Consider the following 113,091-nt stretch of genomic DNA (forward strand, 5'->3'; position numbering starts at 1 on the left):
CTGCGCCGCGCGTCTGCGGGCACGGCCGAGGGGCGGCGGGGGTGGGGGCACCGCGGAAACTTCCTCACGCACTCTTCTTGTGGCTCGGTCCACGACGGGCGGTCGGTACGGCAGTGGTCGGCTGCCGATTGCCATGGACTGATCACTCACAGCAAACCGTCAGCCCGCGGACGACGTCAAGGGCACCCGGGGCATTACACGCGTCAACTGCCGTGACTCCAGTGCGACTTGCGCGAGGGGGCCGAAAGGGGGGCCGGGCGGCGCGACGGAGCCGGTCCTCCTTCCGGCCGCGGACGGAGGCGCCGCGGGCGAGCGGCGGTTAGAGTCGCCCTACACGTCCGTGACCCAGCATGATCATCGAGGTACGCAGCGTGTCGGTTCCGGTCCTGGTGCTCGCCATGAGTGCCGCGTGCTGCCTGGGCTTCGGTTTCGTGCTCCAGCAGAACGCGGCTCAGCGGGCCCCGCTCGGCGACTTCCTCTCCCCGCGGCTCCTCCTCGACCTGATGAGGATGCCGCGCTGGCTGGGCGGCACGGCCCTCATGGTGGCCGGCATGGGACTCGGCGCGGTCGCGCTGGGCCGGGGCGAGCTGTCCCTGGTGGAACCCCTGCTGGCGACGAACCTGCTGTTCGCGCTCGTACTCTCCCGCCACCGGACCCGGCAGCCGCTCGGCCGTCAGGGCTGGGTGGGTCTCGCCCTGCTCGCGGGCGGGGTGACGGCGTTCGTCGTCGCGGGCCGGCCGAGCGGCGGCCACGCACTCGCCGACCCGCTGCGGCGCTGGCTGATCATCGGCGGCATGATCGGGCTGGCCCTGCTGCTCACGGGGTACGCCAAGCGGTCGCGGCTGACCTCGGGCCCCGCGCTGCTGGCGGTGGCCGCGGGGACGCTGTACGGCGTGCAGGACGCGCTGACCCGGGTGAGCGGGCAGCGCTTCTCCGAGGGCGGTCTCGTGGAGCTGCTGAGCGGCTGGCAGCCGTACGCGGTGGCGGCCCTCGGCGTGACCGGGCTGGTGCTGGTGCAGAGCGCCTTCGAGACCGCGCCCCTGCAGATGTCCCTGCCCGCCCTAACCGCGGCCCAGCCGCTGGCCGGGATCGCCTGCGGCGTCGGCCTCCTCGGTGACCGGCTGCGCACCGACACGGTCGCGCTGAGCTGGGAGGCGGCCGGGCTCGCGGCGATCGTCGCGGGCATCGTGCTGCTGGGGATGCACCCGGCGATGCCGCAGGGGGGCGCGGAGCGGGCACGGGTGCGCGACGTGCGGACGGGGTGAACGGACGGGCCGCGCCGGACGGAACACGCGCACCTGCTTGGATGGCCGTATGCGTGCCGCTGACGAGATCCTCGACGTCGTCGACGAGAACGACCGGGTGATCGGGCGGGCCCCGCGCGGCGAGATCTACGCACGGGGCCTGCGCCACCGCTGCGTCTTCGTCCTGGCCCGGGACGCCGAGGACCGGATCTTCGTCCACCGGCGCACCCCGACCAAGCTGGTCTTCCCCTCCCTGTACGACATGTTCGTCGGCGGGGTCGTCGGGGCGGGCGAGGGCTACGACGAGGCGGCCCTGCGGGAGGCCGGGGAGGAGCTGGGCGTGACCGGCCTGCCGCGCCCCGAGCGCCTCTTCAGGTTCCTGTACGACGACGGCGCCGGACGGACCTGGTGGTCGGCGGTGTACACGGTCCGCTGCGACCTGCCCGTGCGGCCGCAGGCCGAGGAGGTGGCCTGGCACGCCTTCCTGACGGAGAGCGAGCTGGAGCGGCGCCTGGGCGAGTGGGAGTGGGTCCCGGACGGGCGGGCGGCGTACGAGCGGCTCAGGGCGTACCGGTCGGAGAGGCCGGGTCCGTCGGGTCCGTCGGGTCCGTCGGATCAGCGGGGTTCGCCGGGTCCGCCGGAGAGGCCGGGGGGCTGAGCAGGTGCTCGGCGGGCGCGGTGCCGTGACCGGGCACCGGGTACCCGGCGGGCGACGGGGTGGGCCTTCGTGGCCGAAAGGGGGCGGGCCGCACCGGCAGCGCCCCCGGTCACCGGCCCCGGTAGGGTCGCCGACGTGATCGAGTTCGTGCGGAACGTCCGGTTGTGGTTCGTGCCCGAGGACGTGCGGAAAGAGGGTGCGACGCCCGACTACCGGTTCTCGCTGGCGAACGAACGGACCTTTCTGGCCTGGCTGCGGACCGCCCTGGCGCTGATCGGCGGCGGCTTCGCCGTGGACCAGTTCCTGCCGGACCTGCGCTGGGGCTGGCGGGTCGGACTGGCGCTCGCGCTGCTCGTCGCGGGTGTGCTGTGCGCGCTGCGCGCGGTCAACCACTGGGTGCGCTGCGAGCGGGCCATGCGCCGTGGCGAGGACCTGCCGGTGTCGCGGTTCCCGGCGCTGCTGAGCCTCGTCGTCGCGGTCGTGGCCGTGGCGATGGTCGTCGTGGTGCTCGTGGGGTGGGAGGGGTGACCGGACCGGCGCCCCGGGTCCGGGACCCCGGGCTGCAGCCCGAGCGGACCCGGCTGGCATGGCGGCGCACGACCCTTTCGGGCACCGTCGCGGGCGTGCTCGCCGGGAAGGCCGCGCTGGCCGGCGGGGTGTCGACGGTCGGGGTCGTCGCGTGCGCGCTGTGCTGTGCCTGCTGGCTGGGGCTCCTGGGCGTCGCCCACCGCCGCATCCGCGCCCTCGCGGCCACGAGCACGCCGGGGGTGCTCGCTCCCCGGTACGCGACCGCGGCGGTGCTCTGCACGGTGGCGCTGGCCGTGTGCGGGGCGGTCCTCGTCGCCCGGGGCTGACGGTGCTTCCCGCCTCGGGAGGCCGGGCGGGAAGCACCGTCAGCCCCGGTCCGGGGCGTCCGGTCCGCCGGGCGGGGCCCCGGCCCTCCTCCCCCTGCCCCTACGCGTCCCCGGCCACCGTCACCACGATCTTGCCCCGGGTCCGGCCCTCCTGGTTCAGCCGGTGGGCGTCCGCCGCGCGCTCCAGCGGGAACGTCTCCGAGACGTGCACGCTCACCACGCCCTGTTCCGCCAGTTCGGACAGGCGCCGCAGATCCTGCGGGTCGGGGCGGACGAAGTGGTACCGGCCGCCGTAGTCCACCACCTCGTTGTCGACGATCGACGCCAGACGGCCCTCGGGGGCCAGCAGGTTCGCGGAGACCTTCAGGGCGTCGCCGCCGACCGTGTCGAACACCGCGTCCACGCCCTCGGGGGCCAGCCCGCGCACCCGTTCGATCAGGCCCTCCCCGTAGCTCACCGGCTCCCCGCCCAGCCGGCGGACGAAGTCGTGGTTGTACTCGCTCGCCGTACCGATGACCCGGGCGCCGAGGTGGGCGGCGAGCTGGACCGCGAGGGAGCCGACGCCACCGGCCGCGGCGTGCACCAGGACGGTCTCGCCGCGCTTGACCTCGAGGACCCCGTGCAGGACCTGGTACGCGGTGAGGCCCGCGAGGGGCAGGCCGGCCGCCTCCTCGAAGGTCAGGTTGCGCGGCTTGGGCGCCAGGGCGCGCACCGGGGCGGCCACGTACTCGGCGAAGGTGCCCCGGGAGAGGAAGTCCTCGCGCACGTAGCCGATCACCTCGTCGCCGACGGCGAACTCCGGGACGGCGACCCCGGGACGGACGACCACGCCCGAGACGTCCCAGCCGGGGATCACCGGGAAGACGGCCTGGAGGACCGGTTCGAGGTGGCCCTCGCGGCACTTCCAGTCGACCGGGTTGACGGCCGCCGCCCGGACCTTCACGAGCACCGAGTCGGGGCCGACCACGGGATCGTCGACCTCCTCCAGTCCGAGCACCTCGGGGCCGCCGTACCGTGAGTACCTGATCGCCTTCATGCGTCCGACCCTCCGGGGTCGTCTCGCGCCGCGCAAGCCGAACGGAGCGATGTGCACCGTTCGCGTGACGCCGGAGGCGCCCGGGCGACGGGGTCTATCGTGGCTCCGATCACGTTCCCTCCCCGCTCTGGACTCCATACCGACCGGTCGGCATCATGAGGCGGTACGGTTCACCTTCCCGTAAGGAGCGACGATGAGCCCCGACCACCCGCCCGGACTCGACCTCGACCGGCTGCGCGGCCTGCTCGAACGGGAGCGGCCCGGCCTGGTGGGCGGTCCGCTCTCCGGCCGGCTGATCGAGGGCGGCAGGTCGAACCTCACCTACGCGGTCTCCGACGGCACCGCGCGGTGGGTCGTGCGCCGGCCCCCGCTCGGCCACGTCCTGGCCACCGCGCACGACATGAGGCGCGAGCACCAGGTGATCAGCGCGCTGCGGCCGACCGCCGTGCCGGTGCCCCGCACCGTGCTGCTGTGCGAGGACGAGGAGGTGCTCGGGGCGCCCTTCTACGTCATGGAGTTCGTCGAGGGCACCCCCTACCGCACGGCGGACCAGCTCGCCCCGCTCGGCCCGGAGCGCACCCGGGACGCCGTGCTGAACCTGGTGGACACGCTGGTCGAACTGCACGCGGTGGACCCGGGCGAGGTGGGCCTGGCGGACTTCGGCCGGCCCGAGGGCTTCCTGGACCGGCAGCTGCGCCGCTGGGGCAAGCAGCTGGACGCCTCCCGCGACCGGGAGCTGGCCGGGATCGACGAACTGCACGCCGCGCTCGGACGCAGCCTGCCCCGCTCCCCCGCGCCGACCGTGGTGCACGGCGACTACCGCCTCGACAACGTCCTGATCGGTGAGGACGACCGGATCAGGGCGATCCTCGACTGGGAGATGTCCACCCTCGGTGATCCGCTGACCGACCTGGGCCTGCTGGTGATGTACGGCACGCCGCTGGACCTGCCGGACTCCCCGGTCTCCACGACCGCCGCGGCCCCCGGGCACCCCGCGCCCGCCGAGCTGGTCGAGCGGTACGCCGCGCGCTCGGGGCGCGACGTCTCCGCGGTCCCCTGGTACACGGCGTTCGCCTGGTTCAAGCTCGCCGTGATCCTCGAGGGCATCCACTACCGCTACACGCTGGGCCAGACGGTCGGGCGCGGTTTCGACCGCATCGGCGACCTGGTCCCCGTCTTCATCGAGCACGGTCTGACCACTCTCCAGGAAGGCTGACGGCACATGGACTTCGCGTTCGACGCGCGCACCGAGGAGCTGCGCGCCAGGCTCCTCGCCTTCATGGACGACCACGTCCACCCGGCCGAGCGGATCGTGCACGAGCAGCGCGCCGGGCTGGACTCGCCGTGGGAGAACGTCCCCGTCGTGGAGGAGCTGAAGGCCGAGGCCCGCAGGCAGGGACTGTGGAACCTGTTCCTGCCCGACTCCGAGTACGGCGCCGGGCTCACCAACCTCCAGTACGCCCCGCTCGCGGAGATCATGGGCCGTTCCCCGCAGCTGGCGCCCACGGTCACCAACTGCGCGGCGCCGGACACCGGGAACATGGAGGTGCTGGCGCAGTTCGGCGACGAACGGCAGCGGAAGCAGTGGCTGGAGCCGCTGCTGGCGGGCGAGATCCGCTCGGCGTTCGCGATGACCGAGCCGGAGGTGGCCTCCTCGGACGCCACCAACATCACCACGCACATCGAGCGGGACGGCGACGAGTACGTCGTCACCGGCCGCAAGTGGTACATCTCCGGGGCGATGCACCCGGACTGCAGGATCTTCATCGTGATGGGCAAGACCGACCCGGGCGGGGCGGACATCCGCCGCCAGCAGTCCATGGTCCTCGTGCCGCGCGACACCCCCGGCGTCACGATCACGCGCGCGATGCAGGTGTTCGGCTACGAGGACCACTACCACGGCGGTCACGCCGAGGTGGTCTTCGACCACGCGCGCGTGCCGGTGTCGAACCTGATCGGCGAGGAGGGCGGCGGGTTCGCCATCGCCCAGGCCCGGCTCGGTCCCGGCCGGATCCACCACTGCATGCGGCTGATCGGCATGGCCGAGCGGGCGATCGAGCTGATGTGCCGGCGGGCCGTGTCCCGGGACGCCTTCGGCACGTCGCTGGCGCAGCAGGGCGTGGTGCAGAACTGGATCGCCGACGCGCGCGTCGCGGTCGAGCAGCTGCGGCTGCTGGTGCTGAAGACGGCCTGGATGATGGACACGGTCGGCAACAAGGGGGCCCACACCGAGATCCAGGCCATCAAGATCGCCACGCCGCGCACGGTCGTCGGCATCCTCGACCGGGCGATCCAGCTGTACGGCGCGGGCGGGGTCAGCCAGGACTTCCCGCTGGCCGAGCTGTACGCCGGGGCGCGCACGCTGATGATCGCCGACGGCCCGGACGAGGTGCACCAGAGGTCGCTGGCGCGACGGGAGCTGAAGAAGTACCGGTAACCGCCGTCCGGCGGCCGTCGGACGGAGAGCGCGGCCCGGCGGCTTCCGGACGGAGAGCGCGGCCCCTCGGCGGGCCGCGCCGGACGTCCGGAAGCCGCCGGGAGGGACCGGCGGTGCACGCGGTCCGGCGCGGGGGCGCCCGCGCCGGTCACCGCGCCGGGCCGGCGGCGCGCGGCGCCGGCCCCGGGACGGTCGTGCGGCGGTCGGCGGTCCTCCCCCGCGCTCCCGGCTCCGCCCGGGCCGGGAGGCGGCCCGCGGCCCTGCGGCGCCGCATCGCCCGCGGCGCGGGCCGGGGCGGGGCCGCAGGTGGGTCCGGCACGGGCCGGGGCCGCGCGACCCCGCGGCGGCCCGCCCGGTCACCTCAGGGGTGCCTCACGGACGCCTCATGAACGCTTCACGGGCACGCCTCACCGACGCCTCATGGCCGCAGCGCCCGCAGCAGCAGGTCCGCCAGGTGGTCGGCGACCTGCTGCGGGCTGAGCGGGCCGTCGGGGCGGTACCACGTCGACAGGTGGTGCACGGAGCCGAAGTGGTAGTCCACCACCAGGTCGGCGGGGGTCGCCCGGGAGAAGACGCCCGCCTCCTGGCCCTCCTCGATCAGCGCGCGGAAGCGTTCGTGGTAGCGGCGGCGCTCCGCGCGCACCTGCTTGTTCTTCTCCGGGCTCAGGTGGTGCATGGAGCGGAAGAAGATCGACGCGTCGTCGAGGTTCTCGATCGTCGTGACGACGACGTCGGCCGCCGCGCCGCGCAGGCGCTTCTCGATCGGCTCGTCGGCGTCCGCGAAGGCGTCCAGGCGCTCCTGCTGGACGCGCAGCACGCGCGCGTACACCTCGTGCAGCAGGTCGTCCTTGGAGCCGAAGTAGTGGTAGAGCGCCCCCTTGGTGACGCCGGCCGCCTCGACGATCTCCTGCACCGAGGTGCGGTCGTAGCCCTGCTCGGCGAAGAGCCGGGTGGCGGCGGCCAGGAGCCGCTGCGGCACCGGGGTCCCGTCACCGTCCGTCGTCCTGGGCACTGCCGCCACCTGCCTTCCGTGTCGCTGTCGGTTGTCGTGCGTCAGGGAACGAGGTTCCCGACGGAGGATCTTCCCACTGACCGCCTCCGGCACGTCGGGCAGGAGCGCCTCCTGGCACGGGTGCGGGTGGGCGGCCAGTCTCTCCCTGTCCCGTGCGGCGCGCGCATCCGGGTCCGTCCCACGCGGCGGGGGCCGGTCACCGGGACGCCTCCCAGTGCTGCTGGACACGGTTCATACCGGTGAGCCAGCGGTCGGGGTCGGTGGCGCGGGCCCGGTAGTACTCGGCGACCTCGGGGTGCGGCAGGATCAGGAAGCGGTCCTCCTCGATGCCCCGGAAGAGGGCGTCGGCCACGTCCTCCGGCTCGATCGCGGTCGGCTTGAGCACCAGGTCGCCCGCGCTTCCGCTGGCGTCGAGCATGTCGGTGCGCACGCCCTGCGGGCAGATCGCGTGGACCTTCACGCCGCGGTGGCGGTACGTCAGCGAGAGCCACTCGGCGAAGGCGTACGCGCCGTGCTTGGTGACGCTGTAGGGGGCGGTGCCGATCATGGTGAGCAGTCCGGCCGCGGAGACGGTGGAGACGAAGCGGCCGCCGCCGCGCTCCAGCCAGTCCGGGAGCAGCGCGTGCGCCGCGCGGACGTGGGCCATGACGTTGACGTCCCAGGAGAGCGCCCAGCCCTGCTCGTCGAGCGGCCCGCCGGGCTCCCCGCCGTCGCGGCCGACGCCCGCGTTGGCGCAGTAGACGTCGACCGTCCCGTCGAGCGCGTCGCGGGCCTCGATGACGGTCGAGGCGGCGTCGCCCGGGACGGCGATGCCGCCGATCTCCTCGGCGACGGCCTTCGCCCGGCCGGCGTCCAGGTCGTTGACGACGACCTGCGCCCCCTGGTCGGCGAAGCGGCGGGCGAGCGCCGCCCCGATGCCGCCCCCGGCCCCCGTGACGACCACCTTCGCACCCTGCACGGCTCCCACCATCGGTCTCCTTCGACGCGGCTTGCCCGCACCGCCGTACGGGCGCCGCGCGGGTCGGCTCCGGTCGTGCGGCGGCTGCGGCGGTCCTTCCGTCGCGCCAGACTAACCGGTCGGTATGCCCTGCGGAAGAGGAGATCCGCGCCGGGCCGGTCCGGTTCGTTCCCCGCCGCGGTCATGCGCGCTAGCGTGCATGGTCATGACATCCGACGCGATCACGGAGGCCATCGCATGAAGCTGTCCAGACGGAGCCTGCTCGCCACCACCACGGCCGCGGTGGCGGCCTCCGCGGCCCCGGCGCACGCGGCTTCCGGGCGGGCCCCGGCGGCGGGCCGCCCACTGCGCACCGGGTTCGAGCGGCTCGCCGCGGACGGCTACGCGCCGCTCGACGGGCAGCGGGTCGGCGTCGTCACCAACCCGACGGGCATCACCCGGGACGCACGGCACATCGTGGACGTCATGCACGCCGACGACCGCGTGGACCTGATCGCCGTCTTCGGCCCCGAGCACGGCTTCCGGGGCACCGCGCAGGCGGGCGGCTCCGAGGGGCGGTACGACGACCCTGCGACCGGACTGCCGGTCTACGACACCTACCTGAAGAGCGGTCAGCCGCTCGCCGACGTCTTCACCGCCTCCGGCGTGGACACGATCGTCTTCGACATCCAGGACGTGGGCGCGCGCTTCTACACCTACATCTGGACCCTGTTCGACTGCATGGAGGCGGCGGGGCTCGCGGGCAAGCGGTTCGTGGTCCTGGACCGGCCGAACCCGGTGACGGGGCGGGCGGCCCTGGGCCCGGTGCTGCACGAGGAGTTCGCCACCTTCGTCGGACGGAAGCCGATCGCGCAGGCGCACGGGATGACGGTGGCGGAGCTGGCACGGCTGTTCAACGGGGAGTTCCTCCGGGCTCCGGTGCCGCTGGAGACCGTGCTCATGTCGGGCTGGAAGCGGTCGGACTTCCACGAGGCCTCCGGGCTGCCCTGGGTGCCGCCGAGCCCGAACATGCCGACGCCCCAGACCGCGCTGGTGTACTCGGGGACGTGTCTGTTCGAGGGCACCAACCTCTCCGAGGGGCGCGGGACGACCCGGCCGTTCGAGCTGCTGGGCGCCGAGGGGATCGACGGGCGCTGGGCGGACGGGGCGAACGGGCTGGGGCTGGCGGGCGTGCGGTTCCGTGAGGCGTACTTCGCGCCCACGTTCTCCAAGTTCCAGGGGAGGACCGTCGGGGGCGTGCAGCTCCACGTGCACGACCCGGAGGCGTTCGATCCGGTGCGCACGGGGATCGGGCTGCTGATCACGGCCAAGCGGGTGTGGAGCGACTTCGCCTGGCGTCCGGACCACTGGATCGACAAGCTCACCGGCTCCGCGCGGGTGCGCACGATGATCGACGCGGGGGCGGACACGGACGAGGTGGTGGCCGGCTGGCACGAGGAGCTGGCGGCGTTCCGCAGGACGCGGCGGGAGTACCTGCTGTACCGCTGAGCGGATCTCGGTGGTGGGCCGGAGCGATCCGGCCCACCACTTTTTCGTTTCCTCCGGGATTTCCGCCCGAAACCGACGCGATCCGGGCGCATACCGAGGGGCTCCGCAGGAACCCGTGGAAGCCGCGGGGAGTTCTCAGTCCGGCGGGACGGGCCGCCGGACACGCCGCGGCGTGCGGCCCCGGCGCGGCGGGACAGGGTGTCACCGCCGACGTCCCCGCGTCGAGGACGACCACAACTGAAGGACGAGCCACGGGAGTTGGCGCGTGAGCCCTGCGGCCGGCTGATGGGGGCCATCGGAAAAAGGATGGAGCCGATCCGGGTGTCGATACGTCTATTCGGCGATGTCCGCTCGGCGACGCCGAGCGGATGGACTACAGGTGCAGGTGTGACGGAGGTGCAGGACGATGGCCGGTTTCCGGAGTCTGGCGAGACAGGTCCGAGATCCGCGGTGCGACCTGGCACTGCGGCGTTATTCGCTGCGCAAGTGCCTTGAGCGGTTCGCTCCTTATGGGCACAGGGCGACCTGGGACCATCTGTGCGCGCGGGCCGGGTTCGACCCCGAGGACCGCTCCGTCGACCCGGTGCGGCTCGTGGCCGCACTGGAGGAGCTGGAGGAGGCCCGGGCGGTCTGGCTGGCCTACGAGGTCGAGTTCGCCGAGCGTCGCAGGAAGGAGAAGCACGACGGCCTGCGCAGGCCGGGCAGTGTGGACGACTGGCACCGGCTGACCTGGGGCGGCTTCGGTGTCGCCTGGTGCGACGATCCGCGGGTGCATCCGCGGGAGCCGCTGGCCGAGGTGCTGCGGCGGCTGATCGCCGCGCTGGAGCGCGAGCCGGGCTCGGTCTGCCCCGTGTGCCGGGGGGAACGACTCATGTGGCGGTACGACCTGGACCACGAGCCGTCGGCGGGCCCGGTCTGCACGGACTGCGGCATCCTGGTGCCGCGCCCCGTGCTCACCCCCGAGGCCCTGGCGGACGCCAGGCGGACGAGGCTGCCGGTGTCGGCCTGAGGAGTACCTGAGGAGGCGGGGGCGCGCCGGGGATGCCGCGCCCCCGCCGTCCTCCTCCGGAACCCCTCCGCGAAGCGAACGGTGGCCGGGGGCAGAGGGCAGAGGGCAGGGGACCGACAGGGTGCGGGCGGATCCGGACGGGACCCGGAGCGCGGCGAGCGCCGAGCGGTCCGCGCACGCCCTGCTGCCCGGGCCGGGCTCCGCGCACGGCCGGCCGGTCCTGCCGCACGGCGAGGAGGGCGGCGCCCGCCCGCTGCCGCGCCCCGCGGGCCGGCCGGGGCCGGCGGCCCGCACCGGCCCGGAGGACACACCGCCCCTGCCGGACGGCCGGCGCGGAGGCCGTGGAAGTCCACGGACGGGTCCGGCGAAGGCCGTGGGACCGTACCGGGCGACGGGTCGCGCCGGGGCGTCCCGGTGCCCGGTGCCGTGCGGGCACCCGTGTTCAGCGGTTCTGCTCCGGCTCCCGGCGTGCGCGGCGTCGTCCTGCGCCCCCGTTCTCGGCCATCAGGCGGGAGCCCGTGAGCCGTTCGCCGAAGACGTCGTCCGGGTTGGACAGGACACAGGTGTCCAGGGAGAGGCAACCGCAGCCGATGCAGTCGGTGAGGTGGTCGCGCAGGCGGTTGAGCTGTCGGATGCGCTCGTCCAGCTCCGAGCGCCAGGCCTCGGAGAGGCGGGCCCAGTCGTCCCGGGTGGGCGTGCGTTCCTCGGGGAGCTCGGCGAGCGCCTCGCGGATGGTGGCGAGCGGGATGCCGACGCGCTGGGCGGCCCGGATGAAGGCGACCCGGCGCAGGGTGTCACGGCTGTAGCGGCGCTGGTTGCCCGTGGTGCGACGGCTGCTGATCAGGCCCTTGGACTCGTAGAAGTGCAGGGCGGAGACGGCGGCGCCGCTGCGGGCGGAGAGCTGGCCGACCGTGAGCTCGTGGATCTTCTCTGGAATCCGGTGCACTCCTCGAACCCTACCGACCCCGTCCGCCGCCCGGTCCGTTGACAGGGGCCGCACCGCCAACCATGCTAAGCAGTTGCTTAGACATGCGCACACGGATGCGCCTGCGACTACGTGACGCGAGAGGCCGGGACATGGCAGAGCCGAGGATCTTCACCTCCGTCGACGACCTGAGGGCGGCGGTGGGCGAGCATCTGGGGTACACCGACTGGCTGGAGGTCGACCAGAAGCGGATCGACCTGTTCGCCGAGGCCACCGGGGACCACCAGTGGATCCACGTGGATCCGGAGAAGGCCGCCGCGGGGCCCTTCGGGACGACCATCGCGCACGGGTACCTGACGCTGTCGCTGCTGCCGATCTTCGGTCCGCAGCTGATCTCCGTCGAGGGCGTGAGGATGGGCGTCAACTACGGCACGAACAAGGTGCGTTTCCCGGCTCCCGTCCCGGTCGGCTCGCGGCTGCGCGCCACCGCGACCATCACGGGCGTCGACGAGGTGTCGGGCGGCGTCCAGGTGGCCATCGCCTTCACCGTGGAGCGGGAGGGCGGCGACAAGCCGGTGTGCGTGGCCGAGTCGGTGACCCGCTACTACCTGTGAACGCCCCGGGGCCAAAGTCCCGGGCTCGCACGACGGGCGTCACCGGCGGTGGTGCCGCGTCTGCGGCCGGCCCCGTCCCGCCGCTGCGGGGGCGGGGCGAGGGCCGTCGAACCGCCCGGCCCCGCCACGGCTCCCGTGCGCGAGACGACTCCCGTGCGCGGGCGCACATGTCGCGGGAGCCGTCGCGGTCCGCGTGATCGCCGCATCCGCGGGACCGGCGCGCGGACCGGGCCCGGGAGGCCGGTCCGCCCGGTCGACGTGCCCGTACCCGGCGCAGGCCCGGGAGGTGTGCGCCGGATCGGCGTGCACCACCGGTGCCCCGCCCGGCGGGCCCGGTGCGCGACGAACCGCCCCGGCCGGCCGGACGACTACTCCCGGGCGGCACCGGGGTCCGTGACCCCGACCATCCGCAGCACGAGCTCGGCGTAGAGCGCGCCGACCTCCTCGGGGGTGCGGGGGCCGTCGACCTTGAACCAGCGGGCCACGTCGATGCAGAGGGAGAGCACGGCGAGGGTGGTGCCGTGCACGTCGACGACGTCGAACTCGCCGGAGCGCGCCCCCTCCTCGATGATCCCGCGCACCTCGGCGTCGACCTGCCGGCGCAGCTCGCGGATCTCGGCGCGGGCCTCGGGGCCGAGCGAGTCGAGTTCGTACTGCACGACCCGGGCGGTGGTGCGGCCGCCCGCGTGCCAGCGGACGAAGGAGCTGACCGCGCCCGCGAGCCGCTCGGTCGGGCTGCCCCCGGCGCGGGACGCCGTGCGCAGGACCTCCAGGGCCTTCTCGTGGCCGATCCTGCTGATGCGGTGGAGCAGCTCTTCCTTGGTCTTGTAGTGGATGTAGAGCGCGGCCGGGCTCATCCCGGCGCGGCCCGCGATGTCACGGGTCGTCGTGGCGTGGTAGCCGCGCTCCGCGAACGCCTCGACGGCGGCGAGCAGCAGCCGTCGGGCCGCATCGGGCGTGACCTCACCCCACGGCTGCGCCTCACCGCCGGCCGTCTCCTCCGCCGTACTCATCGCTCACCCCATTCGCTGGCAGGGGAAACACCATACCGGCAAAGGTGAGCGGTCGCTTAGCGAGCCCTCACAGCTTCTGCAGGGGATCGTGCTCGGCGAGCAGCTTCTCCAGGCGCGCCTGGTCGACCCGGTTCACGATCTGCCCGGCCTCCTGGCGGTCGCGGATGACCTTGGCCAGGGTGAAGGCGGAGGTGACGAGGTACAGGACCGCGATGCCCAGGAAGGCGCGGACCCAGGCGTCGGCCTGGAGGTTGAAGATACCGACCGCCGTGGCTCCCAGGGCGACCGCGAAGGACGCGACGGCCTGGCCGTAGAAGGCCGCCGTGCTCTGCTGCTTGACCGGTGTGTCGCTCATGGGGACCAGGGTCGCCGGATGTGGCCGCGGCCACATCCGCTCAGGTACTCAGTCCCGTACTCAGAACGCCGAGACCCCGGTCAGCGCGCGGCCGATGACCAGCTTCTGGATCTGGCTCGTGCCCTCGTAGAGGGTCATCACGCGGGCGTCGCGCAGGAGTTTGCCGGCCGGGTACTCGTCGATGTAGCCGTAGCCGCCGAAGACCTGGAGGGCGTTGTTGGCGGCGCGGACGGCCGCCTCCGAGGCGAAGAGCTTGGCCTTGGAGGACTCGACGGCGAAGGGCTTCCCCCGGTCGATCAGGTCGGCGACCCGCCAGGTCAGCAGCCGGGCCGCGTCGACGTCCACGGCGATGTCGCTGATCAGCTCCTGGACGAGCTGGTGGTGGGCGATGGTCCTCCCGAACTGCTCGCGCTCCCCCGCGTACCGCACGGCCGCGTCCAGGGCGGCCTGGGCTATGCCGACGCAGCCGGCCGCGACCGACATGCGGCCCTTGGCGAGGGCGGACAGGGCGACCGGGAAGCCCTTGCCCTCGGGGCCCAGCATCGCGGAGGCGGGCACCCGCACGTCCTCGAGGACCAGCTCGGCGGTGGCCTGGCCGCGCAGGCCGAGCTTGCCGTGGACGGCACGGCGGGTCAGGCCGGAGGCGTCGGCGGGGACGAGGAAGGCGGAGACGCCCCGGTGGCCGGGGGCGTCGGTGGAGCGGGCGAAGAGCAGGACGACGTCGGCCCAGGTGCCGTTGGTGATGAACATCTTGGTGCCGTTGACGACGTAGTCGTCGCCGTCCCGCACCGCGCGCGTGGAGAGGTTGCCGGCGTCGGAGCCGGTGCCCGGCTCGGTGAGGCCGAAGCAGCCCACGTACGCGCCGGAGGTGAGCCCCGGCAGCCAGGTCCGCTTCTGCTCCTCGCTCCCCCAGGCGGCGACGGTCTTGGCGACCAGGCCGAGGGAGACCGAGACGATGCCGCGCACCGAGGAGTCGCCGCGGCCCAGTTCCTCGGTGACCAGGCAGTACGCGAGGTGGTCGCCGCCCGAGCCGCCGTACTCCTCGTCGATCGTGAGCCCGAGGAACCCGAGCGCGCCGAGCTTCTCGACGATGCCCCGGTCGACCTCCTCGGCGCGGTCCCAGGCGGTGGCGTGCGGGACCACCTCGCGCTCCACGAAGTCGCGGGCCAGCCGCCGGACGGCCTCCTGTTCCTCGCTGAGCTCCAGGTTCATACCGCGTCACCCCATGGGAAAGCCGATCGAGATCCGTACCCGTAAATTAGCACTGCTAGTTTACGGGGTGAGCCCTACTATGTGCGCCATGGCCCGACCGCGCAAGCCCCTGCTCAGCACCGACCGGATCGTCGAGACGGCCCGTGCGCTCGTGGACCAGGAGGGCCTGGCGGCCGTCTCCACGCGTCGGCTCGCCGCGGAACTGGGGGTCAGCGGGCCCTCCCTCTACAACCACTTCCGCACCAAGGACGAGATCCTGGAGGCGGTCGCCGACTCGGTGAGCGCGCTGGTCGACCTGTCGATGTTCGAGGACGGCCGGGACTGGCGGACCGCGCTGCACGACTGGGCGGTGTCCTACCGGACCGCGCTGCGCGACCACCCCAACATCGTGCCGGTCCTCGCCCGCGGTCCCGGCCGCCGCCCGGCGGCGCTGCGGCTGGCCGACGCGGTCTACGGCGCGATGGTCGAGGCCGGCTGGCCGCCCGCGCAGGCCACCTCCATCGGCGCGCTGATGCGGTACTTCATCATGGGCTCCGCGCTCGGCTCCTTCGCGGGCGGCTTCGTGGACGACGCGAGCGCCTACGACCCCGCCGACTACCCCCACCTCGGGCAGGCCCATCTGCTCGCCGAGCAGCAGGAGAAGATCGACGAGCGGGCCTTCGAGACGGGGCTGGCGGCGCTGCTGGACGGGCTGGCGCTCCAGTACGAGCAGGTGCGGGGCACCGCGTAGGCGCGGGCCGCGGCGCCCGGCACGCGGACACTTCGGCGGGCGCCGAAGTGTCCGTGCCCCATGCTGGGGGGCATGAGCACGAGGGACCCCCGGGCCGCCGGGCTGGCGCGGCTGGCCGGGCTGATCGCCGACGAGACCCGGGCCGTGTGCCTGCTGGCGCTGCTGGACGGGCGCGCCTGGACGGCGGGGGAGCTGGCGCGGCACGCGGGTGTCGCCGCGTCGACGCTGAGCGAGCACCTGGGCAGGCTCGTCGCGGGCGGGCTGCTGGCCGAGGAGCGGCAGGGGCGGCACCGGTACGTGCGGCTGGCCGACGCGACCGCCGCCCAGCTGGTGGAGGACCTGGCCGCGCGGCTCGCCCCGGACGACGTCCGGCGGCCGCGCACCCTGCGGCAGGCGGGCGCCGGGTCCGCGATGGCCCGGGGCCGCACCTGCTACGACCATCTGGCCGGCCGGCTCGGCATCGCCGTCACGGACGCCCTCGCCGCGCGCGGGCTGCTGCGCCGGGACACCGGGTTCGCGCTCACCGACGCCGGTCTGCGGTGGTTCGACGCGGCCGGCATCGCCCTCGACCGCCGCGGCCGGCGCCCGCTGGCCCGCGCCTGTCTGGACTGGACGGAACGCCGGCCCCACCTCGCCGGGGCCGCGGGCGCGGCGCTGTGCGGGCACGCCCTCCGGGCGGGGTGGTGCGTGCGCATCGGCTCCGAGCGCGCGGTGCGGGTGACGGACACGGGCGAGCGCGCGCTGTCCGAGTTGCTGGGCATCGAGGCGGCGGTCCTGCGGTGACCGGTGGGCGCCGCCCCGCGTCCGCGATCCGCGGGCCTTCCGGCCGCTCCCCCTCCCGGCTCCGGGAGCACGACGAACGCCTCCCCGCGCGTCCCGGCCCCCCTCCCGGGGGACCGGGACGTGCGGCGCCCCCTAGAAGACCACCAGGGCCCGTCCGCCCTTGCCGGCGAGCATGGTGTCGAAGGCGGCCGGGATGCCGTCCAGGGTGATCCGCTCGGTCACCAGGGCGCCCGGGTCGAGGCGGCCCGCCCTGATGTGCCCGGCGAGGACCGGGAGGTCCCGGGCGGGGTCGCAGTTGCCGTAGACGCAGCCGGACAGGGTCCTGCCCCAGTGGAAGATCTCCAGGGCGTTGAAGGTGACCTGCTGGTCCTTGCCGCCGATGCCGACGACCGTGGTGCGTCCGCCGCGCCGGGTGGAGTCCCAGGCCGTGCGGATGGTGCTCGCCCGGCCGACGCACTCGACGGCCGCGTCCACGCCCTGCTTCCCGGTGAGGGCGCGGATCTCGCGGGCGGTGGTGTCCGAGGCGACGAGGTAGTCGGTGGCGCCCGCGGACCGGGCCAGCTCCTCCTTCTCCGGGGAGACGTCGACCGCGACGATCGTCGACGCGCCCGCGAGTCGGGCCGACTGGAGGGCGGCGAGGCCCACTCCCCCGGCGCCGAACACGGCGACCGTCTCGCCCGGCAGGACCCTGGCGGAGTGGTGGACCGCGCCGTAGCCGGTGAGCACGGCGCAGCCCAGCAGGGCGGCGTCGGTGAGCGGGACGCCGTCCGGGGCAGGCAGGACGCAGGACGCGGGTACCACCGTCTCCTCGGCGAACGCGGCGACGTTCAGGCCGGGGTACAGCTCGGTGCCGTCGTCGGCGCGGCGGGCGTGCACCTCGGCGGCGCCGTCCAGGGCGCCCGCGCACAGCCAGACCTCGTCGCGCGCGCAGGCGGGGCAGGTGCCGCAGGAGGGTGCCCAGTTGAGGACGACGCCGTCGCCGGGCGCGAGGTGGGTGACGCCCTCGCCGACGGAGACGACCGTCCCCGCGCCCTCGTGACCGAGGACGGCCGGGACCGGCAGGCGCATGGTGCCGTTGGACAGGGACAGGTCGGAGTGGCAGACCCCGGCCGCGGCGAGCCGGACGCGGACCCGGCCGGGGCCGGGCTCGGGCAGGTCGACGCCGGTGATCTCCAGCGGCGAGCCGACGGCGGGCAGGACGGCGGCACGAACAGCCATGACGGATACGACTCCCCTAGAACTGGAGGGACTTGGTCTGGAGGTACTCGGTCAGGCCGTGCACGCCGAGTTCGCGGCCCACGCCCGACTGCTTGTAGCCCCCGAAGGGCGCGAGGGGGTTGAAGCCGCCGCCGTTGATGTCGACCTGCCCGGTGTCCATCCGGCGGGCGAAGGCCACCGCCTCCGCCTCGTCGCCGGCCCAGACGGCGCCGGCGAGGCCGTAGACGGTGCCGTTGGCGATGCGCAGGGCGTCCTCCTGGTCCTCGTAGCGCAGGACGGACAGGACCGGACCGAAGATCTCCTCCTGCGCGACGGTCATCTCCGGGGTGACGTCGGCGAGGACGGTCGGGCTGACGAAGTAGCCCTTCTCGCGCGGGGATCCGGGGCCGCCGGCGACCAGGCGGGCGCCCTCGGCCACCCCCTTCTCGATGTAGCCGCGCACGCGCTGGAGCTGTCCCGCGTTGACGAGCGGGCCGATGCGGTCGCCGTACTTCGCGGCGGCGGCCGCGGCGAGCTCCACCGCCTCGTCGTACCGGTCCCGGTGGACCAGCATGCGGGTCCAGGCGCTGCACGTCTGCCCGGAGTTGGACATCACGTTGGCGACGCCGACGTTGACCGCGCGGGCCAGGTCGGCGCCCGGCAGGATGACGTTGGCGGACTTGCCGCCGAGTTCGAGGGCGACCCGCTTGACCATGCCCGAGGCGATCGCGCCGATGCGGCGGCCGACGGCGGTGGAGCCGGTGAAGGAGACCAGGTCGACGTCCGGGTGCTCGGCGAGGGCCTGGCCGGCCACCGGGCCGAGGCCGGTGACGAGGTTGAACACGCCCGCCGGGATCCCGGCCGCGTGCACCGCCTCGGCGAAGAGCCGGGCGGTCAGCGGGGTGTCCTCGGCGGGCTTGACGACGAGGGTGCAGCCGGCGGCGAGGGCCGGAGCGGCCTTGGCGACGATCTGGTGGAGCGGGTAGTTCCAGGGCGTGATCGCGCCGACCACGCCGACCGGCTCGTGGAGGACCGTGGAGTTACCCGTCCGCTCCTCGAAGGCGTACGTGGCCGCCAGGTCGGCGTACGAACCCGCCACCGCGATCGGCAGGCCGACGTGGACGGCCTGCGCGAGCTTCGGGGGCGCGCCGAGTTCAGCGGTCACCGTCCGGGCGATCTCGTCCTGGCGGGCCACCAGCGTGTCCCGGAGGGCGGTCAGACGGGCGGCGCGCTCGGCGGGCGGGGTGGAGGCCCAGACCGGGAGGGCGGCGCGGGCGGCGCGCACGGCGGCGTCGACGTCCTCCACCGTGCCCGCGGGCACGGTGGCGATCACCTGCTCGTCGGCCGGGTTCACGACCTCGATCACGTCCGGGCCGGCGGCGGGGCGCCATGAGCCGTCGATGTACATGCCGTCGTGTGCCTTCATCGCGCTTCCTCCGGGAACGGGGCGTTGTCGTCCGACCCATAAACTAGCGACGCTAATTTATGTGCGCCAGGGGGACGCCCCCGAGCGGGCGGCCCCGGAGCGGGGCCGGGGCGCGCGCCGGTGTCATTCCCCGAGGTCGGGCAGGCGTTCCGGGTTCGGGCAGATGCGTTCGCCGTGCCGGTCGAAGACGAACAGGTGGGCGAGATCGACCAGGAGCGGCACCTGCATGCCGTGCCGGAGGTGGAGGTCGGGGGTGGTGCGGACGATGAGGTCGCCCGGCACGCGCGGCTCCGCGCGGGCGGGTGCCGGTTCCGCCGGCCCGGGCTGCTCCAGCGTCGCCACGGACCCCGCGCGCAGTACGCCGGCCCGCTCCCGCAGACGCTCCAGGACCCTGCCCTCGCGGCGGCGGCGCCGGACCGGGCGCTCCGGCCGGGGGTGCGGCGCCTCCAGTTCCGGGACGACGGCGGGCCGGGAGCCGGTGTTGAAGTGGACGAGGACCTCGTGGCCCTGGAACTCCATGTGCTCCACCAGGCCGGTGAGCACCACCTCGCCGGGGCGGGCGGCGGCGGGTTCGGCGATGCGCACGGCTTCGGAACGCAGGCCCACGATGACCTCGCGGCCCTGCTGCACGCGCAGCAACCGGTGGTCGAGGCAGAGGGGCTCGGGCAGCCGCAGGAACTGCTTGCCCAGGCTGATGGTCATCGCCCCGTCGAGCGGGGCGCGGACCAGGCCGCGCAGCAGGTTGATCCGCGGGGTGCCGATGAACGCGGCGACGAAGACGTTGCTCGGCAGCGAGTACACCGCGCGAGGGCTGCCGATCTGCTGGAGGACGCCGCCGCGCAGGACGGCGACGCGGTCCCCGAGCGACATCGCCTCGGCCTGGTCGTGGGTGACGTAGACGGTGGTGACGCCCAGCTCCCGGGTGAGCCGGGAGATCTCGGCGCGCAGACGGTTGCGGAGTTTGGCGTCCAGGTTGGACAGCGGCTCGTCCATCAGGAAGGCGGAGGGGTGGCGGGCGATGGCCCGGCCCATGGCGACACGCTGGCGCTCACCGCCGGAGAGCTGGGCGGGGAAGCGGTCGAGCAGGTCCTCGATGCCCAGCATGCGGGCAGTGGCGTTCACCCGGGGGCCCGGATCGACGCCGGGTGCCTCGATGCGCAGCGGGAAACCGATGTTGTCGCGGCTGTTCATGCTCGGGTACAGGGCGAAGTTCTGGAACACCATCGCCATGTCCCGGTCGGAGGGCGGCAGGTCGTTGCCGTACTCCCCGTCGAGGAAGAGTTTCCCCTCGTCGATGTCCTCCAGACCGGCGATCATCCTGAGCACGGTGGACTTTCCGCAGCCGGACGGGCCGAGCAGAACGAGGAACTCGCCCGGCGCGATGTCCAGCGACAGCCGGTCCACCACGCGGACGCCGCGTGTGTAGGCCTTGCTCACGTCGTGCAGGGAGATGGCGCGTGTCATGAGGTGCCCCCGGGGGCTCGTCAGGGCGCTGGTGCTCCGCGGTCGGACGCCTCGTGCGAGTCGTACGGGCGTGTACGTCACGGAAGCTAACGGACTGTGCCCGCCCGGGGGAAGATGCGTGACGGCATCTCGGTACCGCCCTCCACCTCGGACGCGGGCGCGTCCTCCGGCGACGAGGACGACGGACAGGACGACCAGACCATGTTCTTCCCCCTGCCGTGCGACTGCACCGCGCCGTCGCCCCCGTACGGCGGCGGCCGTCCGGCGGCGGTCAGCGCGGGTGACGGGCCCGGGTGCGGTCGGGGCCCGTCCGGGGCGGAGGGTCCTTCGCGGGGGCGGTCGCGTCGGCCGGTGCGGCGGGGGTGCGCAGGGCGACGCCCGCGGACAGGAACAGCAGGACTCCCAGCATCACGAAGGGGGCCGCCACGCCTGCCCCTCCCGCGACCAGGCCCGCCGCCGCGGGCGCGGCGACCTGGCCCAGGCGGTTGCCGGTCAGGCGCAGGGCCAGGGCCGTGGAGCGGGCGTCCGCGGGGGCGGCCTGGACCACCGTGGTCATCGACAGCGGCTGGCCGACGCCCAGGCAGAAGCCGAGCGCCGCGAGCATCACGGCCAGCGCCCCCACCGGGACCGGCACCGCGATGCCCGCGCAGAGCACCGCGGCCAGCAGACACGTCACCGTCAGCAGGACCGTGCGGCCGAGCAGCCGCAGCAGCGGGGTGAGGACCAGCCGGCAGGCGATGGTGGCCGCGGCCCGCAGGCTGAGCAGCAGGCCGACGACCGACGGGGCGATGCCCCGGTGCTCGCCGACCACGGGGAGGTAGGCGGTGAGGATGTCGGTCGCGGACAGCACGGCCATGCTGATGAGGATGCCGGCCGGAACGCCCCGGGCCCGCAGGATGCGCCCGACCGGGACCCGCTCGCCCGGTGCCGTACGGGAGGCGACCGGCGCCGGATGCTCGATGCGCCACAGCGAGGCGCAGGCGACCGCCGCGCCCGCGCCCGCCGCCAGCAGGGCGAGCGTACTGGTGCCGGCCATGTCGGAACCGCCGATCAGCGCGCCCGCCGCGATCGGACCGATCAGCTGGCCGAGGGAGGCGCCGATGGTGAAGTGGCCGAAGTTGCGGTCCTGTTCGTGCGGCGCCGACTGGCGGGCGACCAGCGACTGCGCGCCGATGACGAAGCAGAGGTGGCCCAGGCCCATCACCCCGCTCCACAGGCCCATCGCCCCCAGGGAGTTCACCAGCCCGCTCAGCGCGCAGCCGCCGGATATGAGGACCACGCCGGCCGGCAGCAGGGGCGCGCAGCGGCCGTGGTCGGTGCGCCGGCCGAGCGGTACGGCGGCGAACAGCGGCAGCAGCGCGTACGCGCCCGCGATCACCCCGATCGCCCGCTCGTCCGCGCCCAGCGCGAGCGCCCGGTAGGAGACGGCGGGCCGGGCCATCGACACCGCCCCCTGCGCGAAGCCGAAGGCGATGACGAGGCGGAGCAGCCAGCCGCGGTTCCCGCCGGGCGCCATGATCGTGTCCTCCTTGGAGTGTCCTGGGGGTGGACCGGGGTCAGATGATGCCGAACAGGATTCCGGCCGCGAGGATCAGCAGGCAGGTGAGGGCCGCCCACTTCACCACGAACCGCGTGTGGTCGCCGAACTCGACCCTGGCCATGCCGACCAGGACGTACACCGCGGGGACGAGCGGGCTGGACATGTGCAGCGGCTGGCCGACCAGGGAGGCGCGGGCCATCTCCAGCGGGGAGACGCCGTGCGCCGCGCCGGCCTCGGCGAGCACCGGCAGGACGCCGAAGTAGAAGCCGTCGTTGGACATGAAGTACGTCAGCGGCAGGCTCAGCACGCCGGTGACCAGGGCCATGTGCGGGCCCATGGCCTCGGGGACGATGCCCACCAGCCACTCGGCCATGTGGTCGACCATCCCGGTGCCCTGGAGGACACCGGTGAAGACGGCGGCGGCGAAGACCATGCCGGAGACGTTCAGGACGTTGTCGGCGTGGGCCGCGATACGGGCCCTCTGGTCGGGGATGTGCGGGAAGTTGACGGTGAGCGCGAGCGCGGCGCCGAGCAGGAACAGCACCGGGATCGGCAGCCACTCCATGATCATGGCGGCGAGCAGGACCACCGTGAGCAGCGCGTTGAACCAGTACAGCTTGGGGCGCAGGGTGGGGCGGTCCGGGTCGAGGCCCCGGAAGTCGTCGTCCTGCGCGTCGGTGTCCGTCCCGGCGCCGGAACCGCCGGCGGACGGGGCCTCCTCGCCGGGACCCGCACCGGTGACAGCTCCGGACCCGGTGCCGGTGCCGGTGCCGGAGCCCGCGCCGACCAGCACGGTCTCGGTCTCCCTCGCCCCGGCCCCCTCCTCCGCCGGGGTCTCCACCAGGGTCAGCGCGCCCAGCCGCCTGCGCTCCCGCAGACCGAGCACGTAGGCCAGGAGGACCACGCCCAGCAGACCGACCAGCAGGGCCGGGATCATCGGGACGAAGACGTCGCTGGCGTCGAGCTTCAGCGCGGTGGCGGCACGGGCCGTCGGGCCGCCCCAGGGAAGGGTGTTCATCACGCCGTTGGCCATGGCGGCGACACCGGTCATCACGACCAGGCTCATCTTCAGGCGCTTGTACAGCGGGTACATCGCCGAGACGGTGATCATGAAGGTGGTGGACCCGTCGCCGTCCAGCGACACGATCGCGGCGAGCAGCGCGGTGCCGACGACGATCCGCATCGGGTCCGCCTTGCAGAACCTCAGGATCCCCCGGACGATCGGGTCGAAGAGACCGACGTCGATCATCACGCCGAAGTAGACGATCGCGAACATGAGCATCGCCGCGGTGGGGGCGAGGCTGGACACGCCGTCGATGACGTAGTCACCGAGGTGGGCGCCCTTGCCGACGAACACGCAGAACAGCGCGGGGATCAGCACGAGCGCCGCGATCGGCGACATCTTCTTCATCATGATCAGGACCAGGAAGGTCGCGATCATGGCGAAGCCGAGGATGGTCAGCATGAGTGGACACCTAACGTTCGCCCTTGAACATCCCACCAGGGCCGGCGGTGCGACGACGTTAGGTGCGGCCGAGCAGCGTCAGCAAGACGTCGGCGTGCGAGCAATAAGAGCAAAACCCCAGGTCACAGCTTTGCTCAGGTCAGCGGGCGGTCAGCGGGGCCACCTCGACCGGAATCCCGTTGAGGACGGCGTTGCCCGACAGCGGGTCGAGGAGGCTGCCGTCGAGGAGCTGGTTGACGTTGACTCCGGGGTCGGCCGCGGCGTGCCGCATGCGGGTGCCGGGCCGGTCGTGCCCCCAGCCGTGCGGCAGGCTCACCACGCCCCGGCGCACCGCGTCGGTGACCTCGGCCGGCGCGGTCACCTCTCCCCCGGCGCCCTTGACGCGCACCGGCTCCCCGTCCCGTACCCCGAGGCGTTCGGCGTCCTCGGGGTGGAGGTGCAGGGTGCAGCGGTTGGAACCGCCGGTGAGGACGGGCACGTTGTGCATCCAGCTGTTGTTGGACCGCAGATGGCGGCGGCCGACGAGGACGAGTCCGCCGGGCCGCTCGTCCAGGGCGGCGCGCAGCCGCGGGAGGTCGGCGGTGATCGGTTCCGGCAGCAGCTCCACCTTTGCGCTGCGGGTCCTCAGCAGCTGGGGCAGCCTCGGGCGCAGCGGTCCCAGGTCGATGCCGTGCGGGTGGGCGAGCAGTTCGCGCAGGGTGAGTCCGTCCGGGTCGGCGCCGAAGCCGTCGCCGTACGGGCCGAGGCGCAGCATCATGTCCAGCCGCCGTTCGGGGCCGTTCTCGCCGGTCAGCAGGGCCGCGAGGGCCTTCGGGTCGCGGCCGTGCACCGGGGAGTGGGGGTCTCGCACGGCCTTGCCGAGCGTCCGGTCGATCACCAGGGCGTCCACGGCGGCGGGGTCGGTGCCGTGCCCGCCGGAGGCCGCGAGGACGAGCCGCGCCAGGATCTCCGTCTCGGCCATGCGGCCGGGCTCCGGCGGGACGGCCGGGCGGGTGTAGCGGACCTGGTTGCGCACGGCCAGGGCGTTGAAGGCGAAGTCGTGGTGCGGGCTCTGCGCGGGCGGGGGCGGCGGCAGGACGACGTGGGCGTGGCGCGAGGTCTCGTTGAGGTACGGGTCGACGCTCACCATGAAGTCGAGGGAGGCGAGGGCCTTGTCGAGCCGGTCGCCGTCCGGGGCGGACAGCACCGGGTTGGCGGCGACGGCGACGACGGCGCGGATCGGCTCGCCCTCGACGGTGGCGGTGTCGATCTCCTCGGCGAGGGCGGCCAGCGGCAGTTCGCCCTTGGCCTCGGGGTGCCGGCGCACCCGGGAGTGCCAGCGTCCGAGGGCGAAGCCGCGGCCGGGTCCGGCGGGACGCGGGGCCCGGCCGGTGGCGGCCTGCGGGAAGAGCGCACCGCCGGGCCGGTCGAGGTTGCCGGTGAGGATGTTGAGGACGTCGACGAGCCAGCTGGCGAGGGTGCCGTGCGGGACGGTGCAGCTGCCGATGCGGCCGTAGACGGCGGCGGTGGGGGCGGCGGCGAGTTCGCGGGCGAGGGCGCGGATGGTGGCCGCGTCCACGTCGCAGGCGCCGGCCGCCGCTTCGGGGGTGAAGCCGTCCAGCGCCGCCGGGAGTTCGTCGAGCCCCTCCAGGTGCGCCGCCAGGTCCCCCGGGGCGACGAGGCCCTCGTCGAACAGCACGTGCGCCATCGCCGCGAGCAGCAGGGCGTCGGTGCCGGGGCGGAGGGCGACGTGCCGGTCGGCGAGGCGGGCGGTGCGGGTGCGGCGCGGGTCGACGACGGTGAGGGTGCCGCCGCGGGCCTTCAGCGCCCTGAGCCGGCCGGGGAAGTCGGGGGCGGTGCACAGGCTGCCGTTGGACTCCAGCGGGTTGGCGCCGATCAGCAGCAGGTGGTCGGTGCGGTCCAGATCGGGTACCGGGATCGCGTTCGCGTCGCCGAAGAGCAGGCCGCTGGAGACGTGCTTGGGCATCTGGTCGACCGTGGAGGCGGTGAACAGGCTGCGGGTGCCGAGCCCGGCGAGCAGCAGGGGCGGGTAGAGGGCGCCGGCCACGGTGTGCACGTTGGGGTTGCCGAGGACGACGCCGACGCAGTCCGGTCCGTACCGCTCGACGACGGGCCGGATCCCGGCGGCCACGGCGTCGAACGCCTCCTCCCACGTGGCCTCGCGCAGTTCGCCGTCGACGCGGACGAGCGGGGTGCGCAGCCGGTCGGGGTCGGAGTCCACGGCGCCGAAGGCGGCGCCCTTGGGGCAGATGAACCCCTTGCTGAAGACGTCGTCGCGGTCGCCGCGGGCACCGGTGACGTGGCCGTCGTCGACGGTGAGGACCAGACCGCAGGTGGCCTCGCACAGGGGGCAGATACGAAGGGCGGTGCGGGACACGGGACCTCCCGGGTACGACGGCGGTGGGTGGGTGGGGGCCTCCCCGGCCCGGGCGCGGTCGGGAGCCCGGGGAAAGCACGGGGAAGCACGGGGAAGCACGGACGAGCCGAGCATACCGACCGGTAGGCATGGAGGGGAGGGTCTGTCGCGGACCGGGACCGGACCGGTCGCGGGGCGTTCAGTCCAGTACGCGGGCCAGATAGGCGCCCAGCATCTCCCGCAGTTCCGCGACGACCTTCTCGTCCCCCTCGGGCGCCATCCGGAACGCCAGGTGGACGAGGGCGTCGGCGGTCTCGACGGCGACGAGGAAGGTGCGGCGCAGCTCCTCGTCGGCGGCTTCGCGGCCCAGGTGGCCGAGGAGCAGGCCGAGGATCCGGTCGGCGACGCGGTGGTTGGGCTCGGTCCGGCGGGTGCCGACCGGGATCTGGTTGCCGAAGTCGACGAGGGAGAAGCCGGGTGCGGTGCGCTTCATGTCCAGGTACTCGTCGATCACGACGTCCATGGCGTGCCGCCATCCCCGCTCGCCGGCGTCCTCGAGGCGTTCGGCGACCCGTCCGCAGAAGCGTTCCAGGTTGCGCTGGGCCAGCGCGTCGACCATCTGGCGCTTGTTGCCGAAGAAGCGGTAGACGGAGCCGATGGGCACCCCGGCGCGCTGCGCGACGGCACGGGTGCTCAGCTCGTCGTAGCCGACCTCGTCGAGGAGTTCGGCGCAGGCGTCGAGGATCCTGGCCAGCCGTTCGGCGCTGCGCCGCTGCACGGGCGCCCGGCGGAGCGATGACGTCGGAGGCACGGGAGTCATGATGCCCCTTCGGCATCCTTCGGTGAACCTCACCCTCCGCTGTCCGCTCCGCCCGCCGGGCCGGCCGCCGGACCGCCGGTCGCCGGACCGCCGGTCGCGGACGGCGTGGCGGCCGGGCTCGCGTCAGGGCTCGCATCCGGATCCGCGCCCGGGTCCCGCTCCGACACCGTGACGTCGGCCGTGCTCTCCACCGGCTCTCCGTCCACGGCCCACACCGAGCCGTCGTCGGCGTACAGCCGGGCGGTGACCCGGTGCGTGCCGCGCGGGACGAAGCGGGCGGAGAGGCGGTACTCGGGGGTGCGCAGCACCGCGACGAGGCGGTCGTCCACGTAGAGGCGGGCCAGACCGCGGCCGGCCGCCGCCCGGCCGCCCGCCCCCTCGGGCGAGAAGCGGAAGTTGCGCACGGTCAGCCGCACGTCCCAGCCGCCGCCGGTGTCGGGCGTGACCTCGATCCCGACCCCGGGCGCGTCCTCGCCGCCCACCTCGCGGTAGGGCCGGCCCTCCCGGTCCCGCTCGTCCAGGAGCCTGCCGGCCGGCGGGGGCGATGCCCCGTCCTGCCCCCGGGCCTCCCGGAACCCGCAGCCCGCGGATCCGGTCAACAGCACGGCACAGGCCGCGAGCGCGATGATCAGCCTCCGCTTCCACCCCATGCCGGGGAGCGTAGAACGCCGGTCCGATCTCCCGGATCCCCCTGGAGTCGGGTTCCGCGTCCTCTGCCGAGAGGAGGACGGCGCGGGAGGACACCGGCGGAACGACGCCGGGAGGAGGACCGCGCGGGAGGACGGCGGGAGGAGGACCGCGCGGGAGGACGCCGGCGGCCGGAAACACCCGGGCCGGAACCACGCAGTCCCCTTGCGCCCGGGAAAACGCAATCCTACGGTGTCGCATAGGAATCGCATCGCAAGGGAGCAGCCGACATGACCGGGGACGCGCGCAAGACCGCCGAAGGACTGGAATACCTCTCCGGCTTCGGCAACGAGCACAGCTCGGAGGCGGTTCCGGGCGCCCTGCCCGAGGGCCGCAACTCGCCGCAGCGCGCACCGCTCGGGCTGTACGCGGAGCAGCTGAGCGGTACGGCGTTCACCGAGCCGCGGGCGCACAACCGCCGCTCCTGGCTCTACCGGATCCGCCCGTCGGCCGCCCACCCGGCGTTCACCCGCACGGGCAACGGCGCGCTCCGCACCGCGCCCTTCACCCAGACGGTGCCCGACCCCAACCGCCTGCGCTGGAACCCCCTGCCGGAGCCCGCCGAGGGCACCGACTTCCTGGCCGGTCTGTGGACCCTGGGCGGCAACGGCGACGTCGCCCAGCGCACCGGTATGGCCGTGCACCTGTACCACGCCACCTCCTCGATGGACCGCGTCTTCAGCGACGCCGACGGCGAGCTGCTGATCGTCCCGGAGCGCGGCGGACTGCTGCTGCGCACCGAGTTCGGGCTGCTGCACGCGGAGCCGGGACACATCGCGCTGATCCCCCGCGGGGTGCGCTTCCGCGTGGAGCTCCTGGAGGAGAGCGCCCGCGGCTACGTGTGCGAGAACTACGGCGCCCCCTTCCAGCTCCCCGACCTCGGCCCGATCGGCGCCAACGGGCTGGCCAACGTCCGGGACTTCCGCGCGCCCGTCGCCGCGTACGAGGACGTCGAGGGGCCGGTGGAGGTGGTGAACAAGTTCTGCGGCAACCTCTGGTCGGCCACCTACGACCACTCCCCGCTCGACGTCGTCGCCTGGCACGGCAACCATGTGCCGTACGTCTACGACCTGCGCCGCTTCAACGTGATGGGCACCATCTCCTACGACCACCCGGATCCGTCGATCTTCACGGTGCTCACCTCGCCGAGCGACACCCCGGGGCTGGCCGGGGTGGACTTCGTGGTCTTCGCCCCGCGCTGGCTGGTGGGGGAGGACACCTTCCGGCCGCCGTACTTCCACCGGAACGTGATGAGCGAGTACATGGGCCTGATCGAGGGCGCCTACGACGCGAAGGCGGAGGGCTTCGTGCCGGGCGGGGGATCGCTGCACAACATGATGTCGGCGCACGGCCCCGACCGGGAGACCTTCGATCGGGCGAGCGCCGCGGAACTGCGCCCGCAGAAGATCGACGACGGCCTCGCCTTCATGTTCGAGACCCGCTGGCCGGTGTCCCTGACCCCCCAGGCGGCGCGGGCGGAGCACCTGCAGCAGGGCTACGACGACGTCTGGCAGGGCCTCGAACGCCACTTCCGCGCGCTGTGACGCGGTGCGCGCCGGGTGTTCCGGGCCGGTGCCGGGAGCCCGGCCGCACTCGCCCCCTCGGGCCCGCACGCCCCTCGCGGCCCACGTTGCACTGAACGTTCCCGACCGGTACGGATAGCCCGTGACCTCCTTCGCTCCGGACTCGATCGTCCTGAACCGCAAGCTGCCGCTCTGGTACCAGGTCTCGCAGTCGCTGCGCGCCTCGATCCTCGGCCGCTCGCCGCAGGACCCGCTGCGCCTGCCCACCGAGGAACAGCTGGCCGGGCACTACGGGGTGAGCGTGCTGACCATGCGGCAGGCGCTGAAGGAGCTGGAGGAGGAAGGGCTGATCACCCGTCACCGCCGGCGCGGCACGTTCATCGAGCCCGGCGCCAGACGGGGCGCCCCGGTCCGCCTGCTGGGCTCGGTGGACGCGATCGTGGCCCAGCAGTCCGGGATGACCACCGAACTGCTGGAGCACGGCCCGGCGCCGATACCGGCCGACGTCGCCGAGTACTTCCCCGACCTGTCCGAGGCGGCGTCCTACCACCGGCTGCGCAGCGACGAGAAGACGGGCGAGCCGACCAACCACGCCCGCAACTACGTCCGTCCCGAACTGGCCGCGCGGATCGACCTGGACGACCTCGTGCGCTGGCCGATGACCAAGGTGCTGCGCGATGTCGTCGGGGTGGAGATCAGCCGCATCACGGACACGGTGGAGGCACGGCTCGCCGACCCGGAGACGGCCCGTCTGCTCCGGGTGCCGCTGCTCAGCCCGATCCTGCACTACACGGGCGTCACCTACGACGCCGGCGGCCGGCCGCTGGACGTGGCCGTCATCAACTACCGGGGCGACCGCTTCTCCTTCACGGTGACCCTGGACGCCACCTGATCCGCCGGCCCCTGACCCCCGGCCGGCCGGAGGCCGTACGATGCCCGGCGTGACGCACGACGACGCTCCGCCGCTGGCGGACCTCATGCCGTGGTCCGTCGCACCGCCGCGGCTCGGCCGGGGGTGGCCGGCGGCCCCCGACGCGGCCTCCCTGAAGGCACGTTGGGACGCCCTCGTGAAGGCCGAGGGGCCGGACCGCGAGGCGCTGTTCCAGCCGACGCGCGCCCGGACCCCGCACACGGCGGTCGGTCAGTTGCCGGGGCGCAGCGGCGGCACGGAGCGGCTGGCCCGTGCCTCGGGCCCCTGTCCGGAGCCCGTCCGGGTGCTGCACGCCCCGTTCGACGAGCAGTGGCTGATCCCCGACCAGCGGCTGATCGACGCGGCCCGCCCGGAGCTGTGGCGGGTGGCGGACGAGCGGCAGGTCTTCGTCGTCGAGATCCCCGGGGCCGCCGGTTCCCCCGGTCCCCCGCTGCTCGCCACGTCCCTGCTCCCGCTGCTCCGCCCCGGCCGGGTCCGCCCGCTGTACCGCCGCCCCGGGGGCGCGGAGCCGAATCTGGCCCCCGGCCTGTGCGCGCACCTGGCGGCCCGGCTCGGTGTCCGGGTGTCCCCGGCCGACGTCCTCGCCTGGACGATGGCCGCGGGGCGCGCCGCGCCCGGCGGGCCGGTGGTCCCGCTCACCGGGGACGCCGGCACCTGGGCGCGGGGCGTGGAGGTGGGCCGCCGGACGCTGTGGCTGATGCGGCGCGACGGGGAGCGCCCCAGACTCCCCGGCGGGCGCCGCCCCTACGTCCGTGCTCCGCTGCCCTCCCGTCCGTCGGCGGTGCGCTACGACCGCGACGAGGAAGTGCTGTCGCTCGACGGGGGCCGCATCTCCCCGGTGCCGCCCGGGGCCTGGGACTTCGAGGTGGGCGGGGTGCGGGTGCTGGAGCGGTGGCTGGCGGTCCGCACGGAGGGGGCCGAGCCGGGCACCCTGGCCGCGATCCGGCCGGCCGCCTGGCCGCAGGCCTGGACCTCGGAGCTCCTGGAGCTGGTCACGGTCCTCGCCCTGCTCGCCGAACTGCGCCCGTGGCAGGCCGCGCGGGCGGATCCGCGGACGCCCGACCCGATCACCTCGGCCGAGCTGCGCGAGGCGGGTGTCCTCCCGGTGCCGTCCTTCGCGCGCCGGCCCGCCTCGGTCCTGGACGCGCACGAGGAGGGACCCGAGGGCCAGCTGGCGCTGATCTGACGCCCGGCCGGGGACGCGTCCCGGCACGGGCGCACCGGGCCGGTGCGCGGTGCCGCGGGTGGTGGGCGCGCCCCGCGCGGTGCGGCGGGACGCGTACGGGAGGGCGACGAGGTGCACGGCCGGGACGGGAGAGGCCGGCGCCCCGGCTCGCTGCCGGGTGGGATCGGGGCGCCGACCGGGGGTGTGCTCGGGGTGCGCCGGGGCGCCGCTGCGTACCGCGGGGACGACGGACGCGGGCGGGGCGCTGCGCCGGGACGGCGTGGCCGTCCGGGCGCGGGCGCTACCGGCTGCCGAACAGGGAGCGGCGCAGCCGGCGCAGCGGGGCGAAGAGCGAGACGCGGCTCGCCCGTGCCCGCGCGCTCCTGGCGCCGCGGTCGTGCGCGGTGTCACGCGCGATGAGCTCGCGCATCAGCGACGTCGCCTCGGCCGTCTCCCGCTGCGGGACGGCGGGTCCCGCCAGCACCGAGAGGTGGCGGTCGAGGCGCGAGCTGGTCGCGCTGCTCCCGCAGGTGATCGCAGGGACCCTGGCCCTGCTGCGCACTGTTATCTGTTCCATGTCACTCCCCACCCGTACGAGTCCACCCGGCCCGGGCAGAGTAACCCTATCGCCCCGTCCGGGCACACGTGTATCGAGGTCACAGGATTCACCTTCCCCATAAGGGGGTTGACGAACACTCGACGATTACTCTCCGAATCCGACCGTTTTCAGGGCGAGTTGGACGATTGGCTGGCCAGTGGGTAGCGGTGACCCTCCGTCAGGTTCGACGGTCACCGCGAGTGACGTCGCGGACTCCTCCAGGCCGGAGGCGACCAGGGGCGCGTCGCCCTCGAAGAGCCCCAGGGAGCGCGGCCCGGCGCCCGGGCTCATCAGCCACAGTTGGCGCACACGTCCGTTCGGAGGGTCGTCGTACCCGCCGAGGGTGACGACCGCGCTCCCCGCCGATGCGGAGGCGATCACTCCGATCGTGCGGCCGCGCGCGTCCCGGCCGCTGCCCGCACGGGCGTCCGGAGCGGCGAGGACGTGGGCGATCTCACGTGACCGGTCGCGTTCGGCGTCCAGCCGGTCCTGGGTCCGGCCCGCCTGGACGGCGAACAGCGAGGCGACGACGAGCGCCGCGGCGGCGGTGGCCGTCGCGAACGGCACGAACAGCGGCGCCCGGCGCCGCTCCCGGGCGCGCGGCATCGGGGCGGCGCCCCACACGTGCGGCGGCAGTTGCGCCGCACGCGCCCGGGCCGGCTCCCGGGGCGCGGGGTCCTGCGGGGTGTTCCGCACGGCGGCCAGGACGCGGTCGCGCAGGGCCGCGGGCGCGGGGGCGGCCGCGGCCCGGGCGAGCCGCACGGCGTCCTCGGCGAGGGCGCGCACCTCGGCGGTGCAGCGGCCGCAGGACTCCAGGTGCTTCTCGAAGCGGACGCGTTCGGCCGGCTCCAGGGCGTCGAGCGCGTGGGGAGCGGCGAGCGAGTGCGGCTCCCCGCGGCGCACCAGTCGGGCCAGCAGGCTCATGCCGCGCCTCCCAGGCAGTCGCGCAGGCGGGTCAGGCCGTCGCGCATACGGGTCTTGACCGTGCCGAGCGGCAGCGACAGCCGCTCGGCCACCTCTCGGTAGGTGTAGCCCTCGTAGTAGGCGAGGGTGACCGACTGGCGCTGGAGTGCGGTGAGCCGGTCCAGGCAGCGGCGCACCCACTCGCGTTCCAGTCCGGCCTCGACCTCCTCGGCGACGTGGTCGAAGGCGGGACCGTCGGAGCGCCGGGCCTCGCGCTGCTCGCGCTCGCCGGCCGCGCGGGCGCTGCGCACCCGGTCGACGGCACGGCGGTGGGCGAGAGTGAGGACCCAGGACAGCGCGCTGCCCCGGCCGGGGTCGAACCGCGCGGCCGAGCGCCAGAGTTCGAGCAGCACCTCCTGGGCCACCTCCTCGGACTGGGCGGGATCGCGCACCACGCGCCGCACCAGTCCGTACACCGGCCCGGAGACCAGCCCGTACAGCTCCTCGAATGCCTTGTGGTCGCCCTCGGCCACCAGCACCAGAAGCTCGTCCGCCTCCAACGCGCTTCCTCCCCCCTCCGGGCCCCGCCGGGACCGTCCGATCGCACCGGGTGAGCGCGGCGAGCGCGCCTCCGGAGGGGAAGTACGGATCAGCGGGCCGAAAACGCGGGTCCGGCCGCGGGAAATGCCACGGGCGGACGGCCGGGGAGGCGGCGCCCCGGCGACGGGTTCCGAAAACCCGACCGATCCGGCCCGCCCCCCGTTCGAATGGCTGGGCGTCGCGAGCGGCGTCCTCGTCACCCTGGCCGGCGCGAGCCTGGCACGCCGCGCCCTGCGCGACCGGGGCCGGGTACGCGGTCGTCGGGGCGGCCGTGGGGTGAAGCGGCTCCTGACCCGGCGCCCCCGCTGGACGGCGGCCCCGTGGGTGGCGCCGGGGCGCGCCCCTGGGGTCGGCGTTCGTCGTCGTGGCGCTGGGAGCCGGATTGGTGTTCAGGGGGGCGGCATCCGCACTCGGCTGAGTTACTTTCATGGGGAAAGGGAGAATTCGCCCGGCTGCGAAGGGGGACGCCGTGTCCGAGGAACCGGGCGGTGGACGGGTGGTCGCGGGCCGCTACCGGCTGCTGTCGCCCCTGGGCGAGGGCGGTATGGGCACCGTGTGGCGGGCCCGTGACGAGGTGCTGCACCGCGAGGTCGCCGTCAAGGAGGTCCGCGCCCCGGCCGGGCTGCCGGCGGCCGACGTGGAGCGGATGTACGCCCGTCTGGAACGGGAGGCCTGGGCGGCGGCCCGGATCACCGACCGCAACGTGGTGACGGTGTACGACGTGGCGACCGAGGACGGGCGCCCGTGGATCGTCATGGAGCTGGTGCGCGGCCTGTCGCTGGCCGAGGTGCTGGACGCCGAGGGCCCCCTGCCGCCGCGGCGGGCCGCGCACATCGGCGTGGAGGTGCTGGCCGCCCTGCGGGCCGCGCACGGGGCGGGGGTGCTGCACCGGGACGTGAAGCCCGCCAACGTCCTGATCGCGAACGACGGGCGGGTCGTGCTCACCGACTTCGGGATCGCCAGGGTCGAGGGCAGCTCCGCGCTGACCATGACCGGGGAGGTCGTCGGGTCGCCCGAGTTCCTCGCCCCGGAGCGGGCGCTGGGCCGCACGCCCGGCCCCGCGTCGGACCTGTGGTCGTTGGGCGTGCTGCTGTACGCGGCCGTCGAGGGTGCCTCGCCCTTCCGCCGGGACACCCCGCTGAGCACCCTGCGGGCGATCGTCGACGAGGAGTTGCCGCCGCCGCGCCGGGCCGGCCCGCTCGCCCCGGTCATCGAGGGGCTGTTGCGCAAGGACCCGGCCGAGCGGCTGCCGGCGGAGCGGGCGCACCAGGAGCTGCGGGTCGTCGGCGCGGGTGGCACGCCCCGCGCGGACACGGCGCGTTCGGGACCGTACGCCCCGACGGCGGTCGCGCTCCCCCGGCCGGGCCCGGAGCCGTACCGCTCCCGCTCCTCGTCCGCGTCCCCGGTGCCGGTCGCGGGAGCGCCGGCCGCGACCGCCGCGGCCACCCGGCCCGAGCGCGACCGGCGCGCCGCGGCCGTCCTGATCGCGGGCGTGGTGGTACTGGCCCTGGCGCTGGCCGGGCTGTCGTACGTGCTGCTGGACCGCGGGGACGGCGGGTCCGGCGCCGAGGGCCCCGGCGGGCAGGTGAGTTCGCCCGCACGGACCGGTGACGACGAGGCCGACGACGGGACGCCGGGGACGGGCGGGCCGACCCCCTCCCCCACCGGGGGCGACGACGAGGAGGAGACCGCTCCCCCGCCGCAGACGGTGTCGGTGACGGTGACCGGCGCGCGCACGGAGTACTCCGGCGGCTGTCCGCCGCCCGAGGAGCGGGCGCCCGCGTTCACGGCGACGTTCACGGTGGGGCGGCTGCCGGCCGAGGTCTCCTACCGCTGGGTGGCCGAGGACGGTTCGGTGACCGACCCGGGCTGGCGGACGCTGTCGTTCCACGAAGGGGGCGGGCGCACGAAGCGGGACACGGTGGTCGTGACGACGCACACGCGGACCGGGACGTTCGAGAGCGAGATCGGTGTGGAGGTCCGGGGGCCGGTGCGGACGTCCTCCGAGCCGGTGCCGTTCTCGGTGGCGTGCGAGTCGGAGACCCCGTCGGACGGGGTCTCCCCTTCTCCTTCCGGTTCGGTGACCGGGCCCTGACGGGTCAGGCCGCGCCGTTCAGCACCGGCAGATAGCCGCCGGACTGTCCGGCGGCCGTCGGGTGGTACGAGTTGCCGATGTTGAACCAGTCCACGCTGTGCAGCCAGGAGCTGCCGGAGCAGATCTCGTGGCCGGTGAAGGTGGTGCGGACGTCGCCGAAGGTGAAGCCGTGGGCGCGGGCGCGCTGGGCGATGGCGTTGTCGAGGTGGTCCGCGGCGTCGTTGATCGCCTTCCGCTTGGTCTCGGAGAGGCCGATGCAGGAGGTGCCGAGTTTGTAGAAGCGGGGGTAACCGAGCACCACCACGTGGGCGTTGGGGGCCCGGGTGCGGACGGCGGTGTAGACGCTGTCGAGCCGGCCGGGCAGCGTCGAGTCGACGTAGGACCGGGCGGTGGCGATCCGGGAGAGGCAGGTGCTGTCGGACTGGAGCACACAGGTCGTCATGACGTCGGCGAATCCGGCGTCGTTGCCGCCGACGCTGAGGGAGACGAGACCGGTGGCGGAGCTGAGCGGGCCGAGCTGCCCGGAGAGAACATCACCCGTACGAGCGCCCGAGCAGGCGGTGAAGTCGAAGGAGGAGGGTGAGTTGGCGGCCGCCCAGAGGTACGGGTAGGCCTTCGTGCTGCGCTTGCAGTCGCCGCTGGAGGAGATGTAGCTGCCGGCTCCGACACCGGAGGAGTAGGAGTCGCCGAGCGCCACATAGCCGCCGGCCGCGGCCTGTTGGGACGCCTGGGCCGTCGCGGCGCCGGTGAGGGCGGCGGTGGCGGCGAGGAGGAACGAGCTCAGGAAGAGGGCAAGTCGGGAACGTCTCATGGAACCTCCCTTTAGCAGGATCTCTGCCTCAACCGTCGTAGCAACTACGCGTGTTGACTGGAAGTGTCCATGCCAAGAATTCTCGACTCCCCCCAGGAACCACCCGACTTCTTCACACGAACCATCGCACGGGATGACCGTTCAACGCTGGACGAAATCCGGCCGTGGGGACTTTCGGCCCTTGACGCCCCCTACGGGGTGCGCCACATTGAAGCCCGGCATTGGACGCGTCGGGGGGCAAAGTCGGCCATGCAGACACGCATATCCGGGCAAGAGCCGCACCTGACGGCCGAACCGACAAAAACGTGAGACGTCGTTCCCAGTCTTGCCATAGGGGTTCAATCGTCAATACCGTCATACATCTCACCCGCATCGGTCCGTCAGTACGCGGCTCCAGGGGAGGGCTCAGGAGCACGGCGAACCGGCGCGGGGCGCGGTAGGGGGGTGCCGTGCCCGGTGGCCGCAACGGTGGCCGGGCCGTGCCGCGCGGTCGGCTGCCGTTTTCCGCGGCCGACCAGATTTGCCAGCTCACCCGGCGTGCGCTTCGGCTCCGTCCGTCGTGCCGTGGGGTGAGAACCCCCCTTTCGAACCGGACGAACAGCCGGGCCGCCCGGGGGCGGGCGGTCCACCGGACGAGAGGGACCAGACTCATGAGTTCCGTTCTGCAGCCGGCGACCGCGGACCAGGATCCGCCGACCGCCGTCACGTACCGGCCCGTCTCCTCGCACCTGGCCATCGCGCCACCGGTGAGCGTGGTGATACCGGCCATGAACGAGGCGGAGAACCTGCCGTACGTCTTCAAGACGCTTCCCGACTGGATCCACGAAGTGGTCCTGGTCGACGGCAACTCCACCGACGACACCGTCGAGGTGGCCCGCGGACTGTGGGCGGACGTCAAGGTCGTCGAACAGCGCGGCAAGGGCAAGGGCGACGCCCTGCGCACCGGGTTCGAGGCCTGCACCGGCGACATCATCGTGATGGTCGACGCGGACGGCTCGGCGGACGGCAACGAGATCGTCAGCTACGTCTCCGCCCTGGTCTCCGGCGCGGACTTCGCCAAGGGGTCCCGCTTCGCCAACGGTGGCGGCACCGACGACATGACCCTCATCCGCAAGCTCGGCAACCGGGTGCTGTGCGCCGTCGTCAACCGCAAGTTCGGCGCCCGCTACACCGACCTCTGCTACGGGTACAACGCCTTCTGGCGGCACTGCCTGGACAAGATCGACCTCGACTGCACCGGCTTCGAGGTCGAGACCCTGATGAACATCCGGGTCGTCAAGGCCGGTCTCAAGGTGCAGGAGATCCCCAGCCACGAGTACCTGCGCATCCACGGCACCAGCAACCTGCGGGCCGTGCGCGACGGGCTGCGCGTGCTGAGAGTGATCCTCGGGGAGCGGTCCAACCGGCGTGCGCTGCGCCGCCGTGCGCACCACTCGCCGCTGCTCGACACGGGCCGGGGGAAGGTGTCTTGAGCGAGCCCGGCACCCCCGGTGTCTCGGTCGTGATCTGCGCCTACACCGAGGACCGCTGGGAGGACGTCCTCGCGGCGGTCGCCTCGGTGCGGGCGCAGTCACGGCCGGCCCTGGAGACCCTGCTGGTCGTGGACCACAACCGGGCCCTCCTGGACCGGCTGGACCGGGAGTACAAGGAGACCGGCGACGTGCGGGTGCTCGCCAACGCGGGCCCCCGCGGCCTGTCCGCCGGCCGCAACACCGGAATCGCCGCCGCGCGCGGCGAGATCGTGGCCTTCCTCGACGACGACGCCGTGGCCGGACGCGACTGGCTGAAGTACTTCGCCGAGGCGTACGCCGATCCGCGCGTGATGGCGGTCGGCGGGCGCACCGAACCGGTCTGGGCGTCGGGCCGGCGCCCCGCCTGGTTCCCCGAGGAGTTCGACTGGGTGGTGGGCTGCACCTACCGGGGGCTGCCGCGCGGACGGGTGCGGGTGCGCAACGTCCTCGGCGGCAACGCCTCCTTCCGGCGCAGCGCCTTCGACGCGGCGGGCGGCTTCGCCACCGGCATCGGGCGCGACGGGAACAAACGCCCGCTGGGCGGGGAGGAGACGGAGCTGTGCATCCGCCTCAGCCGCGCCCGCCCGGACGCGATCCTGCTGATCGACGACCGCGCGGTGATCCACCACCGGGTGCCCGGGGCCCGCGAGCGCTTCCGCTACTTCCGGACCCGGACGTACGCCGAGGGCCTGTCCAAGGCGCTGGTCGCCCGCAGCGTCGGCGCGCGGAAGGGGCTGGAGTCCGAACGCCGGTACACCACGCGCGTCCTGCCGGCCGGGGTGGCGCGGGGCCTGCGCGACGCCCTGCTGGCCCGGCCGGGCGGCGCGGGACGCGCGGGGGCGATCGTCGCCGGGGTGCTCACGGCGGCCGGCGGCTACGTGGTGGGGAGCGTGCGGGCCCGGCGGGGCGGGGTGACGTTCTCCGTGGTGGACGTCGGGGACGGCGTTCCGCACGGTGGGGGCCGGGGAGGTGGAGGTGACTGACGCCGACGCACGCGTGCCGATCCTCATGTACCACTCGGTCGCCGCCGACCCCAACGACGCGACCCGTGCCCTCTCCGTCACCCCGGAGGCGTTCGCCGAGCAGATGGCGGTGCTCGCGGACCGGGGCCTCACCCCCGTCACCACCGCCGACCTGGCGGCCCGCTGGCGCTCGGGACGCTCGCTGCCCGCCCGCCCGGTCCTCGTCACGTTCGACGACGGTTACGAGGGCGTGCACCGGCACGCGCTGCCCGTGCTCGCCGAGCACGGCTTCCCGGCCACCCTGTTCGTCTCCACGGGGTGGCTGCGGGGGCCGTACGACACCGGCGGCGGCCCGGACACCATGCTGGACTGGGACCAGGTGCGCGAACTGGCCGGTGCGGGCGTGGAGATCGGCGGGCACAGCCACAGCCACCCGCAGCTCGACCAGCTCGACGACCGCCGGCTGCGCTCCGAGCTGCTCCTGTGCAAGGAGATCGTCTCGGACCAACTGGGCTTCGTCCCGTCCTCGTTCGCGTACCCCTACGGCTACTCCAGCCGCCGGGTGCGCGAGGCGGTGCGGGAGACGGGGTACGCCCAGGCGCTCGCCGTCGGCAACGGCCTCGCCCGCCGCGCCCAGGGACCGTACGCCCTGCGGCGGGTCACCGTGCGGCGGTCGACGGACGCCGCCGCGTTCGAGCGGCTGGTGAGGGGGCGGGCCGTCGCGCGCGCCTTCGCGCGGGACCGCGCCCTGACCAAGGGGTACGCGGTGGTCCGCCGGGCCCGGCAGGCCCGGCGGCTGGTCCGCCGGCCACCGGACTGACTCCGCGGCGACGGACCGCACGGGCGACACATCCGCGTGCACCCCGCAAACCGGGTGCACGCGGCCCCCGGGTGCCCGATCATGGCGGCATGCCTGCACACCCGCACGACGCACTGCCGATCCGGCTCAACGTCGACGACAGCGACTCCCCGTCCGACGTCGTCGACGCGCTGTTCCTCGGCCGTTTCGCGACGGGCGAGCAGCCGTACTCGCACGCCGTCACCATCGACCGCGTGCGCTCCGCGGCGACCCTGCTGCCCGCGCACGCCCGGGTGCTGCGCGTCGCCCGGGACGACGACCGCAGCGCCACCCTGGCCGAGGGCGACGGCTGGACGCTGCTGGTCTCCCGCTGGAACCGGGGCGCCGACGTCACCGTCACCGCGACCAGCGCCGACCTCGCGGCGAAGATCCTGGGCGAGGCCACGGACGGCGCGGCGGACGAGCCCGAGCCGCAGCCGGAGAACGTCACCATGGGGTTCTGGTACGTCTCCCCGCGGCGCGGCCCGCACCGCACCACCCGGCAGATCTCGGCGGGCACCTGGGACGAGGTCCGGCCCAACTACACCGCGCCGGTGGCGGACGCGATGGACCGCCTGATGAAGACCACCCCCGAGGACATCTCGGGCCGGCTGCTCCTGCTGCACGGCCCGCCGGGCACCGGCAAGACCTCCGCGCTGCGCACACTGGCCCGGTCCTGGCGGGACTGGTGCCAGGTGGACTGCGTCCTGGACCCGGAGCGGCTGTTCAGCGACGTCGGCTATCTGATGGACATCGCGATCGGCGAGGAGGACGCGGCGGGGAAAGGGCGCTGGCGGCTGCTGCTCCTCGAGGACTGCGACGAGCTGATCCGCGGCGAGGCCAAGCACACGGCCGGGCAGGCGCTGTCCCGGCTGCTGAACCTCACGGACGGTCTGCTCGGCCAGGGCCGCAACGTCCTGGTCGGCGTCACCACCAACGAGGACCTGGAGCGCCTGCACCCGGCCGTCGTCCGCCCCGGCCGCTGCCTGGCCCGCATCGAGGTCGGGCCGCTGACCCGCGCGGAGGCGGCGCACTGGCTGGGCCGCGAGGACGGCATCGGCCGCGAGGGCGCGACCCTGGCCGAGCTGTACGCCCTGCGCCGGGGCACCTCCCCGACCGCCCTGCCGGAACCGCGCGGGGACGCGGACGCGGGGCTGTACCTGTAGCCGTACTCGTGCCGGTGGCCGCGGGCCCCGCGGTCGTCGGCGCGGGGCGCGGACCGGCGGGTCGCCGCCCCGGCTACTCCCCGTAGACCGCCCGCAGGGCGTCCCGCACGGCGGCCAGCGCCTCGTCCTCGCTCAGCCCGAGCCGCCGCACCCGCTCCGCGTACCCCTGGGCCGCCGACGCCGCCTCCCGCTGGGCCGCCGAGCCCGCGGCGGCGATCACCGTGCCGTTGCGGCCCCGGGTCTCGATCACCCCGTCGGCCTCCAGCGCCCGGTAGGCCTTGGCCACCGTGTTCGCGGCGAGGCCGAGCGTCCCGGCCAGCCCCCGCACCGTCGGCAGCCGGTACCCCACCGGCAGCGCTCCCGACCGGGCCTGCTCGGAGATCTGCGCCCGCACCTGCTCGTACGGCGGCGCGCCGTCGTCGATATGGATCTTCAAGGTCACGGCCCGATTGTCCCGCACGCGCCGGAAAATCGGAGGCACCCCGGGCGCGTACCCCGTAGCGTGCGCCTCCATGACCGTGCTCGTCCGCGACCTCCGCCCCGACGCCCGCGCCGATCTCGAGGGCTTCGCCCGCGTCCGGCACGCCGCGCTGCCGTTCATGCTCCTCACCCCGGACTCCCTCGCCCACGACCTCACCCGCATGCACCCCGACGCCCACTACCGTCCCCTCGTCGCCGTGGCCGGCGGCGAGGTGATCGGCACGGCGCAGGTGCACCTGGCCCACGAGAGCCCCGAGCCCGGCCAGGGCAGCGTCAACGTGTACGTGCATCCCGGACACACGCGCCGGGGCGCCGGGGCGCTGCTCGTGCGCGCCGCCGAGGAGCACCTGGCCGCGCACGGGGCGACCCGGCTGTTCGCCTGGGTGCTGGACGAGCCGGGCAACCGCGCCTTCGCCGAACGGCACGGCTACCGCGCCGGCCGCTCGGCCCGATTCCTCCGCCTGGACCTGGCGCACGGCGCCCTCCCCCCGCTCCAGGGCCCGCCGCCCGGTGTCGAACTGCGCACCGGCGCCGACTTCGCCGACGACCCGCGCCCGCTGTTCGCGCTGGACGCGGAGACGGCCTCGGACGAACCGGGCGACATCGGCACCGAGTTCACCGACTACGAGGCGTGGCTCGAGCAGACCTGGAAGCACCCCCTGCTCGACCTCGACCTGACCACGGTCGCGGTGGCCGACGGCCGCCCCGCCGCCTTCACCGCGGTCCACACCGACGGTTCCACCCGGTACGGCACCGCCATGACCGGCACCGCCCGCGCCCACCGCGGCCGGGGCCTGGCCAAGCTCGTCAAGAACGCCTCCCTGCACCGCGCCCGCGAGGCCGGGTACACGGAGGCGTTCACGGGCAACGACACCGGCAACGGACCGATGCTCGCGATCAACCAGTGGTTCGGCTACGCCGTGTGCGCCACGGAGGTGCGGTATGTCCGCGAACTCGGCTGACCGCCCGGCCGCCTTGGACGTCGTCCTCGTCAAGGCGGGCCGGGAGAAGATCCGTTACCCGGCCGACCTGCTCGCCGACGACGGCACCCGTGTCACCGTGCGCGCCCCGTGGGCGGGTGACGGCGTGCGCGACTTCGGCTTCGTGCGCTTCGAACCCGGCGACGTCTTCACCGAGTACTACTGGCGCGACCGGTGGTACTCCGTGAAGGAGGTCCGCGCCGGCGACGGCACCCTCAAGGGCCACTACTGCGACATCACCCGCCCGGCCGAGCTCTCCGGCACCCGGCTGGTCGTCGAGGACCTCGACCTGGACCTGTGGGTCGGTGCGGACGGCACGGACGTACGGCGGCTGGACGAGGACGAGTTCGCGGCGAGCGGCCTGACGGAAACGGACCCGCGGGCGGCGGCCGCCGCCGTGGCCGCGCTCGACGAACTGGAGGCGCTGGCGCGCGGGGGCGGCCTCGGCACACTGCTCCGGTGAGGCGGCCGGGTCAGTCCGGCACCGCGACCACCGCTTACCGTTCGCCGTCCACCTCCCGGCCCCACAGCGCCGCCTCCCGCGACAGCCGCTCCACGCGCACCCGCCCGGCGAGCGGGGCGAGGACGTCGCCCGCCCGCCGGGGCGGCCAGGTGCGCAGCCGTCCGTCCCGGGCGGCGCGCACGGACGGGTCGCGCAGTCCGTGGTCCGGCTCGTCGTCGAAGGCTGCGGCCCGCGCGTCCCGGTCGACGCCGTCCGTGCCCGTCCGGCTCGTGTCGTTGCTCATGGCCCGAGGGTGACACCCACCACTGACAATCGATTCGTGACAGCGGCCACAGACAGACCGGGACCGATGAGGAACTCTCCCCCGAAAGGTCCACCTCCGTGAGAACACGGAACCCGGTGGCCCCGAAGGAGGCAGCCATGCGCCGTGTCACCGTGCAGAAGCCCCCGAAGAGGACGGACGCCCGTCGGACCCGCGAAGAGGCCGACGAGCGCCCCGCGGGACGTCCGGAGGTCCGCGGGGACATCGCCCGCACCTGGTGGCCCGACGGCTGAGCCGGCCGCCCCGGACGCGGGAGGTCTCGCGGCCCGTCCGCCCCGCCGCGTCCGGCACGTACCTGATCCCAGCCTGAGCACTCCCTTAACGCGACCATAAGGATCCCCCTCCACGGCCTGCGACAGGCGATTTCGCGGTTTCCCGGGGCTAGCTTCTGAGTCACCCCCCACGGGATTCACCCCCCGAGTCCAGTGATCGTTGCCGAGGAGTTGCTGTCCCATGCCCGCACGCCGCAAGGCCGCTGTCGCCGTCGTCGGCCTCGTTCCGCTCGCCCTCACCGGGCTGTCCGCCGCACCGGCGTCCGCGCACGGTTCGATGGGCGACCCGGTCAGCCGGGTCTCGCAGTGCCACGCCGAGGGCCCGGAGAGCCCGAAGTCGGCGGCGTGCAAGGCGGCGGTCGCGGCCGGCGGCACCCAGGCCCTCTACGACTGGAACGGCGTCCGCATCGGCGACGCGGGCGGACGCCACCAGGAGCTCATCCCCGACGGCAAGCTGTGCAGCGCGAACAACGAGCAGTTCAAGGGCCTCGACCTGGCCCGCGCGGACTGGCCGGCGACGAGCGTGGGCAGCGGGTCGTACACCTTCAAGTACCGGGTGACCGCCCCGCACAAGGGCACCTTCGAGGTGTACATCACCAAGCCCGGCTACGACCCGTCCAAGCCGCTGGCCTGGAGCGACCTGGACCTGGCGAACCCGGTGGCGAAGGCCACCGACCCGGCCGCCGTGGACGGTTTCTACACCTTCACCGGCACCCTCCCCGAGCGCTCCGGCGCGCAGCTGCTGTACGCGGTCTGGCAGCGCTCGGACAGCCCGGAGGCGTTCTACTCCTGCTCGGACGTCACGTTCGGCGGCGGCAGCGGGGGCGGGGCCGGCCGGGCGGACGAGGCCGGCGGCTCGGGCGAGGCCGGTGGCGGCGACACGCCCCAGCAGGCGGCCGCCCCGGCGCCGACCGCCACCGCTCCGTCCGAGGAGCAGCTCGAGGAGGCGGCGAAGAAGTCGACCATCGAGAACCACGGGCACGGCGACGACGACCCCGACACCTCGGCGGCACCCGCCGCGGCGCAGGACGAGCCCGCCCCGGAGGCCTCCGACGCCGCCGACCAGCCCAACCGGCCCAAGGCGGCCGGCGGCTCGGAGAACCTCGCGGAGACCGGCGGCGACGACAGCACCCCGTACCTGATGGTCGGCGGGGCCGCGGCGCTGGCGCTGGGCTCGGCGGCGCTGTTCGCCGCCAACCGGCGGCGCGCGGCGGGCGGGCGGCACGGCCGCTGAACCGACTCGGGGCCCTGTCCGGCGGCTCAGGCCGGACAGGGCCCCGACGCGTTCGCCTCCGCCTACACGTGTCAGCTGACCACGGAGGCGCAGGTGGTGGGCGTGGCGCGGGCCGGATCGAGGGCGTTGGCCACCTCGTGGAAGGCGATCCGGTCGAGCAGCCCGACGGCCAGGTGCTCGGACAGGTCGAGCGGGCACAGGTCCTGGAGCAGGACGTTGCGCACGTTCGGCCCGTTCAGGTACTGACTGCGGTACGGGGTGACCACCTGGTCGTACTTCGTGGCGATGACGGTGTAGCGGACGCCGGGCACGGTGTCGCCGCCCTCGTTGAGCCGGGTGAGGAAACCGGAGCCGACGACCTGCTGCGCGAGGGCGGGAGTGGCCTCGTTCAGCAGGTGCTCGGCGCCCGGGAAGTACGGCAGCAGGCGGGTGAGGCCGCCGAGGGTGGTGCCGTGGTTGCTGGGCGCGATCCCGACGAGGGCGTTCACCTCGTCCGCCCCGCCGAGGAACTTGAGGTAGTGGCGGGGCATCAGGCCGCCCTGCGAGTGGCCGACGAGGTCGACCTCGGCGGTGCCGGTCGCGGCCAGCACCTTGTCGACGAAGGCGTCGAGCTGCTCCGCGGACTTCTCGATGGGGCCGAGGCCGTGGAAGAGGGGGACGCCGGGCAGCTGTCCGTAGTCGAGGGAGAAGACGCAGTAGCCGCGGCGCTGGAGGTAGGGCGCGAGCCCCAGCCAGTTGTCGATCGAGTTGCCGAAGGTGCCGTGCACCAGGACGACGGGGCGGGGATGGGCGGCGGGGGGCTCGCAGGAGTAGTCGTTCCAGCCTCCTCCCGCGGGTGCGGCGGAGGCGTGGGCGCCGGTGGCGGTGGGGCCGGTGAGGGCCGCGGCGGCCAGCAGGAGCGCGGCCAGCGGTCTGATCACTCGCTTCCAGGGCAGCATCGGGTGATCTCCTTGCGGTTCATGGGGAGGTGGGGGGGGCCTTACTCCCTGTGATCCGGATCACGAGGATGCTGTTCACTCGTCAAGTTACGGACGAGTAGGGAAGCTGGGAAGTTACGGGTCGGTAAAAAATTCCACCGTCGACCGGCGGCGACCCGTCCGGACCTGATAAGGCGTCACCAAGCGGGACGAATCGACACCCTCGGGCGTGCCGTGCGGCACTCCCTCCCGCACCCCGCGCCCTTCCGCCCCCGGCACACCCCGGGCGCCCCGGCCCCCAGCCCCACCGAGACCCGTTCCGAACGTACGTGCGGCATCCGTTCGGCCCCGTCCCGCCTGCGCGGGCAGCCGGTCCGCCGGACGGTGGGGGCATGACGCAGACCGCCGGCGCCGGCCCGTCCCGCAGCTCGTTCCTCGGCGAGGTGAAGGAGGCCGTCACTCCGCGGGCCACCCTGCTCGTGCTCGGTGTGATCGTCCTCCAGTTGCTCTTCATCGCCTCCTACGTGGGGGCGCTGCACCATCCGAAGCTGCGGGACGCGCCCTTCGGAGTCGTCGCGCCGCCGGCCGTCGCCGAGCGGGCGGTGACCCGCCTGGAGCGGCTGCCCGGCTCCCCGCTGGACCCCCGCGCGGTGACCGACGAGGCGACCGCGCGGAGGCAGATCACGGACCGGGAGATCGACGGCGCGTTGATCGTGAACCCGGCCGGCGGCGGGGACACCCTGCTGGTCGCCTCCGGCGGCGGCACCGTCCTCGCCACCACCGTGGAGAGCCTCATCAACAGGCTGGAGGAAGCCGAGGGGCGCACGGTACGGACCGTCGACGTGGCTCCGGCCTCGCGGCAGGACTTCGACGGGCTGTCGTCCTTCTACGTGGTGGTGGGCTGGTGCGTCGGCGGCTACCTGTGCGCCTCGATCCTGGCGATCAGCGCCGGCGCCCGGCCCGCCGACCCGCGCCGCGCGGCGATCCGGATCGGCGCCATGGCCCTGGTGTCGCTCGTCGGCGGACTCGGCGGCGCGGTGATCGTCGGGCCGGTCCTGGGCGCGCTGCCCGGCAGTGTGGCGGCCCTGTGGGGGCTGGGCGCGCTGGTCACCTTCGCCGTCGGCGTCGCCACCCTCGCCCTCCAGGGCCTCTTCGGCATCGTCGGCATCGGGCTGGCGATCCTGCTCGTGGTGATCGCCGGCAACCCGAGCGCGGGCGGTGCCTTCCCGCTGCCGATGCTGCCGCCGTTCTGGGCGGCGATCGGCCCGGCGCTGCCGCCGGGCGCGGGCACCTGGACGGCCCGCTCGATCGCGTACTTCGAGGGCAACGCCGTGCTCGGCCCCCTGCTGGTGCTGTCGGCGTGGGCCCTCGCGGGGATCGTGGTCACGATGCTGTCGGCGGTGGCGTACCGCGGACGGCACGGGGCCGAGCCGCCCGCGCGGGCGCCCTGACCCGGACGCGCGGAAGTCCCGCCCCTCGCGCGGGGCGGGACTCCACGGGGTGCGTGCGGTTCAGCCGATCCGGGTGCCGGTCGCCGCGAGGGCCCGGGTCACCGACTGGAAGAAGGCCGTGCCGCCCGAGGTGCAGTCGCCGCTGCCGCCGGAGGCGAGGCCGACCGCGCTGCTGCCCGAGTGGCCCACTCGGCCTCGGAGACGGTGCGGTCCGCGGTGGCGACGACCTTGTCGGTGGTCGGGTCGGTCACCCAGGAGGTGCCCGGGACGGCGGCGTCCTGCTCGAGGGCGGTGCGTGCGCTCTTCAGCTCGGCGAGGGGGTTCGCCACGACCCTCGCACCGGCGCCGGCCGACTCGACGGTCCCGGCGGCGGCCTCGGCGAGCACGTTCACCACGAGGCTCCTGCCCTTCGCGTCGCAGTACGTTCCCGCCGCGTCGGCGCCGAGGTCCTCGGCGAGCGTCGAGGCGAGCTTTCCGGCCGCCGCGACCGAGAGGGCCCGGGGTCCGGAGGCGTCCGGGGTCTCACCGGCGTTCGCAGTCCGGAAGGTGACTCCGGCGGCGACCGGTGCGGCGACACCCGCACCCGCCAGGGCCGCCCGTCGCCCGGGTACGCGTCGGTGCTTCGCCTCACGTCCTCCTGTGGGAGGACGGTCCGGGAGATGGCGGGGACCTCACCGAACCGGAAGGCGTACGGCCACGGGGACGGCGTACGGGAAAGGCCGTGTCCGGGCCGGCTGAACGGCGCCTGCTCTTGCGAACCCCACAGGGAGCACACAAGGCCGACTTCAGGACGCGTGCACGGCAACGGCCGTGCGCCCTCCATGTCCTGACAGGTCGTGGACACGGAGGGCGGTTCGCACTGCAAACGCTACGGGCCGGTAACCGGCGGTCCGGTCCGCGTGTCCCCGTCCTGGCTCGAATGCGACCCTCCGGGGTCCGGCTCCACATGGGGTGCGGCGGAGGAAAGTCGCTCCTGCACCGGTCCCGGCGCCGGCTCCGGGACCGGCCGCGGCGCCGGCTGCTGGGCCCGTTCCAGGAAGCGCAGCAGCTCCACCGGGAAGGGCAGCACGAGGGTGGAGTTCTTCTCCGCGGCGACCGCCACGATGGTCTGCAGCAGGCGCAGTTGCAGCGCGGAGGGGGTGTCCGCCATCTGCTGGGCCGCCTCGGCCAGCTTCCGCGACGCCTGCAGCTCGGCGTCGGCGTTGATGATGCGGGCCCGGCGCTCGCGGTCGGCCTCGGCCTGCCGGGCCATGGACCGCTTCATCGTGTCGGGCAGGGAGACGTCCTTGATCTCCACCCGGTCGATCTGCACGCCCCAGCCGACCGCGGGGCTGTCGATCATCAGCTCCAGGCCCTGGTTGAGCTTCTCCCGGTTGGAGAGCAGGTCGTCCAGGTCGCTCTTGCCGATGATCGACCGCAGCGAGGTCTGCGCCATCTGGGAGACCGCGAACCGGTAGTCCTCGACGTTGACGACCGCCGCGGTGGCGTCCACCACCTTGAAGTAGACCACCGCGTCGACCCGCACGGTCACGTTGTCCCGGGTGATGCCCTCCTGGGCCGGCACCGGCATCGTGACGATCTGCAGGTTCACCTTGTGCAGCCGGTCCACGAACGGCACGATCATGGTGAATCCGGGCCCGCGCACCCGGGGGCGGAGCCGGCCGAGCCGGAGCACCACGCCCCGCTCGTACTGCTTGACGACCCGCGCCGCCGCCATCGCGTAGACCGCTCCGGCGGACGCCGCCGCCACTCCCGCCGTCACCAACTCCTCGACCATCACGGCCCCCAGGGTCCGAAGTGGCGCATCAGGTGATCACGCGTCCGGTGCCGCCCGGCGCGTCCTGGTGTGTCCTTCGACGGTAGCCCCCGGCCCGGGCACGGGCGAGCCCCCGCACAGCGGTTGTGTGCGGGGGCTCGTCCTGCTGCCGGTTGCAGGCGGGACACAGGGGGCCGGTGGTGCGGGCCGGCCCCGGTGACCGGTCCTAGTAGACGCTGACGCCGTAGGCGCTCAGGGCCTCCGTCACCGGCTGGAAGAAGGTCGTGCCGCCGGAGGAGCAGTTGCCGCTGCCGCCGGAGGTCAGACCGTACGCGGTGCCGTTGCTGCCGTAGAGCGGGCCGCCGGAGTCACCGGGCTCGGCGCAGACCGTGGTCTGGATGAGACCGGAGACGATGTCGCCGCCGCCGTAGTTGACGGTGGCGTTGAGGGCGGTGACCCGGCCGCTGTGCGTGCCCGTGGTGGAGCCGTCACGGATGACGGTGGTGCCCACGCTCGGGGTGGCCGCGCGGGTGATGTCCACGCCGTTGGCGGTGCCGGGCCGGCTCACCGAGGAGTTGGTGTACCGGACGATGCCGTAGTCGTTGCCCGGGAAGCTGGAGCCGGCGGTCGAGCCGAGCACCGTGGTGCGGCCGGAGTTGGAGTACCAGGTGCCCGCGCCGTCGGTGCAGTGGCCGGCGGTCAGGAAGTACTCGGTGCCGTTGCTGGCACGGACGTTGAAGCCCAGGGAGCAGCGCCAGCTGCTCGCGTAGATGGCGTCGCCGCCCTGGATGAGCTTGCTGAACGTGCCCGGGGTGCGCTTGATGGTGATCGCCCCGGCGTTCTCCCCGGCCTGCTGCTTGATCTTGTTGATCTCGGCCTGGGACACCGTGCTGTCGACGGTGACGAGCACCCGGTTGGTCTTGCTGTCGACGGCCCAGGCGGTGCCCGGGATGTCGGCCTTCAGCACCGAGCCGCTGACGCTCTTGAGCTCGGCGGAGCTGAAGGTGGTGGGGGTGTCGGCCGCGTTCGCGCTGGGGATCGCGAACGCGGCGGCGGCCACGAGGCCGGCGGAGACGGCGGTCAGCCGGGTCCGTCTCGAGATGCCGCTACGGGGGGTGGTGCGCTTGATCCTCACTTCTCGTTCCTCCACAAAGGAAGTAGGGGGCCCTCGTGGGGTTGTGGGCCCGTGAGGCGCAGTCAGGGGAGCACGTGCCCGGATTCCGAACACGCCGTGCCCCTGACAAGCGCTGTGGGCGAGTATTCGGCCGACCGACCGTTCGGCGCAAGGGTGTCTTTCGGCCGTCAAGCTTTGAACCACCTGTGGAGGTTTGGCCCGTGACGTGGGGTCGGATCACCGCCGGGAGCTGCGCCGAAGTCGAATCCGGGCACCCCGGGCGTGTCCGGAATTCGACCCTCCGCATATCCCGCCGGGGCGCGGCCGCCGCTCAGCAGTCGCAGCCGCAGTCGCAACCGCCGTCCTCGCTGCAGCAGTTGCAGCAGTTGCAGCAGTTGCCACAGCAGTCGCAGCACTCGCAGCAGTCTCCGCAGTGGCTGCAGAGCCCCTGCTTGTGCTCCCGCGACCAGGGGTCCTCGTAGGTGCCGCAGCACATCTGGCACGTGCAGGCCAGCCCCAGCCACACGGCGCAGCCCGCGAGCAGCCCGCGCCGGTCGCGGTGCGGCGGCCCGGGAGGCGGCGGGGCGCCGGGGGCGCCGGGTGTGCCGGGTGTGCCGGGGGGTGCGTAGGGACCGGGAGCGTGGGCACAGGAGACGGTACCGAAGGCGCGACGGACGGAGTTGGGCAGTTCATGGACGAGCAGCCGGTGTGCGAGGCCCCCGTCGGCGAACTCCACCTCGCGCAGTGCGAGCCGGATGCCGTGCACCGCGTCGTCGGCGAGCCGGCGGGCCTCCGTGAGCGGGGTGCCGGTGGCGGTGAGCGGGTTCCAGGCGCCCGACGCGGCGTCGGCCTCCCGGTCCTCCACGGCGTCCAGGAGATGCGCGAGGCGTCCGAACAGGCGCCCCGCCTCGGCCAGCGGCACGGCGTTGTGCGGCCGGCCGGCGAGCACCGCGGTGTGCGCGAAGGCCGCCGCGGTCGCGGTCTCGGTCGGTTCGGTGACGGTGAGGAGGGGGGTGCCGGGCCCGGCGAGGGTCTCGATGCCGGTCTGCCGGTCCACGGCGTCGACGAGGACGGCGGTGTCGAACCCGACGTCGGCACCGGTCCGCGCCCCGGCCCGGTCCCAGCCCGCGGCGACCCGGCGCGCGGCGAGCGCCACCGGCCTGCGCGCCAGCAGCCCGTCCCCGTCGGCGACGTGGTCGCGCAGCTTGGCGGAGGCGAGCACGAGGGAGACGGCCGCCGCGAGCCGCGCGCCCTCCCCGTGCGCGACGGACGCGGTGCGCATCCCGCGCAGCGGACACGGTCCCGCGGTGCGTCGTCCCGTTTCCGCGCGGTCGTCCTGAGCCTCCGTCAGGACGGATATGAGGAGCCCGTCGTAGTTGGTGACGACACGCGCGAACTGCCCGTGGTCCCCGCGCAGCGCGAGGCACAGCCCGCACAGATGTGCCGTCCACTGGGCCGTGAGCTTCTCGCCGAGCCGATGCCTGCAGGGCCTGACCATTCCGAACACGACATTCCCCCGTACGGTTGTGCGACGTTGAGCGGGCGCATCGTATCGGCCGCCGCGTTCACCCGTACGCACCGTCCATCACCCATACGCAGCGAAGAATCATATTTCACTCACAGTCAGCATCCGTTTACACCAAGACCCTTGGGAAACACGGACTCTCGACGGATCAGCTGTGCACCAGTACCGTCACAAACCCCCCGCTCGGCGTCTGTCCACTTGGCGCGCCATCCGCATCATGGACGACCATAGGGATGCGGAAAGCAAGAAAGACTGCTGTGAGAGGAGGCGTCCATGGGATCGGTACGCAAGGCGAGTGCCTGGCTCGGCCTCGTCGACGACAACGAAGACGAGCGCTACTACGACGACGACTACTCCGACGGGACCGAGCCCGGGGACGCCTGGGTCACCGATCCGCGGGTCAAGGTGGCGTCGGACGTCGCCGAGGAGAGGGGCCGCCGCATCGCCACGGTCACCCCGGACAGCTTCCGGGACGCCCGCGCCATCGGCGAACTCTTCCGCGACGGGATTCCGGTCATCATGAACCTCACCGCCATGGACGCCGCCGACGCCAAGCGCGTCGTCGACTTCGCGGCGGGCCTGATCTTCGGTCTGCGCGGTTCCATCGAGCGGGTGTCCAGCCGGGTGTTCCTGCTGAGCCCGGCCGACACCGTGGTCGTCAACGGGGAGTCGGCCGCGCACCGGTCGGACGGTTTCTTCAACCAGAGCTGAGGCGGGGCCGCTCACCGGCCTCCCCGTGAGGCCCCGGTCGGCCGGGACTACCGGAACGCGTCGATTCCGGTGAGCGCCTTCCCCAGCACGAGCTGGTGCATCTCGACGGTGCCCTCGTAGGTGAGCACCGACTCCAGATTGGTCGCGTGCCGCATCACCGGGTACGCGAGCGAGATCCCGTTGGCTCCGAGGACCGTGCGGGCCGTGCGGCAGATGTCGATGGCCTCGCGGACGTTGTTGAGCTTGCCGAAGCTGACCTGCTCGGGACGCAGGCGGCCGGCGTCCATGCGCCGCCCCAGATGATGGGCGAGCAGGATCCCCTTGTGCAGTTCGACCGCCATGTCGGCGAGTTTGGCCTGCGTCAGCTGGAACCCGCCGATGGGCCGCCCGAACTGCTCCCGCGACTTCGCGTAGTCGACCGCCGCCTCGAAGCAGCTCCGCGCGGCGCCCATGGCGCCCCAGACGATCCCGTACCGGGCGTGCGAGAGACAGCTGAGCGGGCCCTTGAGCCCGGTCGCCTCGGGCAGGACGGCGTCGGCGGGCAGCCGCACGTCGTCGAGCACCAGCTCGCTGGTGACGGAGGCGCGCAGCGACCACTTGTGCCTGATCTCGGGCGCCGAGAACCCCGCGCTGTCGGTCGGCACCACGAACCCGCGGATCCCTTCGTCGGTCCGCGCCCACACCACGGCGACCCCGGCCACGGACCCGTTGGTGATCCACATCTTGCGCCCGTTGAGCACCCAGTCCCCGCCGTCGCGCTTGGCGTACGTGCGCATCGAGGCGGGGTCGGAGCCGTGGTCGGGCTCGGTGAGGCCGAAGCAGCCGATGACCTCACCGGCGGCCATCCGCGGCAGCCACCGCTGCTTCTGCTCCTCGCTGCCGAACCGGTGGACGGCGTACATCGCGAGGGACCCCTGCACGGAGACCAGGGACCGGATTCCGGAGTCGGCCGCCTCCAGCTCCAGACAGGCGAGCCCGTACTGGACGGCGCTCGCGCCCGCGCAGCCGTAGCCGTCGAGGGACATGCCGAGCGCGCCGATCCCGCCGAGTTCCCGGGCGAGTTCCCGGATGCCCGGCAGCTCGCCCTTCTCGTACCAGTCGGCGACGTACGGCAGCACGCGGTCGGCGGCCCAGGCGCGCACGGTGTCCCGGACGGCCAGGTCCTCCGGCTCCAGGAGGTCGTCGACGCCGAGGGGGTCGGCGGGGTCGAAGGGGGGCAACTTCGCGGACGCGGACATGGGGCACCCTCCAAGACGCGCCGCCTGGCGCTGCTGATCACGGCTCGGGCCGACGTTACGACGCGGTCCTCCGCGCGTCCACCCCGCTCCGGTGGGCACGACTCACACCTTCAGCCCGGAGACACGCGCCTCCGCGGCCTCCCGGGGCGCGGGCACCTCCACGGCGGCCGTCTCGCACTGCATCGCCCTCGGCAGCCGGAGCGCCATCGCGGCGCCGACCAGCAGCAGGCCCGCGCTCACCAGCAGGGTCACGTGCAGCCCGTGCACGAAGGCGTGGCGCGCCGCCTGGCGCAGGGCGGCCCCGGCGGGTCCGCCGAGCCGGTCGGCCACCTCGTACGCCTCGCCCAGCGAGTGCGACGCCGCCGAGGACGCCGACGCGGGCACCCCGGGCACGCCGGCGGTGCCGGGCCCGTAGGCCGCGTTCATCACGCTGCCCAGCAGCGCGATCCCGACGCCGGCGCCCAGTTGGTACGAGGTCTCGCCGATCGCCGCCGCCCCGCCGGCCTGCTGCGGCGGCGCCTCGCTGAGCATCGACTCGTAGGCCCCGAACAGGGTGGTCTCCAGGCCGAAGCCGAGCAGGACGAAGCCGGTGAACAGCAGCGGGGCGTTGTCCTCGCCGCCCATCGCGGTCAGGGACACCACCGCGGCGGCCGTCAGGCAGAAGCCGGAGCAGACCATGCGGCGCGGGCCGAACCGGCGCAGCATGCGCGCGCCCGCCAGGCCCGCCGCCATCGCCGCGACGGTCAGCGGCAGCAGGCGCAGTCCGGTCTCGAGCGGGGAGAGCCCCAGCACGAGCTGGAGGTACTGCGCGGCGATGAGCTCGAGCCCGACCAGGGCGAGCATCGCCAGCACGATGCACCCCACCGACGTGCTGAACGCCGGCCGCGCGAACATCCGCAGGTCGACCAGGGGGTGCGTCCGGCGCCGCTGGCGGCGGACGAAGACGAACAGCAGCACCGCGCCCGCGAGCAGCGGCAGGACGGTCCACACGCCGGTGACGGGTTCGCCGCCGCCGAGCCGCTTCACGCCGAGGACCGCCGCGAACAGTCCGGCGGCGGCCAGCAGCGCGCCGACCACGTCCCAGGGGCCGTCGCCGTCGCCCTTCGACTCCGGCAGCAGGATCCGCCCCACCGGCAGGCTGACCAGCATCAGCGGAATGTTGATCAGGAAGACCGAGCCCCACCAGAAGTGCTCCAGCAGGAACCCGCCGATCAGCGGTCCGACCGCCGCGCCGACCGCGGCGACCGCGCTCCAGACGCCGATGGCCAGCGCCCGTTCGCGCCGGTCCGGGAAGACCTGGCGCAGGATGGACAGCGTCGCGGGCATGATCATCGCGCCGCCGACGCCGAGCAGCGCCCGTGCCGCGATCAGCACCGGGGGGTTGTCCGCGAGGGCCGCCATGCCGGAGGCGATGCCGAACAGGGCGTAGCCGAACAGGAGCACGCGCCTGCGGCCGACCCGGTCGCCCAGGGTGCCGAACAGGATCAGCAGCGAGGCGCAGACCAGCGGATAGGCGTCGACGATCCAGAGCAGCTCCACCGCGCCGGGCCTGAGGTCCTCGGTGACGGCGGGGACCGCCACGTGCAGCACGGTGGCGTCGACGGCGACCAGCAGCAGACTGACGCAGAGGACGACGAGCACCAGCCAGCGGTTGGCCCCGGCCCCGGCCGCCCGACCGCGCGGTGCGGCGGAGGCCGTGGTCGTCCCGGACATGTGCGTACCTCCCAGATGTTCCCTCACCGTCGGCGGATCCACGGGGTGGGGACTTCCCCGCGGCCCGGCCGGAGAGGAGCGGCGGTCTCCGGCCCGCACGACGGACGGCGAGTGACACGTCAGCGTACGCGAGTGCGGGTCCGGCGCGAATGGCGGGCCTCTCACCCGTACGGCGGATCGGTGTGGCGTACACCACTCCCCTCCGGGGCGCGGGCGGCCCGGTGCGGCACCCGGTCGATAATCGGGCCCGTGATCGTTCTCGACACGCGCGCCGGCACGGCCCGCATCGGAGCACTGCGCCGGGCCGCCCCGGCCCTCCTCGGGTACGCGGCCGTGCGTGCCCTGGGCCTGGTCGTCCTGGCCTTGTGGAGCCAGGCGCGCGGCAAGGACGCGTACACCTTGCTGACCGCCCGCTGGGACGCGCTCTGGTACACGCGGGTGGCCGAGCTCGGGTACGGCTACGAGGTACGGCTCCCGAACGGCGACGTGCACTCCAACCTGGCGTTCTTCCCCCTGCTCCCCTGGCTGGAACGGCTCGTGGCGGCGGTGTCCCCGCTGTCGTACGCCGACGGGGGTTTCGTCGTCTCCCTGCTCGCCTCGCTCGCCGCGGCCTGGGGGATCTTCGCGGTGGCCGACCACGTGTACGGGCCCCGGGCCGGGGTGTGCGCGGTGCTGCTGTGGGCGGTGCTGCCGGTCGGGATCGTGCAGTCGATGGCGTACAGCGAGTCCCTGTTCACCGCGCTCGCCGCGTGGTCGCTGTACGCCGTGCTGACCGGCCGCTGGGTGACGGCGGGGGTCCTGGCGTGCCTGGCCGGGCTGACCCGGCCGGTGGGGCTGGCGGTGGTCGCGGCGGTCTGGGCGGCGGGGGCCGTCTCGTTCGTGCGGGATCGCAGCGCGCCCGCGCCGCACGGCGCGCGCACCGGGCCGGGCGCCCTCGGCGGCCCGGAGACCCGGCGCGCCACGGCACCGGACGGCGCCCGCGCCTTCGCGAGCGCCCCGGCCGGCGGCGCAGGCGCCCCGGGCGTCCGCCTGCGCCGGGCGCTCGGCATGCTCCTCGCCCCCCTCGGCGCCGCCGGTTACGTTCTGTGGGTGGGGCACCGGACCGGAACCGGGCCGCTGGGGTATCTCGACGTCCAGGCCGGATGGCGGAACGGGTTCGACGGGGGGTACGCCTTCGCCCGCTTCGTCGCCGAGAAGTTCACGGCTTTTCCGTCCGTCCTGGCGGGGCTCGGACTGACGCTCGGGGTCGGTCTGGTGGTGTGGCTGTACGTGATCTGCGTACGGCGGCGCCAGCCGCTGCCGCTGCTGGTGTACGCCGGGGTCGTCACCGCGCTCGCCCTGTGCGCGTCGAGCTACTTCGGCTCCAAACCGCGTCTGCTGCTGCCCGCCTTCCCCCTGCTGCTGCCCCTCGCCCTCGCCCTGGCCCGGCTGCGTACCCGCAGGTCGGCGCTGGTCGTCGGGGCGGCCGCGGTGGCCTCGGCGGTGTACGGCGCCTTCTGGCTGAACGGCTCCGGCCCGCCCTGATACGCCCGGACGGCCGATGAGCACCGGGGAAATTCCGCGCCAGACCTCGGTGAACGAATTCGAAAGCACGATAAAACCCCGCCCCGAATGATCAAAGGAATTGAAGGGCGCAGCGCCCGGGAGATTGCGGATTCACGGGAAATAAACGTTCGCCTGAGAGGAATGCCACATCACATCGTCATCACGGAGCCGCTGATTCGGCGGGGATCCCCACTCACTCGCTGTAACGTCGATTGGGTGCGTACCAAACGGAAGCCCACCCGTCTGGACCGGGTGTTCTCGAGGCTGGATCGTGAGCCGGAACGGCCGGCTCACATCGGCGTGCCGCGGATGAGCCGGCACCGGGTGGTGCTCTTCGGCGCCACCCTGGCCTTCTACCTGGCGATCGTGTGGGCCGTGGTGATCACCTCCTGGCTGGTCCGGCTGGACTGGCAGGTGATGTTCTTCCGCCCCTACCAGCAGTGGCCCGAGCTCCACGCCTTCGTCGACTACTACGTGGTGCTCGGCCAGCGCGGCCCGACCGCCGTGATGGTCGCAGCCTGGCTGGGCTGGCGTTCCTGGCGGCAGCACACGCTGCGCCCGCTGCTCGCCCTCGGCGTCTCCCTGTTGTTGCTGAACGTCACCGTCGGCGCCGCCAAGTACGGCATGGGACGGCTCGGACCGCACTACGCGACCGAGATCGGCTCGAACGAGATGTGGCTCGGCGGCGATATATTTCCCAGCGGCCACACCGCGAACGCCGTGGTGACCTGGGGAATCCTGGCCTATCTGGCCTCCACGGGGAGAGCGCGCCGCTGGCTGTCCGCCCTGTCCGCGGTGACCTCGCTCGGCGTGGGGCTGTCCACCGTCTACATCGGTACGCACTGGCTGAGCGATGTCCTGCTGGGCTGGGCCGCGGGCCTGCTGATCCTGCTCGCGCTGCCCTGGTTCGAGCCGCTGATCGCCCGCGCCGAGGCCCGGATCCTCGCCCTGCGCCACCGCCGCCGGACACACCGCGGCCGTACGGCACCGGCGCCGGTGCAGCCGGCCGGGGCGCCGGTCGTGCTGGAACCGCCCACCGGCCACGAGGAGACCGCCGCCCCCGAACCGGTCCCCACCGGCCGCGCGCCCTCCCGCCCGCACGTCTACCTGGCGCCCGGCCCGCACACGACCCGCGCGGAGCGCACCCCGGTGACCCCGGGGGGCAGCCGCCGCCCGCAGCACGCGGAGCGGCACCCGCGCGGCGCCACCTCGGCGACCCGCCCCTGAGGGGCGGCTCCCCGGTACGCACACCCCGGCCCCGGTCCCCCGCGGAACCGGGGCCGAAGCCGTGTCTCAGCCCTTCCAGGCACGCGCCACCCGGCCGCCCCTCACCTCGAAGTTCAGCCGGCCCACGCGGTACTCCATGGTGATGATCGCCCCCGGCGGCAGCGCCCGCACCGTCGACCAGCCGCGCTCGCGCGCGAGGCGCTCGGCCCGGTCGGCGGCGAGGCCGACATAGGCGTCCGGACTGTCGTGGGGCTCCGCGGAGGGCGTCGGAATGGGTGCCATACCGCCACGCTATGCCTTGCCCGGCGGGCGGGGAAGCCCGCCCCGGGAACACCGGCCGGGTCCCCCCGCGGTCACGCTTCTGTCACAGGATCACGACAGGCGTTTGCCCGGGCGGCCGTCACTCGGACGGGCGATTCCGTACTCCTTTTGCAGGTATTCGAACGTCATTCCTGCGTGTCATGCCACGACCGTGTTTCACCCCGGCGGAAAGTTCCGGGGAACGTGTCCCGGGACCCCCTTCGCTTTCACCGCCGCGCACGCCCGCGGAAGCCGGTACGCACAGAAAACACTCGGATCCGCCACACAATCCGCCACACCCTCTGTCGGAGCGCACACGGAGGCGAGCATCATGGTGTGGGCCCGGGGTACGTGGGGCGCGGGCCCGGCGGGCCCGGTGCGCGACGAGCGAAGGGGCGAGCGATGGGGACGCAGACCGTACAGACGGCGCGACCGGCGCACCGGCAGCGGCGCGGACGGGCGGTGATCGACTGGCTGACCACCACCGACCACAAGAAGATCGGCCACCTGTACCTGGTCACGTCGTTCGTGTTCTTCCTGATCGCCGGTGTGATGGCCCTGGTGATGCGCGCCGAACTGGCCCGGCCCGGACTGCAGATCGTCGACAACCAGCAGTTCAACCAGATGTTCACGCTGCACGGCACGATCATGCTGCTGCTGTTCGCGACCCCCAGCTTCGCGGGATTCGCCAACGAGCTGATGCCGCTGCAGATCGGCGCGCCCGACGTGGCCTTCCCGCGGCTGAACATGTTCTCGTACTGGCTGTTCCTCTTCGGCGGCCTGATCGTGCTCGGTTCGCTGCTGGTGACCGGGGGCCCGCCGGCCTTCGGCTGGTTCGCCTACGCGCCGCTGAACAGCGTGCAGTACTCGCCCGGCCTGGGCCCGGACCTGTGGATCATGGGGCTGGCCCTGTCCGGGTTCGGCACGATCCTCGGCGCGGTCAACTTCCTCACCACCATCATCGGGATGCGCGCCCCCGGCATGACGATGTTCCGGATGCCGCTGTTCACCTGGAACACGCTGTTCACGTCGATCCTGATCCTGCTGGCCTTCCCGGTGCTCGCGGCGGCGCTGCTGGTGCTGGAGGCGGACCGGCTCTTCGGCTCGCAGGTCTTCGCCTCGGCCAACGGCGGGGCGCTGCTGTGGCAGCACCTGTTCTGGTTCTTCGGGCATCCCGAGGTCTACATCATCGCGCTGCCGTTCTTCGGCATCGTCACGGAGATCATCCCGGTCTTCAGCCGCAAGCCGCTGTTCGGTTACCTGACGCTGGTCGGCGCCACGATGGCCATCACCGGGCTGTCGGTCGTGGTGTGGGCGCACCACATGTTCGCCACCGGTGCGGTGCTGCTGCCGTTCTTCTCCTTCATGAGCTTCCTGATCGCCGTGCCGACGGGAGTGAAGTTCTTCAACTGGACCGGCACCATGCTCAAGGGCTCGCTGTCCTTCGAGACACCGATGCTGTGGGCCACCGGGTTCCTGGTGTCGTTCCTGTTCGGCGGGCTGACCGGGGTGCTCCTGGCGTCGCCGCCGCTGGACTTCCACGTGACGGACTCGTACTTCGTGGTGGCGCACTTCCACTACGTGGTCTTCGGCACCGTCGTCTTCGCCACCTTCGCCGGGTTCTACTTCTGGTGGCCGAAGTTCACCGGGAAGATGCTCGACGAACGGCTCGGCAAGATCCAGTTCTGGACGCTGTTCGTCGGCTTCCACACCACGTTCCTGGTGCAGCACTGGCTGGGCGCCGAGGGCATGCCCCGCCGGTACGCGGACTACCTCGCGTCGGACGGCTTCACCGCGCTCAACACCGTCTCGACCATCGGCGCGTTCCTGCTCGGCATCTCGACGCTGCCCTTCCTCTACAACGTCTGGAAGACCGCCAGGTACGGCGAGAAGGTCGAGGTCGACGACCCCTGGGGCTTCGGCCGCTCCCTGGAGTGGGCGACCTCGTGCCCGCCGCCCCGGCACAACTTCACGACGCTGCCCCGGATCCGTTCGGAGTCCCCGGCGTTCGACCTGCACCATCCCGAGTACGCGGCCGTGACGCCCCAGCCCGAGCCAGGGAGCGAGCAAGCCGGTCGCGGACCGTCCTGACCGCGTCGATCAGTGCGGCCGGTTCCAGCACCTCGAACTCGAAGCCGAGCATCATCACGTGGAGCACCATCACGTCGAGGCTCGCGGCGCCGGTGCGCAGGACGCAGCTGTCCGGTCCCTCCGCCTCGAGCGTCCCTTCGGAGGGCGAGATCCGCCCGGCCGCCTCCTCGACGGGAACCAGCAGCCGGATCACGGCGTGCGAGGCGTACACGTGCGTGGAGACGCCCCGGGAGACGTAGGCCGCCAGGTCCTCGGCGGGCGGCTCGCGCGGGACGAAGCGCGGCCCGTGCGGCGGCCTCGGGGTGATGCGGTCGGCGCGGAAGGTGCGCCAGTCCGCGCGGTCGAGGTCCCAGGCGACCAGGTACCAGCGGTGCTCGGAGCAGACCAGGCGGTGCGGCTCCACCGTGCGGCGGGTCGGCGTGCCGTCGTGGCCGCGGTACTCGAAGCGCAGGCGTTCGGCGTCCCGGCAGAGGTGGGCGAGTTCGGTCAGCACGGCCGGGTCGACGGCGTCGGCGCGCGGCCCGCGCGGCATCGGCACGGTGAAGGCGTTGAGGGCGCCCACGCGGCGGCGCAGCCGGTTCGGCAGCACCTGTTCCAGCTTGGCCAGCGCCCGTACGGAGGTCTCGCCGATGCCCGCGACGCCCTGTCCGGCGGCGGCGCGCAGGCCCACCACGACGGCCACGGCCTCGTCGTCGTCCAGCAGCAGCGGCGGCAGCTCGGCGCCCGCGCCCAGCCGGTAGCCGCCGCCGGTGCCGGGGCTGGCGTCGACGGGGTAGCCGAGGCCGCGCAGCCGCTCCACGTCCCGGCGCACGGTACGGGGGCTGACCCCGAGCCGTTCGGCGAGATCGGCGCCGGACCACTCGCGGTGGGCCTGGAGCAGGGACAGCAGGCGCAGCAGACGTGCCGAGGTCTCCACCATGGGACGAGTCTGCCGGTCGTCGCGGACAGTCGCTGTCCTGAACGGGGGCCGGGGTGCCCTGAGCAGGGGGTCAGGGTTCGTAGGCGAGCTGCGGCACCTCGAAGCAGGTGCGGTTCATGTCGCCCTGGGTGACCCACCCCGCGCCGTCCCGCCAGCGGGCCACCGACAGGCAGGTCCTGCCGGTCCCCGGCGGCTCGGGCGACGGCCGGAAGGAGACGGGCAGCAGCAGGCCGCCCGCCGTGTAGCCGTCGGCGCGCTCGACGCGGCCGTCGACGCACCCGCGCGTGACGCCCTCCGGGACGCAGGACTTCGCCGCGTCGGTGAACCAGCGAGCGGCGGCCCAGCCCTCCAGCTGCCACTGGGAGTGCGTCCTCAGGTCCTCGGTGGCCTCCCGGAACTCCCGTACGGCCGCGTGGCCGGTGTCCTGGAAGTTGCGGCTGGAGCCGGTGACCCACAGGGCGTTGCGGCAGCGCGGGGCGTCCTCGTGGTCCTCGGCGACGGTGGACGTCCAGTTCTGCACGTTGGTGACCTTGGCGGTGACCCGGGCGCCGACGTCGTCCATGGCCGCGCACAGCCGGGCGTTGCCGTGGCCGTCGATGGCGTCGAAGACGAGGTCGACGCCCTGCTCCTTCAGGTCGGCGGCCACCGCGCGGAAGTTGGGCAGCGCGAAGTCGACCTGTTCGGTGACGACCCGGTAGCCCTCGGTCCTCAGGCCCCGCTCGACCAGGCGGGCGTAGGCGGCGGACGCGGACTGGTTGTAGGAGACCACGGCGGCCGTGCGGGCGCCGTGCTCGCGCTTGAAGTAGCGGTAGACCTCGGTCCCGCCGTACAGCTTGCCGTCCCAGCCGGGTGTGCCGTTGCGGGGTGCCTCGCTGCCGTGGATGCCGTACAGGTGCGGGTAGGTGTCGTAGGCGGCGCCGAGGGGCTGGCCGCCGATGTCGGGCACGCCCGCGCGGGAGACGCGGGCGGCCCCCGCGTAGTCCAGGGCGGTGGTGGCCACCAGGGCGACGACCTTCTCCTCGTCGACGAGCCTGTGCACGCACGCGTCGTTGCCCGCGCCGCTGCCTCCGTCGTCGCACAGGCGCACCTCGACGCGCCGGCCGTCGATGCCCCCGCGCGCGTTGAGCCGCTCGAAGTAGGCCCGGGCGCCGTCGCGCGGGCCGGTGAAGGCGTCGGCGCCGACCGGGCTGGTGGCACTCGTGATGATGCCCACGCGGACCGGCCCGGCCGCGCTCCGGGTGGGCGCGGAGGCGTGGTCGCCGCCCTCGAAGGCGCTCTCGGGCAGGCGGCTGCCGCAGGCCGCGGTCAGGACGAGCAGCACGGCCGCGGCGAGCGCCTCAGCAGCCCGGGACCGCCGGAGCCGAGCCATCGCCGCTCAGTTGCACCAGGGCGCACAGGGACTTGGCGGACACCTTCCAGGTGCCGTCCTGCTCGACGGCCGTTCCGGAGGCGTCCGGGAGGACGGTGGCTCCCTTGAGGATCAGGGCGAACTGCACGTCCGCCTCGGTCGGTGAGGTGAACGTGACCTCGGTGACCTTCGCCTCGACCTGTCCGACCCGCTCGTCACCGCTGAACGCCTCGAGCACGGGGCCCAGCAGCTCGCCGTTCTCCAGGAGGGCCTTCTTGTCGTCCAGGGACGTTCCGGGAGCGAAGAACTTCTCCCAGTTCTGCCGGATCTCCTGTTCGGCCGCCGCCCGGTCCGCGGGCGCGCTGGCCGGCGCGCCCGTCGTCCGGTCCGCCGACGGCGTGGGGGGCGTGCTCCCGCCCCCGCCGTCGTCGCTGCACGCCGCGAGGGCCGGGCCGAGCACCAGGAGCAGGGCGGTCGCGACCGTCGCGCCCCGCCCCACCGTCCGGGGGCCGCGTCCTCCCGCGTTCCCCCGCCTGAGGTCGCTGCCGAGGACCATCTGGGCTCACCACCGGGTGTCGGTCCGGGCCGTGGGCGCCCGGTGTTTTCAGGGTCGGCTCCCAGAGGGCATAGTGCAACCCATCGGCCGATCGGGGACATCGACCGACAGTTGCGTACAGGCACGGACAGATGCGGATACTCGACGCGTGGGAGTCAGGATGCGGACGAACCGACTGCGGACCGCGCACCCCGTCCCGTGGGCCGGCTGGGCCGCGCTGGCCGCGGGAGCGGTCCTGTGCGTCGTCGGCTGGTACGGCGTCTCGGGCGAGCGGTACGCCGAACGGCAGTTGCCCTACCTGGCCTCCTGCACGATCCCCGGCGCGGCGCTGATCGTCGCCGGGGCGGTGCTGCTCGCCCACGGCCGGGACACGCTCGCCGCCGCGCGCGTGGAGGAGCTGTACGGCCTGCTGGTGGCGGCGGAGCCGGCCGGTGCGGACGGGCCCGGGCGGCCGACCGGCTCGACCGGCTCACCGGTCGCGGTCGGCGACGAGCTGCTGGCGGTGCCGGGCGGGACGCTGTGGCACCGCGCGGACTGCCCGCTGGTCGCGGGGAGGACGGAGGCGGTCGCGGTGGACGCGAACCTGGTGGCGGGCGCCGGGCTGGGACCCTGCCCGATCTGCGAACCCCCCGCACCCGCCGAACCCCCCGCACCCGCCGACGGCTGACGTCCTCGCCGATGTCCTCCCTGACGTACGACCTCACGCTGGCCGGGCTGTCGGTGGGCGCCGCCGCGGCGCTCTCCGGGATCGGCCTGATCGTGACGTACCGGGCCACCGGGGTGCTCAACTTCGCGCACGGGGCGATCGCGATGGTGTGCGCTTACGTGCTGCGGGGGTGCGTGGTCGAGTGGGGCTGGCCGCTGTGGTGGGCGGCCGCGCTGACGCTGCTGGTGGTGGCGCCGGGGCTGGGCGTGGTGCTGGAGCGGTTCGTCTTCCGGCCGCTGTCGGTGCTCGGCGGTGACCCGGCGCGGGCGCTGGTGGCGTCCATCGGGGTGTTCGTGCTGCTGGTGGGCGGTGCGGCGCTGCTGTGGGGGCCGGGGGCGCGGGACGACGCGCCGGTGCTGGTGTCGGCGGACCCCTGGGGGCAGCTCGCGGTGGTGGCCGTGCTGGGCGCGGCGGTGGCGGCGGTGGTCCGCCGGACGCGGTTCGGCCGGGAGCTGCGGGCCATCGTCGACGACCGCCGGCTGGCCGTGCTCGGCGGGGTCGACGCGGACCGGGTGGCGGCGGCGGGCTGGGCGTTCGGCTCGTTCACGGCGGGGCTCACGGGGGTGCTGCTGGCACCGTACGTGCGGCTGGACCCGTACGGGCTGCCGCTGCTCGTGATGGAGGTGGTGGCGGTCGCGGTCGCCGCGCGGATGCGCGCGCCGGCGGTCGCGGTGGCCGTCGCGCTGGGCGTCGGGGTGGCCCAGAGCCAGCTGACCCGGCTGCACCCGTCGGGGTGGGGCGAGCCGCTGCTCCACGCGGTCGGCGCCAACCTGTTCGTCGTGGCCCTGCTGATCGCCGCGCTGGCGCTGCCCGGTGTCGGCGCCCGGGACGCGCTCCCGCGCACGGCCACCGCGCGGACGCCGGCGCCGCCGGGCGCCTGGCTCGTGGCCGGGGTGCTGTTCCTGCTGCCGCTGGGCTTCGCCGGGCGGGATCTGCACACGGCGGTGCAGGTGCCCGCCCTCGGGGTGGTGCTGCTGTCCCTGGTGGTGGTCACCGGCCGGGGCGGTCAGATCTCCCTGGGGCAGGCGGCGTACGCGGGCCTGGGCGCCCTGTTCACGGCCCTGCTCGCGGCCGGCCGCTTCCCCGGGCTCCCCCGGCTGCCGGAGCCGGCCGCGCTCGCGGCGGCGGTCGTCCTGGTCGCCCCGCTGGGGGTGCTGACGGGCTGGCCCGCGATCGGGCGCCGGGGGCTCGCGCTGGCACTGGCGACGTTCGCGGTGGGCGTCGGCGTGAGCCGTTTCGTCTTCGACCAGCCGTACGCCACGTCGGGCCTGTCCCTGGGGCGTCCGGCGGGCTTCGACGACGACCGCGCGTACTACGTCCTGGAACTCGTCCTCCTGGGGTGCGCGCTGACGGCGGTCCGGGCGCTGCGCAGGGGCCGCACGGGCCGCGCCCTGGCGGCGATGCGCGATCACGAGTCCGGGGCGCGGGCGGCGGGCGTCCGGGTGCCGTCGCTGAAGCTCCTGGCCTTCGTCTGCGGCGCCGCCCTGGCCGCGCTCGGCGGCGGCATGCTCGGCATGGGACTGCGCGCCTTCGACCCCGACGCGTACGACCCCGTCCGGAGCCTGCTGTGGTTCGCCGCGGTCGTGGTCCTGGGCGCCGACAGCGCCCTGGGCGCCCTGCTCGCCGCGGCGCTGCTGGTCGGCCTGGACGCCGGCACCCGCGGGGGCGTGGCGGCGGCCGTGATCGGCGTCCTGGCGGTTCTGGTGGGCCGCTTCCCGGGCGGCCCGTACGAAGCGCTGCGCGCGGCGGCGGGGCGGCTGCGGCCGGGCGGGCCGGTGGGGCCGACACCGCTGGGAGCCCGGGTGCGCCGCCTGCTGCGCGGGCCGGACACCGGACCGGCGGCCGCCCCGGTGCCGACGGGAGCGACGGCGACGGGCGCCGGCCCTCGCGGGAACCGACGGGGGAAGGGAACGCCGGAAGGGCGACGCGCCCCGGGTCGGCCGGCCGGCCGGTCCGCGGCCACCGGCGGGCGGGCCGGCCGCGGGGCGCGGGACGGGCCCCCCGCTCCCCCGTCGGCCGAGGACGCCTCCGGGCGGCCGCTCGGGGAGGGCGCGGCGCACGGGGTCCCGGAGGGCCGACGGCGGGCACCCGCCGCCCCGGAGGGCCCGCCTCCCGTACCGCGCCGGACGGCCGGTTCCCCCGCGGTCCGGCCCGTGGGGGCCTCTGCGGCGGCCCCCGCTTCCTCCCCCGTCCTCACCGCCCGTGCCCTGTACGCCCGTTACGGCGGGTTCACCGCGCTGGGCGGTGTGGATCTCGAGCTTCCGGCCGGGCGGGTGACCGCGGTCGTCGGCCCCAACGGGGCCGGCAAGAGCACGCTGTTCCACTGTCTGGCGGGGACGGTGCGGCCCGCGCGGGGGTCGGTCCGGTTCGGGGCGCGGGACATCACGCGGATGCCCGCGCACTCCCGCACCCGGCTCGGCATCGCACGGACCTTCCAGCACCTGGCGGTCTTCCCGACGCTGACCGTCGCGGAGAACGTGCGCGTCGGTGCCGAGCAGGGCCGGGTGCGCGACGCCGGCGCGGTGGAGCGGACGCTGCGGCTGCTCGGGCTCGACGGGCCGGTACGGGCGCTGCCCGCCGCCGGGCTGCCCACCGGGACGCTGCGCCGCGTGGAGCTCGCCCGGGCCCTCGCCGCCGGCCCGCGCGTGCTGCTGCTCGACGAACCCGCCGCCGGTCTCGACACCGCCGAGGTCGCCGCGCTGGCCCGGATCCTGGGGGCCCTGGCCGCCGACGGCATGGCGCTCCTGGTCGTCGAGCACGATCTCGACCTGGTCGCCGGTGTCGCCGACGTCGTGCACGTCATGGCGGCCGGCCGGATCGTCGCCTCCGGACCGCCCGGTCACGTCCTCGGCACCCCGGAGGGGGCGAGCGGCCCGTGACCCTCCTCTCCCTGCGCCACGCGCGCGTGCGCTACGGCCCCCTGGAGGCCCTGCACGGCGTCACGCTCGCCGCCCCGGGCCCCGGCCTCACCGTGCTGCTGGGCCGCAACGGCTCCGGACGGACGACCGCCCTGCACGCGCTGGCCGGCATCGTGCCGCTGTCCGGCGGGGCGGTGGTGTGGGACGGCGTGGACGTGACCGGTGTGCCGGCGTACGAGCGGGCCCGGCGCGGCCTGTGCCTGGTGCCGGAGCGGCGGGCGGTGTTCGGCTCCCTCACCGTGCGCGAGAACCTCGCCCTCGCCTCCCCCGACCCGGCCGCCGCGCTCGACGCCTATCCGCGGCTGCGGCCGCTGCTGGAGCGCCGGGCCGACACCCTCTCCGGCGGCGAGCAGCGGATGCTGGCCGTGTCCCGGGCGCTGGCGGCACGCGCGCGCGTCGTGCTCGTCGACGAGCCGGTCCAGGGCATGTCGCCCCCGGTCGCGGCCCGTACGTACGCGCTGCTGGCCGCGCTCGACGCGTGTGTGGTCGTCGCCGAGCAGCGGCTGCCGTCCGCCCTGCGCGACCGCCCCGCCGTCGTGTACGAACTGCGGCGGGGCGCGGTGGTGTTCGCCGGGGAGGCGGGCGAACTCGGCCTCCCCGGCCGCTCCGCCGGTCGCGCGTGACGCCCGGAACGCCCTGGGCCCCGCCCGGTCGGCCGGACCGGACGGGACCCGTGCCCCGGGCGAGGGGCGGCTCAGAGCGCGAGCCGCAGCCCGGGCACGATCAGGTCGGGGTCGGCCCCGACGGCGTCCTTGTTGGCGGCGTACAGGTGCTGCCAGGTGGTGCCGTGCCGGGCGGCGATACCGCTCAGCGTGTCACCCGCGCGGACGGTGTAGTCGCCCCGGGAGGCGTTCCGCTCCACGTGCCCCGCCGAACGCGCCGGCGTCTTCGACGGCTTCGAGGCCCCGGAGGACTTCGAAGAACCCGAAGACCCCGAAGAACCCGGAGAGTCCGAAGAGCCCGGGGCCCCGGAGGACTTCGAGGTCTTCGCCGGGCTCTCCTTCGCGGTCACCGGGCCCGTCGCGGGTGCGTTCCCGGACGCCCCCGCGCGTGCCGAGCAGGTCGGCCAGGCGCCCCACCCCTGGGCCCGCTGGACCTTCGTGGCGATGGCGATCTGCTGGGCCCGGGTGGCCCGGTCGGCCGTCGGCGCGTAGGCCGTGCCGCCGTGGGCGCGCCAGGTGGAGGCGGAGAACTGGAGTCCGCCGTAGTAGCCGTTGCCGGTGTTGATGTGCCAGTCGCCGCCGCTCTCGCACTGCGCGATGCGGTCCCACACCCCGTCGTCCGCCGCCGAGGCGTCGCCGGTGGCGGCCAGCAGTCCCAGGGGCGCGAGCAGGGCGGCGCCGGCCAGGACCGCCGTCGTACGGGTCTTCCGAGCGGTGGGGCGGGTGTTATCGGCACATGCGGACATGGAGGTCCCTTCCGGACGACCCGGGGTCCCCCGAGGCGGGACGCCGCTCGACGCGCCGTGGGACGCGGGAGCCGCGCCCGCCCCGTCCGCCTTCGGGTCGTGCGGTGGTGCTGCGTCGTGCGGTCGGCGGACGTACCCGGGCGGTGCTCGGTGCACACGGCGGAGGAATGTAGGGAGCCCGAGGCGCCGGGTTCAACCAACTCCCCGTCGTGCCAGGCCAGTTCGCCATTACCCCGGGTATCAGCGATTTCCGGCCACCCACTTCATTCGCTGATTTCCGGATTTGTCGACCGGTTCGCCCGGTGATCTGTGAGCCACTTCACCCCGTCAACAGCATTGACCTTGCAGGCAGTTGACGATGAGTGCCCGGTTCCGGACCGGACGTGACGGTGCGCGTCGGATGGTTCGATTCCGTTCGTCCTGGGGCGTGACTCCCGCCACAGGTCCTCCGTTGTCTTCTTCATGAGCCGGGGACCCACCCCGGACCACGGGCCGGGAGCCACCCGGCCTCGCCACGCACCGCATCCCGAGGGAGCCACCCGTGCCGCGCATGCTCGACGTCAGCAACGAGGTACGCGCCGAGATCGGCGACGAAGAAGCCGACCGCCTGCTCGCCGGAGATTCCGCCCCGGGCGGTTACGACTGCACCTCCTGCCGCACCCCGGGCGACCCGGAGCAGGAGCGCACCAGCACCGTCCTGTTCGTCGGGGACGAGACCGCCGTCCTCGCCTTCGCCCACGCCACCTGCCTGCCCTCGCAGGTCGTCCAGGTCACCGAGGAACAGCTCCAGGGCGCCGTGCGGTCCATCGGGGGCGAGACCGCGGCCCCGGGACCGCAGAAGGTCGCGCCCGAGCAGGCCGTGCTCGGGGTGACCAGCGGACTGATCCTGATCGCCGGGGAACTGCACCCGGCGCTGGTCGTGGAGCCGACCGCGCCGGTCGCGCGGCCCGGATCGCTCGGCGCGGGCGACGACTTCCTGCCGCTCCTCATCGAGCAGGGCTTCATGCCGCTGACCGAGCTGTCGGCCGTACCGCCGGTGCTGCACGGCTGGTCGGTGCTGCTGGCCGCGGGGCAGCTGCACGCCGTGCTCCAGCCGGACCCGAACGGCGGCCGGCCGGTGGCCTGGTGGCAGGCGCACCAGCCGCTCCAGGTCACCGAGGGCTGGCGGTCGGCCGCCGGCAAGCACCAGCAGGTGCTGATGTTCGCGGCCCCGGTCGGCTCGATCGGCCGCCAGCCGCGCGAGGACCTGCTGCGCGACGCGCTGGACAAGGCCGCGGCCGACGGGAAGCTGGTCGCCGCGGCGCTGCCGCTCGCCGGCATCTGACCGGCGCGCAACCGGCGAAACCCGCACGGGGGCCGCATCCCTTGCGCCACGGGTTCGTTTGGACATACGTGCACGCATACGACGTTCCCCGCCGCCAGCCCCTCGCCTCGGTTCCCGCCCCCGGGCGCCCGGCTCAGGGCTCCCGGAGCGGCCTCTCGGCCACGCCGATCTACGACGCCCTCTACACCGAGTACGTCAAGTCCTTCCGCGCGCTGCCGGGTGACCGCAGCGGCGAGGAGGACCTGGGCTTCACCGCCTTCGGGAACATCCCGCGCGGTGCGGGGCCGTACGGCGGCCACGGCCCCGGGTCGTCCGGCGGCTCCCTCGGGAGCGGTGCGTACGGCGCCCACGGCCCGGGCAGCACCCGCCAGGTCACCGGACAGCAGCCGCAGTGGCAGCGCGTCGGGACGGTGAGCCGGCACGCCACCGGGATGCAGCACGTGCCGGCCGGACTGCCGCCGGCTCCGCGCAGGGGTGCCTGACCCGGCACGGTGAACGGCGAGAGGGGCGGACCCGGTCGGGTCCGCCCCTCTCGCCGCGTTCTCGGCTACTTCTTCCTGCCGCGCTTCTCGCGCACCCGCACCGAGATGTGGATCGGCGTCCCCTCGAAGCCGAACTCCTCGCGCAGCCGGCGCTCGATGAAGCGCCGGTAGCCCGCCTCGATGAAACCGGAGGCGAACAGCACGAACCGCGGCGGCTTGGTGCCCGCCTGGGTGCCGAACAGGATGCGCGGCTGCTTGCCGCCCCGCACGGGGTGCGGGTGGGCGGCGACCAGTTCGCCGAGGAAGGCGTTCAGCCTGCCGGTCGGCACCCGGGTCTCCCAGCCGGCCAGGGCCGTCTCGATGGCCGGGACCAGCTTCTCCATGTGCCGGCCGGTGCGCGCCGAGACGTTCACCCGGGGCGCCCACACGACCTGGCCGAGCTCGGTCTCGATCTCGCGCTCCAGGTAGTAACGGCGCTCCTCGTCGAGGGTGTCCCACTTGTTGAACGCGAGGACGAGCGCGCGGCCCGCCTCGACGGCCATCGTGACGATGCGCTGGTCCTGCACCGAGATGGACTCGGCGGCGTCGATGAGCACGACGGCCACCTCGGCCTTCTCGACGGCGGCGGCGGTGCGCAGCGAGGCGTAGTAGTCGGCGCCCTGCTGGAGGTGGACCCGCTTGCGGATGCCCGCCGTGTCGACGAACTTCCAGGTCTTGCCGCCCAGTTCGATCATCTCGTCGACCGGGTCGCGGGTGGTGCCGGCCAGCTCGTTGACGACGACGCGCTCCTCGCCGGCGACCTTGTTCAGCAGCGAGGACTTGCCGACGTTCGGGCGGCCGATCAGGGCGACCCGGCGCGGTCCGCCGACGGCGGTGCCGAAGGTCTGCGCCGGGGCATCCGGCAGGACCTCCAGGACCTGGTCCAGCATGTCCCCGGTGCCGCGGCCGTGCAGGGCGGAGACCGGGTACGGCTCGCCCAGGCCCAGGGACCACAGGTACGCGGCGTCGGCCTCGCCGCTCGGGCCGTCCACCTTGTTGGCGCACAGCACGACCGGCTTGCCGGCCTTGCGCAGCAGCCGGACCACGGCCTCGTCGGTGTCGGTCGCGCCGACCTTGGCGTCGACGACGAAGACGACCGCGTCGGCGGCCTCGATGGCGTACTCGGCCTGCGCGGCCACGGACGCGTCGATGCCGAGGACGTCCTGCTCCCAGCCGCCGGTGTCGACGACCTTGAAGCGGCGTCCCGCCCACTCGGCCTCGTAGGTGACGCGGTCGCGGGTGACGCCCGGCTTGTCCTCGACGACGGCCTCGCGGCGGCCGATGATCCGGTTCACCAGGGTCGACTTGCCGACATTGGGGCGGCCGACGACGGCGAGCACGGGCAGCGGACCGTGTCCGGCGGCCTCGATGGCGCCCTCGACGTCCTCGAGGTCGAAGCCCTCCTCCGCGGCGAGCTCCATGAACTCCGCGTACTCGGCGTCGCCGAGCGCCCCGTGGTCGTGCTCGTGCGCGCCTTCGTACGCGTCCGAGCCGTCGGGCTGGATGTGGTCGTTCATGAAGTCCGTACCTCGTTCATCGTGGTGGTCGGTGGACCGCCCGGTCCGGAGCGGTCCACTACTCAGTGTCGCCCGGCGTCCGGTGGGACGCCCGGCGTTTTCCGTCGGTCAGCGTCCGGTCAGGCGCCTGGCGTTCTCCAGGTGAGCGGTGAGCTGCTTCTGGATGCGCCCGGTCGCCTCGTCCAGCGCTCTGCGGGTGCGCCGGCCGCTGCCGTCGCCCGCGTCGAAGGGGTCGCCGAAGACGACGTCGACGCGGGAGCGCAGCGGGGGCAGCCCCTTTATCAACCGTCCGCGCCGCTCGGAACTTCCCAGCACGGCCACTGGCACGATCGGCGCGCCGCCGCGCACGGCGAAGTAGGCGAGTCCCGCGCGGATCGAGGCGAAGTCGCCCTCGCCCCGGGTGCCCTCGGGGAAGATGCCGAGGACCCCGCCCTGCTCCAGGACGCCCAGTGCCCGGGAGATCGCCGTGCGGTCGGTGGTGTGCCGGTCCACCTTCAGCTGGCCGATGCCGGTCAGGAACGGGTCGAGCGGGCCGACGAACGCCTCCTTCTTGATCAGGAAGTGCGTCGGCCGGGGTGACACGCCCATGACCATCGGGCCGTCGATGTTGTGGGAGTGGTTGACGGCGAGGACCACCGGACCGGCCGCGGGCACCCGCCAGGCGCCCAGCACCCGCGGCTTCCACAGGCCGTACATCAGGCCGACGCCGATGCGCCGCCCGACCTCGGCGCCCCGCGCCGATGGAACGTCGGTCACTTCCCGGCCCGCTTCTCCTCGACGAGGGTGACGACGCACTCGATGACCTGCGCCAGCGTCAGGTCGGTGGTGTCGACCTCGACCGCGTCGTCCGCCTTGGCCAGCGGGGAGGTCTTGCGGCTGGAGTCGGCCGCGTCCCGCTTGATCAGGGCCTCGCGGGTGGCGTCGACGTCGACGCCCTTCAGCTCACCGCTGCGGCGGGCGGCCCGCGCCTCCGCGGAGGCGGTGAGGAAGATCTTCAGGTCGGCGTCGGGCAGCACGGTGGTGCCGATGTCGCGGCCCTCGACGACGATGCCGGTGACGGCGGAGGAGGCGATCGTGCGCTGCAGCTCGGTGATCCGGGTGCGCACCTCGGGCACCGCGCTGACCGCGCTGACCTTCGAGGTGACCTCCTGCTCGCGGATCGGACCGGCCACGTCCACCCCGTCGACGGTGATGGTCGGGCCCTTGGGGTCGGTGCCCGAGACGATCTCCGGCTTGCCGGCGACGGCGGCGATCGCGGAGGGGTCGTCTATGTCGATGCCGTTGTTCACCATCCACCAGGTGATCGCCCGGTACTGGGCGCCGGTGTCCAGGTAGCTCAGGCCGAGCTGCGCCGCCACGGCCTTCGACGTGCTCGACTTGCCCGTGCCGGAGGGGCCGTCGATGGCGACAATCACTGGCATGGCGCTTTCCACAGTGGGACCTTCCTGGACCTGACTGGCGGGGGACGGGGCGCGACCGCCCCGCACAAGGTTACTGGGTGCGCATCCCCCGATCGGCCCATCCCGGGGCCGGGCCCTACTGCCGGATCGCCCAGCCCCGCTCCCGCAGCGCCGCCGTGAGGACGGGTGCCGTCCGGGGCTCGACCATGAGCTGCACCAGACCGGCCTGCTGCCCGGTGGCGTGCTCGATCCGCACGTCCTCGATGTTGACCCCGGCCCGGTCCGCGTCGGCGAAGATGCGGGCCAGCTGCCCCGGCTGGTCGTCGATGAGCACCGCCACCGTCTCGTAGACCCGCGGAGCGGACCCGTGCTTGCCGGGGACGCGGACCTGGCCGGCGTTGCCGCGGCGCAGCACGCCCTCGATCCCCGTGCTGCCCTCCCGGCGCTTGTCCTCGTCGGAGGACTGCAGCGCGCGCAGGGCCCGCACGGTCTCCTCCAGGTCGGCGGCGACGTCCGTGAGCAGGTCGGCGACCGGCCCGGGGTTCGCGGACAGGATGTCGATCCACATCCGGGGGTCGGAGGCGGCGATCCGGGTCACGTCCCGGATGCCCTGTCCGCACAGCCGTACGGCGGCCTCCTCGGCGTGCTCCAGGCGCGCGGCGACCATGCTGGACACCAGGTGGGGCATGTGGGAGACGAGGGCCACGGCGCGGTCGTGCGCGTCGGCGTCCATGACGACGGGCACGGCGCGGCAGTGCGAGACCAGTTCCAGGGCGAGGTTCAGCACCTCGGTGTCGGTGTCCCGGGTGGGGGTCAGCACCCAGGGGCGGCCCTCGAAGAGGTCGGCGGTGGCGGCCAGCGGGCCGGACCTCTCCCGGCCGGACATGGGGTGCGTGCCGATGTAGGACGTCAGGTCGAGGCCGCGCGCCTCGAGCTCGCGGCGCGGTCCGCCCTTGACGCTGGCGACGTCGAGGTAGCCGCGGGCCAGGCCGCGCTCCATCGCGTCGGCGAGCACGTCGGCCACGTGGGCGGGCGGGGCGGCGACGACCGCCAGGTCCACCGGCCCGTCGGGGGCCTCGTCCGTGCCGGCCCCGAGCGCGGCGGCGGTGCGGGCCTGCTCCGGATCGTGGTCGGCGAGGTGGACGGCGACGCCCCGCCGGGACAGGGCGAGGGCGGCGGACGTGCCGATGAGTCCGGTGCCGAGGACGAGTGCTGTTCTCACTGGGCGATGTCCTTGCGCAGGGCGGCCGCGGCGCCGAGGTAGACGTGCGCGATGTCGGCGCGGGGCTTGTCGGACTCGATGTGCGCCAGGACGCGGACGACGCGGGGCATGGCGCCCTCGACGTTCAGCTCCTGGGCGCAGATCAGGGGCACGTCGACGATGCCGAGCCTGCGGGCGGCGGCCGCCGGGAAGTCGCTGTGCAGGTCGGGAGTGGCCGTGAACCAGATGCTGATCAGGTCGTCGGAGGTCAGCCCGTTGCGCTCCAGGACGGTGGTGAGCAACGTGCCGACCTGCTGCTCCATGTGACCGGGCTCGTCCCGCTCCAGTTGGACGGCGCCCCGGACCGCTCGTACCGCCACGACGATGCTCCTTGCTGACGTGCGTCTGTCGCCTCTTCGGTCGTCCAGCCTAGCCAGACCGCGCGCGGCAGGTGTCCGGCGCCCGCCCGCTGAGACGGGCGATGTGCGCATTCCCTGCCGTTTCGTCACGATTTGCCTATCCTTCGGCGTATTCGGTGCCACGATGCAGGGGCTGTGGCCCGCGCCGGTCCCTCCCTTCCCGTCCACTTCCCCTCCCCTTTCCCATTCCCCTCTCCCACCCCCTTCCCGGAGTGACGACATGACGCACCGCACGACGCGACGCACGGTCCTTCTCGCGGCAGGAGCGACGGGCGCGGCGGCCCTGGCCACGGGCTGCGGCGGGAACGGGGGCGACGGGGGCGACGGGGACACCTCGTCCGGCACCGCCGCACCGCCCCTCTCCGCCGGACAGGATCTGGCCACGACCGGCGACGTCCCGGTGGGCGGGGGCGTGGTCCTCAAGGCCGAGAAGGTGGTGGTGACCCAGCCGGAGAAGGGCGGTTTCAAGGCCTTCTCGGCGATCTGCACGCACCAGGGCTGCGTCGTGGCCGACGTCTCGGACGGCACGATCAACTGCGGCTGTCACGGCAGCCGGTTCCGCATCGCTGACGGCTCGGTCGAGCGCGGCCCCGCGACCAGGCCGCTGCCCGAGGAGCGGATCACGGTGGAGGGAAATTCGATCCACCTGGGGTGACCCGCCGCGTACGCTCCCGCGCATGCGTCCCGAAACCCTGGTCCGCGACCACACCGTCTACGCCTGCGTCATGGGGTCGCGTGCCTTCGGTCTGGCGACGGAGGACAGCGACACCGACCGCCGGGGCGTGTTCCTCGCCCCCACCCCCCTGTTCTGGCGCTTCGACAAGCCGCCGACGCACGTCGAGGGCCCGGCCGGGGAACAGTTCAGCTGGGAGCTGGAACGCTTCTGCGAGCTGGCCCTGCGCGCGAACCCCAACATCCTGGAGTGCCTGCACTCCCCGCTCGTGGAGTACGCCGACGACACCGGCCGCGAGCTGCTGGCCCTGCGCGGGGCGTTCCTCTCCCGCCGGGTCCACGAGACGTTCACCCGGTACGCCCACGGCCAGCGCCGCAGGCTGGAGAGCCAGGTCCGCGCGCTCCCCCGGGCCCCCGACTCCGCTCGCGCAGGGAGGACCCCCGTCGCTCCGCGCTGGAAGCACGCGATGCACCTGCTCCGCCTGCTGACGAGCGCCCGCGACCTGCTGCGCACCGGCACGCTCACCCTCGACGTGGGCGAGCACCGCGAGTCGCTGCTCGCGGTGAAGCGGGGCAAGGTCGCGTGGCCCGAGGTCGAAGCGCGGATGGCCCGCCTGACGCAGGAGGCCGAGGAGGCCGCCCACCGCAGCCCGCTCCCCGCGGAACCGGACCGCCGGCGGGTGGAGGACTTCCTGGTCCGTGCCCGCCGTGCCTCAGCCCTCCAGGCGGATCCGCACGACGAGGTCGTGCAGGGCGTCGCGGGCGGCGGGGACGTCGGGTAGCGCCGAGGCGGCCTGCGCCTCGTCCAGCGCGCCGTGCAGCCGCTCCACGTCACCCCGCACGCACGCGTGGTCGGCGTCCGCCACCCCGTGCTCCCGCTCGGCCTTCGCCGCGATCAGCTCCGGAAGAGTCGGTGTCCGGGGCGTCGATCACGGCTCAAGCGTCCCAGAGCGCTCCCAGCGCCAGTAGGTCGCCCCGGTACTCGATGCGGTCCGCCCAGGCGGGCGGCCAGGCGTCCGCGCCCAGGTGCGCGCCCGCGAAGGCCCCCGTCAGGCAGGCGATCGAGTCGGAGTCGCCCGAGGTGCAGGCGGCGCGCCGCAGGGCGGTGAGGGGCTCGTCGACGAAGAGCAGGAAGCAGAGCAGGCCGGTCGCCAGGGCCTCCTCCGCGATCCAGCCCTCCCCGGTGGCCAGGCACGGGTCGGTCTCCGGCGAGACGGTCCGTACGGCCTCCTGGAGGCGCCCCAGGATCTCCAGGCACTCGTCCCAGCCGCGCGCGATGAAGTGCTCGGGGCCGGGGTCCTGGGCGCGGGTCCACAGGTCGCCGAGCCAGCACTCGTGGTAGCGGGTGCGGTTCTCGTAGGCGTAGGAGCGCAACAGGCCGATCAGGCCGGTCGGTTCGGCGCCCTCGGCGAGCAGCCGCACGGCGTGCGCGGTGAGGTCTGAGGCGGCCAGCGCGGTGGGGTGCCCGTGGGTGAGCGCCGCCTGCAACTGGGCGGCGCCCGCGCGCTGTTCGTCGCTCAGTCCGGGGGCCAGGCCGATGGGCGCGACGCGCATGTTGGCCCCGCAGCCCTTGGAGCCGACCTGGGAGGCGTCCTGCCAGGGCCGGTCCTCGCGGGCCAGCAGGTGGCAGGCCTTGAGGCAGGTGTTGCCGGGGGCGCGGTTGTTCTCGGGCGAGCGCCACCACTCCACGAACTCCTCGCGCACCAAACGCTCCAGCCGCTCCGGGGTGAGCACGCCCCGGTCCATCGCCGTCCGCAGCCCCCTCCCCAGGGCGAGCGTCATCTGGGTGTCGTCGGTGACGATCGCCGGCTTCGGCAGGTCCGTCCCCCGCCAGGGGCCGAACTTGGCGAGGATCGACGGGACGTCGTTGAACTCGGTCGGGAAGCCCAGCGCGTCCCCGAGGGCGAGTCCGGTGAGCGCTCCGGTGGCGGCGCGCTTGGTGAGGGTGGGGGCGGTCATGCGGGACGTCCTTCCGGGGTCGGCCGGAGCAGCGGCGGGTGGAGGGCGGTGGCGGTGCCCGCGCGGTACAGGGCGGCGGGTTTGCCCCGGCCGCCGGTGAGGCGCGCGGCGCCGGGGACGGCTTCGACGAAGCCCGGGGTGGCGAGCACCTTGCGCCGGAAGTTGGGCCGGTCGAGCGCGGTGCCCCAGACGGTCTCGTAGACCTGCTGCAGCTCCCCGAGGGTGAACTCGGGCGGGCAGAAGGCGGTGGCGAGGCAGGTGTACTCGAGCTTGGCGCCGACGCGTTCCCGGGCGTCGGCCAGGATCCGGTCGTGGTCGAAGGCGAGCGGCCCGGCCGCGTCGTACGGCGTCCAGCGGGCCCGGGCGGCGTCGCCGCCGCCGTGCGCCTCGGGGGCGTCGGGCAGCAGCGCGGCGAACGCGACCGACACGATCCGCATCCGGGGGTCGCGGTCGGGTTCGCTGTAGGTCCGCAACTGCTCCAGGTGCGGCCCGGACACGTCCGTCAGCCCGGTCTCCTCGCCGAGTTCGCGCCGCGCGGCCGTCTCCGCGGACTCGTCGGGCCGGACGAACCCGCCCGGCAGCGCCCACCGTCCGGCGAACGGCTCCTCGCCGCGCTCGACGAGCAGCACGTGCAGCGCGCCCCCGCGGACGGTGAACACGGCGAGGTCGACGGTGACGGCGAACGGCTCGTAGGCGTACTTGTCGTAGACGTCCACGACCCCCACCCCCTTTTATGGTCAAGGCGACTATAAAAGGGGGTGGGGGTCGGTCACAAGCCCCGGGACGGTCGGTCACGGGCTCCGGGACGTCAGAGGTCGACCTCCTGCATCAGCATCCCGACCTCGGTGTTGGACAGCCTGCGCAGCCAGCCCGACTTCTGGTCGCCCAGGGTGATCGGCCCGAAGGCGGTGCGCACCAGCTTGTCGACCGGGAACCCGGCCTCCGCGAGCATGCGGCGCACGATGTGCTTGCGGCCCTCGTGCAGGGTCACCTCGACGAGGTAGTTCTTGCCGGTCTGCTCCACGACGCGGAAGTGGTCCGCGCGCGCGTAGCCGTCCTCCAGCTGGATGCCGTCCTTGAGCCTCTTGCCCAGGTCGCGCGGGATGGGCCCGACGATGTGCGCGAGGTAGGTCTTCTTCACCCCGTACCGCGGGTGGGTCAGCCGGTGCGCCAGCTCGCCGTGGTTGGTGAGCAGGATGACGCCCTCGGTCTCGGTGTCGAGCCGGCCGACGTGGAAGAGCCGGGTCTCGCGGTTGGTGACGTAGTCGCCGAGGCACTGCCGGCCCTCGGGGTCCTCCATCGTCGAGACGACACCGGCGGGCTTGTTCAGCGAGAAGAACTGGTAGGACTGGGTGGCCACGGTCAGGCCGTCGACCTTGACCTCGTCCTTCTCCGGGTCCACCCGGCGGCCCTGCTCCAGCACGATCTCGCCGTTGACCTCGACCCGCGCCTGCTCGATCAGCTCCTCGCAGGCGCGCCGGGAGCCGTAGCCCGCGCGCGCGAGGACCTTCTGCAGCCGCTCGCCCTCCTGCTCGGCGCCCGGGAAGGTCTTCGGGAGCTTCACGTCCTTCCGGCCCGCGTACCGCTCGCGGTTGCGCTCCTCGAGCCGCGTCTCGTACTCGCGCGAGCGCGCCGGGGCGGTACGGCCCCGGCCGCCCCGCTGGGGCGCCGGCTTCGCTCCGCCGCGCTGGGGCGCCGGCTTCGCTCCGCCGCGCCCGGACTTCGGGCCGTCCTGGGTGGCGCCGGGGCCTCCGTCGTAGCGGCGCTCCTCGGGGCGGGGCTTGCGGGGGCGGCCCTGCCCCTGCTTCTGGTCCCTGTTGTTGCCGGCGCCGCGGTAGTTACCGCGCCCGCCGCTCTTTCCGCTGCCGCTGCTTCGCATCAAAGTTCCGTCGTTGTCGTTATCGGCACGTTCGTCGTGGCACCGTCGTCCGGGTCCGGGCCGTCCGGATCGAACGACGGCACGCCTTCCTGGGTCTCGGCCTCGATCGCCTCCGCCTCCGGGAGGAAGGGCGCGAGCTCCGGGAGCTCGTCCAGACCGCGCAGGCCCATCCGCTCCAGGAAGTGGTTCGTCGTCGTGTACAGGATCGCACCTGTTTCGGGTTCCGTGCCCGCCTCCTCGACCAGACCGCGCTGCAGGAGGGTGCGCATGACGCCGTCGCAGTTCACTCCGCGCACCGCGGAGACCCGGCTGCGGCTGACCGGCTGGCGGTAGGCGACCACGGCGAGGGTCTCCAGGGCGGCCTGGGTGAGCCGGGTCTGCTGGCCGTCCAGGACGAACCCCTCCACGGCGGCGGCGTACTCGGGACGGGTGTAGAAGCGCCAGCCGCCCGCGACGAACCGCAGCTCGAAACCGCGCCCCTGCGCGGTGTACTCGTCGGCCAGTTCCCGCAGGGCGTCCGCGACCCGGTGCCCGGGCCGCTGCAGCACCTTCGCCAGGTGCTCCTCGGTCACGGGCTCGTCCACGACCATGAGGACCGCCTCCAGGGCGGGCTTGAGGTCGAGGTCCGCGACGGTGCGCGGCTCGGCGGGGGCCCCGGTGCCGGTCGTGGTGCCGGTCGTGGGGCCGGCCGTCTCCTCGCTCACGTCTTGCTCTCCTCCTCGGTCGGCCCGGGCGGCCGGTCGAACTCGTCGGTGACCGTCGGCGCGGCATCGCCGTCCCCGCCGGTCCAGCGCACGGTCAGCTCACCGAGCGCGGTCTCCTGGTCGAGGGCGACGGCCTTCTCGCGGTACAGCTCGAGCAGCGCGAGGAACCGGGCCACGACGGTCAGTGTGTCGTCGGTGTCCTCGACGAGCGTGCGGAAGCCGGCCTCGCCCAGCTCCCTCAGCCGCGCGACCACGATCCCGGCCTGCTCCTGCACGCTGACCAGCGGCGCGTGGATGTGGTCCACGTACACCTGCGGCCTGGGCCTGGGCCGCATCGCCCTGACGGCGAGCCGGGCGAACCCCTCGGGGCCGATCCTGATGACGACCTCGGGCAGCAGCTCGGCGTGGTGCGGTTCGAGCCCGACGGTACGGGGACGGCGCCGGGCCTCGTCGTCGAGGCGCCCGCTGAAGATCTCCGCGATCCGCTTGTAGGCGCGGTACTGCAGCAGCCGGGCGAACAGCAGGTCCCGGGCCTCCAGCAGGGCGAGGTCGGCCTCGTCCTCCACCTCGGCGGCGGGCAGCAGCCGCGCCGCCTTGAGGTCGAGCAGCGTGGCCGCCACGACCAGGAACTCGGTCGTCTCGTCCAGGTCCCAGTCCGCCCCCAGCGCCCGGATGTACGCCATGAACTCGTCGGTCACCTCGGACAGGGCGACCTCGGTGACGTCCAGCTTGTGCTTCGCGATCAGCTGGAGGAGCAGGTCGAAGGGTCCCTCGAAGTTCGCCAGCCGCACCGTGAACCGGCCGTCGCCCTCGTCGCCGTCGCCGCCCGCGCCGTCGGCTGCGGCGGCCGCGCCGGCCGGGGGCTCCGCCCCGGGGGCCACGGGGTCCGGCGCGGTGGGCGCGTGCGGCGTTTCCCTGTCGTCGGCCGCGGGCCGCGGTGGTCCCGCCGGCCCGGTCCGGGCCGGCGCGTACGGGGCGGGCCCGCCGGCCGTCGCACCGGCGGGGTGCGCCTCCGGGGCGGTGAGGGCCGTCACGTCCTCTGCGGGCGGCCCGTCGGGTCCGGCCTCCGCGGCCTCCGGCCGCGCCGTGCCGCTCCCGCCCGCCGGATCCTCCGGCGCCGGTGCGGGGGCCCGCGGCGCCGGGTGCGCCACCGGCTCGTCCGGCACCGGCGGCGCCGCTCCCGGACCCCGCCCCAGCGCACGCCGGCGGTTCGGCCGGCCGCCGGGGGCGGGGACGGGGACGAAAGGGTCGTTCGAGGTCATGACCCCCGCAGGCTACCGCTACCGTCCGCGAAGCCGCCGTACGAGGATGCTCGCCTCCCCGCGGGTCTCCAGGTCGGCGAGGACCACGGCGACCGCCTCGCGGACGATCCGGCCGCGGTCCACGGCCAGTCCGTGCTCGCCGCGCAGCACCAGGCGCGCGTGCTCGAGGTCCATGAGCTCCTCGGCGGAGACGTACACGGTGATCTTCTCGTCGTGCCGCTCACGGCCGCTGGGGCGGCGCGCCGCCGTTCTCCCGCGCTTGCGCGGGACCGCCGTCGCCGCGGCGGCCCCTTCCTGCGCCGTCTGACGCCGCCCGGAGCCCGTCGCGGTGCGGCTGCGGGACTCCCCGGCCTCAGCCGGCCCCGGGTCCGCGGCGACGTGCTCCGCGCCCTCGCCGCCCTGGGCGGGCACCGACTGCGGCGCGTCCTCCTGGGCCGCCGCGTCGCCCTCCCCGGCGGGGGCGGGGACCCGGGCGTCACCGCCCGCCTGGCGCCGGGGCGTGGACGCCTGGAGCGCCGTCCCCCCTGTCGTACGGAAGAGTTCGTCGGCCCCGGGCAGACTCACTCGGCGTGACACCGGGCGAGCACCTCCCTGGCGAGCTGACGGTAGGCGGCGGCACCGACGGAGTTGGAGGCGTACGTGGTGATCGGCTCACCGGCGACCGTGGTCTCCGGGAAGCGGACCGTGCGCCCGATGACCGTGTGGTAGACGTGGTCGTCGAACGCCTCGACCACACGCGCGAGCACCTCGCGGCTGTGCACCGTGCGCGAGTCGTACATCGTGGCGAGGATGCCGTCGAGCTCCAGGTCGGGGTTGAGCCGCTCCTGGACCTTCTCGATGGTCTCGGTCAGCAGGGCCACACCGCGCAGCGCGAAGAACTCGCACTCCAGCGGCACGATCACCTTGTGCGCGGCCGTCAGCGCGTTGACCGTGAGCAGACCGAGCGAGGGCTGGCAGTCGATCACGATGAAGTCGTAGTCGTCCATGAGCGGCTTCAGCGCGCGCTGGAGCGTGGACTCGCGCGCGACCTCGCTCACCAGCTGGACCTCGGCCGCCGACAGGTCGATGTTGCTGGGCAGCAGGTCCATGTTGGGGACCGCCGTCTTCAGCAGCACCTCGTCGGCCGCCATCCCCCGCTCCATGAGCAGGTTGTAGACGGTGAGGTCGAGCTCCATCGGGTTGACGCCGAGACCGACCGACAGCGCGCCCTGCGGGTCGAAGTCCACGAGCAGCACCCGGCGTCCGTACTCCGCGAGTGCGGCACCCAGGTTGATGGTCGACGTCGTCTTGCCCACGCCGCCCTTCTGGTTGCACATCGCGATGATCTTCGCGGGACCGTGGTCGGTCAGCGGGCCCGGGATCGGGAAGTACGGCAGCGGGCGCCCGGTCGGGCCGATGCGCTCGCGGCGCTGGCGCGCCGCGTCGGGCGCGAGCGTGGCCGCGTACTCGGGGTCCGGCTCGTACTCGGCGTCGGGGTCGTAGAAATGCCCCTCGGGCAGTTCGTCGTAGTCGGCGAGATGGTTGTGGGGCGCGCCACTTCCGTCGCCGGCCATGGCGTTCACGTGATGGCCATCCATGCTTCGGTGTGCAGTGTGAGTCGCCTGCTGACTCTGGTGGGCTGCGAAGGTGCGCACAGCGACGGAGCCGACAGGAGCGAACCCCGCGGGTTCCTGGCCCCGTGCAGGCATTCCTGGTCGACCACCCCCGGGAGTAAATGTCGACTCGTTCACAAGTCGTCTTACCTCCTTGGTGACCAGGAAACTTCTAGACAGGTCAGCGTGGCACCATGCCGACGGTTGGCGACTCTATGGCGTGTCGGCCGTCCGCAGCAACACAATCCACCGGACCCGGCCCGATGTGTCGGCAATGGAACACCCCCCTGTCAAGGGCGTACGGCCGTCGTACGGCAGGTTTCACCGGTGTGCGAATCGGTGGAAGCGTGACGTTCGAGGTGAGTTGTACCGGGGTCGGGAAGTGACCATACACACACCCGGCCGGACCTTGTCGGGCAAGGTCCAGCCGGGTATGCGTCGTTGACCGCCGGTGTTGACGTATCGCCTTTTCCGCTCGGTGAGTTGGTCGACTTGCCTCCTGGGCGACTCAGTCGATCAGCGAGGAGAGCTCCACGTGCTCGAGGCCGTGCGCCTCGGCGACCTCCCGGTAAACGACCTTGCCGTCATGCGTGTTGAGTCCCTTGGCGAGCGCCGGGTCCCGGCGCATCGCCTCGGCCCAGCCGCGGTTGGCGAGCTCGACGATGTACGGCAGCGTGGCGTTGGTGAGCGCGTAGGTGGAGGTGTTGGGCACCGCGCCCGGCATGTTGGCGACGCAGTAGAAGACCGACTCGTGGACCTTGAAGGTCGGCTCGGCGTGCGTGGTGGGGTGGGAGTCCTCGAAGCAGCCGCCCTGGTCGATCGCGATGTCGACAAGGACACTTCCGGGCTTCATCCGCGAGACGAGGTCGTTGCTGACCAGCTTCGGGGCCTTGGCGCCGGGCACCAGCACCGCGCCGATCACGAGGTCGGCCTCCAGACAGGCCTTCTCCAGCTCGAAGGCGTTGGAGACGACGGTCTGGATCTTCGTGCCGAAGATCCGGTCGGCCTCCTTGAGCTTGTTGATGTCCTTGTCCAGCAGGGTCACGTGGAAGCCCAGGCCGACGGCGATCTGCGCGGCGTTCCAGCCGGAGACGCCACCGCCGATGACGACGGCCCGGCCGGCCAGCACACCGGGGACGCCGCCGGGCAGCACGCCGCGACCGCCGTGGGCCCGCATCAGGTGATAGGCGCCGACCTGCGCGGACAGCCGGCCCGCGACCTCCGACATGGGCGCCAGCAGCGGCAGCGCGCGGCTGGGCAACTCGACGGTCTCGTAGGCGATCGCGGTGGTGCCGGCCTGAAGGAGGGCGTCCGTGCACTCCTTGGAGGCGGCCAGGTGCAGGTAGGTGAAGAGCGTCTGGTCCTTGCGCAGGCGGTGGTACTCCTCCGCGACGGGCTCCTTGACCTTCAGCAGCAGGTCGGCGGCGGCCCACACCTCGTCGGCGGTGTCCAGTATCTGCCCGCCCGCGGCGACGTACTCGTCGTCCGGGATCGAGGAGCCGACCCCCGCGCCGCGCTCGACGACGACCTGATGACCGTGGCGCACCAGCTCGTGCACACCGGCGGGGGTGATGGCCACCCGGAACTCGTTGTTCTTGACCTCGCGGGGGATGCCGACCTTCACGTCGATCACGGTCCTTGGCTCAGAGGATACGGGCGTCTTGGTGCGCATACCCAGGCACACATGGGCACACCGGGAGAAACCGCAGAAGATGGTGCGGTAGAGCCAGTCTAATGAAGGTGTTCCCGCTGTCTAGCCTTTCATTGCATCAATCTTCAGCAGGTGTGCTGCGGATTTCGCAGGCACTGGCTCCACGTTCCAGCTCGGGGTCGCCCTCCGGAGCCTCCTCGTCCAGCATGCACTCGGCCGTGCCGCGGTGCAGCGCGGCCGACGCGGGGTCGCCGAGGCGCTCGAAGGAGTCGGCCAGCCGCAGGTGCAGCGCCGCCTGCAACCGGGTGTCCTCGGCCCGGCCCGCCCACTCCACGGCCTCCCGGCAGGTGCGCAGCGACTCCTCCGGCCGGCCCGCGTACTCCTGGACGCGGGCCAGTTCGCTGAGCGCCCGCGCCTGTGCGGCCACGTCCCCGTCCTTGCGGTACCCGGCGACGGCCGCGCGCCAGTTGCGCAGCGCCTCGCCGTAGCGGCCGGCGTAGGTGTGGGCGGCGCCGATACGGCCGTAGAGCCGGGCCGCGTCCGCGCGCTCGCCCCGGGCCAGCCGCTCGGTCAGGGCCCGGCCGAACCAGTCGGCGGCCCGGTCGTAGTCCCCGAGCTCCAGGTGCGCGCCGCCCACGGATTCCGTCGCGCGGCCGATCGCGTACGGGTCGCGGGCCGCGCGGCCCGCGTCCAGCGCGGCCCGGTAGCGCACCAGGGCGTCGGCCGTGCGGCCGGTGCGGGCGTCGAGGTCGCCGAGGTTCAGCAGGGCCGCCGCCCGCTCGCGGGGCAGCCGACGGCGCTCGGCGACGTCCAGCACCAGGCCGTGCAGCACGTAGAGGTCGCTCGCCGCCGCCCGGGTGCCGACGTGGGCCACCATGGCCCGCACCAGCTGGGACATCAGCCGCCGGGCCAGGGTGTCCAGCTCCCCGTCGGCGACCGCGAGCCGGGCGGAGGCCAGCAGGGCGGGCCTGCTCAGGCGCAGCCAGTCGGCGGCGGCCCGGGGGCTGGGGAAGCGCAGGGAGCGCGGCATGCCGAGGAGCCTCTCGCGCGCCTGGGGGCTGTCGGTCTCCGTGATCACCCTGCACGACTGGAGCAGCCGTACGGTCCGCTCCAGCATGCGGGCGCGGGCCAGCTCGAGCTCGGCGGGGCGGTCGTGGGTCTCGGCGAGGTCGCGCAGCAGGGGGTGCAGACAGCCGGGCACCTCGTACTGCGGCAGCGGCGAGGCCACCGCGTGCAGCAGGCCGTGGGCGACGAAGCCGTCCAGGGCGGCGCGGGCGGCGTCCACCGAGCAGCCGGCGAGCGCGGAGGCCGTGTGCGGGTCGACCAGGCCGGCCGGGGCGAGGCTGAGCAGGCGCAGGGTCCGGGCGGCGGGCGCCGGCAGCGAGGCGTGCACGAGCCGGAGGGCGCGGCCGATCACGGTGCCCCCGCCGGTCTGCGCGTGCAGCTGTTTGGCGAGGTCGGCGACGGCGGCCTTGGGCCGGGCGGCGAGCCAGCCGCCGGCCAGCACCAGGGCGGCCGGCTCCCCCTCGCACTGCTCCGCGAGCCCCTCGGCGGCCCGGGGATCGACGGTGATGCGGACCGGCCCGGCGGCGCGGGACAGCAGCTCCACCGCGGACGTGGTGTCGAGGCCGCCGAGCGTGCAGGGCCGGACGTCCGCGATGCCGGTCAGCGGCCCCGAGGAGACGGTGACGGCCAGGCAGTCCGGGTTGTCCGGCAGCAGCGCGTCGACCTGCTCGGCGTCGGCCGCGTCGTCGAGCAGGAGCAGCACCCGGCGGTCGGCGAGGGCGGTGCGCAGCGCCTCGGTGAGCTCGTCCTCGGGGGCTCCGGCGGGGGCGGGCGCCTCCAGGGCGTCGAGCAGCTCGCGCGCGGCGCGCTCGACGGGCACGCGCGTACCGTCGGGCTCGGTCAGGCGGGCGCGCAGCACCCCGTCGGGATAGCGGTCGGCGACCCGGCGCACCAGTTCCTCGGCGAGGGCCGTGCGGCCGGAGCCCGGACGGCCGGCGACGAGCAGGACGCGCGCGCGGGGCGCCTTGCGGCCCGAGAGGGTGTCCAGGCCCGCGCGCTCGATGTCGGCGCACAGTTCCTTCAACTCCCTGGCACGGCCCAGGAACCGGTCCTTTGCGGCCGTGTCCTGGGAGAGCCGCGCCCGGCCCGGGTCCACCGCCTGATCCGTCACGGGCCACACTCCCGTCCCACCGCACGCGCGAGCCCGCCCCGGTGGAAGGGCGTCGCGCCTGCTTCTCGGCTCACTCGCGAAGAGCCTAGTTCACGCTCCGCCACGTTCCCGGCGGAGCGCCGCAGGCACATCGCCTGACCGGATCAACCGATGGTCACATCATGGGTACGCAGCAACCCGAACGGCATCAGACCTCGAACGGACGTGCGGGCCACGGCGCCTGGGCCGGACGCAGCGCGTCCAGCCCGTCCCCGGCGCGCGCGGCGACGAGCGAGAGGACACCCACCACGAGGCAGTTGTTGTGCAGCTCACCGGCCAGCACCCCGCGCACCAGCTCGTCGACGGGCACCCGGGCCAGCTCCATGTCGGCCTCCTCGTCCTCGACCGCGAAGCGCTCGCCCTCGGCCTCGGACAGACCGCGGGCGAGGAAGATCCGCACGGCCTCGTCGCAGCCGCCGGGGGTGGTGTACACATCGGTCAGCACCCGCCAGTCCTCGGCCTTGACGTGCGCCTCCTCGTACAGCTCGCGCCGGGCGGCGTGCAGCGGGTTCTCGCCGGGGACGTCCAGCAGGCCGGCCGGGATCTCCCACAGCTTGTGGCGCACCGGGTGGCGGTACTGGCGCAGCACCAGGACACGGTCGGCGTCGTCGAGGGCGAGGACGGCCACGGACCCGGGGTGGACCTGGTAGTCGCGGTGGACCACGGTCCCGTCGGGCATGACCACGTCATCGGTGCGGACGGAGGTCTTGTTGCCGACGAAGGGGGTCCCGGTCGCCCGGACCTCCCACTCTTCCGGGGTGTCCTTGATCGTCATGCCTGTCCTTCCGAACGTACGGCGGTCGTGCGCGTGCACTGCGTGGGAAAAGCAGCCGGGGTGCGGACCTTTTGCGGGCTCGCACCCCGGCAACCGTACAACCGGTGTGTTACTTCGAGATCTTCCGCTCGACGGCGGCCTTCACCAGGCCGGCGAAGAGCGGGTGCGGACGGGTCGGACGCGAGCGCAGCTCCGGGTGCGCCTGGGTCGCGACCAGGTACGGGTGGACCTCGCGCGGGTACTCGACGTACTCCACGAGCTTGCCGTCCGGGGAGGTGCCGGAGAAGACGATGCCCGCCTTCTTCTCCAGCTCCGCGCGGTAGGCGTTGTTCACCTCGTAGCGGTGGCGGTGGCGCTCCTCGACGTACTCCTTGCCGTCGTACACCTCGCGCACGATCGACCCCTCGGCCAGCTTCGCCGGGTACATGCCGAGCCGCATGGTGCCGCCCATGTCGCCCTCACCGGCCACGATGTCCATCTGCTCGGCCATGGTGGAGATGACCGGGTGGGAGGTGGCCGGGTCGAACTCGGTGGAGTTGGCGTCGGAGATGTCCGCCAGGCTGCGCGCGGCCTCGATCACGATGCACTGCAGGCCCAGGCACAGGCCCAGCAGCGGGATCTTGTTCTCGCGGGCGTAGCGGATGGCGCCGACCTTGCCGAGCACGCCGCGGTCGCCGAAGCCGCCGGGGATGCAGATGGCGTCGACGTCGCCGAGCTGCGCCTGGGCGTCGGCCGGGGTCTTGCAGTCGTCGGAGGTGACCCACTTGATCTTCACGCGGGCCCTGTTGGCGAAGCCGCCCGCGCGCAGTGCCTCGGTGACCGAGAGGTAGGCGTCGGGCAGGTCGATGTACTTGCCGACCAGGGCGAGGGTGATCTCGTGGTCGGGGTTGTGGACGCGGTCGAGCAGGTCGTCCCACGTCCTCCAGTCCACGTCCCGGAAGGGCAGGTCCAGCTTGCGCACGACGTAGGCGTCCAGGCCCTCGGCGTGCACGACCTTCGGGATGTCGTAGATCGAGCGGGCGTCGGGGCAGGCGACCACGGCGTCCTCGTCCACGTCGCACATCAGCGAGATCTTGCGCTTGATGGCGGTCGGCACCTCGCGGTCGCAGCGCAGCACGATCGCGTCCGGCTGGATGCCGATGTTGCGCAGGGCCGCGACCGAGTGCTGGGTCGGCTTCGTCTTCAGCTCGCCCGAGGGGCCGATGTACGGCAGGAGCGAGATGTGCACCACGAAGACGTTGTCCCGGCCGACCTCGTGCCGCACCTGGCGGACGGTCTCCAGGAACGGCAGCGACTCGATGTCGCCGACCGTGCCGCCGACCTCGGTGATCACGACGTCCACCTCGTCCGTCGCCATGCGGCGGATGCGGTGCTTGATCTCGTTGGTGATGTGCGGGATGACCTGCACGGTGTCGCCCAGGTACTCGCCGCGCCGCTCCTTGGCGATCACCGTGGAGTAGACCTGGCCCGTGGTGACGTTGGCGGAACCGTCCAGGTCGCGGTCGAGGAAGCGCTCGTAGTGGCCGATGTCCAGGTCGGTCTCGGCACCGTCGTTGGTGACGAACACCTCACCGTGCTGGAAGGGGTTCATCGTGCCCGGGTCCACGTTCAGGTACGGGTCGAGCTTCTGCATCACCACGCGCAGACCCCGGGCCTTGAGCAGCATGCCGAGGCTGGAGGCCGTCAGGCCCTTGCCGAGGGAGGAAGCGACACCCCCGGTGACGAAGATGTGCTTGGTCGTCGAAGATTTGGGCGGCATGGCCAAGAGGGGGCTCCCGTGGTCGCGGTCTGGGGGATGCGGTTCCGGGGTTTCTCGCCCACCGGTCCACGGGCTACCAGCGTATCAGCGCCGCGGCGCGGCGACGTCCGCGCACGTACCGCACACGCAGCGCGCACGCACCGACACGGAAACGCACCCTTCACGGGTCCTTTGCCCGCCGCTCACTCGTTCAGCGGAATCCGGTTCTCCGGAGCGGCACACAGATCATCTACGTGCGTCGTATCCTGCTCGGACACTCACCGACGAGCCCGGCCGGCCGAACGGCACCACCCCCGACCGTAAGTTCCGGAACAACGACAGCTCGTCGGTTCGTTGAGCAACAATTGACGCTTCGCACGACGACTGAGCGACTGCTGTGCTTCACGCTCAACAACGCATTGCAAAAACCCCTTGACCGCACTAGCGACAGCCCCTTGTGGGGTGACGTGGCCGTTCGACTGGAGTTGCACGTGGCCGGGCGCATCGAAGACTACGCACTCATCGGAGACATGCAGACCGCTGCCCTGGTCTGCCGGGACGGCACAGTGGACTGGCTGTGCCTGCCCCGCTTCGACTCCCACGCCATCTTCGCCGGTCTGCTGGGCACCGAGGAACACGGTTTCTGGCGGCTCGGTCCCGCACACGCCCCCGACGACCAGCCGCCCGCGGCGACCCGGCGGGGCTACCGCGGCGACTCGCTGGTCCTGGAGTCGGAGTGGGACACCCCGCGCGGCACGGTCCGGGTGACCGACTTCATGCCCCCGCGCGACGGCGCCCCGCAGCTGATCCGGATCGTGGAGGGCGTCTCCGGCCGGGTGCCGATGCGCTCGGCGCTGCGGATGCGGTTCTCCTACGGCCGGGTGGTGCCGTGGGTGCACAAGCACGAGGGGCGCACGGTCGCCGTCGCGGGCCCGGACTCCGTGTGGTTCGACACACCCGCCGAGACCTACGGCGAGGCGCTGACCACGTACGCGGACTTCACGGTCGCGCCGGGCGACCGGATCGCCTTCACGGTCTCCTGGCAGCCCTCGCACAAGGAGCCGCCGCCGCTGCCGGAGCCGGAGCAGTCCCTGGAGGCGACGGAGGACTTCTGGCGCGAGTGGGTGGAGCACTGTACGTACCACGGCCCCTACCGCGAGGCCGTGATCCGCTCCCTGATCACGCTGAAGGCCCTGACCTACGCCCCGACCGGCGGCATCGTCGCCGCGCCCACCACCTCCCTGCCGGAGGACATCGGCGGCGTCCGCAACTGGGACTACCGCTACACCTGGCTGCGGGACGCGGCGATCACCCTGTCCTCGCTGCTGCGCACCGGCTACCGCGAGGAGGCCCGCGCCTGGCGCGAGTGGCTGCTGCGCGCGGTGGCGGGCGACCCGGAGAACCTGCAGATCATGTACGGCATCGCCGGCGAGCGCGAGCTCGGCGAGGCGGAGCTGGACTGGCTGCCCGGCTACGAGAACTCCACCCCGGTCCGGGTCGGCAACGGCGCCGCCCACCAGCTCCAGCTGGACGTGTACGGCGAGGTCACCGAGGCCCTGCACCTGGCCCACATGACCGGCCTGTCCCGCAACGACTACGCCTCCGTGCTCCAGGTCAAGCTGATCCGCTACCTGCAGAAGCACTGGCAGGAGCCGGACGAGGGCATCTGGGAGGTGCGCGGCCCGCGCCGCCACTTCGTGCACTCCAAGGTGATGGCCTGGGTCGCGGTCGACCGCACCATCAAGCTCATCGAGTCCGGCGACGCCGACGGCCCGCTGGAGGACTTCAAGCGGCTGCGCGACGACATCCACCGGGACGTGTGCGAGAAGGGCTACGACAAGGAGCGCAACACCTTCACGCAGTCCTACGGCTCGACGGAGCTGGACGCCGCCCTGCTGCTGATCCCGCAGGTGGGTTTCCTGCCGTCGGACGACAAGCGCGTGATCGGCACCATCGAGGCGATCCAGCGCGAGCTGTCCACGCCCGACGGCTTCATCCTGCGCTACCCGACGGAGGGGCAGCACGAGGGCGTCGACGGCCTCCCGGGCGACGAGGGCGCGTTCCTCGCCTGCTCGTTCTGGATGGCCGACGACCTGGCGATGATCGGCCGCGTGGACGAGGCCCGCAAGCTGTTCGAGAAGCTGCTGTCGCTGCGCAACGATCTCGGGCTGCTGGCGGAGGAATGGGATCCGCGCCTGAAGCGCCAGGTGGGCAACTTCCCGCAGGCGTTCAGCCACGTGCCGCTCATCGACACCGCCCTGCGGCTGACGGCGTCCGGGGCGTACGGGGGCTGAGGACGCCCGACGGGGGCCGCGGCCGTCCGCCCGGGCCGGGAACGGACATCGGCCGTTTCCCGGGAGGGGGGCGGCCGGGGCCTCCCTGTCCTGTCGACGGCGGCCCGGTCGTCGGCCTGCGCCGGGCGCGCGGGGCCCCGGCGGGCCTGCGCGCTGCCGTACCCCCGCGAGGTGCCCCGCACCGGCCCGCCCGGGTACCGTCCCGCTCATGAACAGCGGCAGGGACGGTGGGTACGACACCCGGGGCGCCGGGATCACCGTGCGGCGGGCGCTGGAGCTGCCCGGGCTGCGCGGCGGACTGCCCGAGGTCGTGGCGGGCGCCGACCGGCTGCAGCGCACGGTGCGCTGGGTGCACGCGGGTGAGGTGCCCCACATCGCCTCGCTGCTCAAGGGCGGCGAACTGCTGCTGACCACCGGATACGGACTCGGCCACCGCCCGGCCGACCAGCGCGCGTTCGTGCGCACGCTGGCCGAGCGGGGCATCGCGGCGCTCGTGGTGGAGCTGGGGCCGCGCTTCGCCCGGCTGCCCGCCGCCCTCGTCGACACGGCCCGGGCGGCGGGGCTGCCGCTGGTCCAGCTGCACCGCGAGGTGCCGTTCGTGGCGGTCACCGAGGAGATCCACACCGAGATCGTCAACGGGCACTACGCGCTGCTGCAGCGCGCCGAGGAGGTGCACCGCCGGTGCACCGAGGCGCTGCTGGGCGGCGGCGGGGTCCCCCAGGTCCTGGAGATCCTGGCCGGGTTCACCGGCAACCCGGTCTTCCTGGAGACGACGGACGGACAACTGCTGTACGCGGCCGGGGAGGGCCCCGAGGGCGCGGATCCGCTCCAGGTGTGGGAAGGGCTGCGGGACCGGCACCGGGACGACCCGCCGGCCGGTTCGGCCCTGGTGGACGTGCCCGGCGGCGGACCCGGCAGCGGGGGCGTGCGGGCCCGGCTGGTGCTGCTGCCGGTACGGAGCACGCCGGAACCGGTGCACCGCATGGCGGCCGAGCGGACCGCGGGCATCCTCGCCGTGGTGCTGATGCAGGCCCGCCAGGAGGAGGAGCTGGCGGCGCGGGGGCGCGGGGACTTCCTCACCGACCTCGCCGAGGGCCGTGTCACCGCCGAGGACGCGCCCGCGCAGGCCCGCGTGCTGGGCTTCAAGCCGGGCACCGGCCCGTTGCTGCCGGTGGTGATGCGGCTCGGCGACGCCCTGTCCCCGCAGGGGGGAGGCTGGGCGGTGCTGGCCCGCGCGGTGGCCGAGGAGCTGGCCTCGCTCGGGGTGCCCGTGCTGCTGGGGGTGCGGCCGGTCGAGGGGCGGGTGCCGCTGCTGCTCGGGCTGCGCGCGGAGGCGGAGCGCCCTGCGGTCGCGGACCGGGTGGCGGCGGCGCTGCGGGCCGGGGTGGAGCGGGCGGGCATGCTGCGGCCGGGGACCCGGCCGCCCGCCGTGGTGGTCGGACCGGCCGGCGGCTGGGCGGCGGCGTCGGCGGGACTGCGGCACGCGGCGGAGACGGCGACCGCGGCGCAGGGCCTGCCGGACCGCCCCTGGTACGACGCCCGCCGGCTGGACATCGACCTGCTGCTGTGGCGGCTGCGCGACCATCCGGACCTGGCGGCGTTCGTGGACCGCGCGATCGGTCCCCTCCTGGACCACGACCGCCGCTCCAGGCCCTTGCTGCTGCCCACCCTGGAGACGTATCTGGCCCATGCGGGACGCAAGGCGGAGACGGCCCGCGAACTGCATCTGAACCGGCAGACGCTCTACAACCGGCTCGCCCGCATCGGCGAGTTGCTGGGCACCGACCTCGACGACCCGCAGACGGTCCTGGTGTTGAGCCTGGCCCTGCGGGCCCGGCGGCACGTGTCCTGACCCGCCGGCCTCCGCCCCGCGCCCGGCCCCGGGATCAGATCAGCGGTCGGTGCCGGGTCAGTTCGTCGTACACGCTGAGCACTTGGGCGACCGTCTCGTCCTCGGTCGGCCAGGTCGCCGCCTGCCGCGTGCCCCGCTGCCGGAGCAGCTCCCTGCGGTCGGGGTCGTCCAGCAGCCGTAGGACGGCGTCGGCGAGCGCTCGCGCGTTGCCGTACGGGACGAGTTCGGCGGCGTCGCCGACGAGTTCGGGGATGCCGCCGACGCCGGTCGCGACGAGCGGCACGCGTGCGTGGAGGGCCTCCTGGGCGAACGGGGAGCGGGCCTCCCACCGGCTGGGCAGCAGCGCGAGGTCGGCGGCGGAGAGCAGGTCGGGGACGTCGTCGCGCCGGCCGATGAGCCGGACCGGCAGGTCCTCGGCCTCGATCCGCCGCTGGAGTTCGCCGCGCAGCGGCCCCTCCCCCGCGATGACGACCAGCGGAACGGGGTCGAGGCGGCTCCACGCGTACGTGGCGTCCAGCAGGGCGGTGTAGCCCCGGTGCCGTTCGAGGGAGCCGACGGCGAGGAGCAGCGGACGCCCCATGGCGCCGAGTTCGGCCCGGACCTTGGACCGCAGCCGGTCGGGGTCCTCCGGTTGCGGGGGCGTGCGCGTCCCGGGGAGCGAGACCGCGGCCAGCCGCGCGTCCCGCGCTCCCGTGCGGCGCGCCCGGTCCACGAGGGCGGAGGTCGTCCCGAGCACCACGGTGGCCGCCTTGACGACCCGCCGCTCCAGCACCCGCAGGAAGTGGGCGCGCGGACCGTCGGCGCGCGCCCGGTCGTGCCAGGTCACGACGAGCGGGGTGGGCCGTCCGCTGAGGGCGAGCACCGTGCGGAAGGAGGCGTGCAGCCCGTGCGCGTGCACCAGGTCGGCGTCCGTGCAGGCCGCCCGCAGCGCGGCCACCGATCCCGGGTCGCTGCTGCGCGGCACGTGCACATGGTCGGCGCCGACGCCCGTGAAGCCGTAGGTGTGATCCGCCTCGGCGGGGGCGCACACCGTGACCCGCACGCCCCGCGCGACGAGCCCCGCGGCCAGCGAGCGCACATGAGCGCTGCTGGCGGCGTTGCCACCGCCCAGCACCTGCACGGTGCGCAGCGGTGAGTGGCTGCTCACGGGGGTCACGCGGCCGGGCTCCTGGTTCGGGTCGGACGGTCACGGAGAACGTACAGAAGGGTGGTGCGCAGGGGTGTGCCGCACGGTTTCCCCCGTGTACTCCGTCAAGGATGCCAGGACGTACGGGTGTTCCGGGACGGCGGGAGCGCGGGGCCGGGGTCGCACGGGAGGGTGTGTCACCCACACGAGTGACGGAAGCATCGGCTCCGGAACGGGACGCCGAGCGGCTCCCGGTCCCTCCACCCCGTCCGGCCACCGGGCCGCCGCGCTCGCCCGGTCCCCGTGCGCCGCGGCCGCGCCCGGCGCGACGGCATGGGCGACGGGTCCGACCCCGGCCTCCGCCGCGAGGACGGCGGGACCCGCGTACCACCCGGCGCCACGGCCGGTGTGGTCCCTCCGCTCCCGGTGGCCGGGCCCGCCGGGAGCCTCGGCCCGCAGCGCGGCCGTACCGGCCCGGGTGAGGGCGGCGGCGAGCCCGAAGGAGGCGGTTCCGCGGGATCGGCCGGCCGTCCCGTCGCCCCACGCGTGGTCATCCCACCGGACCGGGCGCGGCCGTGCCGCCGTCCGCGCGGCGCGGGCGCGGCCGGCGCCCGGGCGCTCCCCGGCTACACGTCCGCCCGGGCCGTCGCCAGCAGTTCCTCCGCGTGTGCGCGGGCGGTCTGCGAGTCCTCCTGGCCCGCGAGCATCCGGGACAGCTCCCGGATCCGCTCCTCGCCCTCGAGCACCTTCACGCCGGACCGGGTGACCGAACCGTCGTCGGTCTTCTCGACCAGCAGCTGCCGGTCGGCGAACGCGGCCACCTGGGGCAGGTGCGTGACGACCACGACCTGCGCCGTCTTCGCCAGCCGCGCGAGCCGGCGCCCGATCTCCACCGCCGCCTTGCCGCCGACACCGGCGTCGACCTCGTCGAAGAGGTACGTCGGCACGGGATCCGTGCCCGCGAACACGACCTCCACGGCCAGCATCACGCGCGACAGCTCACCGCCCGACGCCCCTTTGGCGATGGGCCGGGGCGGCGCCCCGGGGTGCGGGGCCAGCAGCAGCTCGACCTCGTCCACGCCCGACGGACCGTAGGCGACCGTGCGCCCGCCGACCTCGACGCCCTCGGGGTCCTCGGTCTGCCGGATGTCGAACGACACGCGCGCGTGCGGCATGGCGAGCGAGGCCAGTTCGGCGGTCACCGCCGCCGCGAACCGCTCCGCCGCCTCCGTCCGCGCGTCCGTCAGCTCCTGGGCCAGCACGCCCAGTTGGGCACGCAGCTCGTCCCGCTCGGCGGTGAGCTCCGTGATCCGCTCGTCGTCGCCCTCCAGTTCGGTCAGCCGCGCGGCGCTCTGCTCGGCCCAGGCCAGCACGGCCGCGATGTCCTCGCCGTACTTGCGGGTCAGCCCGGTGAGCGCGGCCCGCCGTTCCTCCACCGCGGCCAGCCGCAGCGGATCGGCGTCCAGGTCGTCGGCGTACCCCGCGAGTTCCCCCGCGACGTCGCGCAGCAGGATGCCGACCTCCCCGATCCGGTCGGTGAGCGCGGCCAGCGCCGGGTCGTGGGCCCGTACGGCCTCCAGGGCCCGCTGGGCGCCCGCGACGAGCGTCCCGGCGTCGACGCCCTCGGGGTCCTCCGGGTTGCCCGCGAGGGCGGCGTGCGCGACCGCCGCGGCGGACGCCAGCGCCTCGGCGTGCCCGAGCCGCTCGGCCTCCTCCGCCAGTTCCACGTCCTCGCCCGCGCGCGGCTCCACGGCGGCGATCTCCTCGAGCCCGAAGCGCAGCATGTCGGCCTCCTGGGCCCGCTCACGCGCGCGCGTGGTGAGCTCCTCGAGCTCCGCGGTGACGGCCCGCAGCCGCTTGTACGCCCCGCCGTACTTGCCGAGCGGCACGGCGACCGCGTACCCGGCGTACCGGTCGAGCGCCTGCCGCTGCCGGGACAGCTTCAGCAGCCCCTGCTGGTCGGTCTGCCCGTGCACGGCCACGAGGTCGTCGGCGATCTCGGCGAGCAGCCCCACGGGCACGCTCCGTCCTCCGACGTGCGCCCGTGAACGTCCCTCGGCGGAAACGGTACGGCTGATCAGCAGCGACCCGTCGTCGAGTTCGGCCCCGGCCTCCTCGGCCCGTACCACGGCCGCGGTGTCCCGGGGGACGGTGATCCGCCCCTCCACGACCGCGTTCCGCGCGCCGATCCGCACCAGGGCCGCATCCGCCCGTCCCCCCAGCAGCAGGCCGAGGCTGGTGACCACCATGGTCTTGCCCGCGCCCGTCTCGCCGGTGACGGCGGTGAAGCCGGGCGACAGCTCGACGACAGCGTCGTCGATGACTCCGAGCGACCGTATCCGCATTTCCTCCAGCACGTTCCAGACCTTACGAGGTTTCGCGGTGGCCGTGCGACGCCGCCCCACCCATCGGGGGGTCACCGCACGTCGCAGCCGTGCGGCGGGTCACTCACCGAACAGGTGTTCCCCTCTTGCCGGACGCCGCCTAGTGCGGCGCCCCGCGCCACCCCGAGACCGGCAGCGCGAACTTCGCCACCAGACGGTCCGTGAACGAGGCGTGGTGCAGCCGGGCCAGCCGCACCGGCACGGCTCCGCGCCGCACCTCCACGCGGGCGCCGGACGGCAGCTCCACCGTGCGCCGCCCGTCGCACCACAGCACGCCCGGCGGCACGTGCGGCAGCACCTCCACCGCCAGCACGGAGTCCGGCGAGGTCACCAGCGGCTTGGCGAACAGCGCGTGCGCCGAGATCGGCACCATCAGCAGCGCCTCGACCTCGGGCCACACCACGGGCCCGCCCGCGGAGAACGCGTAGGCGGTCGAGCCGGTCGGGGTGGCGCACACGATCCCGTCGCAGCCGAACCCGGTGACCGGCCGCCCGTCGATCTCCAGCACGACCTCCAGCATCCGCTCGGCGGACACCTTCTGCACGGCCGCCTCGTTCAGCGCCCAGTCCGTGTGCACGATGTCGCCGTTGCGGTGCACGACGACGTCGACGGTCATGCGCTCCTCGACCTCGTACGCCCGGCTCACCACGCGGTCGACCACCTTGTCGAGGTCGTCCCGCTCGGCCTCGGCGAGGAACCCGACCCGCCCGAGGTTGACGCCGAGCATGGGCACCCCGGAGGCGCGGGCGAACTCGGCGCCGCGCAGCAGCGTCCCGTCGCCGCCGAGCACGATCAGCAACTCACAGCCGTCCAGGCACTGCGGAGTGGCCTCCTTGACGGTCTCCACGTCGTCCGGCAGCGGCAGGTCGCGCGCCTCGTCCTCCAGCACCCGCACCCCGAGCCCGGAGCGCAGCAGCCCCTTGACCACGAGTTCGGCGCTGCGGATGGCCGCGGGCCGCCCGGTGTGGGCCAGCAGGAAAACAGTACGAGCTCGGTTCTGTGTCAACGCGGCCCCTCCGCCACTGCACGGTCAACGTCGGCCGGGTCCAGTTCCGGAGCCCCGGCCCGCAGCCACAGAAAATATTCGACATTCCCGGAAGGTCCGGGCAAGGGGCTCGCCGTCACGCCCTTCGCCCCGAGTCCCAGCTCCCAGGCCTTGGCCGCCACCCCGCGCACGGCCTCGGCGCGCAGTTGCGGGCTGCGGACCACTCCTCCGCTGCCCAGCCGCTCCTTGCCCACCTCGAACTGCGGCTTGACCATCATCACCAGGTCGGCGTCCGGTCCCACGCACCGCTTCAGGGCGGGCAGGACCAGTCCGAGCGGAATGAAGGACAGATCCCCCACGACAAGATCCACAGGCTCCCCATCGATCGCCTCGAGCGTCAACTCCCGTACGTTCGTACGGTCCTTGACGGTGACGCGTTCATCGTTCCGAAGAGACCAGGCGAGTTGTCCGTACCCCACGTCCACGGCGACCACGTGCGCGGCCCCGGCCCGCAGCAGGACGTCGGTGAAGCCGCCGGTGGAGGCGCCGGCGTCCAGCGCCCGCCGCCCCTCGACCACCAGTCCCCGCGGCACGAAGGCGTCGAGCGCCCCGGCCAGTTTGTGGCCGCCGCGCGACACGTAGTCCGGGTCGCCGGCGTCGTCGGCGACGACGATCGCGGCGGCGGTCTCCACCTGCGTGGCGGGCTTGGTCGCGACGGTCTTGCCGACGCTGACCCGGCCCGCGGCGATCAGCTGGCTGGCGTGCTCGCGCGAGCGCGCCAGCTTGCGGCGGACCAGTTCCGCGTCGAGACGGCGGCGTGCGACTCCTGCCACGTTCGGTTCAGCTCCTGTGTGCGTGTGCCGGATCGGATGGGTGGCCCGAAGGGCCTGGTCGAGGGGTGGCGGTCGGGTGACGGGCGGGAGCCGGGGCCCCCGGACCGGCGTCGAGCGCGGTGAGCGCGTCGCGCAGCCCCCGGTGCACATCCTCGTACACCTCGACGTGACCGTCCGTGGCGAGGTGGTCGGCGTCGGCCAGCCGCTCGAGACGGGCGTCCACCTCGGCGTTGCCGGTGGGGGTGCGCGGCACGTCCAGGGGAACCGGGCCGGCGGGCCCCGGATCGGGCTCCGGCTCGGGCGGCGCCTGCGGCCCGGCGTGTCGTGACTGCGGCTGCGGCTCCGCGAGGACCGGCTCCGTGTGCTCCGCCTCCGGCGCTGCGTCGTTCATGCCCCGACGCTACCGCGAACGCCTGGGGTACCGTCGTCCGCGATGGCCACGATCGAGGAGTGCCGTGCCGCACTCGACAAGCTTTCGGACAGCATGCAGCACGCCGAGGGGGACGTCCGCGCGGCCGCGGCGATGGACCGCTCGGTCAGCTGTCACGTCACCGACCTGGACGTGACCTTCGCCGGCCGGCTCACCGGCGGCCGGATCGAGGTGCACGACACCTTTCCGGGCCCGCCGCGCGAGAAGGCCCAGATAAGGCTCGCGATGACCGGCGACGACCTGGTGGCCCTGGTCGACGGCGAGCTGCACTTCGCCAGGGCCTGGGGTTCGGGCCGGGTGAAGCTGGAGGCGGGGCTGCGCGACCTGTTCCACCTCAGGAAGCTCCTGTAGCGACCGCCTTCCGGGCCGCGTCCCGGTCCCCGGCCGCCGTCCGCGCCCGGCGCGCCGCCGGCACGATCAGGGGCGTGCCCGTCTCGGGGTCGTCGATGACCTGGCAGCGCAGCCCGAAGACCTCCTCGACCAGCCCGGCGGTGACGATGTCCTTCGGCGCGCCCTGGGCGATGACCTTCCCCCCGCGCAGGGCGATGAGGTGGGTGGCGTACCGGGCGGCGTGGTTGAGGTCGTGCAGCACGGCGACGAGGGTGCGTCCCTGCTCCTCGTGCAGGTCCGCGCACAGGTCCAGGACGTCGATCTGGTGCTGGATGTCCAGGTAGGTGGTCGGCTCGTCGAGCAGCAGCAGCGGGGTCTGCTGGGCCAGTGCCATCGCGATCCACACGCGCTGCCGCTGACCGCCGGAGAGCTCGTCGACGTACCGCTCCGCCAGCTCGGCGACCCCGGTCTGGGTCATCGACTCCCGGACGACCCGCTCGTCCTCGGCCGACCACTGGCGCAGGATGCCCTGGTGCGGGTAACGGCCGCGGCCCACCAGGTCGGCGACCGTGATGCCGTCGGGCGCGATCGACGACTGGGGCAGCAGCCCCAGGGTCCGGGCGACCTTCTTCGCGGGCATCGACTGGATGACCTGTCCGTCGAGCAGGACCCGGCCCTCGCTGGGCTTGAGCATCCGCGACAGCGCCCGCAGCAGCGTCGACTTGCCGCAGGCGTTGGGGCCGACGATCACGGTGAAGGAGTTGTCCGGTATCTCCACCGACAGCTGCTCGGCGATGACCCGCTGGTCGTAGGCGAGGGTGACGTTCTCGGCGGACAGTCGGTTCACGGTGCTCCTTCGGTCGTCCAGCCCGCTGCTGGCACTGTTCTTGCCGCTCCCGTCCTTCTCGGTCCCGGCGCTCATATGCGCCCCGCCCTGCGCTCGGTGACCAGCAGCCACAGCAGATAGACACCGCCGACCACGCCGGTGACCACGCCCACGGGCAACTGGTCGGTGCCGAACGCCCGCTGCGAGACCCAGTCGGCGGTGACCAGCAGGGCGGCGCCCATGCACAGCGACGCCACCAGGTTCGGCCCGGGCGAACGGGTCAGGCGCCGGGCGAGCTGCGGCGAGGTGAGCGCGACGAAGGCGACCGGTCCGGCGGCGGCGGTCGCGGAGGCGGTGAGCAGCACGGCCGACACCAGCAGCACCAGCCGTACGCGCTCCACCCGCACCCCGAGGGCGGACGAGACGTCGTCGCCCATCTCCATCATCCTCAGCCCGCGGGAGTTGGCGAGGACCAGGGGGACGAGGACGATGCACAGGGTGAGCAGCGGCCAGACCTGGGCCCAGTCACGGCCGTCGAGGGAACCGGTCATCCACACGACCGCGCGGGCCGCGTCGACGATGTCGGACTTGGTGAGCAGGTATCCGTTGACCGCCGTGACGATCGCCGAGACACCGATGCCGACCAGGACCAGCCGGTATCCGTGCACGCCCCGCTTCCAGGCGAGCACGTAGATGGCGAACCCGGTCACCAGCCCGCCGACGAGCGCACCGACGGCGACCTGGTCGGCGGTGCCGGAGAACAGCACGATCACCGTGAGCGCGCCGGCGGTCGCCCCCTGCCCGAGGCCGAGGACGTCCGGGCTGCCCAGCGGATTGCGGGAAATGGCCTGGAACAGGGCGCCGCCGAGTCCGAGCGAGGCACCGACCAGCAGGCCGACCAGGACCCGGGGCAGCCGCAGTTCGGTGACGATGAACTCCTGCCCGGCGTCGCCCTCCCCGACGAGCGTCCTGAGCACGTCGGCGGCGGACATCGGGAAGTCGCCGGTGCCGATCAGCACCACGCTCGCGGTGAGCGCCGCGAGCAGGAGCAGCACGACGACGGTGAGGGCACGCACGTCCAGCCGGACCGAGAGGCCGCCGGGAGTCCGTACCGCGCGGTTGGTCTTCACAGCTGAGCCGTCCTCCGCCGTCGTACCAGAAGGATGAAGACCGGGCCGCCGAGGATCGCCGTGACGATGCCGACCTGGAGCTCCGCGGGCCGGGTCACGATCCGGCCGATCACATCGGCTCCGATCAGCAGCACGGGCGACAGGATCGCCGCGTACGGCAGGATCCAGCGCAGGTCGGGCCCGGTGAAGGAGCGCACGACGTGCGGCACCATCAGACCGACGAACACGATCGGCCCGCACGCGGCGGTCGCGGCCCCGCACAGCACGGTCGCGGCGAGCATGGACAGCGCCCGGGTGCGGTTGAGATCGGCGCCGAGGGCCTTGGCGGTGTCGTCGCCCATGGCCATGGCATTGAGCGGCCGGGCCAGCAGCAGCGCCAGCGCGCAGCCGACCAGCAGGAACGGCAGGACCTGCTCGATGGTCGAGGCGTTCCCCGAGGACAGCGACCCCACCGTCCAAAAACGCATCCTGCCGAGCGCCGCGTCGTCCAGGATCATGACGGCCTGGATGTAGCCGTAGAGGGCGGCGCTGATCGCGGTACCGGCGAGCACGAGCCGCACCGGCGTCGCGCCCCGGCTGCCGCCCAGGAACCACACCAGCGCCCCGACGGCCGCCGCGCCGAAGAACGCGAACCACACGTACCCGGACAGCGAGGTGACGCCGAAGAAGGTGATGGCGGTGACCACGGCCGCGGACGCGCCCGCGTTGATGCCGAGCAGCCCGGGGTCGGCCAGCGGATTGCGGGTGAGCGCCTGCAGCACCGCCCCCGACAGGCCGAGCGCCGCGCCGGCGAGCAACCCGAGCACGGTGCGTGACAACCGGTCGGCGACGACGACGTCGCTGTAGCTGCCGGTGTCCTCGAACAGGCCGTGCCAGACCTGGTCGAGGGACAGGTCCTTCGCCCCGATCGCGAGGCTCGCCAGCATGACGAACACCAGGATCGCGACGGAGACGAGCAGCCCGAGGGAGCGCGCGACCCGGCGCCTTGGGGGCGCGGGGACATCGTCCGCGCGCTGTTCGGGGGGACTCTCGACCAACACGCGGTTAGGTTAGCCTACCCTGCTATTCGATCACGATCCCCGAACTCGTCCTCCGGGGGACGGACGGGGCGGACAAGGACGAACAAAGACGGACGGGGAGGAGAGGCGGCGGAGAAGCGCGGGCGCCGGTGACGCCGGAGCCGGAGGGCGCCGGAGCCGGGGGGCGCCGGAGCCGGAGGGCGCCGGAGCCGGGAGTCACAGTCCCAGCCGCGCCAGTGCCTTGCCGCCGTCCAGCTCGCACACACCGTCGCCGGCCGCCGTCCACGCCGCCGCGCACAGCGCGCGCAGCCCGTCCGACGCGGCACCGTCCCCGTCGAGCTCCAGCCGTCCCCGCGCTCCCGACTTCGCTCGGCCAGGGAGGACCTCCGCGCCCCCGGCCGTCGCCGTCCAGCCTCCGCAGCGGAACCCGCCGTCCGCCTCGACGACCTCCGGCTGCCCGGTGAGCAGTCCGCGCAGATCGGCGTCGACATAGGTCGGCCGGTGCTGCGGCGGCGCGGCCAGCAGCTGCGCGCCGTCCGTCACCCCGGTCAGCACCAGCAGGGAGTCGACCCCGCCGTTGAACGCGCCCTCGATGTCGGTGTCCAGCCGGTCCCCCACCACCAGCGGCCGTTCGGCACCCGTACGGAGGATCGTCTCCCGGTGCATCGGCGGCAGCGGCTTGCCCGCGACCTGCGGCTCGGCGCCGGTGGCGATCCGTACGACCTCCACCGCCGCGCCGTTGCCCGGTGCGATGCCCCGCCCGCTGGGAATCGTCAGGTCGGTGTTGGACGCGAACCACGGCACCCCGCGCGCGACGGCGTAGGACGCCTCCGCGAACCGCCCCCACGGCAGTTCGGGCCCGCCGTATCCCTGCACGACCGCCACCGGATCGTCGTCCGCCGACTCCACCGGCACGAGCCCGCGCTCGCGCAGCGCCACCCGCAGTCCCTCGCCGCCGACCACCAGCACCCGGGAGCCCTGCGGCACCTGGTCGGCGATCAGCCGCGCCACGGCCTGCGCGGAGGTGATGACGTCACCGGGGTCCGCCGGTATCCCCAGCTCGGTCAGGTGCGCGGCCACGGTGTCCGGAGTGCGCAGGGCGTTGTTCGTCACGTAGGCGAGGTGCATGCCGCCCTCGCGGGCCGCCGCGAGCGACTCGACCGCGTGGGCGATCGCGCTCCCGCCCGCGTACACCACGCCGTCGAGGTCGAGCAGAGCCGTGTCGTACGCCTCGCTCAGGGCACGCCCACTCGCCCCGGGCCTCGTCCTGACGCTCCGGCTCATTCCGCATCGCTCCTCGTTCGACGGCTTTCCCCCGATCATCCCCCATGCCGCCGACCCCCGTACGATGCCTGGATGAACACAGCAGGTCACTCGGAAGCGAAGGCGCCCCGAGGCCTGGAACTCACTCCGTTCCGAGGCCTTCGTTACGACCCCGACCGGGTCGGCAGCCTGGCCGCCGTGACATCCCCGCCGTACGACGTCGTCGTCCGTCCGGACGGCCTGCACCACCTCCAGTCCGCCGACCCGTACAACATCGTCCGGCTGATCCTGCCCCAGGCGGACACGCCCGAGGCCCGCAACGCCCAGGCCGCCGACACCCTGCGCCGCTGGCGCGCGGAGGGCGTCCTGACCGCCGACGCCGAACCCGGGCTGTACGTCTACGAGCAGCGCGACGACGCCGGCATGCTGCAGCGCGGCCTCATCGGTGCGCTGCGCGTCTCGGACCCCGGCGAGCGGCTGGTCCTGCCGCACGAGGACGTCATGCCGCACATCGTCGCCGACCGCGCCGACCTGATGCGGGCCACCTCCGCCAACCTCGAACCGCTGCTGCTGACCTACCGCGGCGACGGCACGGCGACCGTCACGGCCGCCCTGATCGAGCACACCGCCGAGCAGTCGCCGCTCCTCGCGACCACCACGGAGGACGGCATCCACCACCGTCTGTGGTCCGTCACCGACCCCGCGGACCTGGCAGCGGTCGGGAAGGAACTCGCCGGCCACCAGGCCCTCATCGCCGACGGCCACCACCGCTGGGCGACCTACCGCCGGCTCCGCGCGGAGCGCCCCTCCCCCGGCCCCTGGGACCACGGCCTGGTCCTCCTCGTCGACACGGCCCGCTATCCCCTGCGGGTCCGCGCCATCCACCGCCTCCTGCACGACCTGCCGGTCGCGGACGCGCTGGGCGCCCTCGACGGCCTCTTCCGCGTCCGCCGCCTCGACGGCACCGCGCTGCCCGAGGCCATGGAAGCCCTGGCCGAGGCGGCCTCCGCGGGCAACGCCTTCCTCCTCGCCGGAGACGGCGCCTTCCACCTCGTCGACCGCCCGGACCCGGAACTGCTGGCCCGCACGGTCCCGGCCGACCGGCCCGCGGCCTGGCGCACCCTGGACGCGACGGTCCTGCACGTCACGCTCCTCGACCACGTCTGGCACGTCCCCGAGGACTCCCCCGCCCGCATCGCCTACATCCACGACACGGCCGCGACGGTCGAGAAGGCGGAACGCGACGGCGGGACGGCCGTGCTGATGCACCCGGTCCGCGAGGAGGTCGTCCGCGACCTCGCCCGCCAGGGCGTCACGATGCCCCGCAAGTCGACGTCGTTCGGCCCGAAGCCGGCCTCCGGCCTGGTCCTGCGCGCACTCGACCTCTGACGGCGAGGGGCGGGCCCCGACGGGGCCCGCCCCTCCACACCGCTCCCCGCCGCGCGGGGAGGCCAGGACGCCGATCAGTCCTTGTCGGTGTCCTCGTCCTCGTCCGCGTCCGTGCGGACGTCGTCGTTCCCCTCCTCGTCGAGGGCGTCCAGGAACTCCACGCCGTCCAGCTCGGCCAGCCGGTCGGAGGCGTCCGTGCTGCCGTCCCGGTCGGCCTCCACGGCCTTGGCGAACCAGTCCCGTGCCTCGCCGGTCCGTCCGGCGGCGAGCAGCGCGTCGGCGTAGGCGTAACGCAGCCGCGCGGTCCACGGCTGTACGGAGTTCGACGCCAGCTCGGAGCTCTGCAGCGTCACGATCGCCGCGTCCAGCTGCCCCATGTCACGCCGGGCGCCGGCCGCGACGAGCCTCATCTCGACCTGTCCGGCCTTGTCAAGCTTCTGCACCTCGGGCGCCCCGGCCATATCCAGCGTCTTCTCCGGCCGTCCGAGCCCACGCTCGCAGTCGGCCATGAGCGGCCACAGGTCGACGGTCCCGGTCATCCGCCGCGCGGCCCGGAACTCGGCGAGCGCCTCGGCGTACTTCTGGTTGGCGTACGCGGCGAACCCGGCGGCCTCCCGTACGGCGGCGACGCGCGACGCCAGCCGCAGGGCCACCTTGGAGTAGTCGTACGCCTTCTCGGGGTCCTCGTCGAGCAGCCGGGCGACCATCACCAGGTTCTTGGCGACGTCCTCCGCGAGGGTCTTGGGCAGGCTCTGCAGCTCCTGCCGCACGTCCTTGTCGATCTCCTCGCCGGTGACGTCCTCGGGGATCGGCAACCGCTTGATCGGCTCCCGGTCCCGGTCCCGCTCCTCGCGGAACCGCTGGCCACCGTGCCGGTCGTCCCGCCCACGGTATCCACCGGGCCGTCCGCCCCGGTCGTCCCTCCGAGGCCCGCGCCCACGGTCATCACGCCCCCGGAAACCGCCCCGCTCGCCGCCCCGGCTGTCGTCCCTGCGGAAACCACCACGGTCACCACCGCGGCTGTCATCCCTACGGAAACCACCACGGTCGCCACCGCGGCTGTCGTCCCTGCGGAAGCCACCACGGTCGTCACCGCGGCTGTCGTCCCTGCGGAAGCCACCACGGTCGCCGCCACGGCTGTCGTCCCGCCGGAAGCCACCACGGTCGCCGCCACGGCTGTCATCCCTGCGGAAACCACCACGGTCACCACCGCGGCTGTCATCCCGCCGGAAGCCACCACGGTCGCCGCCACGGCTGTCGTCATGCCGACCGTAACCTCGGTCGTCGCGCCCGCGGAAGCCACCCCGCTCATCGCGGTGGTCGTCCCGCCCGCGGTATCCACCGTCCCGCTCACCGCGGTAGTCGTCACGTCCCCGGTATCCAGCGCGGTCGTCACCGCGGCTGTCATCCCTGCGGAAGCCACCACGGTCACTGCCCCGGCTGTCGTCACGCCGGCCGTAACCCCGGTCGTCGCGCCCGCGGAAGCCACCCCGCTCATCGCGGTGGTCGTCCCGCCCGCGGTATCCACCGTCCCGCTCACCGCGGTAGTCGTCACGTCCCCGGTATCCAGCGCGGTCGCCACCACGGCTGTCGTCCCTGCGGAAGCCACCACGGTCACCGCCCCGGCTGTCGTCACGCCGGCCGTAACCCCGGTCATCGCCGCGGCGGAAATCGGAACGCTCGCGCTCGCTCTCACGCCGGTCGGTCCTGCGGTCGTCCCTACTACGGTCGTCCCGTCCGCGGTATCCACCGTCCCGCTCACCGCGGTGGTCGTCACGTCCCCGGAAGCCGCCACGCTCCGGCCGGCCGCCGCTGCGGTCGTCACGCCGGAATCCACGGTCGCGGTCACCGCCTCGGTCCCGGTCTCGATCACGGTCGCGGTCGTCACGCCGGAAAGCGGGACGGTCTCCGTCCCTACGGAACCCACGGTCCCGGTCGTCGCCTCGACGCGGGCCGCCGCGCTGGCCGCCACGATCGGAACGGTCACCACTGTCCCGTCGCCGCTGGTCGCGCTCCGGTCGGTCGTCGGGAGAGTTGGTGGACATTGGTAACTCCTGTCTTCGGTACCGCAAGCATAAATAGAAAAGGACCCTTGGTCCCAGCTGAACGCTGGGACCAAGGGTCCTTCCAAAGATTGTTCGGCGGCGTCCTACTCTCCCACAGGGTCCCCCCTGCAGTACCATCGGCGCGGTAGGGCTTAGCTTCCGGGTTCGGAATGTAACCGGGCGTTTCCCCTACGCTATGACCACCGAAACCCTAATGGTTTCGAGCGAACAAGCACACTTTTCTTTTGTCTGTTCTGCTCAAAGCCGACAACGGTCGTTGTCTCAGAACCAACACAGTGGACGCGAGCAGCTGAGGACAAGCCCTCGGCCTATTAGTACCGGTCACCTCCACACGTTACCGTGCTTCCAGATCCGGCCTATCAACCCAGTCGTCTGCTGGGAGCCTTACCCCATCAAGTGGGTGGGAGTCCTCATCTCGAAGCAGGCTTCCCGCTTAGATGCTTTCAGCGGTTATCCCTCCCGAACGTAGCCAACCAGCCATGCCCTTGGCAGGACAACTGGCACACCAGAGGTTCGTCCGTCCCGGTCCTCTCGTACTAGGGACAGCCCTTCTCAAGACTCCTGCGCGCACAGCGGATAGGGACCGAACTGTCTCACGACGTTCTAAACCCAGCTCGCGTACCGCTTTAATGGGCGAACAGCCCAACCCTTGGGACCGACTCCAGCCCCAGGATGCGACGAGCCGACATCGAGGTGCCAAACCATCCCGTCGATATGGACTCTTGGGGAAGATCAGCCTGTTATCCCCGGGGTACCTTTTATCCGTTGAGCGACGGCGCTTCCACAAGCCACCGCCGGATCACTAGTCCCGACTTTCGTCCCTGCTCGACCCGTCGGTCTCACAGTCAAGCTCCCTTGTGCACTTACACTCACCACCTGATTGCCAACCAGGCTGAGGGAACCTTTGGGCGCCTCCGTTACCCTTTAGGAGGCAACCGCCCCAGTTAAACTACCCATCAGACACTGTCCCTGATCCGGATCACGGACCCAGGTTAGACATCCAGCACGACCAGACTGGTATTTCAACGACGACTCCACGACCACTGGCGTGGCCGCTTCACAGTCTCCCAGCTATCCTACACAAGCCGAACCGAACACCAATATCAAACTGTAGTAAAGGTCCCGGGGTCTTTCCGTCCTGCTGCGCGAAACGAGCATCTTTACTCGTAGTGCAATTTCACCGGGCCTATGGTTGAGACAGTCGAGAAGTCGTTACGCCATTCGTGCAGGTCGGAACTTACCCGACAAGGAATTTCGCTACCTTAGGATGGTTATAGTTACCACCGCCGTTTACTGGCGCTTAAGTTCTCAGCTTCGCCTGGACGAATCCAAGCTGACCGGTCCCCTTAACGTTCCAGCACCGGGCAGGCGTCAGTCCGTATACCTCGCCTTACGGCTTCGCACGGACCTGTGTTTTTAGTAAACAGTCGCTTCTCGCTGGTCTCTGCGGCCACCCCCAGCTCGAGGAGCAAGTCCCCTCACCAGGTGTGGCCCCCCTTCTCCCGAAGTTACGGGGGCATTTTGCCGAGTTCCTTAACCATAGTTCACCCGAACGCCTCGGTATTCTCTACCTGACCACCTGAGTCGGTTTCGGGTACGGGCCGCCGTGCAACTCGCTAGAGGCTTTTCTCGACAGCATAGGATCATCCACTTCGCCGCAATCGGCTCGGCATCGGGTCTCAGACGATGTGCCAGGCGGATTTGCCTACCTGACGTCCTACACCCTTACCCCGGGACAACCACCGCCCGGGCTGGACTGCCTTCCTGCGTCACCCCATCACTCACCTACTACCAGCTCGGGTCACCGGCTCCACCACTCCGGCCTCGTCCGAAGACTCGGCCGGCGGCTTCACGGGCTTAGCATCACTGGATTCGGTGTCTGGCGCTGCACCGCGGGTACCGGAATATCAACCGGTTGTCCATCGACTACGCCTGTCGGCCTCGCCTTAGGTCCCGACTTACCCTGGGCAGATCAGCTTGACCCAGGAACCCTTAGTCAATCGGCGCACACGTTTCTCACGTGTGAATCGCTACTCATGCCTGCATTCTCACTCGTGAACCGTCCACAACTCGCTTCCGCGGCTGCTTCACCCGGCACACGACGCTCCCCTACCCATCACGATCCCCGTTGGGGGTACATATCGCAATGACACGACTTCGGCGGTACGCTTGAGCCCCGCTACATTGTCGGCGCGGAATCACTAGACCAGTGAGCTATTACGCACTCTTTCAAGGGTGGCTGCTTCTAAGCCAACCTCCTGGTTGTCTCTGCGACTCCACATCCTTTCCCACTTAGCGTACGCTTGGGGGCCTTAGTCGATGCTCTGGGCTGTTTCCCTCTCGACCATGGAGCTTATCCCCCACGGTCTCACTGCCGCGCTCTCACTTGCCGGCATTCGGAGTTTGGCTAAGGTCAGTAACCCGGTAGGGCCCATCGCCTATCCAGTGCTCTACCTCCGGCAAGAAACACACGACGCTGCACCTAAATGCATTTCGGGGAGAACCAGCTATCACGGAGTTTGATTGGCCTTTCACCCCTAACCACAGGTCATCCCCCAGGTTTTCAACCCTGGTGGGTTCGGTCCTCCACGAAGTCTTACCTCCGCTTCAACCTGCCCATGGCTAGATCACTCCGCTTCGGGTCTTGAGCGTGCTACTGAAACCGCCCTGTTCGGACTCGCTTTCGCTACGGCTTCCCCACCCGGGTTAACCTCGCAACACACCGCAAACTCGCAGGCTCATTCTTCAAAAGGCACGCAGTCACGAGAACGAGGCAAGCCTCGTTCCGACGCTCCCACGGCTTGTAGGCACACGGTTTCAGGTACTATTTCACTCCCCTCCCGGGGTACTTTTCACCATTCCCTCACGGTACTCTCCGCTATCGGTCACCAGGGAATATTTAGGCTTGGCGGGTGGTCCCGCCGGATTCACACGGGATTTCTCGGGCCCCGTGCTACTTGGGTGTCTCTCCAACGAGCCGCTGACGTTTCGGCTACGGGGGTCTTACCCTCTGCGCCGGACCTTTCGCATGTCCTTCGCCTACGCCAACGGTTTCTGACTCGTCCCACGGCCGGCAGACCGTGGAAGAGAGATCCCACAACCCCGCATGCGCAACCCCTGCCGGGTCTCACACGCCTGCGGTTTGGCCTCGTCCGGTTTCGCTCGCCACTACTCCCGGAATCACGGTTGTTTTCTCTTCCTGCGGGTACTGAGATGTTTCACTTCCCCGCGTTCCCTCCGCACTGCCTATGTGTTCAGCAGCGGGTGACAGCCCATGACGACTGCCGGGTTTCCCCATTCGGACACCCCCGGATCACAGCCTGGTTGACGGCTCCCCGGGGCCTATCGTGGCCTCCCACGTCCTTCATCGGTTCCTGGTGCCAAGGCATCCACCGTGCGCCCTTAAAAACTTGGCCACAGATGCTCGCGTCCACTGTGCAGTTCTCAAACAACGACCAGCCACCCGTCACACACCGCTCACGCGGCGCTGCACCGGGGCCGGCGACCGAAGACCCGGCCGTGCGGCCGTGCCCTCAGACACCCAACAGCGTGCCCGACACGGCCGGCCGACCAGATCCGCGTTCCACGCCCCGCAGGGGCAGTACTAGCGCCTGGTCCGTCCTGGACCGTGCCGAGTAGTCAACGTTCCACCCATGAGCAACCAGTGCGGGACGTGCGCCCGCATGCTGGCCCCTGGACCGCCGGAGCGGCCTAGAAGTGCTCCTTAGAAAGGAGGTGATCCAGCCGCACCTTCCGGTACGGCTACCTTGTTACGACTTCGTCCCAATCGCCAGTCCCACCTTCGACGGCTCCCTCCCCAGGGGGGTTGGGCCACCGGCTTCGGGTGTTACCGACTTTCGTGACGTGACGGGCGGTGTGTACAAGGCCCGGGAACGTATTCACCGCAGCAGTGCTGATCTGCGATTACTAGCGACTCCGACTTCATGGGGTCGAGTTGCAGACCCCAATCCGAACTGAGACCGGCTTTTTGAGATTCGCTCCACCTCGCGGTATCGCAGCTCATTGTACCGGCCATTGTAGCACGTGTGCAGCCCAAGACATAAGGGGCATGATGACTTGACGTCGTCCCCACCTTCCTCCGAGTTGACCCCGGCGGTCTCCCGTGAGTCCCCAGCACCCCCGGAGGGGCCTGCTGGCAACACGGGACAAGGGTTGCGCTCGTTGCGGGACTTAACCCAACATCTCACGACACGAGCTGACGACAGCCATGCACCACCTGTACACCGGCCACAAGGGGGACCGTGTCTCCACGGTTTTCCGGTGTATGTCAAGCCTTGGTAAGGTTCTTCGCGTTGCGTCGAATTAAGCCACATGCTCCGCCGCTTGTGCGGGCCCCCGTCAATTCCTTTGAGTTTTAGCCTTGCGGCCGTACTCCCCAGGCGGGGCACTTAATGCGTTAGCTGCGGCACGGACGACGTGGAATGTCGCCCACACCTAGTGCCCACCGTTTACGGCGTGGACTACCAGGGTATCTAATCCTGTTCGCTCCCCACGCTTTCGCTCCTCAGCGTCAGTGTCGGCCCAGAGATCCGCCTTCGCCACCGGTGTTCCTCCTGATATCTGCGCATTTCACCGCTACACCAGGAATTCCGATCTCCCCTACCGAACTCTAGCCTGCCCGTATCGACTGCAGACCCGGGGTTGAGCCCCGGGCTTTCACAACCGACGCGACAGGCCGCCTACGAGCTCTTTACGCCCAATAATTCCGGACAACGCTCGCGCCCTACGTATTACCGCGGCTGCTGGCACGTAGTTAGCCGGCGCTTCTTCTGCAGGTACCGTCACTCGCGCTTCTTCCCTGCTGAAAGAGGTTTACAACCCGAAGGCCGTCATCCCTCACGCGGCGTCGCTGCATCAGGCTTGCGCCCATTGTGCAATATTCCCCACTGCTGCCTCCCGTAGGAGTCTGGGCCGTGTCTCAGTCCCAGTGTGGCCGGTCGCCCTCTCAGGCCGGCTACCCGTCGTCGCCTTGGTGAGCCGTTACCTCACCAACCAGCTGATAGGCCGCGGGCCCATCCTGCACCGCCGGAGCTTTCCACACCGAGGAGATGCCTCCCGGTGTCGTATCCGGTATTAGACCCCGTTTCCAGGGCTTGTCCCGAAGTGCAGGGCAGATTGCCCACGTGTTACTCACCCGTTCGCCACTAATCCCCACCCGAAGGTGGTTCATCGTTCGACTTGCATGTGTTAAGCACGCCGCCAGCGTTCGTCCTGAGCCAGGATCAAACTCTCCGTGAATGTTTACCGGTTCTCCGGTGCACACATCACGAGAGCGGTGCGAGGGGAGGAATAGTCCCCTCGCACACAGCGTCCTCGCTGTGTTTTTTCAAAGGAACCTCGGCCATCGGTGTACCCGATGGACGGGGTATCAACATATCTGGCGTTGACTTTTGGCACGCTGTTGAGTTCTCAAGGAACGGGCGCTTCCTTCGTACTCACCCCTCCGGGCTTTCCTCCGGGCGCTTCCCTTCGGTCTTGCGTTTCCGACTCTATCAGATCTTTCCGATCCGATTCCCTGTCGGCGGGATTTGCCGTCGGCCTTGGGCTTTCGCCTGTCGGCCTTTCGGCATTCACTACGTTAGCCGATTCCCTCGCTCGATTCATAATCGAGCTCTGCGGTTCGGAATTCAGACATGCGGACATGAGGAATCCGAGCCCGCTGGGGGCTGATCTTGTGTAGTGGGTTGGCCGCTTCCGGCTGCAGGCGATCGCCGTACCCGGTTCAAGCGGCTCGCGCTACGCTACGCGGCTTCCAAGATTGAGTCAACCTCGTCGGCGCCTCGGGACATGGGCCCGGTACGGGCTCACCGTCGGGTCGTCGGCGACCCAGAAGCGCCAGGGGTGGACGGCCCCGTCGCCGGAGACTCCGGTGCGCGGGCCGTTGCGCACCTGGCCGGAGGGCACGGGGGCGCCGGTGAGGACGCGGAGCGGGGTGTCGTCGGCGGTACAGGCGTCCGTGCCGTTGAGGGCGCGGTCGACGTCCAGGGCCGTGGCCAGGCGGGCCGGGCCTTTGGCCAGTTCCTTGTCGTTGCGGGCCGAGAGCCGACGGGTCCGGGCCAGCTCCGCGCCCTCGATGATCTCGCCGGCGCGGAGCAGGACCGCGCTCGCCCGGCCCTCGGGACCGCACACCAGGTTCATGCAGAACCACATCCCGTAGGTGAAGTAGACGTACACGTGGCCGGGCGGGCCGAACATCACGTCATTGCGGGCCGTGCGGCCCCGGTAGGCGTGCGAGCCGGGGTCGTTCGGACCGTCGTAGGCCTCGACCTCGGACAGGCGGAGGGCGATCGGGCCGTCGGGGGTGGTCCGCACCAGGATCCGGCCGAGAAGGTCGGGGGCGACCTCGAGCACGGGGCGGTCGAAGAACTTCCTGGGCAGGGGCGTACGGTCGGGGATCGCGATCATGCCGTCCCAGCGTACTGGAGACGGGCGGTGGCACGGGGTGGTCGCCGGGCGCCGTGCTTGCCAGGGTGGGCACGGAACCGGCCACCGCCGGATCGCGTTCTTGTCGATGCAGGTCGACGCATCAGGTGTGGCCCACGGGGGTCGCCGGAGAGGGAGAGACATGGCGTTCAAGAAGCTGCTCGCGAGTCTGGGAGCCGGCGGGGCCTCGGTCGAGACGGTGCTGCACGAGGCCAACGTCGTTCCGGGCGGTGTCGTCCAGGGCGAGGTGCGGATCCAGGGCGGGTCCGTGAACCAGCAGATCGAGGGGCTGTCGGTCGGGCTGCAGGCCA

100 protein-coding genes, 3 rRNA genes and 4 pseudogenes (2 of these 107 only partly in view) are annotated in these 113,091 nt (G+C 73.1%); 42 read left to right on the plus strand and 65 right to left on the minus strand.

The features are described 5' to 3' along the window. Positions 1-51, minus strand: partial view of a hypothetical protein gene (locus CP969_RS09390; RefSeq protein ID WP_016826970.1) — the 5' portion only. 900 nt of this gene lie to the left of the window's left edge; the window shows 51 of its 951 coding nt (coding positions 1-51); its start codon is at positions 49-51; its stop codon lies beyond the left edge, outside the window. Between the two features lie 299 nt (positions 52-350). On the opposite strand from CP969_RS09390, the gene CP969_RS09395 reads away from it, so the two are divergent. The 4 genes from CP969_RS09395 (at position 351) to CP969_RS09410 (ending at position 2,756) form a co-directional block, all read left to right on the plus strand. Then, positions 351-1,265 carry a DMT family transporter gene (locus CP969_RS09395; RefSeq protein ID WP_016826969.1) on the plus strand — a complete coding sequence of 305 codons (915 nt, stop codon included), beginning with the start codon at positions 351-353 and terminating at the stop codon, positions 1,263-1,265. A gap of 49 nt (positions 1,266-1,314) precedes the next feature. Next, on the plus strand, positions 1,315-1,902 hold the full coding sequence (locus tag CP969_RS09400) for an NUDIX domain-containing protein (protein ID WP_016826968.1): 588 nt from the start codon (positions 1,315-1,317) through the stop codon (positions 1,900-1,902). Positions 1,903-2,037: 135 nt separating this feature from the next. Continuing rightward, entirely contained in the window at positions 2,038-2,430 is a 393-nt protein-coding gene (locus CP969_RS09405; protein ID WP_004990184.1) for a YidH family protein, read from the plus strand. Next, on the plus strand, positions 2,427-2,756 hold the full coding sequence (locus CP969_RS09410) for a DUF202 domain-containing protein (RefSeq protein ID WP_016826967.1): 330 nt from the start codon (positions 2,427-2,429) through the stop codon (positions 2,754-2,756). The genes CP969_RS09405 and CP969_RS09410 overlap by 4 nt, the downstream gene beginning before the upstream one ends. Positions 2,757-2,856: 100 nt before the next feature. On the opposite strand, the gene CP969_RS09415 is transcribed toward CP969_RS09410, so the two are convergent. After that, positions 2,857-3,792: an NADP-dependent oxidoreductase gene (locus CP969_RS09415; protein ID WP_016826966.1), complete on the minus strand. Its 936-nt coding sequence runs from the start codon at positions 3,790-3,792 to the stop codon at positions 2,857-2,859. A gap of 193 nt (positions 3,793-3,985) precedes the next feature. Here CP969_RS09415 and CP969_RS09420 point away from each other — a divergent pair, with 193 nt between their 5' ends. Together CP969_RS09420 and CP969_RS09425 are read left to right on the plus strand one after the other, a co-directional pair. After that, the gene (locus tag CP969_RS09420) at positions 3,986-5,008 is read left to right on the plus strand and encodes a phosphotransferase family protein (protein WP_016826965.1); all 1,023 of its coding nucleotides are present in this window, start codon (positions 3,986-3,988) and stop codon (positions 5,006-5,008) included. Positions 5,009-5,014: 6 nt separating this feature from the next. Further along, complete coding sequence (locus tag CP969_RS09425; protein WP_016826964.1) at positions 5,015-6,229, plus strand: acyl-CoA dehydrogenase family protein; 1,215 nt, start codon at positions 5,015-5,017, stop codon at positions 6,227-6,229. A 418-nt stretch (positions 6,230-6,647) separates the two neighbouring features. On the opposite strand, the gene CP969_RS09430 is transcribed toward CP969_RS09425, so the two are convergent. Then, a complete protein-coding gene (locus tag CP969_RS09430; RefSeq protein ID WP_016826963.1) occupies positions 6,648-7,241 on the minus strand; it encodes a TetR/AcrR family transcriptional regulator in 594 nt (197 codons plus the stop codon). 196 nt (positions 7,242-7,437) lie between these two features. Next, positions 7,438-8,211: an SDR family oxidoreductase gene (locus CP969_RS09435; RefSeq protein ID WP_016826962.1), complete on the minus strand. Its 774-nt coding sequence runs from the start codon at positions 8,209-8,211 to the stop codon at positions 7,438-7,440. 225 nt (positions 8,212-8,436) lie between these two features. Between CP969_RS09435 and CP969_RS09440 the strand changes: the two genes are divergently transcribed. Both CP969_RS09440 and CP969_RS09445 read left to right on the plus strand, forming a co-directional pair. Beyond that, a complete protein-coding gene (locus CP969_RS09440; protein ID WP_016826961.1) occupies positions 8,437-9,687 on the plus strand; it encodes an exo-beta-N-acetylmuramidase NamZ family protein in 1,251 nt (416 codons plus the stop codon). 406 nt (positions 9,688-10,093) lie between these two features. Continuing rightward, complete coding sequence (locus CP969_RS09445; protein ID WP_026085311.1) at positions 10,094-10,696, plus strand: hypothetical protein; 603 nt, start codon at positions 10,094-10,096, stop codon at positions 10,694-10,696. 442 nt (positions 10,697-11,138) lie between these two features. On the opposite strand, the gene soxR is transcribed toward CP969_RS09445, so the two are convergent. Then, entirely contained in the window at positions 11,139-11,642 is a 504-nt protein-coding gene (soxR, locus tag CP969_RS09450; protein WP_016826959.1) for a redox-sensitive transcriptional activator SoxR, read from the minus strand. A 131-nt stretch (positions 11,643-11,773) separates the two neighbouring features. Between soxR and CP969_RS09455 the strand changes: the two genes are divergently transcribed. Further along, a complete protein-coding gene (locus tag CP969_RS09455; RefSeq protein WP_004990166.1) occupies positions 11,774-12,235 on the plus strand; it encodes a MaoC family dehydratase in 462 nt (153 codons plus the stop codon). Between the two features lie 368 nt (positions 12,236-12,603). Here CP969_RS09455 and CP969_RS09460 read toward each other — a convergent pair whose 3' ends face one another. The 3 genes from CP969_RS09460 to CP969_RS09470 all read right to left on the minus strand — a co-directional run bounded on the left by CP969_RS09460 (position 12,604) and on the right by CP969_RS09470 (position 14,815). Then, entirely contained in the window at positions 12,604-13,248 is a 645-nt protein-coding gene (locus tag CP969_RS09460) for a TetR/AcrR family transcriptional regulator (protein WP_004990163.1), read from the minus strand. Positions 13,249-13,315: 67 nt separating this feature from the next. After that, positions 13,316-13,603 carry a YiaA/YiaB family inner membrane protein gene (locus CP969_RS09465; protein ID WP_004990161.1) on the minus strand — a complete coding sequence of 96 codons (288 nt, stop codon included), beginning with the start codon at positions 13,601-13,603 and terminating at the stop codon, positions 13,316-13,318. Between the two features lie 60 nt (positions 13,604-13,663). Next, on the minus strand, positions 13,664-14,815 hold the full coding sequence (locus CP969_RS09470) for an acyl-CoA dehydrogenase family protein (RefSeq protein ID WP_016826958.1): 1,152 nt from the start codon (positions 14,813-14,815) through the stop codon (positions 13,664-13,666). An 88-nt stretch (positions 14,816-14,903) separates the two neighbouring features. Here CP969_RS09470 and CP969_RS09475 point away from each other — a divergent pair, with 88 nt between their 5' ends. Next, positions 14,904-15,545, plus strand: coding sequence for a TetR/AcrR family transcriptional regulator (locus CP969_RS09475; protein ID WP_026085310.1), 642 nt, complete (start codon positions 14,904-14,906; stop codon positions 15,543-15,545). A 60-nt stretch (positions 15,546-15,605) separates the two neighbouring features. Continuing rightward, a complete protein-coding gene (locus CP969_RS09480; protein ID WP_016826956.1) occupies positions 15,606-16,328 on the plus strand; it encodes an ArsR/SmtB family transcription factor in 723 nt (240 codons plus the stop codon). A gap of 132 nt (positions 16,329-16,460) precedes the next feature. Here CP969_RS09480 and CP969_RS09485 read toward each other — a convergent pair whose 3' ends face one another. From CP969_RS09485 to CP969_RS09520, 8 genes are all read right to left on the minus strand, one after another. After that, positions 16,461-17,546, minus strand: a complete 1,086-nt coding sequence (locus tag CP969_RS09485; protein WP_016826955.1) for a Zn-dependent alcohol dehydrogenase — start codon at positions 17,544-17,546, stop codon at positions 16,461-16,463. Positions 17,547-17,562: 16 nt separating this feature from the next. After that, positions 17,563-18,951: an aldehyde dehydrogenase family protein gene (locus tag CP969_RS09490; RefSeq protein ID WP_016826954.1), complete on the minus strand. Its 1,389-nt coding sequence runs from the start codon at positions 18,949-18,951 to the stop codon at positions 17,563-17,565. Positions 18,952-19,074: 123 nt separating this feature from the next. Further along, positions 19,075-20,415: an ABC transporter ATP-binding protein gene (locus CP969_RS09495; protein WP_016826953.1), complete on the minus strand. Its 1,341-nt coding sequence runs from the start codon at positions 20,413-20,415 to the stop codon at positions 19,075-19,077. Positions 20,416-20,686: 271 nt separating this feature from the next. After that, on the minus strand, positions 20,687-21,931 hold the full coding sequence (locus tag CP969_RS09500) for an MFS transporter (protein WP_016826952.1): 1,245 nt from the start codon (positions 21,929-21,931) through the stop codon (positions 20,687-20,689). Between the two features lie 40 nt (positions 21,932-21,971). Next, complete coding sequence (locus tag CP969_RS09505; RefSeq protein ID WP_016826951.1) at positions 21,972-23,420, minus strand: CitMHS family transporter; 1,449 nt, start codon at positions 23,418-23,420, stop codon at positions 21,972-21,974. 139 nt (positions 23,421-23,559) lie between these two features. After that, positions 23,560-25,797 carry a molybdopterin oxidoreductase family protein gene (locus CP969_RS09510; protein WP_016826950.1) on the minus strand — a complete coding sequence of 746 codons (2,238 nt, stop codon included), beginning with the start codon at positions 25,795-25,797 and terminating at the stop codon, positions 23,560-23,562. Positions 25,798-25,975: 178 nt separating this feature from the next. Then, on the minus strand, positions 25,976-26,596 hold the full coding sequence (locus CP969_RS09515) for a TetR/AcrR family transcriptional regulator (RefSeq protein WP_026085309.1): 621 nt from the start codon (positions 26,594-26,596) through the stop codon (positions 25,976-25,978). Between the two features lie 29 nt (positions 26,597-26,625). Next, the gene (locus CP969_RS09520; protein WP_016826948.1) at positions 26,626-27,246 is read right to left on the minus strand and encodes a hypothetical protein; all 621 of its coding nucleotides are present in this window, start codon (positions 27,244-27,246) and stop codon (positions 26,626-26,628) included. A 267-nt stretch (positions 27,247-27,513) separates the two neighbouring features. Here CP969_RS09520 and hmgA point away from each other — a divergent pair, with 267 nt between their 5' ends. The 3 genes from hmgA to CP969_RS09535 all read left to right on the plus strand — a co-directional run bounded on the left by hmgA (position 27,514) and on the right by CP969_RS09535 (position 30,923). Further along, positions 27,514-28,827, plus strand: a complete 1,314-nt coding sequence (gene hmgA, locus CP969_RS09525; protein WP_016826947.1) for a homogentisate 1,2-dioxygenase — start codon at positions 27,514-27,516, stop codon at positions 28,825-28,827. Between the two features lie 121 nt (positions 28,828-28,948). Next, complete coding sequence (locus CP969_RS09530; protein ID WP_016826946.1) at positions 28,949-29,698, plus strand: GntR family transcriptional regulator; 750 nt, start codon at positions 28,949-28,951, stop codon at positions 29,696-29,698. Between the two features lie 40 nt (positions 29,699-29,738). Then, positions 29,739-30,923, plus strand: a complete 1,185-nt coding sequence (locus CP969_RS09535; protein ID WP_004990121.1) for a type ISP restriction/modification enzyme — start codon at positions 29,739-29,741, stop codon at positions 30,921-30,923. 280 nt (positions 30,924-31,203) lie between these two features. Here the strand turns inward: CP969_RS09535 and CP969_RS09540 are convergent, their stop codons facing one another. From CP969_RS09540 to CP969_RS09550, 3 genes are all read right to left on the minus strand, one after another. Beyond that, a complete protein-coding gene (locus tag CP969_RS09540) occupies positions 31,204-31,479 on the minus strand; it encodes a hypothetical protein (protein ID WP_016826944.1) in 276 nt (91 codons plus the stop codon). A gap of 126 nt (positions 31,480-31,605) precedes the next feature. Next, positions 31,606-32,424, minus strand: coding sequence for an anti-sigma factor (locus tag CP969_RS09545; protein WP_016826943.1), 819 nt, complete (start codon positions 32,422-32,424; stop codon positions 31,606-31,608). Beyond that, entirely contained in the window at positions 32,421-32,963 is a 543-nt protein-coding gene (locus CP969_RS09550) for a sigma-70 family RNA polymerase sigma factor (protein ID WP_004990111.1), read from the minus strand. Before CP969_RS09550 ends, CP969_RS09545 begins: the two co-directional genes overlap by 4 nt. 278 nt (positions 32,964-33,241) lie before the next feature. Between CP969_RS09550 and CP969_RS34595 the strand changes: the two are divergent. Both CP969_RS34595 and CP969_RS09555 read left to right on the plus strand, forming a co-directional pair. Further along, a pseudogene (locus CP969_RS34595) lies at positions 33,242-33,421 on the plus strand (nickel transporter); the annotation flags it as partial. Between the two features lie 78 nt (positions 33,422-33,499). After that, entirely contained in the window at positions 33,500-35,098 is a 1,599-nt protein-coding gene (locus CP969_RS09555; protein ID WP_016826942.1) for a serine/threonine-protein kinase, read from the plus strand. Between the two features lie 4 nt (positions 35,099-35,102). On the opposite strand, the gene CP969_RS09560 is transcribed toward CP969_RS09555, so the two are convergent. After that, positions 35,103-35,909, minus strand: a complete 807-nt coding sequence (locus tag CP969_RS09560) for an SGNH/GDSL hydrolase family protein (protein ID WP_016826941.1) — start codon at positions 35,907-35,909, stop codon at positions 35,103-35,105. A 650-nt stretch (positions 35,910-36,559) separates the two neighbouring features. Between CP969_RS09560 and CP969_RS09565 the strand changes: the two genes are divergently transcribed. The 4 genes from CP969_RS09565 (at position 36,560) to CP969_RS09580 (ending at position 40,386) form a co-directional block, all read left to right on the plus strand. Beyond that, positions 36,560-37,381, plus strand: coding sequence for a glycosyltransferase family 2 protein (locus CP969_RS09565; RefSeq protein ID WP_004990104.1), 822 nt, complete (start codon positions 36,560-36,562; stop codon positions 37,379-37,381). Then, complete coding sequence (locus tag CP969_RS09570; protein ID WP_016826940.1) at positions 37,378-38,403, plus strand: glycosyltransferase family 2 protein; 1,026 nt, start codon at positions 37,378-37,380, stop codon at positions 38,401-38,403. Before CP969_RS09565 ends, CP969_RS09570 begins: the two co-directional genes overlap by 4 nt. Before the next feature lie 25 nt (positions 38,404-38,428). Beyond that, on the plus strand, positions 38,429-39,202 hold the full coding sequence (locus CP969_RS09575; protein WP_051044547.1) for a polysaccharide deacetylase family protein: 774 nt from the start codon (positions 38,429-38,431) through the stop codon (positions 39,200-39,202). 89 nt (positions 39,203-39,291) lie between these two features. After that, positions 39,292-40,386, plus strand: a complete 1,095-nt coding sequence (locus CP969_RS09580; RefSeq protein ID WP_016826938.1) for a DUF5925 domain-containing protein — start codon at positions 39,292-39,294, stop codon at positions 40,384-40,386. Between the two features lie 73 nt (positions 40,387-40,459). On the opposite strand, the gene CP969_RS09585 is transcribed toward CP969_RS09580, so the two are convergent. Then, a complete protein-coding gene (locus CP969_RS09585) occupies positions 40,460-40,828 on the minus strand; it encodes a GntR family transcriptional regulator (RefSeq protein ID WP_016826937.1) in 369 nt (122 codons plus the stop codon). Positions 40,829-40,898: 70 nt separating this feature from the next. Between CP969_RS09585 and CP969_RS09590 the strand changes: the two genes are divergently transcribed. Together CP969_RS09590 and CP969_RS09595 are read left to right on the plus strand one after the other, a co-directional pair. Beyond that, positions 40,899-41,828, plus strand: coding sequence for a GNAT family N-acetyltransferase (locus tag CP969_RS09590; protein WP_004990092.1), 930 nt, complete (start codon positions 40,899-40,901; stop codon positions 41,826-41,828). Continuing rightward, complete coding sequence (locus CP969_RS09595) at positions 41,809-42,309, plus strand: ribonuclease FAU-1 family protein (RefSeq protein ID WP_004990090.1); 501 nt, start codon at positions 41,809-41,811, stop codon at positions 42,307-42,309. The genes CP969_RS09590 and CP969_RS09595 overlap by 20 nt, the downstream gene beginning before the upstream one ends. Positions 42,310-42,343: 34 nt before the next feature. Here CP969_RS09595 and CP969_RS09600 read toward each other — a convergent pair whose 3' ends face one another. Continuing rightward, a complete protein-coding gene (locus CP969_RS09600; protein ID WP_016826936.1) occupies positions 42,344-42,592 on the minus strand; it encodes a hypothetical protein in 249 nt (82 codons plus the stop codon). A 137-nt stretch (positions 42,593-42,729) separates the two neighbouring features. On the opposite strand from CP969_RS09600, the gene CP969_RS34230 reads away from it, so the two are divergent. After that, positions 42,730-42,864: a hypothetical protein gene (locus CP969_RS34230; protein ID WP_004990088.1), complete on the plus strand. Its 135-nt coding sequence runs from the start codon at positions 42,730-42,732 to the stop codon at positions 42,862-42,864. A 220-nt stretch (positions 42,865-43,084) separates the two neighbouring features. Continuing rightward, positions 43,085-44,137, plus strand: coding sequence for a lytic polysaccharide monooxygenase auxiliary activity family 9 protein (locus CP969_RS09610; RefSeq protein ID WP_016826935.1), 1,053 nt, complete (start codon positions 43,085-43,087; stop codon positions 44,135-44,137). 71 nt (positions 44,138-44,208) lie between these two features. Here the strand turns inward: CP969_RS09610 and CP969_RS09615 are convergent, their stop codons facing one another. Beyond that, complete coding sequence (locus CP969_RS09615; protein WP_016826934.1) at positions 44,209-45,075, minus strand: esterase/lipase family protein; 867 nt, start codon at positions 45,073-45,075, stop codon at positions 44,209-44,211. A gap of 371 nt (positions 45,076-45,446) precedes the next feature. On the opposite strand from CP969_RS09615, the gene CP969_RS09620 reads away from it, so the two are divergent. Further along, the gene (locus CP969_RS09620; protein WP_016826933.1) at positions 45,447-46,505 is read left to right on the plus strand and encodes an ABC-2 transporter permease; all 1,059 of its coding nucleotides are present in this window, start codon (positions 45,447-45,449) and stop codon (positions 46,503-46,505) included. A gap of 182 nt (positions 46,506-46,687) precedes the next feature. Here the strand turns inward: CP969_RS09620 and CP969_RS09625 are convergent. The 4 genes and pseudogenes from CP969_RS09625 to CP969_RS09640 all read right to left on the minus strand — a co-directional run. Beyond that, positions 46,688-47,095 (minus strand): annotated as a pseudogene (locus CP969_RS09625) (alpha-lytic protease prodomain-containing protein); the annotation flags it as partial. A gap of 278 nt (positions 47,096-47,373) precedes the next feature. Further along, positions 47,374-48,282, minus strand: a complete 909-nt coding sequence (locus CP969_RS09630; RefSeq protein WP_039831270.1) for a slipin family protein — start codon at positions 48,280-48,282, stop codon at positions 47,374-47,376. Positions 48,283-48,487: 205 nt separating this feature from the next. Continuing rightward, positions 48,488-49,396: a S1 family peptidase gene (locus CP969_RS09635; protein WP_004990074.1), complete on the minus strand. Its 909-nt coding sequence runs from the start codon at positions 49,394-49,396 to the stop codon at positions 48,488-48,490. A gap of 310 nt (positions 49,397-49,706) precedes the next feature. Continuing rightward, the gene (locus CP969_RS09640; protein ID WP_026085308.1) at positions 49,707-50,882 is read right to left on the minus strand and encodes a DUF5685 family protein; all 1,176 of its coding nucleotides are present in this window, start codon (positions 50,880-50,882) and stop codon (positions 49,707-49,709) included. A gap of 291 nt (positions 50,883-51,173) precedes the next feature. Between CP969_RS09640 and CP969_RS09645 the strand changes: the two genes are divergently transcribed. Continuing rightward, positions 51,174-51,611, plus strand: a complete 438-nt coding sequence (locus CP969_RS09645) for a cell division protein SepF (RefSeq protein ID WP_004990069.1) — start codon at positions 51,174-51,176, stop codon at positions 51,609-51,611. A 47-nt stretch (positions 51,612-51,658) separates the two neighbouring features. Here CP969_RS09645 and CP969_RS09650 read toward each other — a convergent pair whose 3' ends face one another. Both CP969_RS09650 and CP969_RS09655 read right to left on the minus strand, forming a co-directional pair. Then, a complete protein-coding gene (locus CP969_RS09650) occupies positions 51,659-52,849 on the minus strand; it encodes an acyl-CoA dehydrogenase family protein (RefSeq protein WP_004990065.1) in 1,191 nt (396 codons plus the stop codon). Between the two features lie 102 nt (positions 52,850-52,951). Beyond that, positions 52,952-54,562, minus strand: a complete 1,611-nt coding sequence (locus CP969_RS09655) for an MFS transporter (RefSeq protein WP_016826929.1) — start codon at positions 54,560-54,562, stop codon at positions 52,952-52,954. Positions 54,563-54,811: 249 nt separating this feature from the next. On the opposite strand from CP969_RS09655, the gene CP969_RS09660 reads away from it, so the two are divergent. Both CP969_RS09660 and CP969_RS09665 read left to right on the plus strand, forming a co-directional pair. Then, complete coding sequence (locus CP969_RS09660) at positions 54,812-56,086, plus strand: mannosyltransferase family protein (protein WP_016826928.1); 1,275 nt, start codon at positions 54,812-54,814, stop codon at positions 56,084-56,086. A 237-nt stretch (positions 56,087-56,323) separates the two neighbouring features. Continuing rightward, on the plus strand, positions 56,324-57,334 hold the full coding sequence (locus tag CP969_RS09665) for a phosphatase PAP2 family protein (protein ID WP_004990059.1): 1,011 nt from the start codon (positions 56,324-56,326) through the stop codon (positions 57,332-57,334). A 66-nt stretch (positions 57,335-57,400) separates the two neighbouring features. On the opposite strand, the gene CP969_RS09670 is transcribed toward CP969_RS09665, so the two are convergent. Beyond that, positions 57,401-57,616: an I78 family peptidase inhibitor gene (locus tag CP969_RS09670; RefSeq protein WP_004990058.1), complete on the minus strand. Its 216-nt coding sequence runs from the start codon at positions 57,614-57,616 to the stop codon at positions 57,401-57,403. Positions 57,617-58,036: 420 nt separating this feature from the next. Here CP969_RS09670 and ctaD point away from each other — a divergent pair. Next, positions 58,037-59,605 (plus strand): annotated as a pseudogene (gene ctaD / locus CP969_RS09675) (aa3-type cytochrome oxidase subunit I); the annotation flags it as partial. Here ctaD and CP969_RS09680 read toward each other — a convergent pair. From CP969_RS09680 to CP969_RS09690, 3 genes are all read right to left on the minus strand, one after another. Then, positions 59,604-60,644: a helix-turn-helix transcriptional regulator gene (locus CP969_RS09680; protein ID WP_016826925.1), complete on the minus strand. Its 1,041-nt coding sequence runs from the start codon at positions 60,642-60,644 to the stop codon at positions 59,604-59,606. The pseudogene ctaD and the gene CP969_RS09680 overlap by 2 nt on opposite strands. Before the next feature lie 70 nt (positions 60,645-60,714). Next, positions 60,715-62,013: an ABC transporter substrate-binding protein gene (locus tag CP969_RS09685; RefSeq protein ID WP_016826924.1), complete on the minus strand. Its 1,299-nt coding sequence runs from the start codon at positions 62,011-62,013 to the stop codon at positions 60,715-60,717. After that, the gene (locus CP969_RS09690) at positions 61,982-62,548 is read right to left on the minus strand and encodes an MTB12 C-terminal domain-containing protein (RefSeq protein WP_004990047.1); all 567 of its coding nucleotides are present in this window, start codon (positions 62,546-62,548) and stop codon (positions 61,982-61,984) included. The genes CP969_RS09685 and CP969_RS09690 overlap by 32 nt, the downstream gene beginning before the upstream one ends. A 160-nt stretch (positions 62,549-62,708) precedes the next feature. Between CP969_RS09690 and CP969_RS09695 the strand changes: the two genes are divergently transcribed. From CP969_RS09695 to CP969_RS09705, 3 genes are read left to right on the plus strand one after another with little or no spacing between them, the layout of a single operon-like run. Further along, on the plus strand, positions 62,709-63,215 hold the full coding sequence (locus CP969_RS09695; protein ID WP_016826923.1) for a hypothetical protein: 507 nt from the start codon (positions 62,709-62,711) through the stop codon (positions 63,213-63,215). Between the two features lie 11 nt (positions 63,216-63,226). After that, positions 63,227-66,133 (plus strand): ABC transporter permease subunit, encoded by a 2,907-nt coding sequence (locus CP969_RS09700; RefSeq protein ID WP_016826922.1) that lies wholly within the window; start codon positions 63,227-63,229, stop codon positions 66,131-66,133. Further along, positions 66,130-66,795, plus strand: a complete 666-nt coding sequence (locus CP969_RS09705) for an ABC transporter ATP-binding protein (protein ID WP_016826921.1) — start codon at positions 66,130-66,132, stop codon at positions 66,793-66,795. Before CP969_RS09700 ends, CP969_RS09705 begins: the two co-directional genes overlap by 4 nt. A 71-nt stretch (positions 66,796-66,866) precedes the next feature. Here CP969_RS09705 and CP969_RS09710 read toward each other — a convergent pair whose 3' ends face one another. Next, positions 66,867-67,580 (minus strand): LysM peptidoglycan-binding domain-containing protein, encoded by a 714-nt coding sequence (locus CP969_RS09710; RefSeq protein ID WP_016826919.1) that lies wholly within the window; start codon positions 67,578-67,580, stop codon positions 66,867-66,869. Between the two features lie 541 nt (positions 67,581-68,121). Between CP969_RS09710 and CP969_RS09715 the strand changes: the two genes are divergently transcribed. Both CP969_RS09715 and CP969_RS09720 read left to right on the plus strand, forming a co-directional pair. After that, positions 68,122-68,904, plus strand: a complete 783-nt coding sequence (locus tag CP969_RS09715; RefSeq protein WP_004990037.1) for a hypothetical protein — start codon at positions 68,122-68,124, stop codon at positions 68,902-68,904. Between the two features lie 68 nt (positions 68,905-68,972). Further along, positions 68,973-69,386 (plus strand): hypothetical protein, encoded by a 414-nt coding sequence (locus CP969_RS09720; protein ID WP_004990035.1) that lies wholly within the window; start codon positions 68,973-68,975, stop codon positions 69,384-69,386. Between the two features lie 65 nt (positions 69,387-69,451). Here CP969_RS09720 and der read toward each other — a convergent pair whose 3' ends face one another. From der to aroH, 5 genes are all read right to left on the minus strand, one after another. Continuing rightward, positions 69,452-70,942: a ribosome biogenesis GTPase Der gene (gene der / locus CP969_RS09725; RefSeq protein WP_004990032.1), complete on the minus strand. Its 1,491-nt coding sequence runs from the start codon at positions 70,940-70,942 to the stop codon at positions 69,452-69,454. A gap of 108 nt (positions 70,943-71,050) precedes the next feature. Beyond that, positions 71,051-71,698, minus strand: a complete 648-nt coding sequence (locus CP969_RS09730) for a lysophospholipid acyltransferase family protein (RefSeq protein WP_004990030.1) — start codon at positions 71,696-71,698, stop codon at positions 71,051-71,053. Then, on the minus strand, positions 71,695-72,363 hold the full coding sequence (cmk, locus tag CP969_RS09735; RefSeq protein WP_039831265.1) for a (d)CMP kinase: 669 nt from the start codon (positions 72,361-72,363) through the stop codon (positions 71,695-71,697). The genes CP969_RS09730 and cmk overlap by 4 nt, the downstream gene beginning before the upstream one ends. A 115-nt stretch (positions 72,364-72,478) precedes the next feature. Next, on the minus strand, positions 72,479-73,564 hold the full coding sequence (locus tag CP969_RS09740; protein ID WP_004990023.1) for a prephenate dehydrogenase: 1,086 nt from the start codon (positions 73,562-73,564) through the stop codon (positions 72,479-72,481). Next, entirely contained in the window at positions 73,561-73,923 is a 363-nt protein-coding gene (aroH, locus tag CP969_RS09745) for a chorismate mutase (protein ID WP_016826917.1), read from the minus strand. Before aroH ends, CP969_RS09740 begins: the two co-directional genes overlap by 4 nt. 259 nt (positions 73,924-74,182) lie before the next feature. Between aroH and CP969_RS09750 the strand changes: the two genes are divergently transcribed. Beyond that, the gene (locus CP969_RS09750; protein WP_016826915.1) at positions 74,183-74,617 is read left to right on the plus strand and encodes a Rieske (2Fe-2S) protein; all 435 of its coding nucleotides are present in this window, start codon (positions 74,183-74,185) and stop codon (positions 74,615-74,617) included. 22 nt (positions 74,618-74,639) lie between these two features. Continuing rightward, a complete protein-coding gene (locus CP969_RS09755; protein ID WP_016826914.1) occupies positions 74,640-75,416 on the plus strand; it encodes a nucleotidyltransferase domain-containing protein in 777 nt (258 codons plus the stop codon). On the opposite strand, the pseudogene CP969_RS09760 reads toward CP969_RS09755, so the two are convergent. From CP969_RS09760 to CP969_RS09815, 12 genes and pseudogenes are all read right to left on the minus strand, one after another. Further along, a pseudogene (locus CP969_RS09760) lies at positions 75,348-75,542 on the minus strand (nucleotidyltransferase domain-containing protein); the annotation flags it as partial. The gene CP969_RS09755 and the pseudogene CP969_RS09760 sit on opposite strands and share 69 nt — an antisense overlap. 28 nt (positions 75,543-75,570) lie before the next feature. After that, positions 75,571-76,593 (minus strand): ADP-ribosylglycohydrolase family protein, encoded by a 1,023-nt coding sequence (locus tag CP969_RS09765; protein WP_016826913.1) that lies wholly within the window; start codon positions 76,591-76,593, stop codon positions 75,571-75,573. Next, positions 76,590-77,318: an NUDIX hydrolase gene (locus CP969_RS09770; protein ID WP_016826911.1), complete on the minus strand. Its 729-nt coding sequence runs from the start codon at positions 77,316-77,318 to the stop codon at positions 76,590-76,592. The genes CP969_RS09765 and CP969_RS09770 overlap by 4 nt, the downstream gene beginning before the upstream one ends. 83 nt (positions 77,319-77,401) lie before the next feature. Then, on the minus strand, positions 77,402-78,472 hold the full coding sequence (locus CP969_RS09775; protein ID WP_016826909.1) for a pseudouridine synthase: 1,071 nt from the start codon (positions 78,470-78,472) through the stop codon (positions 77,402-77,404). Further along, entirely contained in the window at positions 78,472-79,176 is a 705-nt protein-coding gene (scpB, locus tag CP969_RS09780) for an SMC-Scp complex subunit ScpB (RefSeq protein WP_016826908.1), read from the minus strand. Before scpB ends, CP969_RS09775 begins: the two co-directional genes overlap by 1 nt. Further along, on the minus strand, positions 79,173-80,438 hold the full coding sequence (locus CP969_RS09785) for a segregation and condensation protein A (RefSeq protein WP_150474911.1): 1,266 nt from the start codon (positions 80,436-80,438) through the stop codon (positions 79,173-79,175). Before CP969_RS09785 ends, scpB begins: the two co-directional genes overlap by 4 nt. An 18-nt stretch (positions 80,439-80,456) precedes the next feature. After that, positions 80,457-81,014 carry a hypothetical protein gene (locus CP969_RS09790; RefSeq protein ID WP_181384318.1) on the minus strand — a complete coding sequence of 186 codons (558 nt, stop codon included), beginning with the start codon at positions 81,012-81,014 and terminating at the stop codon, positions 80,457-80,459. After that, positions 80,999-82,126, minus strand: coding sequence for a ParA family protein (locus tag CP969_RS09795; protein WP_078495437.1), 1,128 nt, complete (start codon positions 82,124-82,126; stop codon positions 80,999-81,001). Before CP969_RS09795 ends, CP969_RS09790 begins: the two co-directional genes overlap by 16 nt. Positions 82,127-82,538: 412 nt before the next feature. After that, positions 82,539-83,663: an alanine dehydrogenase gene (gene ald / locus CP969_RS09800; protein ID WP_016826905.1), complete on the minus strand. Its 1,125-nt coding sequence runs from the start codon at positions 83,661-83,663 to the stop codon at positions 82,539-82,541. A gap of 136 nt (positions 83,664-83,799) precedes the next feature. Beyond that, on the minus strand, positions 83,800-85,857 hold the full coding sequence (locus CP969_RS09805; RefSeq protein ID WP_016826904.1) for a tetratricopeptide repeat protein: 2,058 nt from the start codon (positions 85,855-85,857) through the stop codon (positions 83,800-83,802). A 187-nt stretch (positions 85,858-86,044) separates the two neighbouring features. Continuing rightward, positions 86,045-86,671: an NUDIX domain-containing protein gene (locus CP969_RS09810; protein ID WP_016826903.1), complete on the minus strand. Its 627-nt coding sequence runs from the start codon at positions 86,669-86,671 to the stop codon at positions 86,045-86,047. A gap of 109 nt (positions 86,672-86,780) precedes the next feature. Beyond that, positions 86,781-88,430, minus strand: a complete 1,650-nt coding sequence (locus CP969_RS09815) for a CTP synthase (RefSeq protein WP_004989989.1) — start codon at positions 88,428-88,430, stop codon at positions 86,781-86,783. A gap of 470 nt (positions 88,431-88,900) precedes the next feature. On the opposite strand from CP969_RS09815, the gene CP969_RS09820 reads away from it, so the two are divergent. Next, the gene (locus CP969_RS09820) at positions 88,901-90,703 is read left to right on the plus strand and encodes a glycoside hydrolase family 15 protein (RefSeq protein WP_016826902.1); all 1,803 of its coding nucleotides are present in this window, start codon (positions 88,901-88,903) and stop codon (positions 90,701-90,703) included. Positions 90,704-90,911: 208 nt separating this feature from the next. Beyond that, complete coding sequence (locus tag CP969_RS09825) at positions 90,912-92,555, plus strand: PucR family transcriptional regulator (protein WP_109541492.1); 1,644 nt, start codon at positions 90,912-90,914, stop codon at positions 92,553-92,555. A 34-nt stretch (positions 92,556-92,589) separates the two neighbouring features. Here the strand turns inward: CP969_RS09825 and CP969_RS09830 are convergent, their stop codons facing one another. The 5 genes from CP969_RS09830 to CP969_RS09850 form a co-directional block, all read right to left on the minus strand. Beyond that, the gene (locus CP969_RS09830; protein ID WP_016826900.1) at positions 92,590-93,711 is read right to left on the minus strand and encodes a glycosyltransferase family 4 protein; all 1,122 of its coding nucleotides are present in this window, start codon (positions 93,709-93,711) and stop codon (positions 92,590-92,592) included. Positions 93,712-94,307: 596 nt separating this feature from the next. Next, positions 94,308-96,026: a DNA repair protein RecN gene (gene recN / locus CP969_RS09835; protein WP_016826899.1), complete on the minus strand. Its 1,719-nt coding sequence runs from the start codon at positions 96,024-96,026 to the stop codon at positions 94,308-94,310. Between the two features lie 139 nt (positions 96,027-96,165). Continuing rightward, positions 96,166-97,071, minus strand: a complete 906-nt coding sequence (locus CP969_RS09840; RefSeq protein ID WP_004989981.1) for an NAD kinase — start codon at positions 97,069-97,071, stop codon at positions 96,166-96,168. Continuing rightward, positions 97,068-97,883, minus strand: a complete 816-nt coding sequence (locus tag CP969_RS09845; RefSeq protein ID WP_004989978.1) for a TlyA family RNA methyltransferase — start codon at positions 97,881-97,883, stop codon at positions 97,068-97,070. Before CP969_RS09845 ends, CP969_RS09840 begins: the two co-directional genes overlap by 4 nt. Positions 97,884-97,890: 7 nt before the next feature. Next, the gene (locus CP969_RS09850; RefSeq protein WP_016826897.1) at positions 97,891-98,274 is read right to left on the minus strand and encodes a hypothetical protein; all 384 of its coding nucleotides are present in this window, start codon (positions 98,272-98,274) and stop codon (positions 97,891-97,893) included. Between the two features lie 42 nt (positions 98,275-98,316). On the opposite strand from CP969_RS09850, the gene CP969_RS09855 reads away from it, so the two are divergent. Beyond that, positions 98,317-98,664: a hypothetical protein gene (locus CP969_RS09855; protein ID WP_004989972.1), complete on the plus strand. Its 348-nt coding sequence runs from the start codon at positions 98,317-98,319 to the stop codon at positions 98,662-98,664. Here CP969_RS09855 and CP969_RS09860 read toward each other — a convergent pair. The 4 genes from CP969_RS09860 to CP969_RS09875 all read right to left on the minus strand — a co-directional run bounded on the left by CP969_RS09860 (position 98,648) and on the right by CP969_RS09875 (position 102,902). Continuing rightward, positions 98,648-99,565, minus strand: coding sequence for an ABC transporter ATP-binding protein (locus CP969_RS09860; RefSeq protein WP_016826896.1), 918 nt, complete (start codon positions 99,563-99,565; stop codon positions 98,648-98,650). The genes CP969_RS09855 and CP969_RS09860 overlap by 17 nt on opposite strands. Beyond that, entirely contained in the window at positions 99,562-100,599 is a 1,038-nt protein-coding gene (locus CP969_RS09865; RefSeq protein ID WP_004989967.1) for a FecCD family ABC transporter permease, read from the minus strand. Before CP969_RS09865 ends, CP969_RS09860 begins: the two co-directional genes overlap by 4 nt. After that, positions 100,596-101,639, minus strand: a complete 1,044-nt coding sequence (locus CP969_RS09870) for a FecCD family ABC transporter permease (RefSeq protein ID WP_026085307.1) — start codon at positions 101,637-101,639, stop codon at positions 100,596-100,598. Before CP969_RS09870 ends, CP969_RS09865 begins: the two co-directional genes overlap by 4 nt. Positions 101,640-101,834: 195 nt before the next feature. Then, a complete protein-coding gene (locus CP969_RS09875; RefSeq protein ID WP_016826894.1) occupies positions 101,835-102,902 on the minus strand; it encodes an HAD-IIA family hydrolase in 1,068 nt (355 codons plus the stop codon). A gap of 72 nt (positions 102,903-102,974) precedes the next feature. Here CP969_RS09875 and CP969_RS09880 point away from each other — a divergent pair, with 72 nt between their 5' ends. Beyond that, positions 102,975-104,270 carry a DUF1015 domain-containing protein gene (locus CP969_RS09880; protein ID WP_026085306.1) on the plus strand — a complete coding sequence of 432 codons (1,296 nt, stop codon included), beginning with the start codon at positions 102,975-102,977 and terminating at the stop codon, positions 104,268-104,270. Positions 104,271-104,344: 74 nt separating this feature from the next. Here the strand turns inward: CP969_RS09880 and CP969_RS33775 are convergent, their stop codons facing one another. After that, positions 104,345-105,085 carry a tetratricopeptide repeat protein gene (locus tag CP969_RS33775; protein ID WP_016826892.1) on the minus strand — a complete coding sequence of 247 codons (741 nt, stop codon included), beginning with the start codon at positions 105,083-105,085 and terminating at the stop codon, positions 104,345-104,347. Between the two features lie 54 nt (positions 105,086-105,139). Here CP969_RS33775 and CP969_RS33780 point away from each other — a divergent pair, with 54 nt between their 5' ends. After that, positions 105,140-106,321, plus strand: a complete 1,182-nt coding sequence (locus CP969_RS33780; protein ID WP_016826891.1) for a hypothetical protein — start codon at positions 105,140-105,142, stop codon at positions 106,319-106,321. A gap of 85 nt (positions 106,322-106,406) precedes the next feature. Here CP969_RS33780 and rrf read toward each other — a convergent pair. The 4 genes from rrf to CP969_RS09910 all read right to left on the minus strand — a co-directional run bounded on the left by rrf (position 106,407) and on the right by CP969_RS09910 (position 112,762). After that, a 5S ribosomal RNA gene (rrf, locus tag CP969_RS09890) occupies positions 106,407-106,523 on the minus strand. A gap of 104 nt (positions 106,524-106,627) precedes the next feature. Beyond that, positions 106,628-109,752 (minus strand): 23S ribosomal RNA (locus CP969_RS09895). Between the two features lie 312 nt (positions 109,753-110,064). Further along, a 16S ribosomal RNA gene (locus CP969_RS09900) occupies positions 110,065-111,595 on the minus strand. Together the 16S, 23S and 5S rRNA genes form the textbook arrangement of a ribosomal RNA operon. Positions 111,596-112,120: 525 nt before the next feature. Beyond that, on the minus strand, positions 112,121-112,762 hold the full coding sequence (locus CP969_RS09910; protein ID WP_016826890.1) for a DNA-3-methyladenine glycosylase: 642 nt from the start codon (positions 112,760-112,762) through the stop codon (positions 112,121-112,123). A gap of 160 nt (positions 112,763-112,922) precedes the next feature. Between CP969_RS09910 and CP969_RS09915 the strand changes: the two genes are divergently transcribed. Further along, a protein-coding gene (locus tag CP969_RS09915; RefSeq protein ID WP_004989956.1) for a sporulation protein crosses the window boundary here: on the plus strand, positions 112,923-113,091 show its beginning. Its footprint extends 614 nt past the window's final position; the window shows 169 of its 783 coding nt (coding positions 1-169); it begins with the start codon at positions 112,923-112,925; its stop codon lies off the right edge, out of view.

This window comes from Streptomyces viridosporus T7A (assembly GCF_008704515.1).
GTDB lineage: Bacteria > Actinomycetota > Actinomycetes > Streptomycetales > Streptomycetaceae > Streptomyces > Streptomyces viridosporus.

What these genes read in the sequence shown, in the direction of transcription:
- CP969_RS09395 (WP_016826969.1), top strand. Translation starts at nt 351, where the DNA reads ATGATCATCGAGGTACGCAGCGTGTCGGTTCCGGTCCTGGTGCTCGCC.
- CP969_RS09400 (WP_016826968.1), top strand. Translation starts at nt 1,315, where the DNA reads ATGCGTGCCGCTGACGAGATCCTCGACGTCGTCGACGAGAACGACCGG.
- CP969_RS09415 (WP_016826966.1), bottom strand. Translation starts at nt 3,792, where the DNA reads ATGAAGGCGATCAGGTACTCACGGTACGGCGGCCCCGAGGTGCTCGGA.
- CP969_RS09420 (WP_016826965.1), top strand. Translation starts at nt 3,986, where the DNA reads ATGAGCCCCGACCACCCGCCCGGACTCGACCTCGACCGGCTGCGCGGC.
- CP969_RS09425 (WP_016826964.1), top strand. Translation starts at nt 5,015, where the DNA reads ATGGACTTCGCGTTCGACGCGCGCACCGAGGAGCTGCGCGCCAGGCTC.
- CP969_RS09435 (WP_016826962.1), bottom strand. Translation starts at nt 8,211, where the DNA reads ATGGTGGGAGCCGTGCAGGGTGCGAAGGTGGTCGTCACGGGGGCCGGG.
- CP969_RS09440 (WP_016826961.1), top strand. Translation starts at nt 8,437, where the DNA reads ATGAAGCTGTCCAGACGGAGCCTGCTCGCCACCACCACGGCCGCGGTG.
- CP969_RS09445 (WP_026085311.1), top strand. Translation starts at nt 10,094, where the DNA reads ATGGCCGGTTTCCGGAGTCTGGCGAGACAGGTCCGAGATCCGCGGTGC.
- CP969_RS09455 (WP_004990166.1), top strand. Translation starts at nt 11,774, where the DNA reads ATGGCAGAGCCGAGGATCTTCACCTCCGTCGACGACCTGAGGGCGGCG.
- CP969_RS09460 (WP_004990163.1), bottom strand. Translation starts at nt 13,248, where the DNA reads ATGAGTACGGCGGAGGAGACGGCCGGCGGTGAGGCGCAGCCGTGGGGT.
- CP969_RS09465 (WP_004990161.1), bottom strand. Translation starts at nt 13,603, where the DNA reads ATGAGCGACACACCGGTCAAGCAGCAGAGCACGGCGGCCTTCTACGGC.
- CP969_RS09470 (WP_016826958.1), bottom strand. Translation starts at nt 14,815, where the DNA reads ATGAACCTGGAGCTCAGCGAGGAACAGGAGGCCGTCCGGCGGCTGGCC.
- CP969_RS09475 (WP_026085310.1), top strand. Translation starts at nt 14,904, where the DNA reads ATGGCCCGACCGCGCAAGCCCCTGCTCAGCACCGACCGGATCGTCGAG.
- CP969_RS09480 (WP_016826956.1), top strand. Translation starts at nt 15,606, where the DNA reads ATGCTGGGGGGCATGAGCACGAGGGACCCCCGGGCCGCCGGGCTGGCG.
- CP969_RS09485 (WP_016826955.1), bottom strand. Translation starts at nt 17,546, where the DNA reads ATGGCTGTTCGTGCCGCCGTCCTGCCCGCCGTCGGCTCGCCGCTGGAG.
- CP969_RS09490 (WP_016826954.1), bottom strand. Translation starts at nt 18,951, where the DNA reads ATGAAGGCACACGACGGCATGTACATCGACGGCTCATGGCGCCCCGCC.
- CP969_RS09495 (WP_016826953.1), bottom strand. Translation starts at nt 20,415, where the DNA reads ATGACACGCGCCATCTCCCTGCACGACGTGAGCAAGGCCTACACACGC.
- CP969_RS09500 (WP_016826952.1), bottom strand. Translation starts at nt 21,931, where the DNA reads ATGGCGCCCGGCGGGAACCGCGGCTGGCTGCTCCGCCTCGTCATCGCC.
- CP969_RS09505 (WP_016826951.1), bottom strand. Translation starts at nt 23,420, where the DNA reads ATGCTGACCATCCTCGGCTTCGCCATGATCGCGACCTTCCTGGTCCTG.
- CP969_RS09515 (WP_026085309.1), bottom strand. Translation starts at nt 26,596, where the DNA reads ATGACTCCCGTGCCTCCGACGTCATCGCTCCGCCGGGCGCCCGTGCAG.
- CP969_RS09520 (WP_016826948.1), bottom strand. Translation starts at nt 27,246, where the DNA reads ATGGGGTGGAAGCGGAGGCTGATCATCGCGCTCGCGGCCTGTGCCGTG.
- hmgA (WP_016826947.1), top strand. Translation starts at nt 27,514, where the DNA reads ATGACCGGGGACGCGCGCAAGACCGCCGAAGGACTGGAATACCTCTCC.
- CP969_RS09535 (WP_004990121.1), top strand. Translation starts at nt 29,739, where the DNA reads ATGCCCGGCGTGACGCACGACGACGCTCCGCCGCTGGCGGACCTCATG.
- CP969_RS09540 (WP_016826944.1), bottom strand. Translation starts at nt 31,479, where the DNA reads ATGGAACAGATAACAGTGCGCAGCAGGGCCAGGGTCCCTGCGATCACC.
- CP969_RS09545 (WP_016826943.1), bottom strand. Translation starts at nt 32,424, where the DNA reads ATGAGCCTGCTGGCCCGACTGGTGCGCCGCGGGGAGCCGCACTCGCTC.
- CP969_RS09560 (WP_016826941.1), bottom strand. Translation starts at nt 35,909, where the DNA reads ATGAGACGTTCCCGACTTGCCCTCTTCCTGAGCTCGTTCCTCCTCGCC.
- CP969_RS09565 (WP_004990104.1), top strand. Translation starts at nt 36,560, where the DNA reads ATGAGTTCCGTTCTGCAGCCGGCGACCGCGGACCAGGATCCGCCGACC.
- CP969_RS09575 (WP_051044547.1), top strand. Translation starts at nt 38,429, where the DNA reads ATGTACCACTCGGTCGCCGCCGACCCCAACGACGCGACCCGTGCCCTC.
- CP969_RS09580 (WP_016826938.1), top strand. Translation starts at nt 39,292, where the DNA reads ATGCCTGCACACCCGCACGACGCACTGCCGATCCGGCTCAACGTCGAC.
- CP969_RS09590 (WP_004990092.1), top strand. Translation starts at nt 40,899, where the DNA reads ATGACCGTGCTCGTCCGCGACCTCCGCCCCGACGCCCGCGCCGATCTC.
- CP969_RS09595 (WP_004990090.1), top strand. Translation starts at nt 41,809, where the DNA reads ATGTCCGCGAACTCGGCTGACCGCCCGGCCGCCTTGGACGTCGTCCTC.
- CP969_RS09600 (WP_016826936.1), bottom strand. Translation starts at nt 42,592, where the DNA reads ATGAGCAACGACACGAGCCGGACGGGCACGGACGGCGTCGACCGGGAC.
- CP969_RS34230 (WP_004990088.1), top strand. Translation starts at nt 42,730, where the DNA reads ATGCGCCGTGTCACCGTGCAGAAGCCCCCGAAGAGGACGGACGCCCGT.
- CP969_RS09610 (WP_016826935.1), top strand. Translation starts at nt 43,085, where the DNA reads ATGCCCGCACGCCGCAAGGCCGCTGTCGCCGTCGTCGGCCTCGTTCCG.
- CP969_RS09615 (WP_016826934.1), bottom strand. Translation starts at nt 45,075, where the DNA reads ATGCTGCCCTGGAAGCGAGTGATCAGACCGCTGGCCGCGCTCCTGCTG.
- CP969_RS09620 (WP_016826933.1), top strand. Translation starts at nt 45,447, where the DNA reads ATGACGCAGACCGCCGGCGCCGGCCCGTCCCGCAGCTCGTTCCTCGGC.
- CP969_RS09630 (WP_039831270.1), bottom strand. Translation starts at nt 48,282, where the DNA reads ATGGTCGAGGAGTTGGTGACGGCGGGAGTGGCGGCGGCGTCCGCCGGA.
- CP969_RS09645 (WP_004990069.1), top strand. Translation starts at nt 51,174, where the DNA reads ATGGGATCGGTACGCAAGGCGAGTGCCTGGCTCGGCCTCGTCGACGAC.
- CP969_RS09650 (WP_004990065.1), bottom strand. Translation starts at nt 52,849, where the DNA reads ATGTCCGCGTCCGCGAAGTTGCCCCCCTTCGACCCCGCCGACCCCCTC.
- CP969_RS09655 (WP_016826929.1), bottom strand. Translation starts at nt 54,562, where the DNA reads ATGTCCGGGACGACCACGGCCTCCGCCGCACCGCGCGGTCGGGCGGCC.
- CP969_RS09670 (WP_004990058.1), bottom strand. Translation starts at nt 57,616, where the DNA reads ATGGCACCCATTCCGACGCCCTCCGCGGAGCCCCACGACAGTCCGGAC.
- CP969_RS09680 (WP_016826925.1), bottom strand. Translation starts at nt 60,644, where the DNA reads ATGGTGGAGACCTCGGCACGTCTGCTGCGCCTGCTGTCCCTGCTCCAG.
- CP969_RS09685 (WP_016826924.1), bottom strand. Translation starts at nt 62,013, where the DNA reads ATGGCTCGGCTCCGGCGGTCCCGGGCTGCTGAGGCGCTCGCCGCGGCC.
- CP969_RS09690 (WP_004990047.1), bottom strand. Translation starts at nt 62,548, where the DNA reads ATGGTCCTCGGCAGCGACCTCAGGCGGGGGAACGCGGGAGGACGCGGC.
- CP969_RS09695 (WP_016826923.1), top strand. Translation starts at nt 62,709, where the DNA reads ATGCGGACGAACCGACTGCGGACCGCGCACCCCGTCCCGTGGGCCGGC.
- CP969_RS09700 (WP_016826922.1), top strand. Translation starts at nt 63,227, where the DNA reads ATGTCCTCCCTGACGTACGACCTCACGCTGGCCGGGCTGTCGGTGGGC.
- CP969_RS09710 (WP_016826919.1), bottom strand. Translation starts at nt 67,580, where the DNA reads ATGTCCGCATGTGCCGATAACACCCGCCCCACCGCTCGGAAGACCCGT.
- der (WP_004990032.1), bottom strand. Translation starts at nt 70,942, where the DNA reads ATGAACGACCACATCCAGCCCGACGGCTCGGACGCGTACGAAGGCGCG.
- cmk (WP_039831265.1), bottom strand. Translation starts at nt 72,363, where the DNA reads ATGCCAGTGATTGTCGCCATCGACGGCCCCTCCGGCACGGGCAAGTCG.
- CP969_RS09750 (WP_016826915.1), top strand. Translation starts at nt 74,183, where the DNA reads ATGACGCACCGCACGACGCGACGCACGGTCCTTCTCGCGGCAGGAGCG.
- CP969_RS09755 (WP_016826914.1), top strand. Translation starts at nt 74,640, where the DNA reads ATGCGTCCCGAAACCCTGGTCCGCGACCACACCGTCTACGCCTGCGTC.
- CP969_RS09765 (WP_016826913.1), bottom strand. Translation starts at nt 76,593, where the DNA reads ATGACCGCCCCCACCCTCACCAAGCGCGCCGCCACCGGAGCGCTCACC.
- CP969_RS09775 (WP_016826909.1), bottom strand. Translation starts at nt 78,472, where the DNA reads ATGCGAAGCAGCGGCAGCGGAAAGAGCGGCGGGCGCGGTAACTACCGC.
- CP969_RS09785 (WP_150474911.1), bottom strand. Translation starts at nt 80,438, where the DNA reads ATGACCTCGAACGACCCTTTCGTCCCCGTCCCCGCCCCCGGCGGCCGG.
- CP969_RS09795 (WP_078495437.1), bottom strand. Translation starts at nt 82,126, where the DNA reads ATGCCTGCACGGGGCCAGGAACCCGCGGGGTTCGCTCCTGTCGGCTCC.
- CP969_RS09810 (WP_016826903.1), bottom strand. Translation starts at nt 86,671, where the DNA reads ATGACGATCAAGGACACCCCGGAAGAGTGGGAGGTCCGGGCGACCGGG.
- CP969_RS09815 (WP_004989989.1), bottom strand. Translation starts at nt 88,430, where the DNA reads ATGCCGCCCAAATCTTCGACGACCAAGCACATCTTCGTCACCGGGGGT.
- CP969_RS09825 (WP_109541492.1), top strand. Translation starts at nt 90,912, where the DNA reads ATGAACAGCGGCAGGGACGGTGGGTACGACACCCGGGGCGCCGGGATC.
- recN (WP_016826899.1), bottom strand. Translation starts at nt 96,026, where the DNA reads ATGCGGATACGGTCGCTCGGAGTCATCGACGACGCTGTCGTCGAGCTG.
- CP969_RS09850 (WP_016826897.1), bottom strand. Translation starts at nt 98,274, where the DNA reads ATGAACGACGCAGCGCCGGAGGCGGAGCACACGGAGCCGGTCCTCGCG.
- CP969_RS09855 (WP_004989972.1), top strand. Translation starts at nt 98,317, where the DNA reads ATGGCCACGATCGAGGAGTGCCGTGCCGCACTCGACAAGCTTTCGGAC.
- CP969_RS09860 (WP_016826896.1), bottom strand. Translation starts at nt 99,565, where the DNA reads ATGAGCGCCGGGACCGAGAAGGACGGGAGCGGCAAGAACAGTGCCAGC.
- CP969_RS09875 (WP_016826894.1), bottom strand. Translation starts at nt 102,902, where the DNA reads ATGAGCCGGAGCGTCAGGACGAGGCCCGGGGCGAGTGGGCGTGCCCTG.
- CP969_RS09880 (WP_026085306.1), top strand. Translation starts at nt 102,975, where the DNA reads ATGAACACAGCAGGTCACTCGGAAGCGAAGGCGCCCCGAGGCCTGGAA.
- CP969_RS09910 (WP_016826890.1), bottom strand. Translation starts at nt 112,762, where the DNA reads ATGATCGCGATCCCCGACCGTACGCCCCTGCCCAGGAAGTTCTTCGAC.